91 protein-coding genes, 1 other RNA gene and 1 pseudogene (2 of these 93 only partly in view) are annotated in these 115,343 nt (G+C 41.1%); 44 read left to right on the top strand and 49 right to left on the bottom strand.

The genetic code is table 11. The features are described 5' to 3' along the window. The 3 genes in view from QQK06_RS12285 to QQK06_RS12275 are tightly spaced (at most 57 nt apart) and all read right to left on the bottom strand, a layout consistent with a single transcriptional unit that may run on beyond the window. Positions 1–1,781 carry the 5' portion of an FtsX-like permease family protein gene (locus QQK06_RS12285; RefSeq protein ID WP_284244989.1) on the bottom strand. 646 nt of this gene lie to the left of the window's left edge, so only the first 1,781 of its 2,427 coding nucleotides appear in the window; it begins with the start codon at positions 1,779–1,781; its stop codon lies beyond the left edge, outside the window. Between the two features lie 4 nt (positions 1,782–1,785). Further along, a complete protein-coding gene (locus tag QQK06_RS12280) occupies positions 1,786–2,520 on the bottom strand; it encodes an ABC transporter ATP-binding protein (RefSeq protein ID WP_284244988.1) in 735 nt (244 codons plus the stop codon). Between the two features lie 57 nt (positions 2,521–2,577). After that, positions 2,578–3,834 (bottom strand): efflux RND transporter periplasmic adaptor subunit, encoded by a 1,257-nt coding sequence (locus tag QQK06_RS12275; RefSeq protein ID WP_284244987.1) that lies wholly within the window; start codon positions 3,832–3,834, stop codon positions 2,578–2,580. Positions 3,835–4,111: 277 nt separating this feature from the next. Between QQK06_RS12275 and QQK06_RS12270 the strand changes: the two genes are divergently transcribed. Next, positions 4,112–4,834 (top strand): substrate-binding periplasmic protein, encoded by a 723-nt coding sequence (locus tag QQK06_RS12270; protein WP_284244986.1) that lies wholly within the window; start codon positions 4,112–4,114, stop codon positions 4,832–4,834. A gap of 130 nt (positions 4,835–4,964) precedes the next feature. Here QQK06_RS12270 and QQK06_RS12265 read toward each other — a convergent pair whose 3' ends face one another. Beyond that, positions 4,965–5,927 carry a LysR family transcriptional regulator gene (locus QQK06_RS12265; protein WP_284244985.1) on the bottom strand — a complete coding sequence of 321 codons (963 nt, stop codon included), beginning with the start codon at positions 5,925–5,927 and terminating at the stop codon, positions 4,965–4,967. A gap of 154 nt (positions 5,928–6,081) precedes the next feature. Here QQK06_RS12265 and QQK06_RS12260 point away from each other — a divergent pair, with 154 nt between their 5' ends. The 7 genes from QQK06_RS12260 to QQK06_RS12230 all read left to right on the top strand — a co-directional run bounded on the left by QQK06_RS12260 (position 6,082) and on the right by QQK06_RS12230 (position 15,727). After that, complete coding sequence (locus QQK06_RS12260; RefSeq protein WP_284244984.1) at positions 6,082–7,257, top strand: MFS transporter; 1,176 nt, start codon at positions 6,082–6,084, stop codon at positions 7,255–7,257. A 61-nt stretch (positions 7,258–7,318) separates the two neighbouring features. Next, entirely contained in the window at positions 7,319–7,876 is a 558-nt protein-coding gene (locus tag QQK06_RS12255; protein ID WP_284244983.1) for a hypothetical protein, read from the top strand. Between the two features lie 5 nt (positions 7,877–7,881). Continuing rightward, complete coding sequence (locus QQK06_RS12250; RefSeq protein WP_284244982.1) at positions 7,882–8,283, top strand: hypothetical protein; 402 nt, start codon at positions 7,882–7,884, stop codon at positions 8,281–8,283. Beyond that, on the top strand, positions 8,252–8,926 hold the full coding sequence (locus tag QQK06_RS12245; protein WP_284244981.1) for an SCO family protein: 675 nt from the start codon (positions 8,252–8,254) through the stop codon (positions 8,924–8,926). The genes QQK06_RS12250 and QQK06_RS12245 overlap by 32 nt, the downstream gene beginning before the upstream one ends. Positions 8,927–9,275: 349 nt before the next feature. After that, positions 9,276–13,181 carry a hybrid sensor histidine kinase/response regulator transcription factor gene (locus QQK06_RS12240; protein ID WP_284244980.1) on the top strand — a complete coding sequence of 1,302 codons (3,906 nt, stop codon included), beginning with the start codon at positions 9,276–9,278 and terminating at the stop codon, positions 13,179–13,181. A 225-nt stretch (positions 13,182–13,406) separates the two neighbouring features. Further along, positions 13,407–15,515, top strand: a complete 2,109-nt coding sequence (locus QQK06_RS12235; RefSeq protein WP_284244979.1) for a PKD domain-containing protein — start codon at positions 13,407–13,409, stop codon at positions 15,513–15,515. 56 nt (positions 15,516–15,571) lie between these two features. After that, positions 15,572–15,727 carry a hypothetical protein gene (locus QQK06_RS12230; protein WP_284246649.1) on the top strand — a complete coding sequence of 52 codons (156 nt, stop codon included), beginning with the start codon at positions 15,572–15,574 and terminating at the stop codon, positions 15,725–15,727. Between the two features lie 8 nt (positions 15,728–15,735). Here QQK06_RS12230 and QQK06_RS12225 read toward each other — a convergent pair whose 3' ends face one another. From QQK06_RS12225 to QQK06_RS12175, 10 genes are all read right to left on the bottom strand, one after another. Then, the gene (locus QQK06_RS12225) at positions 15,736–16,311 is read right to left on the bottom strand and encodes a hypothetical protein (protein WP_284244978.1); all 576 of its coding nucleotides are present in this window, start codon (positions 16,309–16,311) and stop codon (positions 15,736–15,738) included. Further along, positions 16,289–16,702 (bottom strand): DUF1801 domain-containing protein, encoded by a 414-nt coding sequence (locus QQK06_RS12220; protein WP_284244976.1) that lies wholly within the window; start codon positions 16,700–16,702, stop codon positions 16,289–16,291. The genes QQK06_RS12225 and QQK06_RS12220 overlap by 23 nt, the downstream gene beginning before the upstream one ends. A 49-nt stretch (positions 16,703–16,751) precedes the next feature. Further along, the gene (locus QQK06_RS12215) at positions 16,752–17,168 is read right to left on the bottom strand and encodes a GFA family protein (RefSeq protein ID WP_284244975.1); all 417 of its coding nucleotides are present in this window, start codon (positions 17,166–17,168) and stop codon (positions 16,752–16,754) included. 8 nt (positions 17,169–17,176) lie between these two features. Next, positions 17,177–18,289, bottom strand: a complete 1,113-nt coding sequence (locus tag QQK06_RS12210; RefSeq protein ID WP_284244974.1) for a DUF4932 domain-containing protein — start codon at positions 18,287–18,289, stop codon at positions 17,177–17,179. A 210-nt stretch (positions 18,290–18,499) separates the two neighbouring features. After that, on the bottom strand, positions 18,500–19,621 hold the full coding sequence (srmL, locus tag QQK06_RS12205) for a PheS-related mystery ligase SrmL (protein WP_284244973.1): 1,122 nt from the start codon (positions 19,619–19,621) through the stop codon (positions 18,500–18,502). Positions 19,622–19,921: 300 nt separating this feature from the next. Next, positions 19,922–20,290, bottom strand: coding sequence for a YciI family protein (locus QQK06_RS12200; RefSeq protein ID WP_284244972.1), 369 nt, complete (start codon positions 20,288–20,290; stop codon positions 19,922–19,924). 114 nt (positions 20,291–20,404) lie between these two features. Continuing rightward, the gene (locus QQK06_RS12195; RefSeq protein ID WP_284244971.1) at positions 20,405–20,776 is read right to left on the bottom strand and encodes a DUF1428 domain-containing protein; all 372 of its coding nucleotides are present in this window, start codon (positions 20,774–20,776) and stop codon (positions 20,405–20,407) included. Between the two features lie 37 nt (positions 20,777–20,813). After that, a complete protein-coding gene (locus tag QQK06_RS12190; protein ID WP_284244970.1) occupies positions 20,814–21,227 on the bottom strand; it encodes a VOC family protein in 414 nt (137 codons plus the stop codon). Between the two features lie 380 nt (positions 21,228–21,607). Beyond that, complete coding sequence (locus QQK06_RS12180) at positions 21,608–22,936, bottom strand: RNA polymerase sigma factor (RefSeq protein WP_284244969.1); 1,329 nt, start codon at positions 22,934–22,936, stop codon at positions 21,608–21,610. 104 nt (positions 22,937–23,040) lie between these two features. Beyond that, positions 23,041–24,666, bottom strand: a complete 1,626-nt coding sequence (locus QQK06_RS12175; RefSeq protein WP_284246617.1) for an alpha-glucosidase family protein — start codon at positions 24,664–24,666, stop codon at positions 23,041–23,043. A 225-nt stretch (positions 24,667–24,891) separates the two neighbouring features. Between QQK06_RS12175 and QQK06_RS12170 the strand changes: the two genes are divergently transcribed. Beyond that, entirely contained in the window at positions 24,892–26,691 is a 1,800-nt protein-coding gene (locus tag QQK06_RS12170; protein WP_284244967.1) for an alpha-amylase family glycosyl hydrolase, read from the top strand. 68 nt (positions 26,692–26,759) lie between these two features. Here the strand turns inward: QQK06_RS12170 and ccoG are convergent, their stop codons facing one another. Further along, on the bottom strand, positions 26,760–28,136 hold the full coding sequence (ccoG, locus tag QQK06_RS12165; protein ID WP_284244966.1) for a cytochrome c oxidase accessory protein CcoG: 1,377 nt from the start codon (positions 28,134–28,136) through the stop codon (positions 26,760–26,762). 126 nt (positions 28,137–28,262) lie between these two features. Between ccoG and QQK06_RS12160 the strand changes: the two genes are divergently transcribed. Beyond that, the gene (locus QQK06_RS12160; RefSeq protein WP_284244965.1) at positions 28,263–29,657 is read left to right on the top strand and encodes an aminotransferase-like domain-containing protein; all 1,395 of its coding nucleotides are present in this window, start codon (positions 28,263–28,265) and stop codon (positions 29,655–29,657) included. A gap of 60 nt (positions 29,658–29,717) precedes the next feature. Here the strand turns inward: QQK06_RS12160 and QQK06_RS12155 are convergent, their stop codons facing one another. Next, positions 29,718–31,208 (bottom strand): tryptophan halogenase family protein, encoded by a 1,491-nt coding sequence (locus tag QQK06_RS12155; RefSeq protein ID WP_284244964.1) that lies wholly within the window; start codon positions 31,206–31,208, stop codon positions 29,718–29,720. Positions 31,209–31,560: 352 nt separating this feature from the next. Then, a complete protein-coding gene (locus tag QQK06_RS12150; RefSeq protein WP_284244963.1) occupies positions 31,561–34,401 on the bottom strand; it encodes a TonB-dependent receptor in 2,841 nt (946 codons plus the stop codon). 446 nt (positions 34,402–34,847) lie between these two features. On the opposite strand from QQK06_RS12150, the gene pulA reads away from it, so the two are divergent. The 4 genes from pulA to QQK06_RS12130 all read left to right on the top strand — a co-directional run bounded on the left by pulA (position 34,848) and on the right by QQK06_RS12130 (position 43,134). Continuing rightward, positions 34,848–37,598, top strand: coding sequence for a pullulanase-type alpha-1,6-glucosidase (pulA, locus tag QQK06_RS12145; RefSeq protein ID WP_284244962.1), 2,751 nt, complete (start codon positions 34,848–34,850; stop codon positions 37,596–37,598). Positions 37,599–37,606: 8 nt separating this feature from the next. After that, complete coding sequence (locus QQK06_RS12140) at positions 37,607–39,487, top strand: glycoside hydrolase family 13 protein (RefSeq protein ID WP_284244960.1); 1,881 nt, start codon at positions 37,607–37,609, stop codon at positions 39,485–39,487. A 93-nt stretch (positions 39,488–39,580) separates the two neighbouring features. After that, complete coding sequence (locus tag QQK06_RS12135) at positions 39,581–41,617, top strand: glycoside hydrolase family 97 protein (protein ID WP_284244959.1); 2,037 nt, start codon at positions 39,581–39,583, stop codon at positions 41,615–41,617. Positions 41,618–41,643: 26 nt separating this feature from the next. After that, positions 41,644–43,134, top strand: a complete 1,491-nt coding sequence (locus tag QQK06_RS12130; protein ID WP_284244958.1) for an MFS transporter — start codon at positions 41,644–41,646, stop codon at positions 43,132–43,134. A 224-nt stretch (positions 43,135–43,358) separates the two neighbouring features. On the opposite strand, the gene QQK06_RS12125 is transcribed toward QQK06_RS12130, so the two are convergent. The 6 genes from QQK06_RS12125 to QQK06_RS12100 all read right to left on the bottom strand — a co-directional run bounded on the left by QQK06_RS12125 (position 43,359) and on the right by QQK06_RS12100 (position 51,289). Then, a complete protein-coding gene (locus tag QQK06_RS12125) occupies positions 43,359–46,283 on the bottom strand; it encodes a cadherin-like domain-containing protein (RefSeq protein WP_284244957.1) in 2,925 nt (974 codons plus the stop codon). Positions 46,284–46,452: 169 nt separating this feature from the next. Continuing rightward, positions 46,453–47,472, bottom strand: a complete 1,020-nt coding sequence (locus tag QQK06_RS12120) for a LacI family DNA-binding transcriptional regulator (protein WP_284244955.1) — start codon at positions 47,470–47,472, stop codon at positions 46,453–46,455. 191 nt (positions 47,473–47,663) lie between these two features. Beyond that, positions 47,664–47,801 carry a hypothetical protein gene (locus tag QQK06_RS12115; RefSeq protein ID WP_284244954.1) on the bottom strand — a complete coding sequence of 46 codons (138 nt, stop codon included), beginning with the start codon at positions 47,799–47,801 and terminating at the stop codon, positions 47,664–47,666. A gap of 300 nt (positions 47,802–48,101) precedes the next feature. Beyond that, the gene (locus QQK06_RS12110) at positions 48,102–49,541 is read right to left on the bottom strand and encodes a sugar porter family MFS transporter (RefSeq protein WP_284244953.1); all 1,440 of its coding nucleotides are present in this window, start codon (positions 49,539–49,541) and stop codon (positions 48,102–48,104) included. Between the two features lie 85 nt (positions 49,542–49,626). Continuing rightward, positions 49,627–50,715: a FecR family protein gene (locus QQK06_RS12105; RefSeq protein ID WP_284244952.1), complete on the bottom strand. Its 1,089-nt coding sequence runs from the start codon at positions 50,713–50,715 to the stop codon at positions 49,627–49,629. Next, entirely contained in the window at positions 50,708–51,289 is a 582-nt protein-coding gene (locus QQK06_RS12100; protein ID WP_284244951.1) for an RNA polymerase sigma factor, read from the bottom strand. The genes QQK06_RS12105 and QQK06_RS12100 overlap by 8 nt, the downstream gene beginning before the upstream one ends. Before the next feature lie 799 nt (positions 51,290–52,088). Here QQK06_RS12100 and QQK06_RS12095 point away from each other — a divergent pair. The 4 genes from QQK06_RS12095 (at position 52,089) to QQK06_RS12080 (ending at position 58,127) form a co-directional block, all read left to right on the top strand. Further along, positions 52,089–54,935: a TonB-dependent receptor gene (locus QQK06_RS12095; protein ID WP_284246616.1), complete on the top strand. Its 2,847-nt coding sequence runs from the start codon at positions 52,089–52,091 to the stop codon at positions 54,933–54,935. A gap of 74 nt (positions 54,936–55,009) precedes the next feature. After that, a complete protein-coding gene (locus QQK06_RS12090; protein WP_284244949.1) occupies positions 55,010–56,590 on the top strand; it encodes a tryptophan halogenase family protein in 1,581 nt (526 codons plus the stop codon). A gap of 63 nt (positions 56,591–56,653) precedes the next feature. Continuing rightward, entirely contained in the window at positions 56,654–57,412 is a 759-nt protein-coding gene (locus tag QQK06_RS12085; RefSeq protein WP_284244948.1) for a SapC family protein, read from the top strand. Position 57,413: 1 nt separating this feature from the next. Then, positions 57,414–58,127 (top strand): DUF6445 family protein, encoded by a 714-nt coding sequence (locus tag QQK06_RS12080; RefSeq protein WP_284244947.1) that lies wholly within the window; start codon positions 57,414–57,416, stop codon positions 58,125–58,127. 74 nt (positions 58,128–58,201) lie between these two features. On the opposite strand, the gene QQK06_RS12075 is transcribed toward QQK06_RS12080, so the two are convergent. Both QQK06_RS12075 and QQK06_RS12070 read right to left on the bottom strand, forming a co-directional pair. Then, positions 58,202–58,612 (bottom strand): hypothetical protein, encoded by a 411-nt coding sequence (locus QQK06_RS12075; RefSeq protein ID WP_284244946.1) that lies wholly within the window; start codon positions 58,610–58,612, stop codon positions 58,202–58,204. Further along, positions 58,612–59,775 (bottom strand): hypothetical protein, encoded by a 1,164-nt coding sequence (locus tag QQK06_RS12070; RefSeq protein WP_284244945.1) that lies wholly within the window; start codon positions 59,773–59,775, stop codon positions 58,612–58,614. The genes QQK06_RS12075 and QQK06_RS12070 overlap by 1 nt, the downstream gene beginning before the upstream one ends. 70 nt (positions 59,776–59,845) lie before the next feature. Between QQK06_RS12070 and QQK06_RS12065 the strand changes: the two genes are divergently transcribed. Continuing rightward, on the top strand, positions 59,846–61,123 hold the full coding sequence (locus tag QQK06_RS12065) for a diguanylate cyclase domain-containing protein (RefSeq protein WP_284244944.1): 1,278 nt from the start codon (positions 59,846–59,848) through the stop codon (positions 61,121–61,123). 105 nt (positions 61,124–61,228) lie between these two features. On the opposite strand, the gene nhaA is transcribed toward QQK06_RS12065, so the two are convergent. Together nhaA and gdhA are read right to left on the bottom strand one after the other, a co-directional pair. Then, on the bottom strand, positions 61,229–62,620 hold the full coding sequence (nhaA, locus tag QQK06_RS12060) for a Na+/H+ antiporter NhaA (protein WP_284244942.1): 1,392 nt from the start codon (positions 62,618–62,620) through the stop codon (positions 61,229–61,231). 37 nt (positions 62,621–62,657) lie between these two features. After that, on the bottom strand, positions 62,658–63,977 hold the full coding sequence (gene gdhA / locus QQK06_RS12055) for an NADP-specific glutamate dehydrogenase (protein WP_284244941.1): 1,320 nt from the start codon (positions 63,975–63,977) through the stop codon (positions 62,658–62,660). 218 nt (positions 63,978–64,195) lie between these two features. Here gdhA and QQK06_RS12050 point away from each other — a divergent pair, with 218 nt between their 5' ends. Next, positions 64,196–64,345 (top strand): hypothetical protein, encoded by a 150-nt coding sequence (locus QQK06_RS12050; protein ID WP_284244940.1) that lies wholly within the window; start codon positions 64,196–64,198, stop codon positions 64,343–64,345. A gap of 45 nt (positions 64,346–64,390) precedes the next feature. Then, a pseudogene (locus QQK06_RS12045) lies at positions 64,391–64,570 on the top strand (ATP-binding cassette domain-containing protein); the annotation flags it as partial. 26 nt (positions 64,571–64,596) lie between these two features. On the opposite strand, the gene QQK06_RS12040 reads toward QQK06_RS12045, so the two are convergent. The 4 genes from QQK06_RS12040 to QQK06_RS12025 all read right to left on the bottom strand — a co-directional run bounded on the left by QQK06_RS12040 (position 64,597) and on the right by QQK06_RS12025 (position 70,300). Beyond that, positions 64,597–66,930, bottom strand: coding sequence for a methyl-accepting chemotaxis protein (locus tag QQK06_RS12040; protein ID WP_284244939.1), 2,334 nt, complete (start codon positions 66,928–66,930; stop codon positions 64,597–64,599). A gap of 201 nt (positions 66,931–67,131) precedes the next feature. Next, positions 67,132–68,097 (bottom strand): PA2778 family cysteine peptidase, encoded by a 966-nt coding sequence (locus tag QQK06_RS12035; RefSeq protein WP_284244938.1) that lies wholly within the window; start codon positions 68,095–68,097, stop codon positions 67,132–67,134. 34 nt (positions 68,098–68,131) lie between these two features. After that, a complete protein-coding gene (locus QQK06_RS12030; protein ID WP_284244937.1) occupies positions 68,132–68,506 on the bottom strand; it encodes a PA2779 family protein in 375 nt (124 codons plus the stop codon). Positions 68,507–68,782: 276 nt separating this feature from the next. After that, positions 68,783–70,300, bottom strand: coding sequence for an amidohydrolase family protein (locus tag QQK06_RS12025; RefSeq protein WP_284244935.1), 1,518 nt, complete (start codon positions 70,298–70,300; stop codon positions 68,783–68,785). Positions 70,301–70,431: 131 nt separating this feature from the next. Between QQK06_RS12025 and QQK06_RS12020 the strand changes: the two genes are divergently transcribed. From QQK06_RS12020 to QQK06_RS11985, 8 genes are all read left to right on the top strand, one after another. Beyond that, the gene (locus QQK06_RS12020; protein WP_284244934.1) at positions 70,432–72,204 is read left to right on the top strand and encodes a winged helix-turn-helix domain-containing protein; all 1,773 of its coding nucleotides are present in this window, start codon (positions 70,432–70,434) and stop codon (positions 72,202–72,204) included. A gap of 466 nt (positions 72,205–72,670) precedes the next feature. Beyond that, positions 72,671–73,276: a response regulator transcription factor gene (locus tag QQK06_RS12015; protein ID WP_284244933.1), complete on the top strand. Its 606-nt coding sequence runs from the start codon at positions 72,671–72,673 to the stop codon at positions 73,274–73,276. 68 nt (positions 73,277–73,344) lie between these two features. Continuing rightward, on the top strand, positions 73,345–75,021 hold the full coding sequence (locus tag QQK06_RS12010) for an ATP-binding response regulator (protein WP_284244932.1): 1,677 nt from the start codon (positions 73,345–73,347) through the stop codon (positions 75,019–75,021). 107 nt (positions 75,022–75,128) lie between these two features. Then, positions 75,129–76,484, top strand: a complete 1,356-nt coding sequence (locus QQK06_RS12005) for a hypothetical protein (protein ID WP_284244931.1) — start codon at positions 75,129–75,131, stop codon at positions 76,482–76,484. Between the two features lie 61 nt (positions 76,485–76,545). After that, positions 76,546–77,127, top strand: a complete 582-nt coding sequence (locus tag QQK06_RS12000) for a hypothetical protein (RefSeq protein WP_284244930.1) — start codon at positions 76,546–76,548, stop codon at positions 77,125–77,127. A 441-nt stretch (positions 77,128–77,568) separates the two neighbouring features. Next, positions 77,569–78,633: a PEP-CTERM sorting domain-containing protein gene (locus QQK06_RS11995; protein ID WP_284244929.1), complete on the top strand. Its 1,065-nt coding sequence runs from the start codon at positions 77,569–77,571 to the stop codon at positions 78,631–78,633. Positions 78,634–78,779: 146 nt separating this feature from the next. Continuing rightward, a complete protein-coding gene (locus QQK06_RS11990; protein WP_284244927.1) occupies positions 78,780–81,395 on the top strand; it encodes a YHYH protein in 2,616 nt (871 codons plus the stop codon). A 23-nt stretch (positions 81,396–81,418) separates the two neighbouring features. Continuing rightward, the gene (locus QQK06_RS11985) at positions 81,419–81,988 is read left to right on the top strand and encodes a hypothetical protein (RefSeq protein WP_284244926.1); all 570 of its coding nucleotides are present in this window, start codon (positions 81,419–81,421) and stop codon (positions 81,986–81,988) included. A 77-nt stretch (positions 81,989–82,065) separates the two neighbouring features. Here the strand turns inward: QQK06_RS11985 and QQK06_RS11980 are convergent, their stop codons facing one another. The 3 genes from QQK06_RS11980 to QQK06_RS11970 all read right to left on the bottom strand — a co-directional run bounded on the left by QQK06_RS11980 (position 82,066) and on the right by QQK06_RS11970 (position 84,823). Further along, a complete protein-coding gene (locus tag QQK06_RS11980; protein WP_284244925.1) occupies positions 82,066–83,223 on the bottom strand; it encodes an RNA polymerase sigma factor in 1,158 nt (385 codons plus the stop codon). Further along, positions 83,223–84,098 (bottom strand): alpha/beta fold hydrolase, encoded by an 876-nt coding sequence (locus tag QQK06_RS11975; protein WP_284244924.1) that lies wholly within the window; start codon positions 84,096–84,098, stop codon positions 83,223–83,225. The genes QQK06_RS11980 and QQK06_RS11975 overlap by 1 nt, the downstream gene beginning before the upstream one ends. Positions 84,099–84,481: 383 nt before the next feature. Further along, the gene (locus QQK06_RS11970; protein WP_284244923.1) at positions 84,482–84,823 is read right to left on the bottom strand and encodes a zinc ribbon domain-containing protein YjdM; all 342 of its coding nucleotides are present in this window, start codon (positions 84,821–84,823) and stop codon (positions 84,482–84,484) included. Between the two features lie 157 nt (positions 84,824–84,980). Between QQK06_RS11970 and QQK06_RS11965 the strand changes: the two genes are divergently transcribed. Beyond that, positions 84,981–85,166 (top strand): helix-turn-helix domain-containing protein, encoded by a 186-nt coding sequence (locus tag QQK06_RS11965; protein WP_284244922.1) that lies wholly within the window; start codon positions 84,981–84,983, stop codon positions 85,164–85,166. On the opposite strand, the gene QQK06_RS11960 is transcribed toward QQK06_RS11965, so the two are convergent. Continuing rightward, a complete protein-coding gene (locus QQK06_RS11960; protein WP_284244921.1) occupies positions 85,163–86,734 on the bottom strand; it encodes an MASE1 domain-containing protein in 1,572 nt (523 codons plus the stop codon). The genes QQK06_RS11965 and QQK06_RS11960 overlap by 4 nt on opposite strands. 77 nt (positions 86,735–86,811) lie before the next feature. After that, positions 86,812–87,456 (bottom strand): response regulator transcription factor, encoded by a 645-nt coding sequence (locus QQK06_RS11955; RefSeq protein WP_284244920.1) that lies wholly within the window; start codon positions 87,454–87,456, stop codon positions 86,812–86,814. A 155-nt stretch (positions 87,457–87,611) separates the two neighbouring features. On the opposite strand from QQK06_RS11955, the gene QQK06_RS11950 reads away from it, so the two are divergent. Beyond that, positions 87,612–88,223 (top strand): hypothetical protein, encoded by a 612-nt coding sequence (locus QQK06_RS11950; RefSeq protein WP_284244919.1) that lies wholly within the window; start codon positions 87,612–87,614, stop codon positions 88,221–88,223. 295 nt (positions 88,224–88,518) lie between these two features. On the opposite strand, the gene rnpB is transcribed toward QQK06_RS11950, so the two are convergent. Both rnpB and rsmI read right to left on the bottom strand, forming a co-directional pair. After that, positions 88,519–88,906: RNase P RNA component class A (gene rnpB, locus QQK06_RS11945), an RNA gene on the bottom strand. 166 nt (positions 88,907–89,072) lie between these two features. After that, positions 89,073–89,921 (bottom strand): 16S rRNA (cytidine(1402)-2'-O)-methyltransferase, encoded by an 849-nt coding sequence (gene rsmI, locus QQK06_RS11940; protein WP_284244917.1) that lies wholly within the window; start codon positions 89,919–89,921, stop codon positions 89,073–89,075. A gap of 56 nt (positions 89,922–89,977) precedes the next feature. Between rsmI and QQK06_RS11935 the strand changes: the two genes are divergently transcribed. From QQK06_RS11935 to QQK06_RS11920, 4 genes are read left to right on the top strand one after another with little or no spacing between them, the layout of a single operon-like run. Beyond that, positions 89,978–91,852, top strand: coding sequence for a penicillin-binding protein activator (locus QQK06_RS11935; protein WP_284244916.1), 1,875 nt, complete (start codon positions 89,978–89,980; stop codon positions 91,850–91,852). Further along, positions 91,839–92,222 (top strand): YraN family protein, encoded by a 384-nt coding sequence (locus QQK06_RS11930; RefSeq protein WP_284244914.1) that lies wholly within the window; start codon positions 91,839–91,841, stop codon positions 92,220–92,222. Before QQK06_RS11935 ends, QQK06_RS11930 begins: the two co-directional genes overlap by 14 nt. Before the next feature lie 29 nt (positions 92,223–92,251). Next, complete coding sequence (locus QQK06_RS11925; protein ID WP_284244913.1) at positions 92,252–92,842, top strand: phosphoheptose isomerase; 591 nt, start codon at positions 92,252–92,254, stop codon at positions 92,840–92,842. A 3-nt stretch (positions 92,843–92,845) separates the two neighbouring features. Next, positions 92,846–93,421 carry a BON domain-containing protein gene (locus tag QQK06_RS11920; RefSeq protein WP_284244912.1) on the top strand — a complete coding sequence of 192 codons (576 nt, stop codon included), beginning with the start codon at positions 92,846–92,848 and terminating at the stop codon, positions 93,419–93,421. 55 nt (positions 93,422–93,476) lie between these two features. Here QQK06_RS11920 and QQK06_RS11915 read toward each other — a convergent pair whose 3' ends face one another. The 9 genes from QQK06_RS11915 to hrpB form a co-directional block, all read right to left on the bottom strand. Beyond that, entirely contained in the window at positions 93,477–93,980 is a 504-nt protein-coding gene (locus QQK06_RS11915) for a cupin domain-containing protein (protein ID WP_284244911.1), read from the bottom strand. Positions 93,981–94,046: 66 nt separating this feature from the next. Then, on the bottom strand, positions 94,047–94,508 hold the full coding sequence (locus tag QQK06_RS11910; protein WP_284244909.1) for a ClpXP protease specificity-enhancing factor: 462 nt from the start codon (positions 94,506–94,508) through the stop codon (positions 94,047–94,049). A gap of 3 nt (positions 94,509–94,511) precedes the next feature. Beyond that, a complete protein-coding gene (sspA, locus tag QQK06_RS11905) occupies positions 94,512–95,153 on the bottom strand; it encodes a stringent starvation protein SspA (RefSeq protein WP_284244908.1) in 642 nt (213 codons plus the stop codon). Between the two features lie 80 nt (positions 95,154–95,233). Beyond that, complete coding sequence (locus QQK06_RS11900; RefSeq protein ID WP_284244907.1) at positions 95,234–95,938, bottom strand: cytochrome c1; 705 nt, start codon at positions 95,936–95,938, stop codon at positions 95,234–95,236. Beyond that, positions 95,938–97,200 carry a cytochrome b gene (locus QQK06_RS11895; protein WP_284244906.1) on the bottom strand — a complete coding sequence of 421 codons (1,263 nt, stop codon included), beginning with the start codon at positions 97,198–97,200 and terminating at the stop codon, positions 95,938–95,940. The genes QQK06_RS11900 and QQK06_RS11895 overlap by 1 nt, the downstream gene beginning before the upstream one ends. Then, complete coding sequence (gene petA, locus QQK06_RS11890) at positions 97,200–97,790, bottom strand: ubiquinol-cytochrome c reductase iron-sulfur subunit (protein ID WP_284244905.1); 591 nt, start codon at positions 97,788–97,790, stop codon at positions 97,200–97,202. Before petA ends, QQK06_RS11895 begins: the two co-directional genes overlap by 1 nt. A 239-nt stretch (positions 97,791–98,029) precedes the next feature. Next, the gene (gene mrcB, locus QQK06_RS11885) at positions 98,030–100,363 is read right to left on the bottom strand and encodes a penicillin-binding protein 1B (RefSeq protein WP_284244904.1); all 2,334 of its coding nucleotides are present in this window, start codon (positions 100,361–100,363) and stop codon (positions 98,030–98,032) included. A gap of 3 nt (positions 100,364–100,366) precedes the next feature. Beyond that, on the bottom strand, positions 100,367–101,434 hold the full coding sequence (locus QQK06_RS11880; protein ID WP_284244903.1) for a CNNM domain-containing protein: 1,068 nt from the start codon (positions 101,432–101,434) through the stop codon (positions 100,367–100,369). A gap of 103 nt (positions 101,435–101,537) precedes the next feature. Continuing rightward, the gene (gene hrpB / locus QQK06_RS11875) at positions 101,538–104,048 is read right to left on the bottom strand and encodes an ATP-dependent helicase HrpB (RefSeq protein ID WP_284244902.1); all 2,511 of its coding nucleotides are present in this window, start codon (positions 104,046–104,048) and stop codon (positions 101,538–101,540) included. A gap of 158 nt (positions 104,049–104,206) precedes the next feature. On the opposite strand from hrpB, the gene QQK06_RS11870 reads away from it, so the two are divergent. The 3 genes from QQK06_RS11870 (at position 104,207) to QQK06_RS11860 (ending at position 107,175) form a co-directional block, all read left to right on the top strand. Further along, on the top strand, positions 104,207–106,000 hold the full coding sequence (locus tag QQK06_RS11870; RefSeq protein WP_284244901.1) for a choice-of-anchor I family protein: 1,794 nt from the start codon (positions 104,207–104,209) through the stop codon (positions 105,998–106,000). A 108-nt stretch (positions 106,001–106,108) separates the two neighbouring features. Next, on the top strand, positions 106,109–106,645 hold the full coding sequence (gene thpR, locus QQK06_RS11865; protein ID WP_284244900.1) for an RNA 2',3'-cyclic phosphodiesterase: 537 nt from the start codon (positions 106,109–106,111) through the stop codon (positions 106,643–106,645). A gap of 113 nt (positions 106,646–106,758) precedes the next feature. Next, positions 106,759–107,175: a hypothetical protein gene (locus QQK06_RS11860; protein ID WP_284244899.1), complete on the top strand. Its 417-nt coding sequence runs from the start codon at positions 106,759–106,761 to the stop codon at positions 107,173–107,175. Between the two features lie 77 nt (positions 107,176–107,252). Here QQK06_RS11860 and pepB read toward each other — a convergent pair whose 3' ends face one another. Further along, the gene (pepB, locus tag QQK06_RS11855) at positions 107,253–108,542 is read right to left on the bottom strand and encodes an aminopeptidase PepB (protein ID WP_284244898.1); all 1,290 of its coding nucleotides are present in this window, start codon (positions 108,540–108,542) and stop codon (positions 107,253–107,255) included. Between the two features lie 241 nt (positions 108,543–108,783). On the opposite strand from pepB, the gene QQK06_RS11850 reads away from it, so the two are divergent. The 3 genes from QQK06_RS11850 to sfsA are packed head-to-tail and all read left to right on the top strand — an operon-like array spanning position 108,784 to position 110,282. After that, the gene (locus QQK06_RS11850; RefSeq protein ID WP_284244896.1) at positions 108,784–109,125 is read left to right on the top strand and encodes a darcynin family protein; all 342 of its coding nucleotides are present in this window, start codon (positions 108,784–108,786) and stop codon (positions 109,123–109,125) included. A 27-nt stretch (positions 109,126–109,152) separates the two neighbouring features. Then, on the top strand, positions 109,153–109,539 hold the full coding sequence (locus QQK06_RS11845) for a tautomerase family protein (protein ID WP_284244895.1): 387 nt from the start codon (positions 109,153–109,155) through the stop codon (positions 109,537–109,539). A 14-nt stretch (positions 109,540–109,553) separates the two neighbouring features. After that, a complete protein-coding gene (gene sfsA / locus QQK06_RS11840) occupies positions 109,554–110,282 on the top strand; it encodes a DNA/RNA nuclease SfsA (protein WP_284244894.1) in 729 nt (242 codons plus the stop codon). Here sfsA and QQK06_RS11835 read toward each other — a convergent pair. Next, the gene (locus QQK06_RS11835) at positions 110,228–112,951 is read right to left on the bottom strand and encodes a CHASE domain-containing protein (protein ID WP_284244893.1); all 2,724 of its coding nucleotides are present in this window, start codon (positions 112,949–112,951) and stop codon (positions 110,228–110,230) included. The two genes, sfsA and QQK06_RS11835, sit on opposite strands and share 55 nt — an antisense overlap. A gap of 481 nt (positions 112,952–113,432) precedes the next feature. On the opposite strand from QQK06_RS11835, the gene dksA reads away from it, so the two are divergent. From dksA to pcnB, 3 genes are all read left to right on the top strand, one after another. Continuing rightward, positions 113,433–113,873: an RNA polymerase-binding protein DksA gene (gene dksA, locus QQK06_RS11830; protein ID WP_284244892.1), complete on the top strand. Its 441-nt coding sequence runs from the start codon at positions 113,433–113,435 to the stop codon at positions 113,871–113,873. A gap of 21 nt (positions 113,874–113,894) precedes the next feature. Next, positions 113,895–114,788, top strand: coding sequence for a tRNA glutamyl-Q(34) synthetase GluQRS (gene gluQRS / locus QQK06_RS11825; RefSeq protein WP_284244891.1), 894 nt, complete (start codon positions 113,895–113,897; stop codon positions 114,786–114,788). A gap of 112 nt (positions 114,789–114,900) precedes the next feature. Next, positions 114,901–115,343 carry the 5' end (the start) of a polynucleotide adenylyltransferase PcnB gene (gene pcnB, locus QQK06_RS11820; RefSeq protein WP_284244890.1) on the top strand. 955 nt of this gene lie beyond the right edge of the window, so only the first 443 of its 1,398 coding nucleotides appear in the window; it begins with the start codon at positions 114,901–114,903; the stop codon falls past the right edge of the window.

Raw genomic sequence — 115,343 nt, 5'->3', positions numbered from 1 at the left:
ACAAAGACCCTTTGTTCCTTATCGTCTATTGTCATAGTAAAACTTTTTTCCAGCGGCGACTCCCCCGGCCAGTAACGATTAGCCATCGATTGACTGATCAATACATTGAGCCGGCTACCTAAGTTATCTCGATGGGAAAGCTGGCGCCCTGTCACTAAGTTTACTCCTACGGTTTCAGTATTGCCGATCACGCCTATGGTATCGATTTGTGGTTTTTCCTGCTCTGACGCATAGTCAACACCATCTAAAGTCACGGTTGACATATCCGTCCAGTAGTTTGACAACACGCCTTGCACACTAGGATGTTCTAGAACTATCTCTCGTAACTGCTCAATTAACGCCAGTTGTTGCTCTTGCTCAGGGTATTTATTGGTTGGAATGTTAATGCGAGCACTCATCACATTAGAATAGTCATCACCTAACTCCAAGTTAATAAATGTATGCGCGATATAGCCGGAAATCGAACCTATTAACATTAATATCGCCACCAAAAAAATCTGCATTGTGACTAAAAACCTTGATAACTTACCCGCTTTTTTACCCTGAGCACCACGAGTGCCATCACGTAAGGTAGTATTAATATCTTGATGGGCAGAACGCCATGCCGGCAAAAATGCCGAAAGCAAGATCGTAATCACAATAAAGCCAAGACCAACCAAAAACGTTTCGATGTCCATGCCATAATGCCACCAAAATGAACCGCCAGACGGCACCCAGGCATGGAAGGTAATTTCAGTAAAATCTAATGCCGCTCCCACCAATAGCAAAGACAAAACACCACCCACTACTGAAATAATGACCCCTTCCCACATCAATTGGCTAACTAATCGTGAAGTAGTCGCCCCAAGCGCTGCGCGAATAGCAGTTTCTTTACTACGCTCAATTGAGCGGGCCAGCAATAAGTTACCAACATTAATACAAGCCAATAGCAAGATCATCCAAGCCACAGCATTTAAAAAGATAAATGCTATTGCCCCTTCGCCTCCGGTTTGTGCCATTTGAAAGGTAAACAACTGGGCACGTTTTTCAACATCAGGCATATCATAAAGTTTGACATTTTGTTGATAAACCTGATTGATCGCCTGAGTAAGTTCCTGCTCAGCTGCCTGCTGTGTAGAGCCTGGTTTAACTCTAGCATAAGCAAAATGCGGCTCACTTAAATTCGCCGGCAAATCAAATACCTTATCCGATAACGGCAACCAAACCTGGGCAGTGTTTGGAAAACGATAGCCTTTGGGCATCACACCTATTATTTGGGTGATTTCGCCATTCAATTCCAAGGTTTTGTTTAATACATCATCACTGCGATTAAATTCACTTTGCCATAGCTCTTCTGAAATTAACGCAACGGGCATCGCCCCTTTTTTAGTATCTTCTGCTTGAATAAAACGACCGACTAACGGTTTAACCCGGGCAAACTCGAAAAAACCGGCTCGGACATAGCTGCCAGAGATATTTTTACCGGACTCATGCTTTGAAATGCGAACATCCCGATTATCGTAAATGCCCAATTCAGCAAAATGCTTAAGATCATCTTTGACCTGATAATATTCATATGCACTGGGTAAACGATAGCTACCTTGAGTGATCACACCGATTGACCTGGCACTTTCACCGTCCGGCAAAGGTAGCGGCTTATAGATGGTGGAGTATAAAAACGAAAAGGTAAATAAACTAATGGATAAACCACCGATCAATACCCCTAAGGTCATGGCGGTAAATTTCGGTGCTTTTAATAGCAAACGCAACGCATATTTGATGTCAATGATTATAGAAGACATATTATTACCCCACAGCTAATTCTGCAGTCGCTTGATGACCAGATTGACGCACATGATTAATGTCATCTTTAACCAATTGACCATCAAACATTTCCAATGAACGGCTAGCGCGTTTTGCTGAGGCAGGGTCATGAGTCACCATACATATGGTCGCGCCGTCCTGATGCAGCTGATCAAATAGTTGCAATACCGATTCAGCATTTTTTGAATCCAAATTACCGGTCGGCTCATCCGCCAAAATAATTGCTGGGTTATTGACTAAGGCGCGCGCCACGGCAACTCTTTGCTGTTGTCCACCTGAGAGCTGTGACGGAAAATGATTCTTACGGTGTGCCATTTCCACTTTCGCCAGCACTTCATTCACTTTATCTGTCATTTCTGCCTTGGACTTATCTTTATGATAAGTAAGTGGCAGCATGACATTCTCCGCAACAGTTAAATCAGAAATTAAATTAAATGATTGAAAAACAAAACCTATTTGTTGACTACGAATAGTAGCGCGTTGATCCCGGCTTAAACTAGATACGTCTTTACCCGCCAACATATAACTGCCTGCTGACGGCACATCCAGCAGACCAAGCAACGATAATAACGTCGATTTACCACAACCTGACTGGCCGCTTAGGGACAAATACTCCCCTTTATTAATAATAAGGTTGATATTGTGTAATGCCCGCGTTTCAATTTCTTCCGTTAAAAACGTTTTTGCAATGTTTTCTAGCTTGATTAATTCCGTCATTATTCTTTCCTCTTATGCGCCATATTTTCTGCGAATTTGGTGTAATTTATTTAACTGTTAATTGATCATGATTTCCTGATGTTCCTGCCAATCCGTGGTGTCTGAAATAATGACTTCATCACCAACCGCTAAACCGGAAACAATTTGAATGGTATTCACCGAACTTTGCCCTAAATTGACCTGGGTTTTACTGGCAAATTGCTTATCCTGACTTAATTTAAATAACCCGATTTGGCTATGACGCGGGGCATACATGGGGCGTTTAACATATAGCGCGTCATCAATATTAGCGATCTCAATTAAGCCGTCAACCGTTAACTCAGGTCTCACCTCACTCGGTAACTCTGCCGTTAACTTAACATCAACCTGCACCATGCCAGCTTTTACAGCGGGATCGATACGTAACACTTCGCCGCGAATTTCACTGGTACGAGTATCTATCGTTACTTGCTGGCCGATACGAATGTCACGTATCCGCACTTCCTGCACTTGTAATTCAGCAAACAGGGTTTGTTGATCGGCCACTAACACCACACTATCACCCACCTGTGCCCGCTCACCTAATTCTAACGATACTTGTTGGACCACCCCAGAAGTAGAGGCTTTTACCTGTAAAGCATCCACTTGTTCCTGCATCCGCTGATAATTATTTTCAACCAAGCCAAGTCGCGCCTGATGGGCCAATTTAGTCGCTGCCATATTGGCTTTCATCTTGTCCACTTTCTGTTTTTGTGCCAGCCAATATTGTTGCTGCTGCTCTACCGCCAGCTGACTTTTTTGATAATCCAGTGCCGAAACCGTGGCATTACCTTGCTCAATTAAAGCGGTTTCCGCATCCAGTTTTAATTTGGCAGACTGATAATTAAATTTTGCCGCGATCACTGAGTTTTCCAAATCAACCAGTTGCGATTCAAGTGCAACATAAGCAGCGTTGCTTTCTGCCTTATTGGCTGCCAGTTCCCAGCGCGCTTTTTCTAGCTCTCGATGTAATTCAGGATTAGACAACTGCACCAGTAACTGACCTTGTTCAACATAAGCGCCGGCTTTTACATGGACCTGCTCAACCTTTCCTGCAACTTGCGAAGATACCCATTGAATATTTAACGGTTTTAGCACCCCGGTGGCCCGCACATTGACTTTAAAGCTTCCTTGTTCAACTCGCGCCGTAATCACATCTGTTTGCTCTACCATATAAGAAGCATTGCCAAAGACGGCTTTTAACTTAAATAACGAGATCACTAATAACGCTAGCGGTAATAAATACCAGTATTTTTTCCAGATGGGTTTGGTAATTTTCTCTCGTGTTATATCCATAATTTGTTATTCACTCGCCAATTGATAACAAAATAAGAACAAGAGTTGTGCCAATGAAAAGAAAACCATAACAGATTGATTTTAAATGATTTATAAATAATGATATAAAAAACAACCGACCGCATTGTGTCAATATCGAAACAGTTATCAAATTTAGTTGTCGCACTTTTGCGACAACTGGTAGCCATTCACATAAGTTTGGCTGGCAAGGCTCAGAAATTGACAAATACAGGGCGACCAGCAAAACTGATAAGATGTCAGGGTGAAAAGGAGCGCTATGCGGGTACTTGTCTCAATACTACTGATCGGCATACTAACCAGTCCACCGAGCATTAGCTGCGCATTAACAAAAACTAAACCAAACATAGAGTTTGGTACCACTAACACACCAGAATCTTTATTATTTAAGCAAGCACATGCTATTTTACAGCATGCTTTTCAACAACTAGGTTACCAGTTTACCCTTAAGCACTTACCCAATAAGCGCAGCCTGATGTTTGCAAATAATAATAATATCGATGGCATTGCTTTTCGCATTGAATCATTAACCAGCAAGTATCCAAACCTGATCAAAGTAGAGGAAGTATTATTTAGCTTAGAGCAATTCGTTTTTAGCCGTAAACCGATTGAAGTTAACGGCTGGCAAAGCCTCAGCCCCTATAATATAGCTTATGAAAGGGGGACCTATTTTATTGAGCAACACAAAGCTGTACTGCCAAATTTATTCCCTGTAGGGAGTAGCAATCAGGCGTTTCAAATGGTGTTTCATGAACGCGCAGATTTAACCATTACCAGTGCGAAAACAGGGCAAAAAATCTTAAATCAATATCAGTTTCTATTTAACGGGGCGATTCAGCAGCAATCACCTGCCATCGCCCAGTTAAATTTATATAGTTATCTTCATAAAAAGCATCAACGCCTGGCAAAAGAACTGGCACAGCAACTACGACAAATGAAAGCCAATGGCGAATTTGACCGGATTAAAAACAAGGTACAATAACCTTAATAATAAACGGCATAAATAGTTAGTCATTGAGCAAGAGTTTAACAGCTTAAAGACAAGGCATAGATTGCAAAAAAGGTTATTCTCGATAACGGCATAGCATTGGCTTTTTACTGTTTGTATTTTGTTATTCGTTGTAAGTGACTAATGCCGAGATCTTTTCCGCCCACGTGTGGTGAGTCGTTTCTTGGTGCTCAGCTAGCCATTGCGTTAAAAAATCGATAAATACTCTTACCTTAGTAGGTAAATACTCTCGTTTAGGATAAATCGCAAATACCCCATTTTCATGTTGAGGTGGCCTAAAATAGGGAAATAACGATACCAACCCACCATTTTCTAAACCTTTTTTCGCTAAAAAATGTGGAAGTTGAGCAACACCAAACCCATCAATACACATATTAGCCATACTTTCCCCATCGTCAGTTACATGGGTACGCTGCAATTCATACGCTTGATATTTCCCTGATCTGTCTGGTAAAAATATTGGCTGTAACTGTTGAGTTTCTTTTATACGAAACCCAATCCATTGATGATGATTAAATTCAGATGCACAAGTCGGGGTGCCATTTTTCTTCAAATAATCGGGGGATGCACACACCAAAAAATCCATCGGGCTTAATCTGCGCGCAACTAAACGGCTATCTTTTACATAACCAGTACGTAGCGTTACATCAATTTCTTGCTCTATGATATCAATATGAAAATCATTAATATCGAGTGTAATGTGGATGTCAGGATATTGCTGACAAAAAGCTTTCAACACCGGACGCAAATACAAATGTCCGTAACAAACAGCAGCATTAATTTTTAACGTCCCTGAGGGAGCGTCATTGAGATGCTTTAATTCATCTTCACAATGATTTAAATCCTGCATTGCCTTACGTACAGTATCTGCATATCGCTGACCGGCTTGTGTAATACACAATTGACGAGTAGAGCGCTGAAATAAAGTTAATTGTAGTTGCGACTCTAATCGAGCAATGGCTTTACTGACCGTAGAAGGATCGGTATTGCATAATCTCGCCGCTGCCGCAAAACTTCCACCATCGCAGGTCGCCAAAAACATTTCTAATAACCGTAACTTGTCCATTTTCTGCCGAAGTTTATCTCGAAAAGCTTTTTACTATATCAGCAAACATTCGTGAATAGTATTCATGACACAAAGGGATTTCAGGATATTTTTCTTGATACTTTCAATATTTACAATAGCGCTAATTGTTGAATATTTTGTAATTTGAGAAAACATGGACAAAGCTATTCCGCCAACCAATACCCTGATGTATTTTTTCTTTGCCTTTATCGCTATGGTGGGTACATCGTACATTAACTTTTTACCGGGCGTGGTTAACGCCTTAGCTGGCAGCATTGGCTTTTCGGAAGCCGAAGCAGGACAAATTGTTGCACTTAATATTTATGGCGCCTTATCCGGCAGCATCGCCGCAGTTTTTTTGATAGGTAAAGTTAACTGGAAATGTGTCTTAGCACTATTTTTAGTATTACTTGCTACATTCGACTTAAGCACATCTTGGATTAGTGACTACATTATTATGTTAGTTTGGCGATTTATCGCAGGCTTTATTGGTGGTTTCTGTATGGGTATTTCGTTTTCAATACTGGCTCGCCTTGCCAGCCCAGATCGTGCTTTTGGTGCCCTACTCTTTACTCAATTTGGTATCTGTTTTGTTGTGCTGGCCATATTACCTTCACTTGAAGCAATACTTGACCCATATGCCGTATTTTATGTCATGGGGGTGCTTAGTTTAGTTAGTGTTTGCATACTATTTACTTTACCTGACCAGTCATTAAAAGCAGATGCTCCAACTGAAATAAAAGGTCGCATTATAAATAAAACAGGCGCTGCATTATTGATGAGTGCGTTAATGCTTTATTTGTGTGCGGCAAATGCTATTTGGACTTACGTTGGGCTGATTGGTTTAAATGCAGGCATAGCTGAGCAAAATGTTAACAACGCTATTGCGATAACAAGTCTATTAGGCTTAATTGGCGCATTACTACCTGTATTAATCGGTAAGCGTTTAGGACGATTATTCTGCATCATTTCAGGCATTGTTTTTTCAATTATCGCCGCATTTTTGCTTAGCCTTAAGCCGATGTCCATCGGCTATTACGTCATTGCCATGTCTCTGATCTTTTTTGCATGGCCTGCGGTAAATGCTTATTTATTAGCGACTACAGCAGAGATGGACCCTAGTGGCAAATTGTCGAGCATTGCGGCGTTAGTCTCTCTATTTGGCGCAGCCTCTGGCCCTATGATGGCATCTGGTTTAATTGGCGACGGTGATTTCACCTCAATGTTATACAGCTGTAGCGCAATTTTCATTGTTAGCGCTATTTTTTCCATTCGTCCCACACAACAGCAAACACCAGATGTAACGTTTGCAAACGCCAATCAAGCGTAAAGCACACGATTTGATATCACCTTGTAACAACAGGAATAACAGAGCAAACAAAGGATAAACCATGATTAAGTATTTATTTAACAATATGCTCAACTCAATGAAAGAGCGATATAACTACGACGTAAGTTATCAACAAGACATTTTACGCAATGACTTAGGTGCATTCTTAAAGTTTATGGGATTTCAAACCATGGCATCACACTCATCAAGTGTCCCGACCGCCCCGCTTTATGCCGCACGGATCAGAGCAATTTTGTCTGAAGATTGTGGTCCATGTGCGCAACTGGCAGTAAATATGGCATTAGAAGCGAAGGTTGCCCCAGAAATCGTTTCAGCCATCATTGATAACAATTTAGTTAAGCTACCAGAAGATGTCGCTTTGGTCGTTCAGTTTACTGAATACGTGTTAGCCCACAATCCCGAAGCAGATGATTTACGTCATGAAATCATCGCATTATGGGGTGAAAAAGGATTGATCACCTTAGGTTTTGCCATTAGTTCTTATCGCGTTTACCCTGCGTTCAAATACGCTATGGGCTATGGGAAGGCATGCAGTAAACTTCAAGTAGAAGATTCCCCCTTTGCAGTGACTCAAGCATCTGCAAGCGTACAAGGTTAACCGAAATGAATAGTCGATTAGTCATGCTAGTTGCGCTTTTACTCGCAATATCATCACTGATGAACGCTACCTTGATGATAATTGATCCAGAAACTTGGTATTGGATGGTCCCCGGAGTACCTGATAGAGGGCCGTTCAATCAACACTTTTTACGTGATATTGGCTTCATCTATTTGCTCATTGGCATCGCATTTCTTTACGGCGCATTTTACCCAAACAACAGGTTCACCATTTGGCTGGTACCCACTATATGGCTGGTGACTCATGCCACATTTCACTTATGGGAAATTGCTGTCGGCATATGTGGTCCCGAATTTTTTCTTCAGGACTTTCCCGGGGTCACCCTACCTGCAGTATTGGCAACATGGCTAGTTTATGTCAGTAAGCCAGGAAAAATTAATGCTTAATAAGCCGTTAGTAAAGATAGGGTTGAGTTTAACATTAGTACTGAGTTTAACTATTGTTTTTAACCGTTTATCGGTAAAGCCTGTGGCATCAACTCAAGATTCTATAGAATGGCTGCAACAGCCAAAATCAGTTAATGACTTCACTCTTATCAGTGCCACAGGTAGGTTTTCAAATACCCATTTAAAAGACCACTGGACCATTATAGTGTTTGGTTATATCAGTTGCCCTGATGTTTGTCCCACTAGCTTGTTTGAACTATCCTTGCTGGCTAAAAAGCTAGAACAAGAGCAAATACTGCAAAACCTTAACTATGTTTTTGTTTCCGTTGACCCACAGCGCGATACGCTTGCAAACATCACCCAGTATGTCAGTTATTTTCATCCTGACTTTATCGGCGTTACTGGTAGTTTGGTTGCCCTTGAGAGCCTTACCCAAAGCATTGGTATACGCTTTAGTGCAAGTGAACTTGCTGGTAGCTATACCGTATCGCACTCAGTGTATTTTTCGATCATTGCACCTGATGGTCGTTTATACGGACGATTTAAGCCTAATTTCGACGTCGAAAAACTGGCGCAAGAATTAAAAAACGTTGAGACTGCCAATGAGTCAAATCTATTTAAAAATATGACTAATGAAAAATAAATACAATGTTAATATTCTATAAATTATTTGTTACAGAATTTACTGTAAAATATTTTACTTAACTAAATTATATGGGTACCCTCTTTGATCTTTAAAGTGAAGCTGTGTCTTTGTGGTAACCCCTTTGTCTTTTCAAACCCTAATTTCTAGCATTTGTGCTTTTCTTTTCTCTTTGTTTTTCAGCCTACACGTATATGGTGACGAGCTGGTTAATTTAGGTTCTCCATTTCTCAACTATAAACAATTAGCTGGGATAGACGTAAGCAAAGTAAGTACGATTCTTCAAGACTCCAGAGGTTTTATTTGGCTTGCTACCACTGAGGGATTATATCGTTTCGACGGTCAAAATATGACACTTTTTCCAGGCATGGAGCAGTTTTCCAGTCCTTATTTAGAGTTCATTGTTGAAGGAGAGGATGGACGAATTTGGATAGCTACGCATAATAAAGGTCTGGCGTTTTTTGATACTAAGTTAAGTCGTTTAAACTTTATGCCGTTGTCTAAGTACTTGCCACAAACATGGCGGGATTTAGAAAACTTTCCTCCTATTGGTGGACTTAAGGTAAGCGGTGGGGATTTGTATATCGCAATTAAAGATCGCATCTTAGTTATCGATGAAAAAAGCTTTACGCTGATAAAAGACATTCCAGTGCCTGTTGGTGAGGCGAATTTAATAACAACATTATACGTTACTAGTCATAATGACATATGGGCCGCAAGCTACCACGGCACAGGGCCGATGCGCTATGACGGCGAACGTTGGCATCAATATCAGCATGATAACAATGATGAGCAGACAGTGAGCTCGACTATGGTGTTTACGGTATTTGAAGACAGTAAACATCGTATTTGGCTTGGTACCTATGCCGGCTTAGACTTGTATGAGCCACAAACCCAACAATTTACTCGATTTGCTGCACACGATGTTCAGTTAAAAGAAAATTTAATAAACAACATGGTTACCTCTATCGTTGAAGATGAGCAAGGAAGTTTATGGTTGGGGTTTTATGAGCGAGGGTTATATAAATTTGATCCGACTAATAAAATATTTTTTCATTACCCTTCAATTAACAAAATAGAAAAAACCCACCTATCCAATCGTTTACCAACATACGACAATAGTGTTTTTATAGATCAACAACAAACTATATGGACATTAACCAGAGAAGGGATTGGTCAACTTACTCAACAAAGCAGACAATTTAAGCAGTGGGGGAGTTTAACGGGTGAGGAGTGTACATCGACTACTCTATACGAAAGTAAACACGGATTGTTTTTTGCGTGCGAAAATAAACTATTCCTCAAGCAAGGGAAACAGTTTTCCCTCATTAAAACGTTTGCGAGCAAAGAAAACTCAGCAAAAATAGTGGTTACGTCTGTGGTGGACGGAAACGATGATGATGTTTGGTTTGCTACCAGTGGCGATGGTATTTATAAAATAAATCTCGTTAATCTGGAAGAAAAACACTACCAATTTAGTAGCTCATTAAAAAATGAGCTCGCCGTGAACATGATTTGGTATATAAATTATGATCGACAGAGTCAGCTTTATGCCCTGATGGGGCAGCACCCGTCGCAAGAAGGCGGCGCTATTCTTATCTATGACGAAACAGCAGATGCTTTTAATATCATGAGTACAGGCTTTAAAACGACATATTTTGTTGATGCTGATGATAACCGCTTATTAATTGATCGCGCCTATACCACAGAAAAGCAAAATCTATTGTGGTTTGATACACAAAACAAAACTCTAGAACCGTTGGCGATAAATACAGGCGATGTTATCGCGATAATACGTTGGCAGAACAGTGTTTGGGCTTCAACTGAAGAAAGTGGTGTTATTCGCATTGATTTAAAAAGTGGTGCGATTAAGAAAATAGATACGGGATTAACAACCAAAGTGCATGGCTTTTATCTGTATCAAAATAAGCTCTATGTAGCCAGTAAAAACAATTTATATCAAATGGCTGCCAGTAATAAAACTGGAACACAAATCAGTTGTATCACTTGTAGCCTCCATCTAAAAACACCAGAATTAAATCATTTACAGTATGGTCAACTATATGAATCATATAGTTTTTTAACAACATCAGGTGAGTTGTACGTTTTTAATAAAAATAGCCTAATAGATGTCCCTATTGAAAAAATCATCCCGTCGTCGGTTGGCCGTAACTTAAAAATTACAGAATTTAAAGCCATGGGCAAAAGGGTATCGCCTAACGAAGAAAACAAACATGCACGGTTAAGCGAGTCCATTGAACGTGCGAAAGTCGTGACGATTTTTCCAGGAACGACGCTGTTATCCTTTAAGTTCTCTGAGCCTAGCGCTATCGAACCGCAAAAAATCCAATATGCCTACCAGTTAGATGGGTTAAGCAATGATTGGATTATTACAGACAAAGGCAAAGGTGAGGCTATTTTCTCTTTATTACCTGCTGGCGATTATAGGTTAAACATTCGTTCTACCAATGAAACAGGGCAATGGTTATCAAATGATATTTCTATACGTTTAAAAGTGTTAGCACCTTGGTATCAAAGTATATATGCCTATGTGTTGTACCTAGTTGCTGCTATGTTATTCCTTTTTAGCTTGTCGTGGCTTTACTATCGTAAAAAGCTTGCAGAAAAAGATAAAGTGAACACTTTGGCACTTACTGCTGCTAAAGAACGTGTTTTTGCGAATATATCGCATGAGTTTCGTATACCACTGACCTTGATATTAGGGCCCGCTGACGTAATAAAAAAACAGGCAAAACAGGAAATTGTTGCAAACAACGTTGAATTAATTGAGCGAAATGCTCATCGACTATTGGGTATGGTGGATCAATTATTACAACTAGCTAAATTGAAAGAACACCATAATGAAAAAGCAACCCAGCAACACGTAAAAACAATTTGTCATTCAACTGTTAGCATGCTTACGCCATTGGCAACAGACAAATCGATTAAATTACAGGTGAGTATTTGTGTTGAAGATAATGCTTGGTTGATGGGCCCAACGGGTGTACTGGAAACGATACTCAATAACTTGTTAAGCAATGCATTTAAGTTTACTCATGCTGGTGGAAAAGTGGTACTAGAAGTAAAGCAACATAATCAGCAGTTGTTACTCCATATAAAAGACAATGGTTGTGGCATACCTACCGAAGAATTGGATAACATTTTCGAACGTTTCACTCGAGTTGAAAATAGTACCGCAAATACTCCTGGTTCCGGAATTGGTTTAGCTTTAGTCAAGGAATTGGTGAACAGCGTAAATGGGGACATTACTGTTGAAAGCACGCTAGGTGAAGGTACTAAGTTCATGCTAAAACTCCCTATTTTAGTTCAGCCACATGAAGCCTCATTGTCACATCGGGAAAACGAATCTATTGTGCCTGTAACCCGTCAATCCCCCTCTTTGTGTGATTATACATCGACATATCTAGAGCCTGACAATGTCGATGATTTCAACATCAACAACGATAAACTCCTGATATTGCTTGTTGATGATAATCCTGATATCCGCAAATTTCTGAAAGACTCTCTTCTTGATGAATATCACATAGTGGAAGCTAAAGATGGAAAACAGGGGCTAGAGCGTGCTCTAAAATACAGTCCTGATTTAATTATTTCCGATATCATGATGCCAGAAATGAACGGTTTTGAGCTATTAAGCCAAATCCGAGAAAATATGGCAATATGTCATATTCCTATTATTTTGTTAACGGCAAAAGGCGATGATGAAAGCAAGTTGAAAGGCCTTTCAGATCTCGCGGATGACTACATCACAAAACCATTCAACCCAGAACAATTGCACGTGCGCATTAAAAGTTTACTAGGCTTACGAGAAATTATTCGAAAAAAACTAGATAAACAATTTAGCGCTTCTAAAGGAAAAAATAGCAAAGCGACAAATGAAGGTTCTAAAAAAGTTGGCCCAAGCCTTACTGAAAAAGACCACCAGTTTATTGAAAAGCTACAGTCGCTTTATCAACAATTGCACACAGATTCAACACTAAATTTGTCTATGGTTGCCGACAAATTAACGATGAGCGAACGACAATTACAAAGGAAACTAAAAGTGCTGTTAGGTGCTACTTTTAGTGAGTCGCTTCGAGATCACCGCTTAACACAAGCGAAACATTTGTTGATGCAAGGAGAGCAAGTCGCCGTCATTGCCGACAAAGTAGGGTTTAATTCCAGCAGTTATTTTGTCCGCTGCTTCAAAGCCAAGTATGAAGTAACCCCCAATGAATTTCGAAAAACAAACTGAGCTTTGTTGCTAAAATGATGTCAAATGACACTAGCTTATAAGCGTAAAAATGTGACATTTGTCGTCATTATTTAATAATTTGTCACAATCTTTCTACGATTTGTCGTAAATTTAATACTTATTATTCTTTATATTTCAGTAAAATAGCTTTCCTTTTCCGTAAGCATAAAACGGACAGTGTTTAAATTTATCAAAAATGAAGTTTATCTATTTAAAGGAATATAAATGATCAACAGTATCAGCAAGCTTAGCTATTTATCTTTATGTCTATTAGTTGTTGGCTGTGGCAGCAGCAGTAAAGACAAAGTTAGCGAACCTACTAATTCAGCACCTATTGCCCATATCACATTGGAAAAGAACCAAGTCGCTGAAAATGAAACCATTACGTTTAGTGCTGAAAAAAGCAACGACCCAAATGGTGATAAAATAACTTATCAATGGCGTTTAATTGACGCCAATGGTCAAACGTTAACCCTAGATGATGATCAAAGTCAGGTTATCGAATATACGCCACAAAATTTTGGTAACTATACTATTGAACTATCGGTACAAGATGACAAGTCAGCTGCCAGTAAAATCACCAGTCAATTTACAGTAACACCTTCAGAAAATGACTATCCACTAGCGAAAATTGATGCAAAAAGTAAAGCTAAGGTTGGCGCTGTACATTGGTTTAATGGTGAACAAAGTCGTGGAGCGCCCGGTGAACAGATTAATTTTGAATGGCGTTTAGAGTCTAAGCCTGATGGCAGTAACGCTACCATGCAAGATACAACGCAGGTTAAGTCTTATTTTATCGCAGATCAACCGGGCGATTATCAAGTAGTGATGGAGGTAACCAACTCAGTAAACCAGCTTTCAGCAATAAGTGAATTTGATCTTTCAGTGACAACACTTTCAACCAATAGTGAGCCTGTGGCTGCTATTCGAACAGAACAACGTGAATTTTCGCTCAACGAAGTCATTATGCTTGATGCGTTAAATAGTTATGACGCTGATAACGATGTACTCTCTTATCAGTGGCAAATGGACGAAAAGCCTGAAACAAGTATGGCTGAAGTTGTAATTTCAGACGAAAAATTTGCTCAATTTAACGCCGATGTTGTTGGTGAATACAAGGTGAAACTTGTCGTTTCTGATCAAGAAACGCAAAACGAAAAAAGTGTTGTGATTAAAGTAACAGATGACAATATCGCGCCTGTAGCGAATGCTGGTGTTGATTTTGTTAGTGCGCTTAATTTACCTATAACATTAGATGCAAGTGCGAGTAATGATCCTGAAGGTCAACCGCTTGTATACGAATGGTCGTTGCTAACACTTCCTGAGAACAGTGATTATGAAGGGGTACGACATTCTATATCTGAAGATAATGTTAATTTTACCTTCGATCCAGATGTGGTGGGACTTTACACTTGGCAACTTCGTGTGTACGACGGGCTAGCATACTCTGCCATTGATTCTGTGACGATAGAAGTTACCGAAAATCAAAAACCTGTCGCCATTTTACCAGAGAGTATTGTGGTAAATGATGCTGACGTTGTCACTATCTATGGCACAGAAAGTTATGATCCTGAGCAGCAAAATCTGACTTACAATTGGCAATTCAACACAACTCCAGAAGAGTACGATGGCGAGATAAGCCATGTTAATGACCAAGCAACTTTTTTCCCAACTAAGCTAGGCACATACACAGTACAACTTATCGTTAACGACGGTATACAGGACTCTGTACCAGTTTCAATGGTTGTCGAAAGACAAGAGTCCCCCACTTACACACGTGAGATATCGGGTAGGTTAGTAGATGGGGGAGGCAAACCAATTGTTAATGCTCAAGTCGGGGGTATCCTACAAAGACGTAGTTCTACTGATGAAAATGGTGATTTTTCACTTACTTTTTCTAGTAGAAATCTAGGCGCAAGCCTCTCTTACTTGACCTTTAACATTGATGGAAAAATTTTGGGTTGGACGCGTTTAGGGGATTATGCGGAAACACCTTTAGATGCTGGTGATATCAAATTACCCGTGATGCAGCGCAAAGATATTTCACTTAATGCGTGTGACGGCTATAGTGGACCGGATACTACGACCATTACATTTCATCAACTAAGTACAGGTTATGAAAATACACGTTTTTTAAAAGCTACGTATGCTGAGCTAACAATAGGTGAAGAACCTGTGCAAGTGTTGTTACCAGCCACAGCAGAATTGTCACTTAGTGAATTTCAACATCACTTAACGGTTGTAGAAGCTGAAAGTGGCTTAGCGACGTTTACTAACACCTATCAACTAGATGATACTCAGCAAGATAGGCTAACGCTGACCATCTGTAATTAATACATTAAGTGCGACTAATGACAAACGGCTTCGTAAAGAAGCCGTTTTTCGTATAGGTGAGTCCATCCCCCCCAGAACCAGCACAGTTAGTGATTGACCAAGGGTATACTATTCGAGAAGCGGCTGAAGCGATGAATGTTGGCAAATCAACAATGGCGCTTTTCATTCGTTTTACCGCTGAAACAACCAATTTTCATGATACTCATTCATAAGACACGCTCTAGGCCTTTTTATTGTTCACAACTTTGATTTTTGGCGCCAGCTGAATTAAGCCATGATGCCCATTAAAATCGCAAACCAACCAAATTTGCTCAAACGGGTGTGAGCTTGGCACCTGCACTTTGGCTAACTGTTCTAAAATAAAATGTGCCGTCCATTCTGGATGCGCATTGCGGATCACCAGCCAGACTTGTTGACTACGGTAACGTTTTTCAGCCTTTGATAAGAGTATTCGTTGTAGTGCTTCGATCAAGCGCTGAGCAATATTGCTTTGCTGCTGTAACTCCAGCAATGCTTGACGTGTACGAACCGACAGCTCCCGCCCCAGTATTTTCATCGCTTCCTGCTGTGATGCGTACAGATGGGCAATTTCCAAATCGAGGCATTCACCATTTAAACGACAAGATACGTCGGGCTTAATCGGTTTGTTATGCCAGATATGACGAATTTTTTCGCCAGTTAACTTTTCATAAAGCCGCATGAATATTTTCGCTGCCTGATGCTCAAGCTTTATTTTTTCCTGAACACTTGCTGAAAGTTGGGTCATGGGGATATCAGGTTTTTGTTTTCGCGACATTAAAAGCTATTGCCTCATACACTAACGCCTTAAATGCTTCAGTGTTAAATTCATCGCTTTGATAGATATCGACTGCCCGTCGCTGGTTGCCGCCAAGGCTGGCATTAAAGAGTTTTTCCGGATCGCTCAGCTTTGCTCCTTGATTAAAGGTTAATTTAACCTTGTCTTTATAAGATTCGCCAGTGCAAATAATACCGCCATACGACCACACGGGAACGCCGCTTGGATTACTTGGCTTACGCCATTTACAATCCTCTTCCACTTCAGGTGCGACAGCTTTAATCGCTGTACGTATTTGCGTTAACAGCTCAGCGCGCCAACCGCCAACTTCGGCTATTTTATAATCTACTTGCTCACTGCCGTTTGCCGTTAATACCTCTGTACTATTCATTGACTTTATCTCCTTATATTTTCAATTAATTGACAATAAAAATACCTTGTTAAGGCTGCTTATCAAAGGTTTTCATTCCTTCAGGAATTTGATACCAGTCCTGTTTTTCACTGACCCAAACATGAGCCATTGGCTGAATGACTCGGGTATCTGATAAGTTACTTGGCTTTAATTTTATATCATCCGGTTGCTCAGGATTAACGTGATAAATCCGGTTACCACAAGTCGGACAAAACTTAGCAGCGCTGGTATTGCCACTATCGGCAGAGCGCCTCCAATCCTGCATTTCCCCTTCAAACTTGACCGTATCAGCTTTGACCATAGCGGTAATACTAAAAGCACTGGTAGATAATTTTTGACATTCGCGGCAGTGACAAGCCACCACCAACGACGGTGGTGCTAATAATTGATACCTGACATTGCCACATTGGCAGCTGCCATGAATAGGATAATTAATCTCTGACATTTGCTTCCCTAAGTACTGGTATTATTGGCAAGTATCTCTATTTCGGCTAATAGCGTAGCAAAATATTCATTAAATGTTGAATACTTAGCACGTTGTTGCTGATAGTTATTTAAACTGTGTAAAACCTGTTCGATATAAATATAACTGCGCGATTTTTCATACTGCAGCGCTTTATCTCCCTGCTCTTTACCTTGCTGATACGCGATATAGGTAGTAACGCCACGCACCACATGCTCATTTAACACCGAGAACCAGTTGCCATAACCTTGCTTTTTCATCGCTTGTTGGATGGGGGCTAACAATGTAGCACTGCTATTGATCCGTGCCTTATATTCGTTAAAAACTGTCCGCAAAAAAGAATGACTAAATTCATGATTCACCAACTCCAGCGTACGAGCTGAACTACCAAAATCAGGACGCTGTTTTGTCATTGCAGTAGGTCCATTTACAGAGTAAACATGCTCTCCTCCATCTCTGGTAAAAATGCTCGGGCCAAAACCGCCATCATGAAAATTAGGGGCGAGCACAATATTATAGGAGCGCTTATCGGTGCCATAAAACACTTCGAGATCAGCAATTTGACTGTTACCTTTTATTTGTGAGGCACTTTGATTAACTAACTCCCGGTATAGCCCTTGCTCACTTTGATAGAACTCAGCAAATTGTGCCTCTTGGGCAAATTGTTTTACCAACACTAAAAATTGCTTAACCTCGGTTTCGCTATATTGATCAGTGAGAATGTCGGGACTAAATTGCAAATTTTCATCGACATTAAACATATAATCTAGCAATAACATCGCAGTAACCGGACGAGCAAAGGTAAAACCTTTGTTAACCAGACGATCAAATTGCTGCACCGCAGCATGGTGCTTAAACGGTAAAAAATACTCCAGCATATGCTGCTTATAATCGTGAGCAAAGCGGGTCACTAGCGGGCTGCTGCCATACTCATCACTAAGCACCTGAATGGCAGACAGTAATTCAATCCTCGGGTCGACACTAACTCTGACCTTATCCAGCTGAACACTGACGATTTCTGCCTGCTTAATATGTCTAGCAACACAAGTTGCCATTGAAGCAATAGCAGCTAAAAAACAAATAATAAAAATATTGGCCCGCATGAACATTTGGCTTTCACCTTATAACGACTGAAACGTTGATTATTACCCTGATTAACAGAAGCAATAAGCTACAATGCTAATGAATAAGTTTCAACAAAATAAATAAAGGTTTCAAGTAATTACATTAGCTGAAACCTTTACCTTTTAGTCACTTATTATTTATTGCACCAGCTTGCTACGATACTGGCACAGTAAAAACTACAATCAATTTCAGCTATTAACGGCCAACTCCATAACATCTCCCTGGTGCAGTAATTTGTACACCTTGTTGCGGATGTCATTCGCTTGCTCATCAGTTAACGTTTTATCGATATGGCGTATCACTAACTCGAGGAGCACATTTTTTTGTCCGGGTAGCATCCCCATACGCTTATGTGCTGCTGCCGGAAGATCTTCATATGGAGTTTCCGCCTTCACCGTCAGTGATTCAATCGAAGCAACATCAGGTAACTGCTGCCGTAAAATATCACCGATTTGTTCTTCATTTAATGATTGCTCAACTGATAGCGACAGATCTCGACGAATCGCCGGCATTAAGGAAACCGGCTGATAAGGACTAAGATCCTGCATTTGTGCTTTCACCCTGACATCCTGATTACGCAATAAGCGGATGTCAGGGATATTTTTTCTCAGCATTAATAAGCGGTCCAGTCCCAAGCCCATCGCAAGTCCGGTATGCTCAGTTAAATTAGCCTGATCAAGAATGTGTCTTGCTGCTAAACCACACTCGCCTACTTCCACCCATTCATCTTGCCACAAGACATCAATTTGCACTCCCTGTTCTGTATAAGGGTGCGGTGACGCTATAATGCGCCATGGCATCTCTGGCACGGCGGCTTGCATCACAGTCGCTATCATTTGCTCCAACTGCTGATAATCCATCTTCAGACCAGAGTGCTTATCAACAATCCGCCATAAATCCAGCTGATGAGGTTCACCACAATGCAGGCGGTCGATGCTGTCTCTTCGATAAACCAGACCTGGCAATACCAATAGCAAATCCTTCGGTGGATCAATACTTAGCCCTGCTAGTAAATCAGGAATGGCGCAAGAGGTTTGAGTACGTAGAATTAATCGCTCAGAAACATAGCGGGTATAACGGGCATCACGCGCCGCACCATCAGACGGATAACCGAGTCGATCATAGTTATTCTCCAGTGGAACAACAGGACTGGTACGCACCAGTTGTCGTCGGCATTGCCATTGCTGTGCTAATGCGCTGTGAATATCTTTTAACATCAACTGCATCGCATGTTGGCCATAACGCGCATCAGAAAGGTCAGCAAGCATAAGTGCCTGGGTTAAAGATTCTTGAGTTAATAAAATTGGCATTTTTGTTTCTCCTTTAAGTTATCTAGTGCGGAGAACTTAGCCAGTTAGCCTCTTCAAAGAAGAAAATAACTGACCAAAACGAAAAACCCCTGGGGGTGCCCAGGGGTTTTCCGCAAAAATCAGATAATATTATCTGCCGCCCGAGCCATGAATCTCCCAGGGGCGCATAAATCGAATAGCAGTGTATATAACTAAAGAAATTTTCATAACGAAAATTTACCTGAAAAACCAAGCTGTTGTCCAGAGCTAAAATAATAAATTTTATCAGTCTCTGTAACCCAGCGAAGTTAGCGGGCAATATTATCTCTCATTATCATTAGTGCGCAATTCACGAACCGGTCTGATCTCAACACTACCATAACGTGCAGGAGGTATTTTTTGTGCTAACCTCAGCGCATCATTCATATCTCTGGCCTCTAACATATAAAAACCAGCTAATTGTTCCTTTGTTTCAGCAAAGGGGCCATCTGTGATCAAAGGCTTTTCATCTCTCATTCGCAAAGTTAATGCCGAATCAGTGGGCATTAACGGCGCACCATCAATAAAATTTCCAGCAGAAACTAATCCTTCGACGCAAGAGATACATTCTTGATTTAAATCATCCCATTGCTGCTGGCTCAGGCTCTGCATTTGTTTTTCATCATAATAAACCAAGCATAGATATTTCATTCAATTTCCTTGTCATTCTATCGTTACTTTCGGCGGTCAACGCTTAAGTTTAGGTTTAAGTTAAGGTTTAAGTTAAGGGGTAAGTGGCAATACACTTACACCTGACAATACCTATTATTGATTTAACTGAATAATCGGTTTAAAACCGCCATAAATCAAACGCATACCATCAAATGGCATAGGGTTGTGTTCCATGCTAACTCTAGTGTCCGTTTCCATTGCCGCTTGCATCTTCTCCATACCGGCATCACGAGTTGCTTTGTCCGGCCATTCAACCCAGGAAAAAACAATATCTTCATCCGGTTGAGCCTGAACAGCCCGGCGAAAGTCCGTCTGTTTGCCGTCAGGTACATCATCTTCCCAGCATTCCACCACTCGCAAAGCGCCCCATTCAATAAAAGCTTGATCAAACTTTAGTGCATGCTCGGTAAATTTTTCTTTATTGGCTTTAGGTACTGCTAAAATAACGCCATCAATATAATTCATTTTAAACTCCTTGTTTTCACTAGCCGATATTAATCATTTATTTAGCTTCGCTGGCAAATGCAGCGGGATCCATCCACATCACTTCCCAAACATGACCGTCAAGGTCGGTAAATGCCCGGCCATACATAACGCCATGATCCTGCGGAGCATTAATATCGGCAACACCGCCACATTCAGCTGCGGTATTTGTCATCAAATCGACTTTTTCCTTATGGTCTAATGACAACGCCAACATCACTTCACTATGAGTGCTATCCGGGATCGGTCGTTGTGTAAAATGTCGCCACTTATCATGCGTGAGCAGCATCACATGAATCGCTTCACTCCATACCATGCAAGCAGCGGTGTCATCAGTAAATTGAGGATTATTTTCAAACCCCAACGCCTGATAAAACTTCATCGATGCCGTTAAATCTTTCACCGGAAGATTGATAAAAATCATTTTTGTCATAACCTAATACTCCATTCCTTTTTAATAAATAGTAGGGGCTGTTGAACTTTGCTGTTTGAATTTTGTTCAAGGTAAACGCCTTCTGCTCGCGGCACTTGGATTCTTGCATAGTCATTCTATGGTTAATTCAAGTAACAAAGAGCAGGAGGCGTTTAGTTGAACCCTTCGGGCAGCACCTGTTTGGCATTTCTACTGTGTTATCGCTTGATTCGAGTAGAACAACTACACTTCACAAGCGCTGCCTTGTATAAATACCAAACAGATTACTGCAAAAATAAACTTAAAAGATCAACAGCCCCTAATTAGAACCAGCTCTAATTACTAAATAATCGTATAAGTCAGACGCAATTCGACAACCATATAAAAAAATTTTAAATTTTTTATAACTCAGCGATACGTTTTTCAATAAAACGCTGTTCTGGCTCTTGTTCCGTCAAGTCTAATGCCGTTTGATAGGCAATTAACGCGTCTTGGGTTTTTCCTAATTTTCTGTACAAATCTGCTTTTGCCGCATAGAGCAAATAATAATTTTTAAGCGCTTGATGTTGTGCTATCGCCGCTATCGCTGCTAACCCGGCTTCAGGACCATCTCTCATCGCCAGTGCCACAGCATGATTTAAACCATAAACAGGCGAAGGGTTAATCGCTAATAAGGCCTGATATAAGCCGGTGATTTCAGCCCAGTCAGTGTCCTCAAAAGTAGGAGCCTCGTCGTGAACGGCAGCTATAGCCGCCTGTAAGCTATATACACCTGGATTAGCAACCGATAAAGCCTTAACGACCAGTTGCCCTCCTTCATCTATTTGCGCTCGGCACCATAAGGCTCTGTCTTGTTGTTCCAACGCTACTAAATCGCCATTTTTATCCACTCTCGCTGCGCGCCGAGCATCATGCAGCAACATCAAGGCAAGTAAACCGGTAACTTCGCTATCAGGCATCAAACCATACACTAATCTGGTTAAACGTATTGCTTCATTGGACAATTCAGAACGGATAATGTGTTTGCCGTTACTGGCTGAATAGCCTTCATTAAAAAGTAAATAACAAACAGACAATACTGCAGATAAGCGTTCAGCTAATGCCTGTTGTTCAGGAATTTCATAAGGAATTTTGGCATCACGTATTTTATTCTTAGCTCGAACAATACGTTGTGCCAAGGTTGGAACCGGTACTAAAAATGCGGCAGCTATCGCTTCGGTAGTTAAGCCACACACTTCCCGTAAGGTTAGCGCTAGCCTGGCTTCCATTGCTAAACTTGGATGACAGCAGGTGAAAATTAATCGTAGTAAATCATCTTCAATTAATTGATCCGATTCTAGCGATTCGACAGTAGTTGCCAAATCGCTAGCCGTTTCATTTTGGTATTTCTGTAAACGACTGTGCTTACGTAGGCGATCTATGGCTTTAAAACGACCGGTTGAAATTAACCAGGCTCTTGGTTTTTCCGGTATTCCTTCTTCCTGCCATTGTAACAGTGCAGCGGTAAATGCCTCTTGCAGCGCTTCTTCTGCCAAGTCAAAATCACCGTTTAGCAAACGAATAAGTGTAGCTAACACCGCACCGGACTCTCGTTGATATAACGACGCGATCTGTTGCGCTATCGTCGGTGATGCTTGCCGAACATTTACCATACTGGCCCACCATTGATTAACACTCCCTGTGCTACTTTGTATCGCAAACCTAAGGTAAAATGCAAATGAGTTGTTCAACAACTCATCTTATACCAACGCCAGAAGTTCAGACAAAAAAATACCACGGCAATCACGTCATGCCATGGTATTCGTTGTACTACATCTAATGTAATAGTAAATAGTTAAATAACTAAATACGCGATTTGAAATGGTGACAGTTCGAGTTGATTGGTCTGTTGTGAAATAGTCGGCAAGCTAAAGCCATGACCATCTAATAGCTGCACTTTTTCTGTGCTTAGCTGATAGCTGATTGGTTGATCAGTGAAATTCGCTACCACTAACAGTTTCTCGCCCTGATATTGGCGAGTAAACACTAGCTTTTCATCGTCACTAACCAAAAATTCTATCTCACCAAAACGCAACGCCGCCTGTGTTTTACGCCAGTTAAGGAAAGTGCGATATGCCGTTAACACCGAGGCTTGATCATTTTCCTGCACTGCAACAGCGTGAGCTTGATGCTGTTCACTAACCGGCAACCATGGGCGCTCTACTTGAGAGAAACCGGCGTTAACTTCAGCGCTTTGCCACGGCATTGGCGTACGACAACCATCACGGCCTTTAAATGTTGGCCAGAAGGTAATACCGTATGGATCCTGTAAATCATCAAACGCGATATCTGCTTCACTTAAGCCCAGCTCTTCCCCTTGATAGCTGCAAACGCTACCGCGCAGTGAGGCGAGTAAAGCATTAAACATTTTACTTTGCAGCTCACGAGTTTCAGCTGTCGCCCAGCGACTGGCAACCCGCGTAACATCGTGATTACCAATTGCCCAACACGGCCAGCCATCAGCAAGTTTGCCTTCTAGCGCTTCCACCGTTTGACGAATATAACTCGGGCTACCATCTGGGGTTAACAGCTCAAAGCTATAGGCCATATGTAGGCGTTTATCCCCCTGAGTATATTCTGCCATGGTTTGCAACGAATCTTCCGACGATATTTCTCCTAGCGTTACGACGCCAGGATACTGATCCATTAAGCCACGGATCTCTTCCATAAAAGCAATATTTTCTGGTTGAGTATTATTGTAATAATGATACTGAAACGCATATGGATTATCTTCACTAAAGCCACGTCCCTGACGATCCGCTGGTGCTTTTGCCGGATTGTCTCGTAACTCTTTATCATGAAAACAAAAGTTAATCGCATCAAGACGGAAGCCATCGACACCTTTGTCTAACCAGAATTTAACGTTTTCCAGTACCGCTTTTCGCACCTCTGGATTATGAAAGTTTAAATCTGGTTGTGAGGTTAAAAAGTTATGCAAATAATACTGTTGACGACGCGGTTCCCACTGCCAGGCACAGCCACCAAAAATTGATAACCAGTTATTCGGCGGTGTGCCATCTTCATTAGCATCTGCCCAGACATACCAGTCTGCTTTGGCATTAGTCTTATCCTGACGGCTTTCGATAAACCATGGATGTTGATCGGATGTATGGCTTAACACCTGATCAATGATCACCTTTAAATTCTGTTCTTTTGCTTGTGCCATCAACTGATCAAAATCAGCCATGGTGCCAAACATCGGGTCAATTTCGCGATAGCCGCTAATATCATAGCCAAAATCTTTCATTGGCGATTTAAAAAATGGCGAAATCCAAATAGCATCTACACCTAAGCTTTTCACATACGGAAGCTTAGTGATAATTCCTGCCAGATCGCCAATACCATCATTATTGGCATCCATAAAACTACGAGGATAAATTTGATAAATTACGGCGCCACGCCACCAAGGTTGAATTTCCATAACCGTCCAATTCATTATTATTAGCTTTATTGGCAGTTATTAAAATTTCCACCAACAAATTACAACGTCACTAAGCATAAGTAGCCCCCTTAATTAGTGCAATGATCCTGCATACGTATGCATGGTAAAAAAAGCACTGAATCACTATGCATACGTATGTAATATTTATACTTACTAGAGGGATATTTGTACTATCAAACCAAAGCAGAATAATAGTGAACCTATATGAAACAGTGGCTTGAACAATTCTTTAAACAACGTAGCTTATTCACAGCAGCAGTAATGACCACGGCATTGCTCAGTGTAACTGGCTGTAAACCACAAACAGGGCAATCGTTGCAAACCGAGCAACCTTCACCCATTCAACAAACAACACTAACTATCACGGCTAAGCAACTTAAGCCTTATAGCCAGCGCCCAATTGAAGATGAAGTGTTTTATTTTGTCCTGCCAGACAGGTTCTATAACGGGAATACAGCAAATGACCAAGGGGATATTAATATCCCTATTTCCTACGGCGGTTTTGAGCCCAGCAACCCCATGGCCTATCATGGCGGTGACTTAAAAGGTTTAACCGAAAAACTTGATTATATAGAACAACTCGGCGTTACCAGCATCTGGCTAACGCCAATATTACGCAATCAGGCTGTACAAGGCGATATTTCCGGTTACCATGGCTATTGGGTGTTAGATTTTACCGAAATCGACCCCCACCTGGGTTCAAACGATGATCTTAAGCAGCTCATTGCTCAGGCCCATCAACGCAATATTAAAATTTTCTTCGACATTATCACCAACCACACCGCCGATGTGGTGAAATATAAAGAATGCCATGGTGAAGATGGTACTGGCTGGTCAGAAAGTGGTGAGCCCTGCCCTTATATTTCACTGGCAGAAATGGCTGAAGGCAAGCGATATCACACTGTTATTCAAAAAGGTAATGAAAACTTAAAAACTCCGAGCTGGCTTAACGAACCCGTGCATTATCACAATCAGGGGGATTCCACCTTTGAAGGAGAAAATTCACTCAATGGCGACTTCTTTGGCCTCGACGATCTTAATACTGAATCACCTGATGTAGTCACTGGCATGATAGCTATTTACAAAAATATTATTTCGGAATTTAAACCGGACGGCTTTCGCATCGACACGGTAAAACACGTTAATATAGAGTTCTGGCAGCAGTTTGTTCCCGCATTAAAGGCACATGCAACAGAACAAGGCATTGAAAACTTCTTTATGTTTGGTGAAGTTTATAGTGGTGACCCAAAAGAATTGAGTAAATTTACCAACCAAGGGAAATTACCATCAGTGCTCGATTTTGGTTTGCAATCGGCACTTTATCAAACCTTAATTGAAGAAAAATCCGGTAGTGTATTTGCCAATTTATTTGCCCAAGACACGCTTTACCCTGACGCCAACCAGCTGCTTAACTTCACCGGCAATCATGATATGGGGCGCTTCGCCTATTTACTTAAACGGAGTAATAAATTTAGCCAGCAAGAAATAATTGTTCGTTTGAAACTGGCAAGTGCTATCAGTTTTTTTGTCCGCGGTGTACCGGTTATTTATTACGGTGACGAACAAGGCTTTGTTGGTACAGGCGATAATCATCAAGCACGTCAGGACATGATGTCATCTAAAGTTAATGCTTATAATCGACAAACCTTGTTAATGACAGATGCAACCACGGCAGATAACAACTTTGATCAAGCACACCCTTTATTTAAGTATCATGCAGAATTAGCAAGCGTTTACCATCAGCATCCAACGCTCAAACGCGCCCAACAAAAGTTACTATTTACCAACTCTGAATCAGGGCTAGTAGTACTTGAAAAATCAGATAAAAATGGCATTTACCTGATTGCTTTTAACACTGCTAACAATCAAAAAACGACCGAATTAGCACTGGATAGCAGCTATCAATTGATTTATCAGTCAACACCATTAGCTTCAGAAAATCTACTCAACAATAATACATTAACTTTGCCGCCATTAACGTTAGCGATATTCAAAGCCAAATAAAGTGATATACCTAACGAACTAATGACACCATCGAAAATGCCAACTGATTGTCAGTTGGCATTTTACTTTTAGCTCGGCGCATAGAACGTAGATTTTACTTTTACTAACTGATTTTCAGATAAGTTTTTAACGATAAAGCGAATCTCCGTATTGTTATCTTTGACTAAGTTACTAGTCACAGACTTAGCAACAACATTAACTGTTAAGATTTTTTGCTGGCCTGGCTGTACCACTATTTTATCAGGCGATTTAAGCTTGACATCCGATATGCCATTCACATTGAGTTGGTAGTATGCAAGCGACTGGCTTTTATTAAAAATCTTAATTTGATAGCTATTTTCAATGAGCTCGCCGGCAAGTTCGCGATACAAAATATTTCTGTCTTTAAATACTGCCACTTCAAACGTATTACGCTGCATAAGCCAATAACTCCCAGCAGCTAAAATTGTTGCCAATACCAATAGATAGCTAATATTACGCCAGCTGGTAATGCGTTGTTTGTGCTCACTGGCATACTTTATCAGTCCTCGCTGATAGGAAAACTTATCCATGGTTTGATCACAGGCATCAATGCATAAACCACAGCTGATGCATTGATATTGCAAGCCCTCGCGAATATCGATACCAACCGGACAGACCTGCACACACAGTTTACAATCAACACAATCTCCTAATCCTTGCGGTATGGCCTGATTCATTTTACGTGCGCCACGGCCTTCCCCTCGATGGTGATCATAACTGATCACCTTGGTACTTTTTGTCATCATCACCGACTGAAATCGTGAATAAGGGCACATATGCTCACACATTTTTTCACGAATAAATCCGGCATTGATATACGTACAACAAGCGAAAAATGCGATCCAGTTAAAGGTCAACAAAGAAATGTCGAGTTGTAATAAATCACTGTATAACTGGTGAGCAGGTATAAAATAAGAGATAAATATCGTCGCGGTAACTAACGCAATAGTAAACCAGATAGCGTGTTTCACCGTTTTTATCAGCAGTTTTTTTAGCGTAAGTTTACTGTTATTGAGTTTTATTTTTGCCTGCCGGTTACCCTCTATTCTGTGTTCCACCCATAAGTACATCATGGTCCAGATAGTTTGCGGACAGGTATAACCACACCATACCCGGCCATATCGGGTCGCGACATAAAACAAAGCAAATGCGCTGAATAAAAAGATAAAAACAAACAGCATTAAATCTTGCGGATAGAAAGACCAGGCAAAGACATTGAATTTTTGCTGGGCAATATCAAACAGTAATGCTTGCTGCCCCTGAAACTGTACTAAAGGTAAAGCGATGAATAATAATACTAATGACCAAGCTAAATAACGTCGCATCCGCTGATAGCGGCCATGTTGTTCACGAATATGATGCTTGCCATCAATGTGCTTAGTTTGAAAAATGACTTGTTCGTTATGGTTAGTAAGCTGATGCATGGCAAGGTCCTCACGCAATAAAATAGCAGTACAATGAGCTGCTATTTTATTGCCTATACCAAGCACCAGACAGTGACAGAAAAATCAATTACAATGGGTACAGTTTAGTTTTATGGCAGAAAAATCATGCTTGCCTATCAAAAAATTGTCAGATTTATCGAAGATAAAATTGATCATAAAATATGGTCTGTTGGTGAAAAAATTCCTTCTATTCGAACCTTGATGCAGCAACATAGTGTCGCAAAAAACACTATTATTCGCGCCTTAATAGAATTGGAAAAAAACGGATTGCTATTTGCCAAACCTCAAGCGGGTTATTTTGTCCGTAAACGACCAAGCGATAACCAAGCGCCACAGCAACAGTATCCACAGAGTTTACCGTCAATGGTCTCGGTGCCTGAAATTTTCTACGATATTATGCAGCGTAGTGCCGCCTTTGATATTTTACCTAACCTACCGGCAGCACCATTTTCCAACCACTTAATCGAACTGCACCGTAATATCAGCAAAGCACAAAGAAATAACCGTAATGCGACTATGTATTATGATGCGCCATTAGGCTCAAAGCAGCTACGCGAACAGATTTCTGCCCGTTACCGACTGAGAAACAGCTATATTGACGCAGATGAACTGTGCATTACCTTTGGTTGCCAACACGCATTATTTCTGGCGCTATTTGTCACCTGCCAGCCGGGAGACAATGTGGTGGTGGAAAGTCCGGCATTTTATGGGGTAGTACAATTACTGGAACAATTACAGATCAATATCATTGAAGTATCTGCTTCTCCAGTAGGTGGCATAGACACTAAAGCGTTAGCCGCTGTCGCACAGCAATGGCCAATAAAAGCCTGTGTCGTCACGCCCTCATTTGCCACACCTACTGGCGCTACTATGTCTGAACAGGCCAAGCAGCATTTAATCACCCTTGCTAATCAGCACGATTTTGCCGTCATTGAAGATGATATTTATGGCGAACTCAGTTTTGAACAGCCAGTATCGCCGTTAAAATCATTCGATAGCGACAATCGGGTAATATTATGCAGCTCATTTTCTAAATCACTGTCACGCGATTTAAGACTAGGCTGGATAGCAGCTGCACGCTGGATGCCTGATGTCATCCGGTTAAAACTTACCAGTCAATTAGCAAGCAACCAAACCACTCAGCAAGGGATTGCAGAATTTATCAGTAAAGGGAACTACCGCCGGCACCTCAATTACTTTACCCATCAGCTAATGCTGCAGCGTAATCAACTGATTTCAGCACTCCAGCAATACTGGCCGCAAGATATTCGATATACCCTACCCAATGGGGGGATTGCACTGTGGATAGAACTTAGCGCTAACCACAATACCACCGAGCTCTATCAACACCTTATTAGTGAAAATATTGTGATCACCCCGGGAAATTTATTTTCCTGTAGCAACTGCTACCCCAACTACCTGCGTTTAAGCTTTAATCACCCGACAACAGGTAAACGCTTAAATGCGATCAAGAAACTGGGTAAATTGCTGTCTAGTTAATTAATCATTTTAATAATAATTATACCAATCAAAAGCAACACGTTACATTTATTACTACCACTATAACTGAGATAAGAAAGCATCATGCGTTGGCAAATTTCCAACGGTACGATCAATAATCGTTTTCAAGTTATCCATTAGCTCAGTAATTTGCTCTTTGCTTAACGAATCAACCAACGGATGATGATCTTTAGGCACTAATCCTTGGCCTATCATTACTTGTTGCCAAGCTATTTCGGTAAACAGTTCATCCTGTTCACGAAAAATTTTTCCACTTTGTTCAAACAACGCCATTTTATTAGTTAACGTTTTTGGCACATCCATTCGCTGGCAAGCGCGCCAAAATTCGGAGTCATCACGCTGAGTTTGCTTGTAATGCAAAATAATAAAATCACGCATTCGTTCTGATTCTATTTGCGATTGTCGATTAAATTCTGCAACTTCTTCATCTTTAATCCCCATATGCGGAAAGAATTTTAATAAGCGTGTTGCCGCCGTTTGAATAAGGTGAATATTAGTCGACTCTAACGGTTCAAAAAATCCACTGGACAGGCCAATCGCCACAACGTTTTTATGCCATTGTTTACGACGACGTCCGGTTTTAAACGAGATAGTTTTTGGCTCGCCGATTTGTGCACCATCTAAACTAGATAACAATAAATCCTGTGCCTGTTGGTCGCTCATATGCTTACTCGAGTAAACCACACCGTTACCCGTACGATGCTGTAGAGGAATGCGCCAACGCCAGCCAGCACTATGAGCAATAGACCGAGTATAAGGTACAATAGGCTTAACTGACTCACAAGCCACAGCCATTGCTCGATCACATGGCAACCAGTGCGACCAATCTTCAAAACCAGTCGATAACGTTTGCTCTATCAACAAAGCTTTTAACCCAGTACAGTCAATAAATAAATCGCCAGCAATGGCTTGATTATCTTCTAAATGTAACGTATTAATATAGCCAGACTCTTTATCGACATCTACTCGTTCAATAATCCCTTCAAAGCGTTTTACACCGAGTTTTTCACTAAACTCTCGTAAAAATTTGGCATATAAACCAGCGTCAAAGTGATAAGCGTACTCGATGCCTGGCAAATTAGTCCCTTCAATACGGTTTATTTTGGCAAATTTCCCCGCTTTCGAGGCCTGATAATTTAATGAAAACTCCCCAAATTCAGAAGGGTAGCCTAACTGCTGACTCTTTACCCAAAAATGATAGAAGTCACAGAAAGGGAAGTTTTTGCCAATGCCACCAAAAGCATGCATATACTTGTCACCCTGCTGTTTCCAATTTTCAAACTCAATGCCAAGTTTCAGTGTACCTTTTGTTGCTTTTAAAAATGCTTTTTCATCAATACCTAGTGCATTATTAAACGGAATGATCGGTGGAATTGTCGCCTCTCCAACGCCAATAATCCCTATTTTATCTGACTCTACTAAGGTGATATTAATGGCTTTACCTAACACCTTAACCATTAGTGCAGCAGTGATCCAGCCAGCAGTACCACCACCAACAATCACGACATTTTCAATCTTATCTTTTTTCACAAATCACCTTTTTTCAATATCGGACAAAATATTATTAACCATTAATGACTAGTTCAGCTTAGTACACGCTGTTAATTTTTATAGTGGTAATATTAAAGAGCAAAACTTAGCCTGTAGCCTACGTTCACTTCTTAATTGTAGCCCTACTTTGATAGCTTGAAGCACAACATCACTCTTAGGTTAACCATACATCCTATATACACGAAATTGTGCTCCTGCAATTTCGATATACCATACATCCTGTATATACACGAAATTGTGCTCCTGCAATTTCGATATACCATACATCCTGTATATAAAAAGCCCCTGCAAGTGCAAGGGCTTTTAATACTTAGAACCTAACCATTAATGATTAAAGCTTGTAGCTAAACCCTAATAAGTAAGTACTACCATAATCTTGATAATCACGAACTTGTAGTGCGTTATCACCTTGTAATGAGGTAAATGGCTCTTCGGTAATATTTTGCGCTTGTAAGAAGATAGACAAACCTTCTAAGCCTTCAACACCTGCTTCACCGAAGTCGTAACCAATTTGTGCATCGACAATAGTTTCACCTAAAATGTCCACTTGACTCGTTGAGAAACCTAAACCGTAAACATCGCCTTTAAAATCACCACGTTTACGCATACTAGCACGCGCTTGGAAACCATCTCTCTCATAATAGAAAGTTAAGCTCTGAATACTGTCAGATAAACCTGGTAGCTCGTAATCATTACCATCAGGGTCTTCAAGATCTGATTTAACTGACGTATGGCTGGCAATTAAACCAAAGCCTTCTAAACTTTCATCGATAATTTTAAATGGAAAAGCAACTGAGATCTCATAACCCCATAATGAACCACTACCACCGTTTACTTTACCATGGCCAGTTGCAGATGAATTTTCCGGAACATTACCCGTTGCTGGATCAGCAACACCTGACATATCAACATCATAAGTACCATCAAAAATCCATTCACTTAGATCTTTGTGGAAAAGAGCAACAGAGAAGTAGCCTTCATCACTGAAGTAGTTTTCATATGATAAATCTATGCCAACCGCTTCTTTTGGCTCAAGAGCAGGGTTGCCACCTTCAACTTTCCAGTAATTACCATTCTCATCTGGCTGTTGGTTATATGTTGCGCTCACCGATGAATTCATCTCGTCTAAACGAGCACGCGAGATAGTTTTGGCCGCACCAAAGCGCAACGTTTGTTGATCATCAAGTCTAAATGACAAGTTAATGCTTGGTAAGACATGTGAATAATCATGACTGATATCTGTTGGCGAAGAAACAACTAAACCATCAACGGTATTAAAGGCATTACCTTGTGAAGATTGATCAGATTGTACATAACGTACACCAATATTACCGGTTACTGGGATACCATTGATTTCAGAATCAATATTACCTTGGATAAATGCTGATAATACTTCTTCTTTTACGGTCCAAGACTTAGTTGCATGACTTGAGTTAGTTAAGCTTTCAGCTAACAAATCATAATAGCCATCTTTAATTAACCCATTAGTGTCATAGGCAATCATGTTGCCCATGCCGATGAAGTCTAAATTCACTGAACCTTCACGGTATTGTTCAGGTACCATTAACATGCCTGGATTGTTTGGGTAATTAAACGACGAAAGCGTCATGAAATAACCTTCAGACTTTTTGGTTTTTTCACGTTCACGATAAGATACACCAAACTCTACTGACGAAAAGACTTCACTATCCATATCATGTGATGCGGCTAATTTTAATGCCGTTAATTCATCATCAATACTTGGTGCGTTAATGAAACCATCTTGTAATTGGTTTTCGTATGGATGGTACTCGTATTCTCCGTCAGCATTTGTTGAGCCTACAACACCATACTTTTCATTAAGGGCAGAACTCCAGCCCCAAGATAATGGTCCACCTAATTGAATCAAGTTGTAATCACTATAATCCAAATCGTGCGAAAATGTTGCGCCAGTATTGCCACCATCAAACTCATATCCCAAGTTATCAGCGACACCTCGACTATCACCTCGACCCGTACCTGAATAGCTTTCGATACTCCAAATATCACGGTCTACTTGTGAATAACTAGCGTCAAATTCTAATTGCCAAGTATCATTTAATTCATAGACAGAGTTAAAACCTAACGAAGTTAACTCGGCTTTACGCTCTTCATAATCATTACGGACAACCACACGTTGACCTTGCGTAATAGCGCTGGTTACAAAACCTGTAGATGGGTCAATAGTTGCCGTTTCAGCAGCAATAGAACCTTGACCCCAAGCAAATGGCACTTCAATACCACGTAAAATTTTCTCATCGGAAAAATCAACATAAAGCGCATCGAATGTCATCTGCAATTTATCGTTAGGCGCAGCTTCTACGACTAACATTGCAGAGTCACGATCTAATGTTGATGAACGAACAAATGGCTTAGCACCACCTAAGATAGAACCATCAGATCCGTCAGGGTAAGTGAATGTTGGGTATCCCCATGAATTCCAGCGTTTTTCTTGATTCGGAGAACTCATGGTTGAATAAGCAAAAGCAACACCGATAGTATCGTCAGCAAACTTATCCATATAAGAAAAAGTACCACGGAAACCTTTATCGTTGCCGTCAGGGTTTAGTTTATCAAAGCTAGTTTGCTCAATTTGACCGTTAAATTGAATAACACGCTCATCTTTACCTAATGGTTTAACTGTTTGCATATCAACAATACCAGCGATACCTTCAGCTTCAAGGCTTGCGCTAGGTGTTTTGTAAACAGTTACTCCACTCATAATTTCTGAAGGGTATAAATCAAATTCAACACCACGGTTATCACTGATAGAAACTTGTTCACGACCGTTAAAAGTTGTACCACCTTCATTTTCACCGAAACCACGAATACTAACACGACTCGCTCGACCATCTAACCGTTGTGCCGTTAATCCAGGTAAACGTGCAATCGACTCTGCAATCGATGAATCCGGCAGTTTACCAATATCTTCGGCTGAAATTGATTCTACAACTTCGGATGAATAGCGTTTGGTGTTAATTGACTCGACAATACTGCCACGAAAGCCTTTAACCTCAATAACTTCAACTTCTTCTGCTGCTTGTTTCTTCTCTTTTTCCGCTTGCTCTTCGTAGGCAAATGAAGAACTGCTAACCGCCATTAATCCTGTCGATAATATCGCTAGTGTTAACTTGCTAGGTTTAAAATTAACCATGTGTGATCTCTCCCCCTACATTCCATGTATTTTGATTTATAATTCAGCGTTCCCAACAACTGATGTAATAACTATTTATGTGTTTCATATGTAAGTGTGCTATCCACATCGTCAAGTGGATGACACTAATATAGAGAGGTAGGCAACCGAAAAATACATTATGCATACGTATTCAAACCTTACCCAGCAATGCATACGTATTCACTACAAAGCCTTTTCTAGCTATTAGCAAAAAGGTCATATTTCACGCTAGCCCCGATAAAATATAAAACTCCTTATCTATAAGATAGCGCAATTTCCACATATATAGTTACATTCTGAAAGACTTAGCAAACAATTGAATACGTATGCAAAATAGCTAACCGACTTCTTATTACTGGCATTGCCACGTAAATTAAGTCGCAATAAGCAGCTATTATTCAATTAATGAATCACGGGAAACAAATATGCGTAGCGTTCTTTATGCTTTATTACTACTTACTGGGGCATGCCAGGCTCAGTTAACAGAGAATAAGGCGGCTCAGTCATCAACAATTGCCAAACCTGCCACTATTCATTTAGCTGCCGCCCATTGGGTAACTCCTGAACTAATGCTTGTTGACTCACAATTTAGTCAACAACCACTACGCTTAATCAATACTTTGAACAGCCAAGAGGCAAATAAAACATTCCCACTAAGCGCGACTAAGATGCCAAGCTGGGTAAAACAACAGTTTCCACACCTAGCACAATTTCAAAGCTATTCACTCGCTATCAACCGGGATGAAATCAAACAACTAATCAAACAACCGCTCGCTATTATCAGTGCTAAACAAGGCGCGGTTAACGAAACTGGCACACGGGTGCAAATCGCTACGTTGCTTGACGCCTTATATACCTCAGGGTCTCAAGATGCTGATGAAGTTACCGATTTAGGTGCGACTATTCATCCAGATAAAGTAACTTTTAAACTATGGGCACCGACTGCCATATCTGTTAACGTCTTATTATATAACGCAAGAAAACAGCCTTTAGCTCCCCAAAAAATAGTAATGAGCCAAGATAATGCGAGTGGCATCTGGCAGGCATCGGGAGCAACCAGCTTAGCGGGTCAATATTATCGTTATCAATTAAAAACCTATCACAGTGCCAGCGGGCAAGTGGAAAACATTATTACTACAGATCCTTATTCATTAAGCCTATCAACTAATAGTGAGTATTCACAAATTGTTGATTTAAATGATAGCACTACCATGCCAGAAGGTTGGCTCAATCAACAGGATAATCCGGTTAGCGCACCAGAAGACAATATCTTTTATGAAAGCCATATTCGTGATTTTAGTGCATTCGATTCGACACTAAGTAATAGCGATTATCGCGGAAAATACCTTGCCTTTAACGAAACAAACAGCGACGGTATCAAGCACTTAAAAACCTTACAGCAAGCGGGAGTTAACAGTATTCATTTATTGCCGACGTTTGATATCGGTACTGTTAATGAAGATCAAACACAAGTCGTAGATAGTAACGATAGCTTAGCCAGTATTTGCCAAAAAACATCCGTCAAACTAGTTTGTCAGTTGGAAAATCAACAACAAACATTATTAAATTACTTAACGAATCTGCCACCAAGCAGTGAACAGCAGCAAGCAATAGTTTCTTCATTACGACAGCTCGATAATTACAACTGGGGTTATGACCCGTTCCACTACAGCGTACCTGAAGGCAGTTATGCCCTTAACCCGGAAGGTATCAATCGCATTAAAGAATTTCGTACCATGGTGCAGTCGCTGCATAACTTAGGCTTTCGCGTCATTATGGATGTTGTCTATAACCACACTCATCAGGCAGGCTTAGCACCGACATCGGTACTGGATAAAATCGTACCAAACTATTATCAGAGATTAGACCCGATTAGCGGCGAAATAGCCCAATCTACTTGCTGTGATAACACCGCGACCGAACGTGTCATGATGGAAAAACTGATGATAGATTCCTTAGTCGTATGGGCAAAAGATTATAAAATCGACGGCTTTCGTTTTGACTTAATGGCGCATCAACCCAAATCGGCGATGTTAAAAGCCAGAGCCGCAGTACAAGCAATAGATCCTGATAATTATTTTTATGGCGAAGGCTGGAATTTTGGCGAAGTGGCCAATAACCAGCGATTTATTCAGGCCAGTCAGTTGGAACTTGGCGGCACTGAAATAGGTACCTTTAGCGACCGATTAAGAGATGCAGTTCGCGGTGGAGCATTTAGCGCTCAAGGTAATGAAATAAGAAAAAGTCAGGGCATAGGTAACGGCTTAGCAACTATCCCCAATGAACTGCAAAATGACAGTGAAGCACAGGCTCGTTATTACCAGTTAGCCGACCACTTACGCCTTGGTTTAATCGGTAATTTAGCGAATTACCCACTGGTAACGGCAAATGACAGTGTGCGACTAGGCAAAGAAATTCCTTACGGCGATCAGCCTGCCGGGTATGCCTTAGATCCAGCAGATACCATCAATTACGTATCCAAACACGACAACCAAACCTTGTGGGATAGCAACCAATATCGCTTTTCTTACGCATTGACGACAGCGCAAAGAGTGAGAATGCAGCTGTTAAGTTTATCTTACGTGCTGTTTGCTCAGGGTATTCCATTTATTCATATGGGCAGCGAATTATTACGCTCGAAAGGGTTCTTACGAGATTCCTATGATTATGGCGATTGGTTCAATCAAGTCGATTTCAGCAAACAAAGTAATAACTATCAAACAGGCCTGCCACCGGCAGAAAAAGATCAGGCAAATTGGTTGCTGATTAACGACGTACGGCAACACAATGCTGGTAAAGATAAAGCGTCACCACAAGATATCGCATTTAGCTCAGCTGTATTTAATCAATATATCAAACTTAGAATGACTTCACCGCTATTTCGTTTAACCAATAGTGATGACATCATAGAAAAAGTGCACTTTCACAATACTGGCAGCCAGCAAAAACTTGGCTTAATTGCTATGAGTATCCAAGGAGATAACAACACTCCGTCACTGATGGTGTTGTTTAACAGTCGCGCAAACACTCAAACACTGGAATTTGCCAAGGCGGCAGACTATCAATTGCATCCGATTCAACAACAAGGTGTTGACCCGATCGTTAAACAAAGTACCGCACAAGCACAAAGTTTTTCTGTCCCCGGCCTTAGCACTGCCATTTTTATTACCAAGTAGAGTCAACTATGAAAATAAGCAAAACACTCTTTTCTTTATTTACCGCTGCCAGCCTAACTTGCTCAGCTATAAGCCAGGCACAGCAATATCAAATTCAACACTTAGAGCCACTGTCGTGGTGGACCAAGATGGCATCAAATAAGCTTCAACTCATGGTCCACGGTAATAACATTGCTCAGTTAACCCCTAAATTTACAACACCAGCGATTAAAGTTGTCGGTGTTCATCCAGGAGACAGTGCCAATTACCTGTTTATTGATCTGGAATTAGCAACCAGTTTAACACCGGGTAGTTATACGCTTGATTTTTATCATAAAAAAGACAAAGTATTATCAACACAATATCGTTTTAATGCTCGAAATACCCATTCAGCGGCAGATCAGTCTTTTAGCCCAAAAGATGTGATTTACTTAATTACCCCTGATCGCTTTGCTAATGGTGACCCGAGTAATGACAACCAGCCTACACTGAGCGAAGGACTAAATCGTAGCGCGAAAGGTGGGCGCCATGGTGGTGATATTCAAGGTATGATCAACCATTTAGATTACATAGCAGCAATGGGGTTTACCCAGATTTGGCCAAATCCTATGGTGGAAAATAATCAGCCAAATCATTCCTATCATGGTTATTCAGCAACAGATTTTTACCAAATAGATGCCAGATTTGGCACCAATGAACTCTATCAACAACTTTCTGAAAAAGCGCAGCAAAAAGGTCTAGGGCTAATCAAAGACGTGGTGTTAAACCATATCGGTTCTCAACATTGGTGGATGCAAGACTTACCAATGAAAGACTGGCTTAATTTTCAAGCTCAGTCATTTACCGGTACCCATCATAAGCGAGAAAGCTTACATGACCCATATGCCACTGAATATGATAAAACTCAATTTTCAGATGGTTGGTTTGTTCCTAGCATGCCAGATTTAAATCAGCGTAATCCATTTGTCAGCACTTACTTAATTCAAAATACATTATGGTGGATAGAATACGCCAATCTCACCGGATTAAGGGTTGATACCTTCTCTTATTCAGATCGAAAATTTCTTACCCGCTGGACCCAAGCCATTAGCCGTGAATATCCTAACATCAACATAGTCGGTGAAGAATGGACCACTAACCCGGCGATCGTGTCTTATTGGCAACGAGGTAAAATAAACCAGGACGGTTACCAAACAGATTTACCTAGTCTCATGGACTTTCCACTGCAGCAGGCGTTAGTTAATGCCCTGACAAAAGCAGAAAGCTGGAATACCGGTTTGAATCAGCTTTATCAGTCGTTGGCGAATGATTTTCTCTACCCAGATCCCGGTAATCTAGTCACTTTTACTGATAATCACGATATGAGCCGAATTTTCACTCAGCTGAACCAAGACGTTGCACGTTATAAAATGGCGATGAGCATTTTATTAACCACTCGTGGCATTCCACAGGTATTCTATGGCACAGAAATCGCGATGGCGAACCCTGGTACCGACGATCACGGCATCATTCGCAGTGACTTTCCCGGTGGCTGGTCAACTGACATTAGTAATGCTTTTAACGAAACTAACCTCAGTACGCAACAAACCGAGGTATTAAACTTCACTAAAACATTACTTAACTGGCGTAAAAGCGCGACAGCCATTCATCAAGGTAAGCTTGTTCATTATGCACCGAATAATGGGCTCTATGTCTATGGTCGATTGTTACCGCTCTCAATATCAGGCAACAATGTTATGGTTATCGTTAATAAGAATCAAAAACAAATCACGTTAAATCCAAACGATTACCCAGCAATAACCGGACAAAGCACCAAAGCGACAAACATTATCACTGAGCACGACTATGCTTTAACTAAGGAAATTAGCGTACAAGGTCACAGTGTAATGATCTTAGAACTAAAACGTTGAACGGTTATTTAAGCTGAATACGTATGCAGGCAGCTGTATTTTAATGCCGCTGCTTTTATGCTGTAGAAATTGATAAAACCCTCAGGAAATATAATGAAAAAAACACTGCTGGTTATAACCACCTGCTTATTATCTCCATTAGTCGCAGCTAAAACGGTTCAGGTAAGCTCGCCCGACAAGCATATTGTCGTCACCATTAACGATGACAAAGTACCTAGTTATCGCATTAGCTTTAATAAAGACAGTGCGCTCGAAGCGTCCCGTCTTGGCTTACGCTTTAAAAAGTCTGCCGAACTTGGCGAAGGCTTTACCATAGCGAACACCAAGCGCAGCACTAATGACAGCACCTGGCAACTTCCGTGGGGTGAACGTAAAAATGTTCGCGATCATCACAATGAACTGTTAGTAACCTTTAACGCCAATCGTCAGACATCAAACACTTTTAGTGTGCGTTTTAAAGTATTTAACGATGGTGTTGGTTTTCGTTATGAAGTGCCAAAACAAAAAGGCTTAGACGGCAATATTGAAATCACTGATGAATTAACTGAATTCAACGTTGGTCAACCACAAGACGTGACGGCTTGGTGGATCCCATCACGTGGCTGGAACCGTTATGAATATATTTATAACACTACGCCACTTAGCGAAGTCGATCATGTCCATACACCATTTACCTTTAAATTACCAAACGGTCATCACTTAAGTATTCACGAAGCAGCATTAGTGGATTACGCCGGCATGACCTTACAAAAGCAGCGCGGGGGAAATTTAAAAGCAGACCTAACCCCTTGGTATGACGGTGTTTTAGTGAGAAAAAACGCTAATTTCACTACCCCATGGCGCACCATACAAGTGAGTAAAGATGCGGTTGGACTATTAAACTCTGACTTGATTTTAAACCTTAACGAACCGAGTAAAATTGAAGATACCTCTTGGATAGAACCTGGCAAGTATGTCGGGATCTGGTGGGGTATGCATGTTGGAGAAACTACGTGGGGCAGCGGTGACAAACACGGTGCAACCACCAGTGAAACCAAACGCTATATGGATTTTGCCGCAAAATATGACTTTAAAGGCGTTCTCGTTGAAGGTTGGAACATCGGCTGGGATGGTCAATGGTACGATAATGGCGATGTCTTTAACTTTACTAAAGCCTATGATGACTTTGATATCAAAGAAATCACCGATTACGGTTTAGCAAAAGGTGTCCGTTTAATCGGTCATCACGAAACCTCAGGCAGCGTAACTAATTATCGCAACCAAATGGCTGATGCCTTTGCCCTGTATCAAAAACACGGGGTACGCCAAGTAAAAACTGGCTATGTCGCTGATGGCGGAAAAATTAAACGTATTGACGAAAATGGCATTGCCCGCATGGAATGGCACGATGGTCAGTTTATGTCGAACGAATACCTTTATAACGTAAAATTAGCAGCTAAATACCAGATCAGTATTAACACTCATGAACCGATTAAAGATACGGGTCTGCGCAGAACTTACCCTAACTGGATTGCCCGTGAAGGTGCCCGCGGACAAGAATATAACGCATGGGGCTCACCGCCTAACCCACCATCACACACGGCGATTTTACCTTTTACCCGCATGCTTTCAGGACCAATGGACTTTACTCCAGGCACGTTTGATATGGCATTTAAAGGCTTAGGTGCAGATACCGATCGTCCGCAAACCACCTTAGCGAAACAACTGGCATTATACGTAGTACTTTACAGTCCAATTCAAATGGCATCGGATCTGCCTCGTAACTATGAAGCGAATCTTCCGGCATTTCAGTTTATTCTAGATGTACCAACCGATTGGCAGGAAAGTAAAGCCATTGCCGGTGAAGTAGGTCAATATGTCGCTTTCGCTCGTCAAGAACGCGATGGTGATGATTGGTACTTAGGTGCATTAACCAATGAAGATGCCCGCACGCTGACCTTGCCATTAGACTTCTTAGACAGTAAAAAACGTTACCAGGCACAAATTTATCGTGATGGTAAAAATGCTAACTGGGTAGATAATCCTTATGAGATGATTATCGAGCAAAAAGAAGTCACAGCAAAAGATGTGCTTAATTTACCACTGGCAACCAGTGGTGGCGCAGCAATTCGTTTTAAAGCGCTTAACTAAACAGTTAACAACATTAGGTTTAAATAATGACGACATCAACAACGGCATCAGTTCAAAGCAAACCTAAGCTGAGTTTTTGGCAAATTTGGAACATCAGCTTTGGCTTTTTAGGGGTGCAGTTTGGCTTTGCTTTGCAAAATGCCAACGCCAGCAGGATCCTGTCCGACTTAGGTGCAGACTTACACTCACTTTCCTTGTTCTGGTTAGTCGCCCCTATTATGGGGCTGCTAATACAGCCGATTGTTGGTTCGGCATCCGATCGCACTTGGAATCGCATCGGCCGACGTAATCCCTATATTCTTATGGGCGGAATAGCCGCGGCGATCGGCATGTTATTAATGCCAAATTCCTCCACCATTGCCAGTGTGATCACGCCATTATTCTTTGGTGCCATGATGCTGGCATTAATGGATGCCTCTTTTAATGTCGCGTTTCAGCCATTTCGTGCCTTGGTCTCAGATATGGTGCCAGATGAGCAACGCAATATCGGTTACTCGGTGCAATCGCTACTGATTAATATTGGTGCGGTTTGTGGTTCAATATTACCTTTTGTTTTAACCAATATTATTGGCTTAGAAAACACTGCACCAACTGGTGAAGTTGCGCCCTCAGTTATCTGGGCATTTTATCTTGGTGCCAGCGTAATGTTTGGTTCCGTGCTGTGGACTGTGCTCAGAACCAAAGAGTATGCACCAGGGCAATATGGTTTATCAGCCCATGATAACGTTACACAACCGCGCTCAATACTCGCGAAACTGGCTAATTTCTTTCGCTTAATGAAGACTATGCCCACAACGATGAAACAACTGGCACTGGTACAATTATTTTCATGGTTTGCATTATTTATTATGTGGGTCTATACCATGCCGGCAATTACCCAACATATTTGGGGCATAGATGCTAAGTGGTTCGATCCGGATTACTTAGCCAGCGTCAACACTATTCCAGCCCATATTGCTGCCGCTAAAGGCGCTGCGGGTGACTGGGTCGGTATTATCTTTGCCGCCTATTCACTGTTTGCCGCGATATTCTCGGTATTTCTGGCAAAAATCGCCAATAAGCTTGGCCGTAAACTGACCTATTCAATGTCGTTAGTTGCCGGCGGCTTAGGTTATTTAAGTATCTTCTTTTTACATGATCCAAGCTTAACGACAGTAAACTTATTAATCACTCAAGTAGAAGTGCCAACAGGCGCTGTTGCACTGCTTATTCCAATGATAGGAGTAGGAATCGCTTGGGCGGCGATTTTAGCCATGCCTTACGCTATTTTGGCAGGTAGCATTCCGGTTAAACAAACCGGGGTTTATATGGGGATTTTTAACTTTACTATCGCGGCGCCACAAATAATCTCTGGACTATTTGCCGGTTGGATCCTGACCGCAATTTTCGATAATCAGGCAATTTACATTCTAATGATGGCTGGTGCATCAATGTTATTAGCGGCGTTTTCAGTTTACTTTGTTGACGATAAAGTCAGCGAGCCAAATGGCGTAAAGCGCGAAACAGTAACCGCTTAGTTTTCAACAGCTGATGCTTGCTCTTATCACACCGGCAACAATCTATACTCACGAGTAGCTCAAAAGTAAATCCAAATAAAAAAGCCCGGCTAAGTGTTACTTAGTCGGGCTTTGTTTATCAGATTAAAGCGATTAACTGCCGCAGGATTTAATCGTATTCAGCAAATAACTTTAATACTCCGCTATCCTTACCAACATTTTTGTAAACCACCATTCAACCTTGCTTAGTGAGCAACATACTTAAACGAATGTATTCCACTATCTGAACCGAATAACGCTCCGGTTTCATCAAAAAAATGATAAATGAACTTGACAAAATATATTCCGTTTATATCTGCAATCACTTCAAACTCATCGGTATTATAAATATAACAATTATCTTGACTAACATCGCAATAATTAACTCCAGCACCATCCAACTTATAATAATCATGATAAATGCGGTTATCGGCTATTCGCCAGGTAAATACACCATATTCTCCAGAGTGTGTATGCCACTCATTACCTGAAAGAAACGTCTGCCAATTACCTATGTTTTCAGTTTGAAAATCCACCCTGGACAATGAATACGATAAATATGAATCTAAAGGAGGCCTTTCAATTGCACCAAAATACCAATAGCCAGCCGTAATCTGCGGTACCGTAATATTCGCTTTTTTTACAAGGTAAGCACTACTGACCCCATTGACTACACCATCTTGTATATGTGTAATCAAGAACCGCGGTACACCATAAAAATCTGCGATGTACTGATATCTAACTGAAATATTATCTTGATAAGTTAATAGCAGCTCATTATTTATAATCTGCCAGTTGCCAGTTAATTCTTCACTATTAGTGAGCATTTCAACAAAGGTACCATTTTCATTAAAATTAACTAGACCGGCAGATGGTGAAATGCGATATTCATCGTTGAACACACGTTTTTTATTATGTAGTGTCGTAAGGTAATATTCACCTTTAATCTTTGGAAGCTCACGTGAAAAATAATGGCGAACTGTTTTATAAAAAACAGGAATATCGTTATCACAGTACAGATTGGCTTCAGTAGCTTCTGTTTTTTGCAAATACACTGAATATTGCGCTGTTGTATATAACTGCGTTAATTCAATCGAGCTAGGTGTGAAATAAGAGCTACCCCACGCTCCACCAGCACAATAATGCGTTTGTGACTCACTAATAGCATTTGTTGAACTATCAAAAGTAATTTTTAACTGATTGCCTGTTTGCTGCCAATCATATGAAATATTTACATTGCCGATTGAATCGGAATAGTTACCACCATCTTCAGAAAGCGCTATATTTATCGGGTAGTACAAACCGCTGTTAGTATTACGTAGCGCTGTAGATGGCACCAATAAATGATGCCCTTGAGTTAACCTACTTGGGTAACGACTTAATTCGGAATTAGTTGCTAAATCTGTATAAGCCTGATGGTATAAGGCGCTATTATATTCTCGCCACACTGCCATTTGTTGGTTCATTTGCTCAGTAGATTTAATAAACTCATTAACCGTGGTAAAACCACCAGGTAAAGTCAGACCATTATCTTGATTAACTAACATTGCGGCTATGGTCATTTGCAATAGATAAAAGCTATCCGCGTCATACTGAGCGTCTATTAACTCAGCTATGTTATTTAATTCATGGCCTTCATGCATTACATCAATTAACTCGTATTCTGCTGTCGTTAAATCAGTAATATTCTTATGGATGACAAAATTATCATTTTCATCAACGTCAGCTAATAGGCTAGCTAAATCCCCCAAATAAGCGCGTAAGTTGTAATTTTCAGCTGCATTATCAACATAAGCAATTAATAAGCTATCTGGCTCAACTGTTTGTAATTCAATAGCGTAGTTGCCTTGCTCATCAGTCGTAGTCGTTAATTCTTGCTCTCCAAGTTTAATAGCAACTTCTAATCCTGACTGCTGATACCCGACTACTTTTCCCTGTAAATTAATGGCAGTACCGACCTTAACAGTAACAGTGCTTGAGTCAGATGCACCATGGCTATCCACTAAAGTATATTCAAACTCATCATCACCAACATAATCAGTGATTGGTTGGTAATTTAACTTACCATCAACGATAGTTACATTGCCATGCAACGCCGCTGATACGGTTTGAATAGTTAAAGTATCATCAATGACATCTTTATCATTCGCGAGTACGTCAATAGCTATGCTTTTATTTTTTAAAGTATAAACACTGTCGTCACTGGCTATTGGTTCAACATTATCTATGCTGATAGTCAGTTTTGCCTCACTTTGCCCATCATAGCCATCATTTACGGTATAGTTGATAGTTTCATTACCGGCATAGCCTGGAGTTGGGTTATAAACTATTTTATTGTTTTCAATGCTAGCGTTACCATGATTCACTCCGTCAAGGGCCGATATAGTTAAGACATCGCCCAGAGCGTCACTATCATTTCCAAGTACATCTACCGTGATACTTTCGTTTTGCTTAATACTTGCTTCATCATCATTCGTTGTTGGTATAACATTCGCGATATTCACGCTAACCCTTGCCGTCGCTTCATCTCCTAAACTGTCTTCTATTATGTAAATAAAGCTATCTTCACCAACAAAACCACTTGTCGGTGTATAGGTTAATATGCCTTCTATAAGCTCAACTGAGCCATGTGCTGGCACCGAAGTACTAGTAACCGTTAATTGATGCTTTCCTACAGACAGGTCATTGGCAAGTACGTCAATTTCAACATTGCTACTTTGCTGTGTTTGTACAATGTCATCAACAGCGGTTGGTGGAATATTATAAACAGTTAAGTTAACGGTGGCCGTTGCTTCTTGACCAATGCTATCTTTAATGGTGTACGAAAAATTGTCATTACCGACAAACCCATCTGTAGGTGTATAAATAATATTGTGGTCATTCTGTAGCACGCTACCGTTACTTGCTTCTGTTACCGAAGCCAAAGTAAAACTATCGACATCGCTATCATTTGCCAGAACGTCAAGTTCCGTCGATACGTTCATGCCGACCTCAATAGCATCATTATTGGCAACCGGTGGATTATTAGAAGCAGGTTTGGTTGTAGCTGATTCAGAGCTTGAACCTGAACCTCCGCCACAACCTACGAGTGATATCAGCAACATAGCTGAAACCATATGTTTTAATTTCATAATGATAAAAATCCGTTTGTTTTTATTGTTTTGAAATAGGCGAAATTTAAAGCACCATATGTTACAGAATATTACAAGAAATTAACAATTAATATTCACTTATAGGCAAATAATTGTATTAATAGAAAAGATAAAGAGGTTTTTTAGATATACGCAAAGAATTAAATCGCTAGTTACCGCAGGATTTACGCACGATCAGTGTCGTTGGCATCAGAGTCGTTTCAGGGGTTTCTCCATTAATTAGCGCAATCAAATTATCGACTAATAACTCCCCCGCTAGTTTAGTGTCTTGCTTTGCCGTCGTTAATGCCGGAATGGTAAAGCTGGCAACCGCGATATCATCAAAGCCAACCACTGCAACCTGTTCAGGAATTTTAATACCATGCTCCTGCAATGCCCGCATAGCACCAATGGCAATTAAATCGCTGGCGCCAAATATCGCATCAAACTCGATGCCTTTTTTAATTAATTGACAGGCTGCCTGATAACCGGAATCTTCCACCGAAATCGCATCAATTTGCAACTCACTGTTTATCGACAATTTATTATCGGTTAACGCCTGACAGAAGCCGTGATAACGGTCGAGAAATTCCGGCGAGTGGCTGGAGGCATCTCCTAAAAACGCAAACTTAGTACGACCATTTTTAATCACATGCTCAGTGATCTGATAACCGCCATGAAAGTTGTCGCAGCCAACCGAGACTATCTTGTCATTTTTCACCGGTGCACCCCAGCGAATAAAGTGCGTGTTTTGCTGGCTTAACTGCAGCAGCTTTTCTTCATAATCAACAAAATCGCCATAACCAAGTAAAATCAGGCCATCGGCTTTTTTACTGTCTTCAAAATCTGCATGCCAGTCATTGCTTGATTGTTGAAACGAAACTAACAGATCATAACCTTTTTGCGCACAGGCGCGGGTGATACTGCCAAGCATAGACAAAAAAAACGGATTAATTAACGAGTCATCATTAGTAGGGTCTTCAAATAACAATAAGGCAATGGTATTACTTTGCTGGGTTCGCAGGCTGCTGGCGTGCTTATCGACTTTGTAATTCAATTCCCGAGCTATTTGCTGCACTTTCAACCGGGTTTCTTCATTAACTAATGGACTATTGCGCAAGGCACGAGACACGGTAGATTGTGACACCCCCGCTTTATAGGCAATATCAAATGATGTTGCTTTAGCCATGAAAAAACCTCTTAACTAGTACTTAATAAATAACCTAAGGTTAAATAGTACCCTAGAATGCTACGCAAAACATTAACTTAATATAGCGATTTTAATACTATCTAGACATTAATAATCAACATTTTTCATAGTGTTATTATCAAACGCAATGTAAATGCTCTGGCAAAACGGCAACGGGTACTTAACGCTTATCAATTTAACGCCGATTTAAGTTTATAATCATTAGGTCTAGCAGCTTTTGCTGCATACATAGCGACATCAGTACTGTGCAGCATATCTTTGCTATCACGACCATAACTGCGCACACCGTCCATCACATCAGATTGCAACCGGCCTAGAACAAACAACCGTAAATGAACAACAAATAACTAAACCCACAATCCTCCTTAAATATTTGCATTCATAAGCTGAAATATTCCCTTAGCTCAAATACCTGCATGGGTATAATTTAGCTATTGGACGAATAATAATTAATTAAATTAAGCTAAGTATAGATAAAAGAAGAGGATATATAGGATAGAGGCGTGTTGAACTTTACACAAAATTTATACTGTAAAGTTCACCCCGCTAAAATAACCACCTTAGATCAACAGATGGTTATAGATAGATATCAAGTGAGCTAAGAAGAATTACATTTCTTCTAGTCGTTTACCCCGAGTCTCTTTAACAAAGCGTATGATAAAGAACACGCTGATCAATGCCGATATCGCATAGAAGCCATAAGCCCCTGACAACCCTATGCTACCTAACATTATCGGGAAACTCATAGTAATGGCAAAATTAGCAATCCACTGCGCACTGGCGGCAACAGCTAACGCAGCACCACGAATGCGGTTATTAAACATTTCCCCTAGTAGTACCCAGACAATCGGTCCCCAGCTTAAGCCAAAAAATACCACGAATAAATTAGCCATCACTAATGCAACCGTCCCCATAGTTTCAGTTAATGCTAGTTTGCCTAATTCATCAAAGCCCGCATTGCCAAAAATAAAGGTCAAACTGCTCAAGCAAACAAACATCCCGACACTACCTACCAGTAACAACGGCTTACGACCAACTTTGTCCACTAAGGCAATCGCGATAAAAGTAGATAAAATATTAGTAATACCTGTCATCACATTAATCAATAAAGACTGAGATTCATCAAAACCGGCGGCTTGCCAAAGTTCAGCGCCATAATAAAACACCACATTAATACCAACAAACTGCTGGAATACCGACAGCGCTATCCCGACCCAGACAATGGGGTGGATTTTACCCGTTTTCTCGATAAAGAGATCGGCAATACTTGGCTTCTTATCTCCGTGCAGCGATTGCTGAACATCAGCAATTTGTGCTTGTGTATCGCGCATCGATATCCGTTTAAATACTTGCGCGGCCTTATCTGTCATCCCTTGAGCCACCAAATAGCGAGGAGACTCAGGGATAAACAATACCCCAATAAAAAACAGGGTCGATGGAATTAACTCGACCCAAAACATCCAACGCCAAGCCGGAATGTCAAAGAGAAATAGTGCTTCTGCGCTACCTGCGTTAGACGCTATCATGTAATTACTTAAAAACGCAGCAAATAAACCCAGTACTATGGCTAGCTGCTGCAAAGTAGCAAAACGGCCTCTCAACGCCGCAGGTGATACTTCAGCAATATAAGCGGGTGCCAGCACAGACGCAGCACCAATACCTAAACCACCGAATAAACGATAAAAGATAAATTCCGCTGAAGTTTCTGCAATACCTGATCCCCAAGCACTAGTAGCAAAAATTAACGCAGTAATGATCATAATGATGCGACGACCATAACGATCCGCCAGCGGTCCAGCGGCTAATGCCCCGAGTGCACAACCAAGTAATACTGAAGCAACATTAAAACCGGTAGAAATATCAGAAGCGTTAAATGCTTTACCTAAGGCACTGACCGTACCGTTAATAACCCCAGAATCAAAACCAAACAAAAAGCCGCCAATAGCGGCAACCACTGAAATAAAAAACACATATAACGTGGAATATTCTTGTTGGTGGTCATCAGGAAACGCTTTATTAAACGCTTCAGAAGGTGAACTACTACTCATTTATTTTTTACCCTTATTATTTTATTTATTGTTATTAATACTGTGCAGGCCGATATCAGCAACGGCTCTTAATTAGCTCAAATTTTTAGCCTGCAAATTTCAATAATATTTTATCGTTTGCCACCCGTTGATAGCTGATATTAAAATTACGATTTAATACATCTAACAAACCATTAACGTCGCCTGTTTTAAACATACCGGCTACCTGCACCTGACGTAGCTTTTCATCGTCCGAAAGTTCAAATTCTATATCGGTATAGCGGCTAATTTCTGCCATCGCATCCGCTAATTGTTCCCCACGAAAAATAAGGTTACCCTGACGCCAAGATAAACTGGCAGCAAGCTCTCCGGCATCTACTTTCACTACTTGTTCTGCTTTTTGGCCGGTTAAGTCTAAGTCGACTTTTTCACCTTTTGAGATTGCCATTGAACTGGCCGGTAAACGGCTCGTCATAGGCGTAACGTCGTTATCTTTCGTTACTAACGGTTGCTCTGCAACCAGCACCTTACCATCAGTAACAATAAGCTCGACCAGCTCATTACGTACTTCGACATTAAAAGCAGTACCTACCGCCTGGATCACCTTGCCACCGACAACCACACTGAGTGGACGAGATTTATCATGCGCGACATCAATATGAATTTCACCTCGTTGTAATTCAATCACTCGCGCAGCTGGCGTATAAGTAATCTGGACAAAACTATTGGTATTTAACACCATTTTACTGTTATCCGGTAAATTGATGGTGCTACTTTCCCCAACCTGAGTTTGATAATGCATCTGTTTCGCCACTACAGACGCCTGTTCGGCGTTGCCGAATATCGAGCTCTGAAAACCAGCATAATAAATACCTAAAGTCAGCATCACGATAACCGATGCTGCAACGGCTCCTAGCCATTTAGGAAATGTTTTTTGCTGCTGACTTGGCGGAAACAAATCAGCTAAGCGGCTAAGCTCATCCATTTTGTCCCAGAGTTGCGCCACTTCAAATAAGACTTCAACATGTTGATTATCAAGCGCTAACCACTGCTGCAACTGATATTGCTCATCGTTACTTAAGCCACGATCAAGTTTGGCAATCCAATCACTGGCTTGCGCTAAAATCTGCTCTTCCTGACTCTGTTGCTCTTGTTTTAATTGGGAGTGCTCATGAAATTGATGAATATTACTCATAAGTCCCTCCTGTACTCACTTTGCTCACTTGAGCTGAGTTCTTGTCTTGTTGCCCGCCATTGCGTGTAACATTACGCATAAATAAGGTGCAACGCTTCATACCCGACGATATATGCTTTTCCACGGTACTTTCACTAAGGTTTAATTGGCTTGCTATTTCTTTTTGCGAATAGCCATATACTTTCTTTAAAACAAACACTTTACGACACTGCAGTGGTAACTGTCTAACTGCCTGACAAAAGTGAGCAAACTCACTATCAGTCACTGCATTTTCGTAGACTTCATCTTTAGTTTGTTCTGTTAATAATTGCTCTAATGCTTCAACATTTTCTAAACTATCTACTAGCTTAATATGAGCCTGTTTTTGATAGTCCAACGCCAAATTTCTTGCGGTTTTAAACATGAAAGATTTTGGCGAAGAAATATGCGCTTTATTGTCGATTTGACAAATTCTGACATAAGTTTCCTGCACTATGTCTTCTATTTCATGTGGCGGCACAATACGGGCAACCAAGCGAGAAATACTTTTTCTCGACGCTAAATAGGCTTTATAAAATAATGTGTCATTCGACATTATGTTCCACTCAACAACGGCTTATTCAGAGCGTTATGCTCATCTGTGTTTCGCCAGTAACAGGAGGCGATATCTAGTAGACGAATGAGCTTAATAAATCCGCCAATAAAACTTCAGTTTTTTTCTGTTTCATTATTTAAGCGCTTTGGTTAAAGCTTGTAATTACAGTATGAACTGTAATAAGGTTTTTGATAGATGAAAACGTATGCAATGTAATAAAAACATTATAAAAAAGACGCATACAGGCTTAATATCCAGGATAAACAGCTAGTTATACAGCATGCTACCAACTTTTTTCGTTCCGATGCCAACAGCTGAAAACAATAATAATTAGGCAATCAAATAGTGCACTATGAGCGGTCAGCCAAAAATAATGAATAATATTTTAAACAAATTTATATGGAGGAAAATTACACGCCAGTCGTCCTTGTTGAATGTATGGGGAAAATCCCTGTACACGGAATATCAAAAAATACGTTTACGTTTAATAGTTTTATTCCTGATGTTCAGTTTATCCACCACAGTGGTAACTGCTGGAGAAAAACACGAAAAGGTTATTTTTAATATTCCCAGACAAAGAGCCGACTTATCACTAATAAGTTTTGCAGAACAAGCCGACATCACCTTGCTGTTTCCAATGAAAAACATTGCAGACAAGCAAACCAACGCTGTGATTGGTGAGTATTCGATAATGAATGCCCTCAATTTGCTGCTAAAAGATAGCGGTCTCAAAACTGACATTAGCGAAAGTGGGCAGTTATCTATCTTAATAGATCCAAGTTTTGAGAGAAAAAACGACATGGCGAATTATAAAAAAAATAAAGTTTCCAGTGCAGTACTCGCAGTATTGAGTGCCGTTGCCGCAGTACCGGCCAGCGCAGATACCGCAGCAAAGGAAATTGAAGTAATAGAAGTTAGGGGGATCAAGGGAGCATTAGGCCGGGCAATGGATGCCAAACGCGAAGCTGGTGGTGTGGTCGACTCAATTTCTGCAGAAGATATCGGTAAGTTTCCCGATACTAACCTAGCAGAATCGCTGCAACGCATTACCGGTGTTTCCATCGATCGCTCTGGTGGTGAAGGCCAGTTAATTACCGTACGTGGCTTTGGTCCGCAGTTTAATACTGTGCTGGTTAACGGCCGGCAAATGGCGTCAGAAAATCAAAGCCGTGCCTTTAGTTTTGATACCATTGCATCTGAATTAGTTAAAAGCTTAGATGTCCATAAAACCTCTACCGCCACCATGCAGTCAGGTGGCATTGGCTCAACTGTAAATGTTAACACCGCAAAACCTTTTGCGATTAACGGCTTTAAAGTTGCCGGTAGTATCAAAGGCATTTACGACGGCAATAGCGAAGAAACCTCACCACAAGTATCAGCGCTGATCAGCAATACCTTTAATGATGATACGTTTGGGGTGCTATTTGCTATTTCTCATCAGGAACGTGAAACCAGACTTAATCAGGCACAAATGGATGGTTGGTTAGAAAACGTTGGTGTGCCAAATCCAATGACCGAAAGCGGCCAAGCATACAGCGGCAATATTTTTTCACCACGTAACTATGATCATAAAGTTACCACGGAAGATCGTACTCGTACCAACGCCAATTTAGTATTGCAGTACGCACCATCTGATAACCTCATTGTCACGGCTGATGCGCTTTATTCAGATTTTGATGTAGAAACAGACACTACTTCTTATGGTCACTGGTTTACTGCACCTAACCTTGAAGGTTTTGGCGATGCTGCTGGTCCAACGGTTGATGAAAACGGTACTGTGATCGATTTGTATCAAGAAGTTGGTTTAGCTACCGATATGCATGCAAAAAAATTCGACCGCTTGACGGAGTCCAGCGCGTTAGGACTAAATTTTGACTGGGATGTCAATGATAACCTCAATATGAAGTTCGATATCAGCCATTCAAATGCCGAACGTGCCGCCAACAATGGGCGTGGTGATCAGTTATCACTTATTGGTTATGCCAACCGTGTTCGCTTTCAAGTGGATGATAATATTTTGCCTTATGCCAGTGAGTTTGCCAGCGCTAACCCCAATATTTACAGTGGTCAGCAAGAACAAGATAACACCGCTTACGATCCTAACGTCACCCCAGATGGCGTTTCTGATCATTTAGATCCCGCCAATAGCCGTGCGCATGTCATGTTACGCCGTGGTTGGGCAGTGGAAGATACTGTTGATCAATTTCGCTGGGACAGCACCTGGTTAGACGATGGCGACAGTGGTTTAGTCGCGGTTAAATTTGGTGCTATGTACTCAGCTGAAACTAAAACGTTAGAGCGTTGGGATAATGAAGGCGAAGGTATTCACTGTGCGTTTTGTGGTTACCCGGATGCACCGAACATGGATGCATTTGAACAATATGTTTTCAACGCCGGCAGTGACTTTTTAAGTGACGTTAGTGGTAGCGGTCGCATGCCTACCTCATGGCTTGCCCATGATGGCGAAGCAAACTTTGCGTTTTTAGAGCAATATGCCGCCGCCAATGGCAATCCGATCAGCTTCGATGCGGTTAAGCGCAATAAGTCATATGAAGTGACGGAAACAACCTTCTCCTTGTATGCCGAGTTTGATTTTGAAACTGAACTTGCCGGCATGCCATTATCGGCAACCGCAGGTATGCGCTATGAATCTACCGATGTTGACGTTGATGGTACCGATGAACCAGTGTCTGAATTAGTGATCTTAGATAAAACTGAAATGCTTGCCAGCTACGGCGCGGCACAATCGATCACCAAAAGCTCAGATTATGAAGCAATCTTGCCAAACATCAGTGTGAAATTGGAAATCAGTGATGAACTGATCGCCCGTCTGGCAGCGTCGCAAACCATTACCCGTCCGACACTAGATAGTATGTCGCCAGTAACGGTTATTGGTACTACTCGTCAAGGGGGGAACTTAACCTCAAGTTCAGGTAACCCTGAGTTAGAACCATTTACTTCTGACAACTTAGATTTATCACTGGAATGGTACTATGCCGATGCTAGCTATTTATCAGCCGGTTATTTCAGAAAAAATGTCGCCAACTTTATTATCAATTCAACTGAGCAAATTACCTTTGAAACGGCTAATGGTGGCCTGTTAACCGATCCATCAACCGGTAATGATGTTGATAACCCAGATGCCGCTGATGGCGTAGCAACCTTCACCAATACCTTACCGAATAACAGTGAATCAGCGATTGTTGACGGCTGGGAAATCGCGCTGCAACATACCTTTGACAGCGGTTTTGGTTTAATGGCTAATGCCACTATCGTTGATAGCGATGCAGACTTAGATCCCGCAGATATTTCACAGGTTTTTGCATTAACGGGTTTAAGTGACTCATATAACCTAGTTGGCTTTTATGAAAATGGCCCATTACAAGCACGTATTGCCTACAATTGGCGAGACAGTTTTGTGCAGTCACTGACCCAGCAAAACGGTGATGGTGTCACTATTGTTGAAGACTATGCGCAGGTAGATGCCAGCGCTAGCTATGATGTTACCGAAAACATTACTCTCTTCCTTGAGGGCATTAACCTCACTGAAGAATATGTACATAAACGTGGTCGTTTTAAAAATCAGCTGTTATTAGTTGAAGACAGTGGCCGTCGCTTTGCTTTCGGTGTTCGCGGTACATTTTAACCGCAACAATAAGAACGGTTATTGCGCTGCAATAACCGTTCTTTGTTTAATAACAAGTAAATCAGTGACTACTTATGAAAACGAACACTCAAGCTAATCACCATACCACTAATGCCATTAACACTGTGGTAGTGGTCGGTGGTGGTATCGCCGGCTGGTTAACTGCCGGACGTATTGCCGCTAAACATAAGGCGGCTGACAACAAGAACATCAATGTTGTCTTAATTGAATCCCCTACAGTTCCAGCTATCGGAGTTGGTGAAGGAACCTGGCCGACAATGCGCAGCACCTTGATCGCTTTGGGGATCAGTGAGACCGACTTTATTCGAGAGTGTGATGCCAGCTTTAAACAAGGGGCTAAGTTTGCCAAGTGGGTCGACGGCACTGAAAATGACTTCTACTATCACCCGTTAGTATTACCGCAAGGCTTTGGCAAAGACGATCTTGCCGCCTATTGGCACACATTAAACAGAGCGGATAAATCGTCATTTTCCAATGATGTCTGTTTTCAAGAAGCTATCTGTGAACAACACTTAGCACCGAAAACCATCAGAACACCCGAGTTTAGTGCCGTAGCCAATTATGCTTACCACCTAGACTCTGGTAAATTTGCCGTGTTTTTACAAAAGCACTGTTGCGATAAGCTTGGAGTACAACATATTGTTGATGATGTGATTGCCGTCAACAGCAAAGAAAATAATGACATAGCATCGTTATCAACTCAGCAACATGGCGCACTTCACGGTGATTTATTTGTCGATTGTACCGGCTTTACTTCGCTGTTGTTAGGGCAACATTTTCAGGTACCATTTAAGCCCTGTGATGATGTGTTATTTATCGATACCGCGCTCGCCGTGCAAGTGCCTTATGAAAATGAAAACACCGCGATCGCTTCCCATACAATTTCTACCGGACAAGAAGCTGGCTGGATTTGGGATATCGGACTCCAGCATCGCCGTGGTGTTGGCTATGTATATGCCAGTAAGTACAGTTCTGAGCAGCAAGCACGCGAAGTATTGGCGCAATATATTGGTCAACCTTTGGATTCACACAACGTCAGAAAAATTCCGATAAAAAGTGGTCACCGAACTAAGTTTTGGCAAAATAATTGTGTTGCCGTTGGATTATCGGCTGGCTTTTTAGAACCTCTGGAAGCATCAGCATTAGTGTTAGTGGAATTATCCGCAGAGATGATCAGCGAACAATTACCGGTGACCCGTGAAGTCATGGATGTGGTTGCTAAGCGTTTTAACGAGACCTTTTTATATCGCTGGGACAGGATCATCGACTTCCTCAAACTGCATTATATTTTAAGCAAACGCACTGATAATGCTTTTTGGACAGATAATAGGCACCCTGACACTATCCCGGAAAGCCTGCAGGACCTGATGCGACTATGGCAACATCGCTCACCGGCCGATTATGACTTTACCAGCAACAATGAAGTATTTCCGGCTGCGAGTTATCAGTATGTTTTATATGGTATGGGCTTTAAAAGTGATTATCGCCATTTACAACATCAGCTAAATAATCCGGCTTTTGCTACAGAGCAATTTGCAAAAAATAAACACATGATCAATCAGGCAACGAGTTCACTACCCACCAATCGGGAGTTGCTCAATAAAATTCGCCAATATGGCTTAGCTACCATTTGATCCGATAGCAATTTAACTTGGCAGAAAGCCAGTGATGTAACGAATAATAACGAGAACAAAAAAATGACCAGACTAGTGGCAGTTACCCCTAAACAACACCAAGACATACAAATAGATAAACAAAAAGTTGAAGCACACGGCGCAGAGCTTAATTTAATCCCTGTCGTGACCGCAGAGTTTACTAACCTTGCGACACAGTACCCAATCGTATTAACGAAAAATGGCGACACCGGCGAGTTTGTTTGTGCAGCAATGTTAGGCTTTGAGGCAAAAGAAAATCTTTTTTGGCAAAACGGACAATGGCAAAGTATTTATCTGCCATTACAAATTCAACGTCAGCCATTTTTTATTGGTAATTCAAACGGCGAAGCAACAACGACAAACCAAGACTATGTTGTTTGTCTCGACAGTGAAAGCCCAGCTATCGTTAACTCCCCATCGACTAGTCATTCAGGTGATGCGAATCCACACTTGGTCAGGCTCTTTACCGATAACGGCGAAGAGAGTGACTATTTTCAGCAGATAAAACAGACATTAGCGCACATTTTACAAGGAGAACAACACACTAAGGCTTTTATTAAGGCATTAAACACAGCTCAGTTAATACAACCACTGTCGTTAGAAGTGACTTTTGCCGACCAGCAGTCGACCCGATTAAACGGGCTTTACACCATAGATCAGCAAAAATTGGCAGCACTGACAACAGAGCAAGTTGGCAAATTACACCGCGATGGCTGGTTAGCGGCGATTTATACCATCATCACGTCTCTTGGTCAGATTTATTCGCTGATTGAACGCAAAAACCAACGCTTAACGAACTGATATGTTAACGGTTTCTTTCAGTAAAGAGCTTACCAGCAGCATTCATCATATAGGTAATGAAGCAACACCGTTATTTGTATTTGAGCAATTTGTAGATAAGCCGCAGCAGCTACGTCAGCTAGCAGCGAATGAAGCGCAAGATTTTATTGCCCAACCGTCGGATTATTACCCAGGGATACGTAGAAATGCCCCTCAAGCATATCATGCCCTATTAGGTAAGCAGCTGCTGCCATTACTAAAACAATACCCACCGTTTAGTAGAGCAACACAAATTGACGTCACTTTATCTGCATTCTCTATTGCTACCACGAAACCAGCACAATTAAAACCGATTCAGATGTTGCCCCACTTTGACACCCCAGCCGACAACCAGTTTGCGCTGGTGCACTATCTGTGTGAGCACAGACATGGCGGTACCTCGTTTTATCGTCACAAAGCATCAGGTTTTGAACGTATTAATGCAGAGCGCGACCACAGCTATCGCCTGACATTAAAACAGCAGGCAATGGCAGCCAAACTTCACCAACGTCCAGGTTATATTAGAGGGTCTACTTCATTGTTTGAGCAGTTTTATACTGTTAGTGCTCAGATGAACAGGGCAATTCTCTATCCGAGTAATGTATTACATTCCGGCGATATCCAACCACATATAGGCTTATCTGCGGCCCCTGATGCTGGTCGCCTGACCATCAGCAGCTTTATCACAGTAAAATAACGTTACAATGCGCGAGCAAGAACCTGAGCATTGTTAAGAGCTGTTGCTATTTTTCAACAACAACAGTCCTAGTATTACGGAAAACTATACACTATCTTCATTTCATCGGTGACTTGGCTTAACGGCAAATAAGTGATACTGCCAGGTTGCTCCAATAGTTTAGCTTGTATATCTTTACTATCAGAATATGCTCTGGGTGGTTTACCTTTGCCGGTAAATACTAACGTGGTCCAGTATGCGTAAAGCTGTTTAGATGATTTACCTGAAATATTCTTATAAAAATTATCGCGTAACACATTATCTTTTAATTCAATTGGCTGAGCTTTATCGCCATTAGGAAAACGCGTTGTGCGTGCTAAAAAGATATTTTCCACTAACTGAACCGTTAAGCTTTCAATCTGTGAATTTTTACCAACAACAACAACGGTTTGTCCATAACTGTATTGAGTTAACAATAATAACAGAGCAGTGATAAAAGGTTTCATTAAAACGCCCCTTCTATCGTTATTGTCGCGATATTGCTTTCATCATTCGCCAAAGCATTCAACCGGCCAGTATCGTCACTGGTTTTGAGACGCTCAATTTGAAATTTTAAGGCAAAATAATCGCTGTAATCCCAACGCGCTCCTGCTGCTACGCTATAAGCATCGGCATCACCATCGGGAGGTGGTGGTGCATTAGGTGGCATTGCAGGTGGAGGGTCCTGCGGAGAAAGAGGCCCAAGACGGTCAACTTGCGGCGCCTCAAATGCCTCAAAAAACTGATTTTTCTTTGTCATTAAGATAAATGGCGTGATTTCATCAAATCGATAAGCGAGGGAAAGGTAATACATGGTGTCATTCGGCGTAACTTCCGAATCACTTTGTGAAAAGCCAGCATTAATTACCCATTGATTATGCACCACTTCCGTCTCTAAGCTAACCATCAGCACATCACCTGACTCGAGAATGGTTTGCCCTCGTGGTGTTTGCACAGAATACTCAGCATGCATCACCGCAGTGCGAAGCCAAAAATCTTGATAGGTTAACCGAGCAGAAAGCAATTCCATGCCATTGGTATCAACTTCATTGAGATCATGTTCTGCTTGGCCAAAGGCTAACTGAAAATCCCAATGGTATTCGCCAACCGATATATGCTTCAACAGGTCTACGCCCTGATATTCATTGATGCCGCTAGCACCTGTTCCTGGTGTTAATGGTCGCGCCCATAACCGGGAATAACCAACAGTTCTCAGTTCTGTTCCTTGTAGAAATGGCGTTTGAAAAAGTCCGGCACGTACTTTGAACTCGTTGCCAAGATCATAACTTAAGTATGCCCAGTTAATCGCGGTACTAACGGAGTTATCATTATCAAAAACGACTCCTTGGGCAAAGGCACTAAGATTATCGTTAAATTGGTATTCAATTTGACCGCCTAGCACTGAGTTTTGCAAACTAAGCTTATCCTGCTCAAATTGCTGCTGCTCTCCAACCGAGCTGACCACGGCTAAATCGCTATCTGCTATACTCAAATCTAGTGTATAGTAACCATTGAAGAATAAATTATCTGACCAGTTATCACTTGACGCAGGTAAGGTAAAACAACTGATAAGTATCAATAGAAAGCAGCGGTATAGTGCGCTAATGTTTGGCTTACCACTTAATTGCATTTAAACTCCGTTAACATTATTCAAATATTCCGTAACAGCGACTAAAGTATACAACAATAAATAAGCGAACATGACGATATTTCAAAAAATGATTGCCGTGCCAGTATTGGCATTATTCTTATTCAGTACATTTTTAGTCTATAGCTATTATGAGTATCAACAAACCAGTGGCAAAATAGAAGAAATTCGCGATCACTATTTACCTTTATTAGAAGCCGCTAACGATAACAATCACTTATTTAATGAGATACGTAGCAACTTTAAAGACGCAGTCCTCGCAGGCGAACCGCTATGGTTACCGGTCACTGAACAACATCAAGCAAAAATCACTGACAATTTTGCGCTATTACAACAAAACCCCCATCTGGTCGACCTAAAACAGCTGGAGCAGCTACAACAAAGCTTTAATTTGTATTACGACAATGCCTATACATTAGCAAAAACTATTATCAGTAATGAAGAGCGCTTAATTGCAGAAGCCCAACTGGTACAAGATGTAGAGTTTTATCACAATGCAGCAAATCAGCAATTCACTGAGCTTAAACATGCAATTCAAGACGGCTTTCGTCAAACGGTCGATGAAACCAATCAGGTAATGAATCAGCTGTTGTTTTTTGGCGCAACGATGGCGATTGCTATTATGTTATTCCTGTTTATTGTCACCTTAGTGGTTTCATTATCAACCCGACGCAGCGTTTATCAGGTGATTGAGCGAATGAAAAGTTTCGCCTTAGGTAATACCGACTTTAGCCAGCGCTTGCACCGTAAAAATAAAGATGAACTCGGCTACCTTATCTATTGGTTTAATAAATTATCTGACAAGCTCGAACAAGATTACCTGTTGTTAGAGACCGTTTCTATTACCGATAAATTAACCCAGCTTAACAATCGCAGTCGTACCGACCATTATTTACCGCAAGCATTAGAAGATGTAACAGCAAATAATCAGCAACTTGCACTCGTCATTTTAGACATAGATCACTTTAAGCAAGTGAATGATAATTATGGTCACCTGGTCGGCGATAACGTACTGCAAGAATTTGCCAAAATCTTAAAAATAACCGCAAGAGAACATGACTTTATCGCCCGTTGGGGCGGTGAGGAATTTATCATCGCTATTAGCAACACAGATAGTGACAGTGTTCAGCAACATGCAAACAAAATTAGAATAAAAGTAGAACAGCATCAATTCCCGGAGGTCGGCCAGATCACCGCAAGTTTTGGTATCGCTTTATCTCATCCAAATGATAATGTCAGTAGTATCTTAAAGCGCGCTGATGATTGTTTATACCAGGCAAAAAAACAAGGACGTAATCGGGTGGTCATTGAGCAAAATAGTGCTGGTTAGATTTCCCATACACTCCTCTTAACTTTACTTCGCTATTCAAGCCATTATTTAACGGATAACAATTCTAAAGGTGAGTAAAAAGCAGTAAACCCTATACGATAAAATTCACACATTCTCCTTTTGTTCTTCATCCTTGCCTATCTTTTTAGGGTTTGTCATTATCATAATAAATCCTAACATTGCTGAGAGAATGGAACCTGAAATAATCCCCAACTTAGCATATTCAATAGTCAAAACTTGACCAACAAACGCCAAGTTAGTAATAAACAACGACATGGTAAACCCTATACCTGCAAAACAGCCTAGCGCAAGAAAATCTTTCCACTGCATATCAGAGGGTTTTTCTGCACCCCCTAATAGCACTAATATATAGGAAAATAAAAAGATACCTAATGGTTTACCTATAACTAAGCCTAACAAACACGCCCAATAAACCGGTTCAACTACAATCGACGTAGTGGTTTCAGGCAATTTAACACCTGCATTTAATAGCGCAAAAAGCGGTAAGACAATGAACCCAATTGGTCTAGCAAGTTTGCTTTGCCAACGCTGTACCGGCGTAGTAACTGTTTTTGATATCTCTTCAGCAGCCTGAGCTAAATCATGCTGTTGTTGAACCTCTAATATAGTTCTGTCATGACGGTCAAGTTGTCTAAAACGTTTTAAGACTCGCTCCATTGATGCTGTAAACCAATGAGTATCAGCCATAGGTTTAGTTGGCACAGTTAAAGCGGCTAAGATCCCCGCGGTGGTAGCATGTATTCCAGAATGCGAAACAAACCACCACAGCAAAATCCCCGAAAGCAAATAGAACCAAACCGCGCGAATCCCGACAACATTGGCTAATACCATGATTAATAATATGAACGCACCGTATCCTAAACTCACCAAGGATACATTTTCACTGTAAAAGACACTGATGATTAAGACAGCCCCCATATCATCTACAATTGCCAGCGCAGTGATCAACACGAGCAGTGACTTGGACACTCTAGCGCCAAGTAAAACTAAAAGCCCTAGAGCAAAAGCGGTATCGGTAGCCATTACTATCCCCCAACCTTGCCAATCGTTTCCGTCTAATATCGCCATAATGATGATGTAAATTAGCGCAGGAGCCACCATACCACCTAACGCCATAGCGATGGCAAGCATTGATTTTCTTAGCTCTTTTAACTCACCCGCTAATAGTTCATACTTTATTTCCAGCCCTAATAAAAAGAAAAACAGCACAATCAACGCTTCATTTACCCATTCAAGCGCAGTATGTACTACTTGGAAATCGCCAAAAATAAAACCAATGTTGAAATTACGTAGCTGTATATATGCCTGATCCCAAGTTGTGTTAGCCATCACCATAGCAATGATCGTGGCAAGAACCAGCAAAAGACCAGCAGTCGATTGATGATGAATAAACTCTTGTAATGGCGAAATGACCTGTTGAAATTCTTTTTCCAACGGCATATGTTCTCGGTGTTTATCATGAACTTCCAGTTTCACAATACCTCCTCTAAAGAATAACGGGGAAAATTAGTGGCTATACGCCCTGTTCTGCCATCGCAATGATTAACCGACTAAATGTAGCACTATTAGCTCCTCTCAAATAGCTACTCTCATTATGAGAGATGCAACTATCATGAATATCGCCCATCGTGTTTTTTAACTTGTCTGAGACAAGGTCAAATGACTCAGGATAAAATATCGCGTTTTGTCCCATCTCAAGTGTCGAAGCAACGACACCTCCAGAATTTACCGCTTTAGCAGGTGCAAAAACCACTTTACTACCTTCAAATAGCTCAACAGCTTTCGCAGTACATGGCATATTCGCCCCTTCTAGAACAAACTGAATATCATTATCAATAAGGTGCTTAGCATCTTCTGCGCCTAATTCATTTTGGGTAGCACATGGTATCGCAATATCTGCTTTTACTTCCCAAGGCGTGTCATTATCAAACCATTTGGCATTAAATTTTTCCGCTAACCTATCCAGTTTAGGTCTTGATTCATTGCTAATGAGTTCATCAACCATTTCTTGAGTAAATCCCGCGTTACGATAGCAATAGCCCTTACTATTAGAAAGCGTTAACACAACCGCGCCTTTTTCAATAGCTTTTTTCGCGGTATGAAGTGCGACATTGCCACTGCCCGAAATAATGATTTTCATCGAATCCAATGATTTTTGTTGATGCTCTAAAAGTTTCTCAACAAAATAAATGACACCATAGCCGGTAGATTCCACCCTAACCTGACTACCGCCAAACTCTATACTTTTACCGGTCATTGCACCAGAGAACTGATTTTGTAACCGACGATAACGACCAAACATATAACCAATCTCTCGAGTACCAACATTGATATCACCAGCGGGAATGTCAGTGTTTGGTCCTATATAGCGAGAGAGTTCATCCATAAAAGCTTGGCAAAACCGCATAACCTCACGCCGCGTTTTCCCTTTGGGATCGAAATTACTCCCGCCTTTAGCCCCACCTATGGGCAAACCAGTTAACGCATTTTTAAAAGTTTGCTCTAACGCTAAAAATTTCAACACTGACTCATTAACATTAGGGTGAAATCGAACGCCTCCCTTGTATGGCCCGATAAGGTTAGAATGTTGTACGCGCCAGCCTTGGTTCACTTGCACCTCACCTTGATCATCAACCCATGCAACATTAAAACAAATCACTCGATCTGGCAGTAATAGCCTTTCAAGCAAGTTTTCACTAACAAGTACTTCCTCTAAATAAGGCTCAATCTCACTGTATTCTATAAGCTCTTCTATAGCCTGAAGGTATTCGGTTTGCCCATGATACAACTTCTCAAGTTTATCCTTTACCTTAGAAATATATGATGACTTCATACGACTTGCCCCTACCTATTAGCTTAAAGCGAACATGCTATATAATCATAATAAAGCTTAGCAAAAAACTTGAAAAATCAAAGCGATGCTAACAAGGATATTAGAGGTATTGGCGTGCTTGTGCCAAAAGAAGTGCATTGGGTAGTCACCGAAGTCAGTGGCAACTAGAAGAAATGTAGGCACAACTCAATGCCGAGCATGTCGCATTAAAGTCCCGAGTGTTAGGCCAGAAAACCTTAGTTAATAACAGCCATCTAGATTATGAACGAGCAAAGCTAACACTAAAAGCCCAGCAAACCATACTGGCACAAGGCATAGTCGCAATATCAACGGTTGAACATCAGGAGGTCAAAATTGAAGTTGAGTAATTATTTCAGCGCTAACAGATGGAAGAGAAAAGACTGATAAAAGCGAAAGAAAATGTCGCGCTGCCTTTGTCCTATCGTGACGACATCAGCAAAGCCGAGCGAAACCAGTTAGTCACAGAGGCATTGGCACAGGTAAGCATGCAACATCGTGCCAATCATTTCCCGTCACAGCTATCTGGTGGCCAACAACAACGCGTGGCTGTAGCAAGAGCAATTGCCGGTAGTACCTGGCACAGTTAAACTTAATTAACTTAAAGTTTAAACTGGCTCACCAGCTTACTGAGCATTTGGTATTCCTGTTCGACAGCATTACAACATTTAGACGCTTCTTGCACCGAGCTGTTATTTTCTTCTGCTAGCATATTAATCTGTTCGACTTGCTCCGCCATATCTTTACCCACCATAGATTGCTCCATGGTGGCGGACGCAACTTGGCTGTTTTGCATTTCAATACTAGCGACCTGTTCACTAATTAAATTGAAAGTCTCACTGACTTTTTCTGCACTCACTAAGGTTTGTTCCACCATATCTGCAGCGCGGGTCATCACAGAAACTGATTCATCTGAACCTTTTTGTAAGTTCTCAATAATGGTTTGAATTTCAAGTGTCGACTCTTGTGTCCGTTGTGCTAAAGTTCGCACTTCATCAGCAACCACAGCAAAGCCTCTGCCTTGCTCACCGGCCCGAGCCGCTTCTATCGCAGCATTAAGCGCTAGCAAGTTCGTTTGATCCGCAATCCCACGAATAACATCCAAAACCGTAACGATATTAGTTGCTTGCTCTGCCACTGTTTTCACTGTTTTGGTCGACTCAAGCACCGTTTCGCTTAAATTTTTGGTGACGTTTAAACTTTGATTGATATTATCTGTGCCTAACTGAACCTGTTCTACCGCTATCGCACTTGCTTCACTAGATAAGGTTGCAGATTCAGCAACAGAATCCGATGTGGTAGACATTTCTTCAATTGCCGCAGATAACTGCATGGTTTTATCTGTTTGCTCTACCGACTTTTGCTCAACCAAATTAAAGTTATTCCGCAGCTCGTGCACTTGTTGATCAAGAATATTAGATGCCTTCCCCATACTGGTTAAGGTCTTATGCATAATTTCCATCATGCCGTTAAATGAACGTGATACCTGACCAATTTCATCTTTCTCATCTTTACCAACCCGGTCTTGGATCCGTTTAGTTAAATCTAAGGTATTGGCAACCTCATTAACAGACGTGTTTAACACCAAAATAGGCCCTGATAAATAATTACCTAGCCATAGAGCGGTCAATATTCCCAGGGCAACTAACACTAATGTGCTGATCAAAGAGGTGACAGTTAACGATGAACTCAATTGTTCCGATGCTAAAAATGCTTCATGTTGATCGATTTCACTTAAAATGGCCCATTTATTCCCTGCTATATCAAATGCCGCATAGGCGGATGCCACCATGATGCCCCGGTAATCGGTAATGAGGTCAAAACCACTTCCACCACTAATCGCTTGACGCACCGCCTTGGTATCGACTTTTGCGATCCCTAATGCAGAGCCTTTAGCATCGATAAGGGCAATATCTTTATCTGGCGTTCCCGCTTGTTTAAGTACTTTTAAATAAGAAGCTTTATCTTCTAACAGAAAACGGCTTTGACTACGCATTAAATAATCACTACCGACTAAATACGTTTCACCGGAGTCACCTAATCCCCTAGCTCGCCACTGCCCCTGATAGGTCATAATATCATTAATTTTATCCACCGGTGCCTGAAAAATCAGCACCCCCGTTGCAATACCATCAATAACAATAGGAGAAGAGAAAAATGCAGCCGCACTTTCATAAGAAGGTGTATAGGGTGCAAAATCTGTCATAAACGCTTGACCTTTATCGGCATTTTTTGCTTTAGCAAATGCTTCAGCTAAGCCGGAATCGGCATAAGCACCAGTAGTTAGCGATGTCGCATAATCAAGCTCTTTAAAAACCGAATAAACCACATTGCCAGCATTATCGACAATAAAAATATCGTAAAAACCAAATTGCAGTAAGAACTGTCGGAACTTAGGATGATATTTTTGATGAGCACTATCGTATTGCGAACCATCGTTGAGCGCTAACAGCTGGTCTTTTTCGCCTAATGCATGAGAATTAGCACCTATGTAACTATATTGCAATGCGATACCTGTATCTGACAAGGTATTGAGCAGCTGGTTTGCATCTAACTGGCTGTTTTGATTTTCTGTCTGGTACTTCTTCAAAAACTCATCGAGATAGTAAGAGGATAATGTCGCCCGCTGCTGCTGGCCTTCAGGAAGTTTCGCTTGCCCAATATAGTCTTGATAACTCTTAATAAAGATCTGTGCTGCATCTTCAGTCATAGTGGAGTCAGCTAATGAAATCACCTGCTGATTAATGGTCTCAAAATAGTCAGATATTTGCTCTCGTTTTGCATCTCGCAAACCAATTAAACGCTGCTCGACCTGTGAATAAAGCGCACTGGAAACATCATTAGTCGCTATATAAGTAAGTAAGGTTGAGGTCATCACTAACGCAATACTAACCACAATGCCAACATTAAGAATAATTTTACTTTTTAAACGCATAGCTTTACTGCCTTCTGTGATGACGCTCCATGACAGCTATATCCTTCTTTCAATAGTAGGACAATATTGCAATTTTGTTAGTTATTTATTTTATAAGCATTATTTTTATAACGAAAATAGCAGAATGATGGGTAGCAAATTAACCCAACTTTAAACAATCGACTAAGTATTCTATTAACAGAAAATGACCTGTTTAGCGCGCTAAAATACGTCATGACTTGGACACTGCTGAATGAATACAGCGTTTCTTTGCCAACGTGTTAGTTGCGCTTTTGTGTCCAGTATATTTTCTTCACCTGGCTTGAGAGTTAAGGCAACATCTATCATTTTAACCGCCTCATGATAACAATTAGCTTTACCTAACGCATAAGCATAATTATTTAAATATTGAGCTTGTTGTTTAGCATATTGAACTCCTTTGGCATACCAAACCAGTGCGTTATGAACAGAATTTTTGAGTTGATAATTAGCCAATAAAAAGTACGCTAACCAATGTTCAGGCCATTGTTTTACTGCTGATTTTAACGCCTTAATACCAGCTTGCGCTTGCCCTGTGTCTAATAAGGCCTGAGAAGCTTTAGTATAAATAAAAGGGTCCAAATTCTTATTGGCTTTATCGGGCGGCAACATAGCAAGCATCCAATATTTCCCTCTTTTCCAAGTTCGCTCAAAGGTAGATAAATCAAGCCGATAATTTTCAGTTAAACCTGTATGTAAAATGACTTCCTTTGCATGAATATCGTATCCAATCACTACGGCATAATGCCACTGCGGAAACAATTCAATCGAATTATTTTGTAAGACAATAACTGGAATATCTTGTGCAATCAGACTTAACAACTGGGATAAGTCAGCATACTGAGTATAAGCAAGCATTCCAAGTTGCCGAGTGGCAGCCGTCATTTCTATCGTCAAACTACCTTTTAACTCTGGAACAAAAGTATTAGGTGCAATTTCCTCTGGTGTTTTGGTTACACCGTAAAAATTTGCCACTTCTGATAATGTTGTCGGACCGCAATAATATGCTTGCTGCGCATAAAATGGCACTTGCGCAATTTTATGCTGCATCACTTTGGGAGGGTTAGCTAACACTTTTTGAGTATGAGGTGGGGTTTGACACCCAGCCATAACAATAAAAAGGCCAGCAACTAGGCCAGCCTTTTTCATAACATTTATCATTTGAATCAAGTCGATTTAAACACTAAGTAATTGGACGAATAAAAGGGTAAACATCGGTAATACCTAATACATCAAGTACCGCTATTACTACTAATACAGTTACTATGGTGCCAACGATACCACCTGCTACACCTTCATTAATTTGTTGATTTAAAGAAGCAAGTTCTTCATGAGTCATGTTAGCGATTCTATTTTTAGCATCTGCCGATGAAATTCCTAACTCAATTAATTGTTGCTGAACTTCGGCTGAATCAACATAAGATAAAATTTGAGATTTTTCAAAAGCAAATTGCTGCGATTGTATCACTTGATTTGATTCGTATAAGTCGGCAGCTGCCTGGCCGAGACTAAAGACAAACAAGCAAGCTGTAAGTCCAGCTTTTAATAATAATTTCATGGTTTCTATCCTTTTTAGCTTAACTTTTAACAGCTTAACTATGTTCTCTTATATTATCCAGTTTGTTTGATAATAATTTGAATCCGTTGCTACTCTTTATCACTTTCTGTATCGAATTATCTTCCAAACAAGCTTGTTGAATGAATAAATCAGTAGCAATAAATATGCATCCCCCTTCCTTTAGCGTCATCAGTAAAATAAAGAGTAGTTCGCCCGAAGCATAGTCATTTGTAGCACTTATAACAGTTTGATGATAAAACGCTCACAATCACCAAATTAGAACGAATTATCGGTGATTTTCGGCGCTATTTGCCCTAAATTACTGATATGCAAATTATCTCGCTCTATGGCTTTCCCTTGCAAAATGACAGTATTAATATCATCAAAAGCCGATATGCTCTGCAACGGATCACTGTTTAATAACAGCAAGTTAGCAATTTTACCAGATGCAACGGTGCCATAATCTTGCTCCAAGTGATATGCCTTGGCATTGTTTATCGTCGCAGCAGCTAATATACCTTTTAAATCCATTCCCGCTTTATACATATCTTGAAGCTCGATATACGTGGCAAGACCTGGTTGAGAGGCATAGGTTGGTGCGGGCGGTGTATCTGATGCCAATAAAATTGTTACTCCTCTATCGTATAAGTATTTCAGTACTCGCTGTCCATTAGCAAGGTTTGCCGAAAAGCGCTCAATAATTGTTGCAATAGGTACTCCTTCCCAATCTTTATACATTTCTTTAGCAAACCATTGCCCTGATTCTGATAAATACCAGTTAATTTGCCACTGCGGTAGCACATTTTTATAGTCTGCAAGGGTCATGTGCCCTTCTACCATCAACTCAGCTAGCGAGCGCATCACGTTCATGGTTGGTTGGTAGATAATATCGTGTTCAATAATGCTATCTGCTACCGCGCGAACCTTAGCAGGAAGCGCTCCTTCTCTCGTTGTTTTCTGCTCTTCCAGCCAGTTCCAAAGGCCGTGCCCCATAATACTCACCCCAGAATCAGCCGCGATAACTTGCATATCAGTTGCGTTAGCGTGCGCCATGGTCGGAAGGTGCAAGTTCTCGGCATGCTGAGTGAGTTCTTTCAGTGTCGTGTTATTTATTAGCGGTATATCATTGGCAAAACCAAACCCGTCCTCAATATACACTTTTGCACATTTAGCTCCATCATCCACTAAACGATTAACCGCTTGTTTTGCCTGATGAGCGTTATAGATATCTACCGGTGTTTTAGGGTCTGTTGCTTGCGCGACATAGTAAGGGCGCTCATGATGTAAGTCTTTATGTGCAATTCCTCGAGCATTGTAACCATTGTACACTGGCATCGCACCACAGAAAAATGCAGTAGGCGTTAGACCACTGTTATGAAATTTGTCTATGCCTTGTTGAGTATTTGACGGATCGATCACCTGAGTGACGCCATAATAGAGGTAATTAACGCCTTGCCGCGCTAAAAAAGCTTGTTGCATCTGAGGTGCTTTTTCATTTGAGCGATTTAAGCCAGGCATCGTTTTTAAATGCGTGTGGCTATCCATTAGCCCTGGTATTAAATATTTTCCATTGCCATCAATAATATTTTTTGCCTCGGGTGTCTCAGTACCTGAACCAATACTGACTATTCTATTGCCGTTAACTGCGACCCAATGTTGTTCTTTAATACTCACTTGGTGTTGATTAAGTGGCGAAATAACAGTGGTATTTTCAATAAGCAAATCAACTTTTGCGTACCCAGAGCCGCTGAATATTTGAGCTATTAAACCTAACGCCAGTAATTGTTTTTTCATACATTCCTCCTTTAAAAAACATGAGCTTAATAAAGAAGGGCTTTATCTTTCTGAGTTATTTATAATATTGATCTAAAATTTTTCTAAAAAAAGAAAACAACATAAAATTCAAAACGTTAAACAAGAGACACATGGAAGCTTTTAAGTTAGGTAATTGGCAAGTATTTCCAAAATTGAATCAATTAACCTTGATTTCAAGCGGTAAAACCAAAACAGTTACGCCAAAAATAATGCAGTTACTGACCGCATTAATTGAGCAAGGTGATAACCCTGCCAGCGTAGACCAACTGATCACTAACGTTTGGCGAGATAGAGTCGTCGCCGATAGCTCTGTTTATCAGGCAGTTGCTCAATTAAGAAAAGTACTTGCTGCAGACGAAACAATCGCGGTGTACATTGAGCGCATTTCAGGTCAAGGGTACCGTATCTGCCCCGATGTTGACGTAAGCCCGTTCACCCCAGAAAAAGATAAGTCTAAACAAGCACGATTCATATTGCTCGTTTTAGTCTTTTTGTTAGCTATCACTGGAATTTTCTTTACATCTCAATCAAATGAAAATGTACAAAGCCAGCATTTTGAATCGTTGTCACTGGCAAGCCACTTAATCAAGCAAATAGAACCCGAGCAACTTCACCACGCTAAGCAACTATATTTAGAAGTATTACGCGAAGATCAAGATAATGTTAAGGCCTTAAATGGCTTATGCAATAGCTATCGCTTACTGACAATCTACGACACGCTATCTGAAACTGAACGTGATAGCCTATGTCGGCCGCTACTAGAAAAAGCTCACGCAAATGAGTCCAATAACCCTAATGTACTTGCGTCATTGGCCTGGCAGTCATTTCAACAAGGTGACATCAAACAATCAGAGTCGCTTTTTCAACAAGCCTTGGCGATAACCGAACAAGAAGCCATCATATGGCATTGGTACGGGCAGCTAAAAAGAAGTCAAAATGATATTCCAGCTGCGTTAACCGCTCACAAAAAAGCCTTTAAACTGGCACCTAATGATCCCATTGTACTCAGGGGGTTAGCATATGCTTATTTAAATAATCGCGACTTAAACAGTGCCCGCAAGTATTTTGAGCGCAGCATCGTCATTGCGCCTAACTTTAAAAACAGACCTTTATACGAGCTTGATTTTTATCCATTAAATCAGGATAGAGCAAAGAATTATTTAGCTTGGTACCAGCAATATGAAGACAGCTACTTTAAACGGTTTCCAATGCATAGACTCAGTTATGTCATTTTTTTACTCAGTCTAAACCAAGCAGAATTAGCAACAGAGGAATTGCATAAAGTTGAAGCACTGGATAACATTCCACAACACTTTTTACTTTATGCAAAAGCATCACTTGCATGGCATATGCAACGTCGAGAAGAAACATTAGCCTTGCTAAAACAGCGTTACTTGCTCGCCCCACAACAGAACCATTTGGTGATGCCCTATCTTGTTGCTTTGCTCCACTTCGATCAAGAAGCTCAAGCACTAACGCTTTTTGAGCAACACTTTGCCAATATTATTAAGTTGGAAACAATCACCCCTGATCAACTTGGTCAATATTTGTTATTAACTTCGCTCTATCAATCACTAGGAAAAGAGCAAGCCTATCAGCAAGCATTCTCAAAACTGCTGAGCTTAAGACAAGAAGTCAACAAATTTCCCGCGCAGCACGAGCTGGTTTGGTATCAACTGACCAATAAAAAAGAGCAATCTTTGGAGCTTTTAACACAGATGCTAACGGATGGTTGGTTGCCAGACTATAACGACAGTATATTCTCAATAACCTTTTATCAAAGCTTACTGGAGTCAGATAGAGAAAAACAACAATGGCGCAAATACCTGAGCCAAAAGCAAAACTGTATTTGGCAACAAAGTAAATGTGCCGATAACGATTAAAGCTTCAACTAACCTAAGTGGGAATCAAAAACTTAGACCCACTTTACTACAAAGAATGTTTAGTAGAGATATGTTCAATAGATCAAACTAGCATTTGGCTAGCTTTACCAGCCTAATTAGCTTTGCTAACATTTCACTTGTAACCCATTTACAATGAGATTGGGATTAATATTCAATTAGTTATGAAATTACGTACCTTAAGCGCTGAAACGAAGCTATTGAATTAACGTATTGTGAAAGCGTTTGCCACAGTGACAAGGATCTGCCTTATCCTCTTCCTCACAAACACTGAGCGATGGCGAATAGCCAGTCCAACACACGGGTTTATTCACCAGTAACTTTTTGTTTGTAGTTCAAAGAGACAAATCATTAAAAGCTACTTGAGCGATAATTTTGACTAAGTACTTTCTAAAAAGGCATGCAGAGATTAAGATAGCTAAAACCACAAAGATAGTACTCTAAGAACATGTCCATCCGAATTGTGATTGCCGATGATCACCAGCTTTTTCGTGAAGGCCTACAACTGATACTGAGCAGTGAACCAGCTTGGCAAGTGATCGCCGAAGTAGATAACGCCGAAGATCTATTGACCCGTGTAAAAACAGAACAACCTGAACTGGTGATGATGGATTATCGCATGCCCGGCGGCGGCTCTCTTTCGGCGTTGGAATATATTAAAAAACGCTATCCCGAAATAAAAATCATTATGTTAACCGGGGTACAATCTCGCACTTTATTTGCCCAGATGACTGCATGCCAGGCTGATGGCATTTTGCTAAAAGAAATGTCAGCCGATGAACTGAAAAAAGCAGTACAGAATGTTTTACTCGGTAAAAAAGTTACCTCTAAAGGGGTTGCACAGGAGCTGGGAAGCAATGCGCCCGATTTAACTGCCAGAGAATTTCAGGTACTCGATTTAGTATTGACCGGGCTAAACAGTGCAGCCATTGCTCAAAAACTCAGCCTTTCCAGCAAGACTGTCGAGAATCACCGTTATAGCTTGATGCAGAAACTGGGGGTCAAAAATACCGTCGAGCTGATGCACTACGCCAGTCGTCATGGATTGTTGTGATTTCTCTGCCAAAGTTTATTTTAAATAATAACGCTCAGCCTGACCCTATTATGGAATCCAGGCTCGATGTGTTAATCAAGCAAACTAACTTATCAGGTGTTGTCAGCTTAGTTGCCGCGATTATTCTAATGATATTGCTGCGAAATGATGCCAATACCACCGCACTGCTGGTTTGGGTGTCAGCCTTTGCGCTGATCACGTTTTTTCGCTTGTTTTTTGTCTACCGCCCTATACAAAATCGGCGAGCACAAGGAGAAAAACATTATCAGTTGTATCATTTGACTATCGTCTTTTTTCTCTTACTGTCTGGTACTAACTGGGGCATAGGTGTCTATGCTTTTTTGCCTGAACCTAGCGCCACAGAACTCTTTGTTACCTTCTTTATTTTTATCTTCGGTATTACCACAGGTTTATTGGTTGCACTTGTTTATTCCTTCTGGGGTTACATGGTATTTCTGATCCCCATGATGCTGGGTACCGCGCTGCGCATCATTGAGTCTGAGCAATATCTACTGCTGACAGGCGCAGGGCTTTATAGTCTATATCTTACTATCACCGCCATGCGGTTATCCAAAGTGGTCACCAACGCCATTAGCATTGATGTCACCAACGCTAACCTATTGCTACAAGTCACAGAAGAAAAAATCAAGGCTGAGCAAGCCAATACCGAGAAATCCCGATTTTTGGCAGCTGCCAGCCACGACTTACGCCAACCACTTAATGCCATAGGCCTCTTTATTCAGGCGCTTAGCCAACGCGTTAAAGATAAACAACATAGAGATATTTTATCCCCCCTTGAGCGTTCATTTACTTCATTAAAAGGCCTGCTTGATACCCTGCTTGATCTCTCTCGTCTTGATTCGGGCGACCTAGAGCTAGACTGGCAGCAGGTACCACTCGACAGTGTTATACAACCTTTACTGGATGAATTTAGGGTTAAAGCAACACACAAAGGCCTAGCGATACATTACAGCTCCACTCCCTTGGTGGTGCAAACGGACCCTATGGTGTTGGCTCGCTTACTGCGCAACTTACTCGACAATGCAGTCAAATATACCCCTCAGGGTGACATAAATATTAGCGTTACACATCAGGTAGATCAGCTTAGACTGGCGATACAGGACACAGGTATAGGCATTCCCCAAGAAGAGCTTGGCAAGGTTTTTAATGAATATCATCAGATTGCCAACAAGCGTCGTGACTCCAGCAAGGGGATAGGTTTGGGCTTGTCAATTGTAAAAAAATTGGCGCACTTGCTCGGCACTGAAGTCAAGGTAACATCAACGCCTGGTAAAGGATCAACCTTTTCCCTGAGCTTGCCGGTCGTTAATGCCGTAATGCCTGTTGATGAAGTGCCACGCATTCAGGGCCGTCGTCTATTCGGCGTCAGGATTTTATTAATTGATGATGACCTAAATAATTTATTTGCTCTGCGCCTATTATTGGAAGAGCAACAATGTCATGTTATTTGCGCTCAAGATGATAAACAGGCATTAGACAGTTTAGAGCAACAACGACCAGATATTATTCTGTGTGATTATCGTTTGATGGACGATAAAACCGGTATAGAAGTGATCGCTCAGCTACGCCAGGCATTAGCTGAACCGGTCAAAGCAATTATATTAACAGGCGATACCGACCCTTCCATAGTAGAGCAAATTAACGCTCAACAACTGCCGCTGCTCAATAAACCGGTTGATTTAGCCACACTAGAACAACTGATATTTACCTTATTAACTGAATAACGCCTTCCTCACTACAAAATAAGGGTTTTCACCCAAGCATTCACGCCCGAAATTTGTTGCAATTGCCCGTTATTAGCATTTTCTTTTTAAGGTAGTAGAGGATAGCCATGAAAAAAACCAAATTATCTCTGGCAACCGCCACAACAATATTTACTTTGCTTTATACACAACCAGCAACAGCTACTGGCACAACAGATGTCGGCGTTAAACTGGCTGAAAAAGTGGCATCCCTGCTTATCGGCGAGGCGTTCAGCTCAATTTTTGGTGGCGACGACCCGGCTGCAACCCCTGAACAGGTGCAGAACATTGTCGATGCAGGCTTTAACAAAGCCGCGCTGAATGAAGTACAAGTGGAGATCGGCAGTGTAATGAGCTCGATTGATACCTACAACTATACGCTGGACTACAAATATAACGGTCAAATCGTCAACGACATCGTCAGCCAAACCGGCACAGTTCAAACTCAGGTTGGCGTGCATATGAACCATGACAATTTTGTTTCATTGATCAAAACCTATATGTCTGCTTCAACCGTTCGCTTAGCCTTTTTGTCAGAACGTCGTCGCTATGTACAGCTGGAAGGTCAGGAAGAAATAGATAACCTCAGTGCTGCAGATGCAGCTAGCAAAGGCCAGCAAATGGCTGCTGATTTAGCCGCCAATATCCAAGGGGAAAATGCAGTAATAGCCGGTGCCGCCCTTGAAAGTGTCTCGGATTTAGCGAATTTCTTCTATGAAGATTTTTATGAAAAAGGCCCCGGCACCCAAGGCTGTATCTACAAGTACCCGGAATCGCCTTGGTCATTCCCCGATGGGCGTTTAGCGTCTAATATCGACGGAGCCGGAAAAGATCGCTCAACGGTCACCTGTCGCAACTACGCCAAATTGATACCTCAAGGAACCACATTCATCGAGTATATGGGGACTGCGGGAGCTATTACTGCCTCGAAATATGGTTGGCCAATGAATATTTTTGGCACCACGCCGTGGCAAACCACGGATGTCATGCCGATTCATAAAGACGACCTTTGGGCATTTTCAATTAAAAAGTGGCAAAACAACCCCGGCCCGCATCAATTTGATTATCATATGATGGTGGTGAAGGGTGAAGACCTAGCGCGCTATGTCAGAAATTTGAACTCAATTTCTAAATATCCAGTTTTATTTGGCGACGTGGAAAGCCAAGCGATCACTTGGATTGATATTATTGCCTCAAATGGTAACAGCGACCAATTAAGTTCAGCGTTGAAAAAAGCTACCGAATTAGGTGTTGAGCACAGTAAACTAACCTCGCGTTACAAAGCTAAGCACCCTGCTGTGGTGGCTGCTTTCGAGCAATGGTACCAAAGTAAACTATCGACTTGGGGCTTATCCAGTGACCATGCACCTACCCGCATTAGCTTTAATTCCGCCGTATTCTACCCAACTGATGCACCAGCTTGGTTAGCGGATGCAATGAACTAATTATTCTTTATTAAAACTTCCGGCACTTTTGTGTGCCGGTTTTTTCGTTTTTGAGGTTACTATGAAACACCTAGTTTACAGCACGAGTTTACTTGCCCTGTTAAGCGGTTGTACATCGTTAGAATTCCCTACGCCGAAACAAAGCACCTTAGAGAATAATCACATTCTGACCACCACCTCGGGTCAGGGTCAAATTTACGTGATGAAACGGGATAATAACCATTACCTATGTTCCCTGCCTCAACCTGACTCGGCCTTTGATCAAAAAGACGGCGGCAATATTGATTTGTCACTTATCAGTACCGGCGGGGACAAAAGTGCCAGCACCGCTGAAGATTCAGAAGAAGTGGAACTTGCCGGCAGAACGCCAACGGTATTAATAACAAGGGAGCTGTTTTTTCGCGCCTGTGAGTTTTCGTCAAACTATAAACTGAGCAAAGACGAAGCCAAAACACTGTATATGAAAACTTTAGACGGCGTGTTAACTAACTGGGCCATTGAAGCAGGCCATACCACAGTCACAATAGGCGACACCGTTGATAATCAAGCAACTATCTCGAATAAAAAGACTGAGGCCACATCTACTACCTTACCTTCGACAAGCACTACGCAATCGACCACCACTGGCACTGCAAACTATTGATAAATAAGCGTGTATTACGAAATTCAACTGCGAATTCTGCAATATACGCTTATTTGAATTTCCGAATACCGCCATGCTCATGGCGTTTGCACTACATCGTTAATATTAACATTCAAATCGAACAAAATGAGGGTTTTCACCCAAGCCTAAAAAACATAAATTTGCTTTAATAGTGCCTAATAAACTTGATCGATTGTTTGTCATTTTATGTGCATTCTAAAAAAGAGAATACGCATTAAAAATCACTTTATGATTGACTCTGCATATTTTCTGCACATTTGTTATTTACAATACCAAACAGTCGATAAAAGTCGGTTCCTATTTCAAATCAGGCAATTGTTCACTATTACTTTTGCGTGTCAGAAGTCAATAGGGAACCGTGTCGCAGTAACGGTAGCGCCAAGGTGTTATTTAGGTAAGAGAACTTAAGGAGTAAACATTTTGAAAAAGCACTCACTAGCATTTGGCCTACTGGCCAGTTATTTATTGATGTCAAGCGCCCAGGCCGGTTTGGTGCAGCTGGAATTTAACCATACTACGACCCCTTACGGACAGGCTAACTATATCAATGTGTTAAAAGATCTGACTCTTACGCAAACCAACCCGTTGGAATACGGTGAAGGCTTTGGTTACAACGATTTCCGTCTGGATATTCGTTTTTCAGATCTCAACCACTTCCAGTTTGACGACAGCAACGGGACGCTGTGGTATGACTCAGACAATCGTTTTCAGGTTAACTCAAGCTTTACGGTGGATTTTGACGACGCAAATAATCAGGAAAAGTTTTATCAAACAGTCGCTAACCGCGACTTTTACCAACAAGCAACGGTTATGATGCTAGAAACTAAAATACCTGAAGGGTTTTCTGGCGCACTGTATAACTTTTATGACCGTGACAATAGCGTGGTATCGGACCCAAATAAAAACCTCAGCGATACCGCGCCGATGGCTGCGCCATCGGGCAATCACCTGGCAATAGGGCTGCAAGGTGAGTCTTATCTCAGATCCGAATTTGATGCCGGTATATTCTATAGCGAATTGATACGGAATCCCTTTGAGAGTTTCTTTCTGGATACTTACCAAGGTTTCGAACCTGGCCTAACAGACCCGACCCAAGCCGAGGTAGATCAATATGTGGCGGATAATTTTATCTCTGCCATTAACTGGAGCTTTTCCTTCAACCGCTCTTTTAAAAACCTGGACAGCGAAAACCCGGGCTATTATGTGGATGCCAAAATAAATTTTGAGTATGCCGCCAGCGCCGAGCCTTTTGTAACAGACATTTTCAACAAGGAAACAGATAGACTGTTGCAGGTCATCGAATATATCCCCAAACCCCTGATTTATCTGGATGAAGCCAATACTTCTTATGAGTTTGTCGCCGCTAAAGCCACTGAAGTACCTGAGCCTAATACTCTATTTTTACTCACTTTTGCTATAATTGCGTTGCTATGGCAGCAGCGCAAACGTTACAAGCGACAAGATGTTGAACTAACCGCTGCCTGACGTTCAATGACGACACCGAACGCCAGACAAAAATAGTATTTAATTACTATCGTATTCAAAATAAGCATCAAATCTACCAAAGCACAGATTTGGTTTTAATGTTAAGACTATTTCTCTTAGAGAATTGGGTATAAAAGGTCGTTACCATGTCCAGAAAATTACTACTCTCACTTGTTATTACGATGATACTTACAGCCTGTGGCGGCGGAAGCTCCAGCGACAATAGCCCAGGAACAGATAATAGTAACGGCGGTGACACTGGCACTGATGTTGATAGCCCTGCGCTTACCCAAGGTTTAGCCAGTATTGTTGAAGCTAATTTATTCCCGGCAGGTAGCCGAGTAGCTGGTATTGGCAGTATCAGTGATAGTGACGGTAACACATGGACAGTGCCAGCGGAGGTGCGTTTTCAAGACAGCAGTGTACCGCTAGCCAGCAATCTTTATAATGCGTATGTTTCGGGTCATAACTACACGAGTTCTGCTAATGCTATTGCCGCCCTTAATGATAGCGATATTGTCGAAATTGATGCCGATGGCGAAGTCATCAGCGCCTTTATTTTTGCTGATAATTACTTCGAGCTATATATCAATGGCGTTGCTGTTGGTAAAGATCCTGTCCCTTTTACCGAATTCAATTCCAATATTGTTCGTTTTAAAGTGAAACAACCATTTACCGTCGCCATGCATCTGGTGGACTGGGAAGAAAACTTAGGTACTGGCACAGAAAATAATCAGGGTAATAGCTATCACCCAGGTGATGGCGGTTTAGTGGCAGTGTTTAAAGATAGTAATGGAAACATCATAGGGTCAACTGACGGCAACTGGAAGGCACAGACCTTTTACACAGCGCCGCTAACAGATAGCTCTTGTCTTACTCAAACTAACGGTTTGCGTGCCAGCGATTCTTGTAGTACTGCTGCGCCTGCCGACATAGATCAGGTTTACGCTGCCCACTGGAGTCTGCCACAAAGTTGGGCATCCAGCGACTTTGATGATACCAGCTGGCCTAGTGCCAGCACTTATTCCAACGAAACGGTTGGCGTTGACAATAAACCTGCTTATACCAATTTTACCGATTTATTTGATGACAGTGGAAATGATGCTCAGTTTATCTGGAGTAGCAATTTAATTTTGGATAATGAAGTCATTGTCCGCGCTACCATTGGCTCTTCTTCTGATTCATCAGGGGGCGACGATACTTCATCTGGTGACTTTACTTTGTCTAGTATCGCACTGAAATCACAACTTATCATGCCATTTAGTGCCACCTGTGAGGGTGCCAACCATGGTAAAATGTTGCCGCTGAATTGGGCTAATGCACCAGCCGATACTCAGTCTTTCGCATTAGCCATGTATACCTTTCCGAATCCTGAAGACACTAATTTTGCCGGGGCACATTCCTATCAAATACTCTACGATATTCCTGCTTCGACAACGGCTTTATTAGAAGGTGATACCAGCGTGGGCGTATTTGGTATTAACTCGGTGGATAGTCTTGAGCAGTACTCCGCGCCTTGTTCTCAGGATTCATCAGAGCATAGTTATATCGTCACTTTGTACGCATTATCAGCGCCAACGGGTAGCCTAGGGTTGACTGGTAGCACTACCGATCTCGTTACCTTAGAAGAAGCTATTGCTGATAAGGTGCTGGCCAGTACCAGTCTCGACATGACCCGGATACGTTACAATCAAAACAATGACGAGCATGTACCGAGCTCGACGCCTAGTGACTGTACAACTAAGTCAGCAGCTTTTGAAGCATACAGTGATCTGGTATCAGTAAGCTGTAACAGCACCACCATGACAGTAAACACCTTAGTTGGCATACCCGAACGCTCAAAACTTGAGGTGGATAAAGCCAATGTGGGCACACAATCTTGGATTGGCCGTGTACCACTAGAGCAGCAAGTAAGTTGGTCAGTGCCTTTACAACCAGAGTATATTGCACAGCCTACCAGCAACTTAAACATTCATTATCCTATTGGTATTGCGGTTGATGGTGTGCCTATCTTGCATTACGCAAAAGAGAATAGCCAAGGTGAGGTGGCACAACTGGGAGAAGATTACAGTGATCGCGATACCGTACTATTGGGTGAACTTGATCAATGTGGTGCCCATGCTGGCAACGGTGAAGATTATCACTACCATTATGCGCCACTGTGTTTGATGGACACTCACGATCCGTCTAAGCCGCTGGGTTATATGTTTGATGGTATTCCACTGTACTTCGGCACAGGCGGCGGCCAACTAACTAGCGATGGCGTAAACTATGGCGGCGGCCGTTATACCGATCTTGATTATCGCCCGCACAATGTGAAAACCGGTGATAGAGCGCTAGATGAATGTAATGGCTATGACTTACACGGAGATGGCAGCGAATATGTCTATTACTCAAGCACCGATGCACCATACACTATCGGTTGTTATCGAGCGACAGCCGATCAAGCCGGTGCAATGTTAACCGCTCCTGCCCACTGGGAAAATGAGCGCCTTGATGACTTTACTTTTGGTACCGAAGTTGAATTGACCGATTACGACACCATGACGTTTGACGGCAAGACCTGGACCTTTATTGAAATAACACCGAGTGCAGAAAACACCCATATTCCTGCGGATAATATCGCCCTGATCATGTATCGCGCTTATAGCGAAGGTGAGTCTGGTTATCAGTCAGGCAAGGCATGTTACAACTTCCGTTACCGTTTAGATAACACTGACACCACAGGTAGCAATGATATTGTCACCAGTCATTGTCGATAAAACGGCTAGAAAGGGGTAAACAGATGAAAAAATTGCTATTGATATTAGTTGTTTGCGGTTTATTCGAAACCGCTACAGTGACTGCTCATGGTCTAAATATGACCACAGCAAATATTACGGTGCGACAAAAAAATCATTTGTCGGTGCGAGTGGCAACCTCATTAACCGCTCTCTTCAGGCACATGCAGTGGCAAGGCAAGCCTCTTTCAATTGCTCATATGGTCTCTGATGAAGGCAAACTTGAGGAATTTCATCAACGGTTAGAGCAGATGTTTAGTGAGCAGCTGACTATTTTGGTTGAAGGGAAGCCTTTACAAAGCCGGCAAATCAGGCTTATGAATTTAACGCAATTACGTCAATATTTGCGCAGTGAAGTTGCAGAGGCTGTTTTACCTCAGCGCGATAAACACGAGAGTTATCAGGATTTTGTGATTAATATTGATGGTTTTATGCCTAGCACTGGTAAAGGTGAAAAGCTGAAAATCAATTTTCCTGTTGAGCTTGGCCCGATAATGACAAGTTACAGTGAACCCAAAATTCAAACCTTAGCAAAAGGTGAACAAGTCACTCGTTATCAATTGCAGTTACCTTAATTGATAGCGTTTTTGGAGTATAGGCTTTAAACAGGAATAATCTCACCTATACTCCGAATTGCTTATTGCCCATGTCGTTAAAACAACACCGCAAAGCGGCCACTCATGTATAAGCCATACAGTAACCCTAAGGTGCCACCACCGCCACCGAGAATCCAGCCGACAACACACCCAAACCTAGTAAGTTTAAGCAGCTTTTCTGCACGCGGATTAACTGTTGTTTGGCGCTGCAAATTTTCGATGCTGATCCGGTTAGTGGCACTGACGTTAACAACTAGCCCGGCAATAAACAGCGCATAAGTCAGCACCGGGAACAGCCAACCGCTTGAGTAAATATAACTCAGGCCAAAAAGCAGTGATGTGAACGCAATTAGCAGGTTACTACGCCATTTGATCCGCTTAAGCGTATCGATATCAGCTTGATTATCTATATGCTTAAGCACCTTGTTGATGGCGAAACTATTAGCAAGAATAGCCAGTACACCACCTATGGCAGCACCACCTAACGAAGCTATTAGTTTGCTCAGCCAGTGACTATTTTTCGAGACTGCGCTATAAGCAAAAGTACTAGCCGCTACAGGACTGGCGGTCATTGCCGTTGTGGCAAAAACACTCACTAAACTAACGGGTGCAGTAGCCAAAATGACTTTACCATATTTAGCGAGTACTGATTCTTTAATAAGATCACGCGCGCGTTGTATGCGTTTACGCACGGTCGCTTCTTTTAAATCGAGTAAATTAGCAACCAACCGACTATTGCTATCTTCACGATAATACAGGATGACAATTTCTCTGGTTTCATCAGGTAATTTGTCGAGCAGCCCCTTAATCAACTCACTCTGTTGTTTTTTTATCAAGGTTTTTTCATGCTGATCCTGCTCGCACACTTGCTCAAGTAAGCTTTCCAGTGCTTGTTCATCATGATTTTGTTGACGTTCACCTTTTTTGTCCCGAATAAAGTTTAACGCAGTGTAACGAGTTACTTGTCTTAGCCAGGGTAATAGGCTGTCATTGTTGTTTAGTTGCTCTAACTGTTGCCACATTTTAATAAAAACCAGTTGGCAGACATCTTCACTATCTTGCACATTTTTAGTGATCGCTAACGCGATACTGCTTACCGTATTACTGACTTTAGCTAGCAAAGCGGTAAACGCTGCTTTATCTCCTTGCTTAGCCAGCCCGACATAATGATTGATTGAATAAGAGCTATCATTAATAGTGCTTTGCGCCGTCATTATGCTTGCTCCTTAATAAATTGCGTAATGGTTTCAATTAACCACTGGGGTTGATCCCACATTAAAAAATGTCGCCCTCGGCTATTCATTTTCAGCTCAATTTGTTTTGAATGAACTAGTTGTGCTTGATACAAGGTTTTAATAGCCTGTTGTTGTTCAGGCTGAGTAAAGCCGCCAGATGCACCTATTAATAACATAGGTGTTTTAAGTTTCGCCAGCTCTAAGCGTAAATCCGTGGTCATGACCGCGTAGACAGCATTAGCAGCAGTAACCGGATCAGACGTTTCAGCCATGTCGAGAATGTCTTGATAACGACTTTCATCCTTGGTTTGAATGGCAATGCCCTGCTGTGTCATCATTTTAAGTTGCTTGGCATTGGCATGTTGATATAGCTGCTTGATTGACCTTGCCTGGTAGCTAATATCTTCCACCGTAGTTTCATTAGTGCGGGTAAATACCGGGCCGATAAAAGGTAAACCGTCAATAGAAATTGCGGCAACAAGCTCTGAGTGATCAGCCAATGCAAGTTCATATGCCATTAATCCGCCCATGCTATGGCCAATAAATATCGGCCGGTCGAGTTCTGTTGTATTGAGATATTGTTTTAGCTCGGCAATGACTTGCGGATAAATTGTCTCTGCCTGCTCACATGCTGGGTTTTTACCAAAACCTGCGATCGACAATTGGTGCACCTGATAGTTTTTAGCCAGTGAATTTGCCAGTGGTTGCCAGACACGTTCATCACTGATAAAACCCGGCATAAGTAAAATGGCCTGCCCCTGACCTGAAACTTTTGTGTTTAAACAGGCAGCCTGCCCATCGTTGCTCATTAATGTGTAAATTAAAACAAGTACGTGAATGATTGTTTTCATCATCTTGATTACCTTAGTTGCTGTTGTTACTAACTAAGTCACGATGAAACACATGAGTGTGACAATAAATTTTCCAATTAAGTAAACAATCATTGCCCAGATAAAGAAAAACCCCGACATTGCTGCCGAGGTTCAGATATGTTCGCATTGGTCTATAAGTTAAATTTTTACTTAAAATAGCGTTAAGACGGCGAAGATTAGCAAAATTAAAGTTGAGCTATTTTAAATAAGCCACTTCAGTTACGCCAGGTGATAAGTCAGGATGTGCTGTGAATTAGCTATTATGTTCCTAACCACGCGTTGAAAAAAGCTTATAGAAACAGACACTCGACTGACTAGATAGCTAGCGCTTATTTACCAATAAATAAGCGCTTAACTAACGTTAATTAATTTTGCTTTTTAACAAACTGAGATTTCAGCATCATGTCACCGGCACCATCAACTTTACAATCAATGTCATGATCACCATCAACCAAACGCTTAATGGTTGCCTTAGTGCCTACTTTTAATACCAAAGATGAACCTTTAACTTTAAGGTCTTTAATTAAGGTAACCTTGTCACCTTCAACTATCTGGTTACCATTTGAATCCTTGATCACTAAAGCATCTTCATCAACTTCAACTTGGTTAGGATCCCATTCGTGAGCACATTCTGGACAAATCAACATTTCCTGATCTTGGTATACATATTCAGAATTGCACTTAGGGCATGGAGGCATAGAACTCATAATTTTTTCTCTTTAATACATGATGTAATTGAACACACTAAGCCGCGTATAATATCATATTATCGCCATATTTTGTGTGGTTTTTAATTTGCGCAACACATGTAAAAAATCAATCATAGTTAAAGCTTAATCCGTTTTAATCTAACTGTAATGTTCAATGCTTCTTGAACGTCAGCGCGGAGGCATTGCAATTGCTAAGGCTAAAGGAAAATATCGTGGCAAACCAGCTAATATAGATTTACACAATAAAATCAGAGAACTATTTGCTCAAGGAGTTAACAAGACTCAAATAGCTAAAACGTTAAGTTGTTCAAGGCAGACAGTTTATAAAGTACTAGGCTAATGACGAGGCAGCCTTATTACCAACTTAAAATGCCCGACGTTATCGTCTATCTCAAAGTTGCCATTTGCTGCAATAACTCGTTCTTTAATACCTATGAGACCAAAGCCACCCTTTGAATTTTGAATCATCTTGTTATCATTTATATGACCATCATCTGAAATGTTTAACTCAATAGTGTTGTCACTCACATCTAGCAACAAATAGAAATTACTGGCGTTTGAATGTTTTATACAGTTGTTAACACATTCTTGTGTGATCCTAAAAATAGTAACGGATTGGCTATCTGTTAGCTGATCTGCATTTCCTTTAACCGCACAGTGATATTCTATTTTTGCTAGCCCTAATTTTTCACCAAAGTATTTACCACACAAAGACTCTTTTAACCCTAAGTCATCAAGTTCTCGTGGTCTTAACCAGTTTAATACTCGGTACACAGAATCATATATTTTATCTGCGGCATTATTTAAATGAAGATATGTTTTAGATTGCTCATCATTGGCAAGTTGGTGTTGCAGCACTTTAAGCTCAACTTTAAGCGCTGTAATGTTCTGCCCTACTTCATCATGTAACTCGTGGGAGAGTTTTCTCCTTTCCTCTTCTTGAATAGATATCACTTTATTGGCTAAGGCTTGATTATTGGCTGACAGTGCTGATAATTGCTGGTTGGATTGAGTTAACTCACGGTTATTAGTTTGCAGTACCTGATTAATCTTCGATTGCTCTGACATTAACGCACCAAATAAGACCCCCATTAATGCGACCGTAATAACATACAATTCATTGTCCAGCAGTTGCTGGGTATCATTTAAACCAAATAGAGAAAATATAATAAGCCCGTTAATTGTAGTTGAAGCGGCTATCGCACCTAACCAGCCAAACCGATAAGTGAACCAAAGCAAAGGTACAAAGATGAGTATTTTCATAAGGTAAACTGTGTGCGGTTGAACTTGGTAGAGAAAAAAAATTGTTGCAATCAGTGCTACTAACGATAAACCAAGATGTATTAATTCTCTGATATTTATTTTTCCCCGATTTATCCACGCTTCTTTAAGCGCAAAAGCTATCGGTACAATGACAATAATCGCGATAAAGCCACCTAAAAATTGTGCCATCATCATTTCAAACTTTCGCTCATCAGGAATATTTTGATACTGAGGATTATTTAAAATGATATAAATATTTGAGACCAATCGATAAAACGTACAGGCGGCAATTATCTTAATAGCGGGAACAACTTTCGTTAAAGTGAACTCTTTGAGTGCTAGTTTTACGTAGATAATCGCAAATATTCGAAAGATAAAAACGGGCTTAAAACACAAGTAAATATAGTGGAGATATTGCTCATATGGCTGCCCTAAATGAATCACCTGTATTGAAAACTGCGCTAAACCACCAGATAACAATAGCGCAGGCCAATATCTAAACGGAAACAACGCTAAACACGCCACTCGAAAGCCAACAGGCCAGTACCAATTAACCCAGCCTTGGTAAACGGTAAAAGAAAAAGATAACCAATAAAGCAAATATTCAATCGTTGCTGCTGATAGAGTGATTAAAACACTTATCAATAAGTACCTTGACCAATTGCCAATACTTAATTGAAAAGCTGGAAAATATTGCTGAACTTTCGAAAAAACAGTATCCATTAGAGGGTCAATTCTTCCATTGTAATAACCCCCTCACTGAGCGCAATTTTCAACAAATCAAAATTATTCGTAACATTTAACTTTTTATAGATATTTGCTCGATGAACATGGGCAGTTTTCGGCATAATATTTAGCTGTTGTGAGATTTGTTTAGCATTCATTCCTGTCGCTAGTAATGGCAATATATCCAATTCCCTTTCTGTTAATTGGCTCACCCCTAGTGTTGAATTTTCAACATGACCAAATTGAAGTTTATTAATGACATCTTGGCTAAGATAGGTGTTGCCTGCGAGAACAACCTCAATACCTTTAAGAAGCTCATCACTAGCTGAACGCTTTGAAATATAACCTTTTACGCCTACTTCTAATGCATTGGAGACATAAGGATTCTGATCATACATACTGACAATAATACATTTTAAATCAGGTTTATTTGCCAGTAAGTATTTTGCTAGTTCAATGCCATTTTTATCAGGTAAGGATATATCAATAATTACTAGGTCAACTAAAGTGTTTGATAAAGACTGGACAGCGGATAAATAAGTGTTTGCTTCTACAACAACTTGCCACTCATGCTGAGTTTCAATGAGTCGTTTGAATCCATCCCTTACTAATGCATGATCATCAATCAGTGCAAACTTCATTATTAATTCCCTTATTTTGAATCGAAACAACTATAACAAAACACATAAGAAATATATCTAAGAAAAATTCTTAGTTAACTAAGAAATTGTGCAATTTCGAATCAGCCTATTAAAACCTATGCTATTAATATCAAGTGACTTTTTGCGAAATTGAAATGGATACTCAAGCAATTGCACACAATGTAGCCACCTCAGGTATTAATCTACAACCACAGCCAAAAATAAATGTCATTGAAGGGCGCTCTGAATACTTTGGCAATATAACGGTTCTTCTGCATTCTCTTGGTTCATCTGCCTATCGATTAGAATGGTTTAGCCGAATGACAGGTGCTTCAACTAGCTTATCTAGGTTAAGCCAAAACAAATACTTGGTCATGAAAAAGTGGTCAATTCAAAAAAAACTACCTGACATTTCATGTGATTTTGATAGTAGAAAATCCGCCTTAATCCACTTCATTAATAATGTAGATATTATTAATACAGATCCTGAAACTATTTACGATGCTAAGGAATGGTGCCTCAACACCTTTACCGAAATAGAAAAAATAGCGCCAATCCAAAGTCCCACATTTCCAAAATTAAGATTACAAGGCGCAATAGGCCGAGCAGTTGAGGTAAAGAATCGGTCGTGTAAACAAGTGATTGCTGAAGGCACTTTGCTTCAGCTAATTGGCACAAAAGCTGAAGTTCAAATAAACAAAAGATTTTATTTAACGAAAAAGAAAAATATTCAAATGTTTCCTGTTGATAGGGTCTTTATTCAATAAAATCGCCTTAATTAATAGCTCTAAGGTTGGATTCCCGCAATGAACTCAATGAATCAGGAAAGTCTAAACCAAGTTCGCTATACGGCTTATTCAGAAATAAAATGTCTCTTTTCTTTGATAATAATACTAAATATCAATTACAGCTTGCACTGTTTCAAACTCAATAATAGTAAAAGATCATAAATAAAGACGATGCATCATTTGGTATACCAAGTTTTAACTTTAAGGAATTGAAAGACAGGAGGTTTTAGAAAACCGCTTGTCTAACACAAAGAAAAACAAGCGGTTACTAAAATGATTGAGCTGGCCGATAAGCCGGGTTCTGTAACTCTTCCGAAGAAAAGTGACAATCATTCGTCTAGGCTATAAATCGCTCTATAGCTCAAGCAACCTACCCGGTTCCAACGCGAGCCACGCCATAAGGAACCCTATTTGGTCTTGCTCCGGGTGGAGTTTACCCTGCTGCCAACTGTTACCAGCGGCCCGGTGCGCTCTTACCGCACCCTTTCACCCTTACCTGTGCTGTTGCCAGCCATCGGCGGTCTTCTCTCTGCTGCACTTGTCGTCGGCTTACGCCGCCCAGACGTTATCTGGCACCCTGCTCTGTGGAGCCCGGACTTTCCTCCCCTCTATCTGTCTACCCGAAAGTACAACGATAAAGCAGCGATTGTCTGGCCAACTCGGCGCGCATTCTACCCTAAGTTCACCAGCAGCACCATAAAAACTCGTTTTGATTAGCGTTTAACTCAGTAAGTACTAACTAAACATTCATTTAACAAAATGCAGCGAACTCTTGAGTGGCCTCAGCTAATATCAAGGCATCACTTTAGCGATAAAACCTCAGAGCATTTATTTACACGACAAGGCGAACTCATAGAGCTCTTTTTTATTTAAATTATATTGCTTTGCGACAATCGCACAGGCTTTTTTCGGTGGCAATTCATCAAGTAACAATCTTAATAAATTAATCGCTTCTTCCGAGAGTTGATGCGCTTTTTTCGCCGCACCTTCAATCACTAAAACCATTTCACCTTTAAGCTGATTCGCATCTTGTTGTAGCCAGGCTAAAAAATTACCCGCGTTATCACTATGGATGGTTTCAAAGGTTTTCGTTAATTCACGGGCAATCACTATTTTTCGCTCGCTCCCTAAGGTTTCAACAATATCAGACACTGTATCTATTGCGCGACGCGGCGCATCATAAAACACCATGGTACGGGTTTCATTCGCTAATGCAGATAATGTTTTTTGTCTAGCACCTTGCTTTGATGGTAAAAATCCTTCAAAAGTAAATCGATCTGTTGCTAAACCAGCTACTGATAGTGCTGCAACTGCCGCACAAGCTCCCGGTATTGGTGCTACATTTAAATGACGTTCTCGTAAATAACTGACAATATGATAACCAGGATCGCTGATCAGTGGTGTACCGGCATCTGAAACAAGCGCAATATTTTTACCTGCTTGTAATAGCTCTGCGATATATTCTTGCTTTTGTCTTTCATTATGATCATGTAACGCAATCGTTTTGTTAGTGATTGAAAAAAATGACAGTAACTTTTTCGTATGACGGGTATCTTCACAAGCAATAATATCCACCTGGGCTAAGGTATCAAGTGCCCTTTGACTGATATCAGCCAGATTACCTATCGGGGTTGCGACAATATAGAGAGTGCCAGTATCGTTTGCTTGTTCCGCCATATCTGAATACTTATGTTGTGGCTAATAGAGATGAGGTTTATTATAAGATTAATTCCGTGAATAAAATACAGATTTTCTTGGTGAACACTATTTATATGATGCGTAACTTACCGGCCTTTTTAATTATTTTTCTGTTATTGAGTCTGACCTTAAGCTGCTCAACCAGCCAACGGGTGACAAAAATAAAATCCGTTACTAAACCGAGTAAGGCGATTGAAACAAGTCACATAAGCGCTGACGACATCCTTGCACAGGCACAACAAAGTGAGCCAGCTCAAGCGACTGATTTACTTATCCAAGCCTGTCAGCAATATTTAGCAGAAAAAAACTATGTTAAATCTCTATGGCTGGCTCAGCAGTTAATACCGCTGGCAAGCAGCAATGTTCAACAATATCAAATACAATTATTAAAAGCGCAAAATCTGTACTTGCTAGATAAAATTGAACTGTCACTTAAAACATTACAACAAGCAAAATCGGCATTAACCAATGAAAATCAGTTAACTGCGTCTTATTACCAGTTACTGGCACAAGTACAAAGTAAACGCGGCTTATTACTTATCGCCAGTGACGCACAATTGCGGGCTTTTCACTTACAGGAAAACCCTACTGATGACCAGATCATTGCGTTATGGCAACAATTAAATCAGCTGTCACAATGGCAAATAGAACAACTGGTTGCTTTATCACCTCCGCAAATCACTGGTTGGCAACAGCTATTAAATTTTGCTCATCGTTTTGGCTATCAGCCACAAAGCCTAGAACGTTATCTTATTCAATGGCGTCGCAACTATCCGGCGCATCCCGCTCAGGTTATCGCCCAGCAGCTACTATCCAATGATGCGAGCGTTGATAAATTAAACATCCGTTATCGCAATATAGCCGTTATCCTGCCATTATCCGGTAAACACCAAGCGGCAGGTGAATCAGCACAACAAGGCATTCTTGCTGGTTATAATGCCAACTCAGAAATGCAGTTACATTTTATTGATTCTACCTCTGTAGACTTTGCTACCCTAGCGGAAAAACTCGCTGAACTGGAAATCGAATATATTATCGGCCCACTACTTAAGCCTAATGTTGACGCTTATATCGCCCAGCAAAACCTGACATTACCGACGTTATTGCTCAATGTACCCGTTCAACAACAGGCGAAAGCACAGCAAATGGTGTTTTCAATGGACGCGAAAGATGAAGCAATTCAGGCAGCAACCACCCTCAGCCGTAAGCAGTTCAAGCACCCAATTGTACTCAGTCAGCACGATAACGTTAGCCAGCATATCGCCCTAACCTTTGTGAACCAATGGCAGAAAGTGACCGGCACAGCCCCTGAAATCATTTTCTTTGATAACAGAAAGGATATGCAACAACAACTCAAACAAAGCCTGGGAGTCGAGCAAAGCCAGGAGCGAATTGATGAAATTGACCGTCGTATTCGACAAAAGCTGAAAACTGAAGCTCGTAATCGCCGAGATATCGATATGATTTACTTGGTCAGTACACCAAACGAAACCCGTTTGCTCAAGCCTTATATCGACGTCAATATCAGTCCATTTGCCGATATTATCCCTATTTTTGCCAGTTCCCGTAGCCATAGTGATAATGCCGACCGCAGTGACAGCCGAGATTTGACCGGACTTAAATTTACCGAAATGCCATGGTTACTGAAAAGTAAGCAGCAAAATGTCGCATTAAAGCAAGTCGTTAATAATATCTGGCCCAACAGTAATGATAATCTAAAACGTATTTTTGCTATGGGTTATGACAGCTTATCGCTGATCAACAAGTTTTCAGTATTAAAACAACCCCCTTATATTCGCCATTATGGCCAAACAGGGGTACTTAAACTCAACGAGCAAGGCATACTGACCCGTAGCTTACTCTGGGGCAGTTATCAAAAAGACAAGGTAGAACAAGTTGCTATGGACTAGCAAGTCAACGAAAAACAACAACCGTGCCGCTGGTAGTGAGTGGGAGCTTTTTGCTGAACGTTACCTAAAAAACCACGGACTAACTCTGGTGGCTAACAATTTTCATAGCCGCCATGGTGAAGTTGATTTGATCATGCAGGATAAGGACACTTTAGTATTTATTGAAGTCAAGTATCGTAAAAATAGTCAGTTTGGCGGTGCCATTGCTGCGGTTAGTCCGACAAAAAAACAAAAACTTACTAAAACTGCCAAATTTTTCCTGCACCAAAGAGGATTAAATGAATATAATACCTCGTGTCGATTTGACGTTATTGCAATTGAAGGCGATAACCATCACCCAACAATCAATTGGCTTAAAAATGCCTTTTAACAGCAAAATCATTGGAGCATAGCGCATTTATGTTAGAGAGAATTAAAAGCAATTTTACCGAAAGCATTCAAACCAAAATTGCTGCCAGCGAAGCATTAGCAAGCCCGATCGAACAAGCAGGCATGATCATGGTGCAAAGCTTATTGGCGGGACACAAGATCTTAGCTTGTGGTAACGGCGGCTCAGCAGGCGATGCTCAACATTTTTCAGCTGAGCTACTCAATCGCTACGAAACTGAGCGCCCAAGCTTGCCTGCTATCGCTTTGACGACTGACAGCTCAACGATCACTTCTATTGCCAATGATTACCATTATGATGAAATATTTTCCAAGCAAGTAAGAGCGCTTGGCAATGGTGGCGACGTGCTATTAGCCATTTCAACCAGCGGAAATTCTCGCAATGTCATTAAAGCGATAGAAGCGGCCGTAGCTCGCGATATGCCGATTATTGCATTAACAGGTAAAGATGGTGGCGATATTGCTGGTCTATTGGGGGAAAACGATGTTGAAATTCGTGTACCGTCATCACGCACTGCACGTATTCAAGAAGTTCACTTAGTCGTTATACATTGCTTATGCGACATTATTGATACGACTTTATTCCCACAAGAAGAAGCATAACAAATGAAAAAGCTGAAACATTTATTATTGATAGCTTCAGCAGCTGCGATGTTGCAAGGCTGTGTTACCGCAGCCGTCGTTGGTGTCGTTGGAGGCGCCACAGTGATTAATGACAATCGTAGTGTCGGCAAGCTAATTGATGATCAAAAAATTGAATTGGCCGCGCATGCAAAACTCGCTAACGTTGATGGCTTATCTGACAATACCAATTTACAAGTGGTCAGTGTCAACGCTAAAGCACTAATCGTTGGTCAGGCGCCTAATAGCTACTTAAAAAACCTGGCGATCAAAACCTTAAACCAGGTAGATGGTATTGAACAAATTCACGATCAAATTCGTATCGGTAATACAGTATCAGTGACCACGCAAAGCAATGATGTCTGGTTAACGTCAAAAGTAAAAACTGCACTCTTTACCAGCGATATTGTCGATGCCACTAATATTAAGGTCGTTACCGAAAACGCTGAAGTATTTCTATTAGGCTTAGTTAACGCTAATCAAGCAAATGCAGCGGTAGAAATAGCTCGCAATATCGGTGGTGTTAATCGCGTATTCAAGATGTTTGAATACACAGATTAATAAGTTTTCGACGATAGCAGCAATTTAGTAACACTGCTGCTATCTTCAAGATTAACTAGACTTTTTTACCTGCAACCGGTTCACTGATATTATCGATATCTACTAGGTTCCATGGCATGTCCTGTTGGCGATAAATACGTTTATTCAAGTTGGGATAATCGCCAACATCAAATGGCAATCGTTGGCCCACGACAATACAGCGTAAAACAGCGTTACTGTTATTATAAATGGTATGTGCCAGACCACCGGCACGATAACCAATAAAATCTCCCGCTTTAATCGTATAGTGCTCATCACCAATACTAGCTTGACCGCTTCCATCAAGAACATAAACACATTCGTCTTCATGGTAATGTTTATGAAATTCAGTCGACTGATGTCCGGGTTGGATCTCGATTATATGGAAACCAAAGCCGGTTAATCCTGTCAGATCCCCCAAGGACTTATTCACTCTTTGCGCATTGCCGTTGAGAAAATGTGTTTTAGCGACGCCATCATAACCTTCAATTTCTTCTTTAGTAATTAGGTATTTATCCATCACTTCCTCGTATTTTTCCATAAAAAAGCCCACGTAAGTGGGCTTAATAATATCGGATCGAACTGAGTTAAACTAATAACTTTTACACTATTTAATCACTTTTAGACTAGGGCGACCTTTCGATTTAGGTTTATCGCTCTGAGCTGACTCAATACTTTTTTCTGAGCTTACTGATGACAAACTAACACCCGTATCTTGCTCACCTTCGTCCGGTTCAGAAACTTCAGGATGCTCGATCGCTAAATTAGTGCCTGCACCATTTTCTTTCGCATAAATAGCTGCGACAGCACCATAGGGCACCACTAAATGTTCCAGTTTACCGCCAAAACGCGCACTAAATTCAATTTGCTCCCCCGCCATCGCAATAGAACCAACAGCAGACGAAGAAATATTTAGCACTATCTGGCCATCGTTAACATAGCCCATCGGCACCATAACACCATAGACGCTGACATCAACCACAATATAAGGCGTTAATTGATTATCCGAAATCCAGTCATAAAAAGCCCTAACAATATAGGGCTTAGTAGAAGTCATGGTTTTAGACATAGCTTATACGGCACTACCGAAACGTAATTCACGTTCCGCTTCAGTTAATGACGCTTGAAATGACTCACGCTCAAAAATTTTCAGCATATAAGATTTCAGTTCTTTTGCCCCTTGACCTTCAAGCTCAATACCGAATGCAGGTAAACGCCATAATAACGGTGCTAAGTAACAATCAACTAAGCTAAATTCTTCACTCATAAAATATGGTGCTTCATTTAAAATAGGCGCAACACTTAATAAGCTTTCTTTTAATTCTTGACGTGCTTTACCTGCAGCTTCAGCAGGACCATTAATAATGGTTTTCGCTAAGCTGTACCAGTCTTGCTCGATACGATGCATCATTAAACGACTACGACCACGAGACACAGGGTATACCGGCATCAATGGTGGATGAGGAAAACGCTCATCCAAGTATTCGATAATAATTGATGCTTCATATAACGCCAATTCACGATCAATTAATGTAGGTACAGTTCCGTATGGATTTAAATCTAATAAATCTTCCGGCAAATTCGCCATATCAACTAAGTGAATGTCTACACCAACGCCTTTTTCAGCCAAGACAATACGTGTTTGATGGCTATACATATCATCTGCATGAGAATACAAAGTCATTACAGAGCGCTTGTTTGCAGCTACGGCCATTTCGCCTCCAAATTTTAACTAATTAAAAACTAACAAAGGGGGCAAATGCCCCCAAAAACTTTTGTGAGATAACACTAATACTAGTGTACATCTCTCCAATATTCTTTCTTCAGTAAGTAAGAAAGAATAAATAAAATCACTAAGAAACCGATCACCCAATACCCCATAGCTTCACGCTCCAGTTTATTAGGCTCACCAACATATTCCAGGAAGTTAACCAAATCACGAACAAACTCGTCGTATTCTTCCTCGCTCATGGTTCCACCAGTAGCCGGTGATAAATTACCGTGCTCGTCTATTGTTCGGATACCTTGTAGATTTTGTAGCACATGTGGCATACCAACGTCTTTAAAGACCTTGTTATTGACACCAAATGGACGAGACTCATCGACATAAAACGAACGCAAATAAGTATAGACTTCGTCTGGACCACCATGCTTTAAACGTGCGATTAACGTTAAATCAGGTGGCGCAGTACCAAACCATTTTGCCGCTTCTTTAGCAGGCATAGTATTGGTAATATGATCCCCTACTTTTTCACCGGTTGGCATCCACTTCGCTTTACCTTCTTCGTCACTAATACCTAAATCAGCAAAAGTGCGGTTATAGCGTTGGTACTGCAACTGGTGACAACCTAAACAATAATTTAAATAAGCTTCAAAACCACGTTTTAATGATTCTTTATCGGTTAAATCGTTGTTCGCTTTATCAAAATGTACTGATGGTCCCGATGCTAAAGCCAGCATAGGCACTACAGTTAATAATGCAATTAATAACTTTTTCATTATCCTGTCACCCTCTCTGGAACTGGCTTAGTTTTCTCATTTTTACTGTAGAACCACAATGCAACGAAGAAGCCGAAATAACCAAAACTTGCAACCGTACCTATCAGGTTGTTGGTCGCTGTCGCTTCTTTGGTACCTAAAATACCTAAGATAATAAAGCTGATAGAGAATTGGGTTAAGTTGATTAAATGCGCTTTGCTGCGGTAACGAATCGATTTAACCGTACCACGGTCGAACCAAGGTAAGGCGAATAACATACCGATAGCAGCAAACATCGCAATAGCACCTAATAACTTATCAGGTACTACACGTAAAATGGTGTAGAAAGGGCCAAAATACCAAACTGGCGCAATTGGATGTGGTGTTTTCAAGCCATTTGCCGGTTCAAAGTTTGGCGCCTCAATAAAGTAGCCGCCACCTTCAGGTGCGAAGAACATCACCCAACAGAAACCGATTAAGAACAGTACTACCGCTACCAAATCTTTTACTGTGTAGTATGGGTGGAAAGGTACAGCATCAACAATATCGTATTTTTCTGAATATTGTTTGTGGAACTTAAACTTGCTTTGCTCTTCAGGAGGCACACTACCTTTAGGTTTTTTAATATCAGTACCGTCAGGGTTATTAGACCCCACTTCATGCAACGCGATAATATGTAAGAATACTAGTACCACCAGTACCAACGGTAAGGCAACAACGTGTAGTGCAAAGAAACGGTTTAAGGTAGCACCAGAGATAACATAATCACCTTTGATCCAAATCGTTAAATCTTCACCGATTACAGGAATTGCACCAAACAATGAAATAATTACCTGTGCCCCCCAGTAACTCATATTACCCCAAGGTAATAAGTAGCCCATGAAAGCTTCAGCCATCAAGACTAAAAAGATCAACATACCGAAGATCCACAATAATTCCCGTGGTTTTTGGTATGAACCATACATCATGCCACGGAACATATGCATATACACTACGATAAAGAATGCAGATGCACCAGTAGAATGCATATAACGCAATAACCAGCCATAATCGACGTCACGCATAATGTATTCGATTGATGCAAAAGCACCGTCGCTTGAAGGCTCATAGTTCATGGTTAACCAGATACCTGTCAGTAACTGATTGACCAGCACTACCGTTGCCAAAATACCGAACACATACCAGAAGTTAAAATTCTTTGGTGCTGGGTACTGAGCCGCATGCTTATTCATGGCATCCATCAATGGCAAGCGTTTTTCAATCCATGCTAAAAAGTTATTCATTACGCTTCTCCCGGACCAACACCAATTAGAATAGTGTTTTCATTTGGATAAGAATGCTCTGGAACCACTAAGTTTGATGGAGCAGGCACACCTTGGAATACACGACCTGCCATATCAAATTTAGAACCGTGACATGGACAGAAGAAGCCGTCTTTCACCCCTTCAACTTGCTCTTCAAAGGTACCTTCATAATACGTAGGAGCACAGCCTAAGTGAGTACAAACCCCTAATGCCACCATAAACTCTGGCTTAATCGAACGATAAGCATTGGTCGCATATACCGGTTGCTGAGGCACTTCAGATTTAGGATCACGTAACTGATCTTCATGATTAGCTAACGAGTTTAACGTTTCTTCAGTACGGCGTATTACATACACAGGCTTACCACGCCATTCGGCACGAATCATTTGACCTGGCTCTATTTTACCTATATTGACTTCCACTGGAGCACCTGCGGCTTTCGCACGAGCACTAGGGTTCCAGGAACCAATGAAAGGCACAGCTACACCGACAACACCAATACCACCAACTACCGAAGTAGCTGCTGTTAAAAAGCGTCGACGGCCGTTATTCACGGGCGCATTGCTCATCCAACATCTCCAATTATTTTTTCATTTAAACAAACTACAACATAGTGCATTTTTTGTTCAAACAATCTTAGCGACAAAAAATTTTTCTGATCATAAAGAAAAGCCCTATTTTTTACAAGGTAAATAAGGCGTTTAGAGTACTAGAAAAGTAAAAATATCTGATTAGCGAGAACGCAAAGCGCAGTGAAATAAGAACTATTCTTATTAGTTAAAATAGCTCAATTTATTTTGACTAACTTTTAACCAAACAATCGTTCAAACCAAGATCGTTCTTTCTTGGGCTTGTCAGACAATTCAGAACAACTATATTGATAAGCGAGTCCAATATTAACCGCGGGGAAATCTATGCTGTTATCACAATCCACCGCTAAAGGATAACCTGTTGCCTGTTCAAAGCTTACCGCTTCAATATTCGCTGGTACTTTCACTGCTTTGTCTACAACGCCAAACTGACTAATAAAGTCGGCAAATAAGGTTAAGGCACCACTACTGCCGGTAAATTCTGTGGCTTTATTATCATCCCTGCCAAGCCAAACGGTCACTAAATGCTGATCGTCATAACCGACAAACCAACTGTCTCTTTGATCGTTAGTAGTGCCAGTTTTACCAGCTACGGTATGATTTTTTAAACGCCAGCTTAACGATTTCGCCGTCCCTTCTGTGGCAACATGGGTGAGCGCATAATCGGTTAGGTAACTTGCCTGTTCTGAAAAATAGGGAATAGACTCATTTTGATATCGATATAAGGTTTCTCCCTGTGGCGAAACTATCGACTCTACCACATGGCTTTTAACAAACTCTCCATGATTGGCAAACGGTAAGTAAAACTGATTAACCTGGTAGGGGGACATATTAATTGACCCTAACAGCATCGATGGTCGTAAGGCAATATCTTCATCATAACCGAGCATATGGATCAAATCAGCAATGTGCTCTAAGCCAATAGCCATCCCTAGGTTAACGGTAGGGATATTTAGCGATTTTACTAAGCTGTCATGTAACGACACTTGCCCGTAAAACTTGCCGCTATAATTTTTCGGCTGCCAAACTTCACCGTTGTCCATTTCAAAACTAATAGGCTTGTCATCTAATAAACTACCGAGCTGATACTCCTGATAACGTTCTAGTGCGGCTAAATAAATCGCGGGTTTAATCAATGAACCTATCGGTCGTTTGGCATTTAATGCCCGATTAAAACCGGCATAGCCGCTATTTTTATCGCCAACTAGCGCCTTAATTTCACCCGTTGCTCTATCCGTCACTAACATTGCCGCCTGCAACTGATGCTGTTCGCTTTTGGCTAATTTAGCTAACTGCTGCTTCACCGAATGTTCCGCTAACTGCTGGCTGTAGGGAGAAAAAGTAGTAAAAACCCGAATGCCAGACGCCTGTTCTTCAGGTAACAATAATTCAGACAACTCTCGCTTAACCAGCTGAATATAGTTAGGAAACTTTTGCTTACTTGGCTTTAAACGACGAGACTGGCGTACTGACAAGTCTGACTCAACTGCAGCTACATATTCCGATTTAGTTAAAAATTCTTGCTCAAACATTAACTTAAGCACTAAATCTCGACGTGTTTTCACCCTGTGCTGATAACGCCAGGGATCATAATAACTCGGCCCTTTAATCACTCCAATTAAGGTTGCCATCTGTTCATTGGTGAGTTGAGCAACACTTCTACCAAAATAAAACTCTGCAGCTAAGCCAAAACCATAAATGCCGTTAGCAAAGTGCTGCCCTAAATAGACCTCGTTAATATAAGCTTCCAGCAGCTGATCCTTTGAATATCGATATTCCAGCAAAAGCGCCATAATCGCTTCATTAACTTTACGCCACAGGGTTTTATCCCTAGTCAGGTACATGTTCTTAACCAATTGCTGGGTTAAGGTGCTCCCGCCTTGCACTGTCCGGCCAGCACGCACGTTATTGTATAGCGCCCGCAAAATTCCTAGGGGTGAAATACCGGCATGGAAATAAAATTCGCGGTCTTCCACCAAAAGTAAGGTATCCAGTAACTTTTCAGGCACTGATTGCAACGGTACTAACACCCGATCTTCTTTGTTTTCAGGTACAATACGATCAATCAAGTAGGGTTCAAGCTCTATAACATTAACGTCTGTATTATCGACCATTAGCCGTTCAACAGTCGCTCTCGCATCACTCTTGTTAATATCTATTGTTATTTGCTGGCTGTCTTCAATACCTGAGCCAAAATCAAATGGGCGACGATAAATAATGATGCGTTTTTTTGATAAGGCGAATTGACCCGCCTGTTTAACCTCAGTCACTCGCTGATAGCCAGTAAGCACTAACTCCTGTTTGATATGCTCAAGATTAATATCATCGCCGAGCTGAAAATGCGCTACTTTGCCATAAACCTGCACCGGCACCTGCCAGCGTTGTCCTTCAAATTTAGCCACCACCTTGCTGTCTAAATACAAGGTATAAAAGGCAAGTAGTACTATTCCGATAAGCAGTAGCTTTAATGAAAAAACAAAAAATCGGCGTCTTTTCGAGAGCGTTTTTATTGCCGGTGTTTGTTCAGTCGCTGAGCTTTTTTTGTTAACCATTAACTATTTTTCTTCTCGTTCATCAAGATCCGTCACTTTGTTAAAATCAGATTTTAATCGCTGACGGTAATTCGCTTTAGCCAGCTGCTGCATATCTTCCACCTGATCGCTTTCATCGACAATTTCCCGCCCCAGGAAAGTTTCTATCACATCTTCCAACGTGACAATACCAGCGGTTTGTCCATAATGATCTTCTACTAAGAAAATATGTTCGTTGCGTTTGATAAAAACATCGAGCAGTAACAACACAGGTAAACTTTCTGAAACTCGGTAAAGCGGCTGCATTACAGTTTTTATCGGCTGTGCTCCCAGTCCTTCTCTTTCTTGCTGATAAAGTTGCCCCTTAATCACCATACCGGTAATATTATCAATATCAGCGAGATAAACAGGGATACGCGTGAAACTCCCGGTTTGCTCATTACTTAATGCATCACTAATGGTCATATTCTGCTCTAGCGCATGCACGACGCTTCTTGGGGTTAAAATATCCGCTGCTTTAACTTCCCTTAAGGTTAATATATTTTCAACCAGTTGATTTTCTTGGCGAATAATAGAACCACCTTTATAACCTAACGCAGTAAAAGCTTTAATTTCTTCCCGACTAATGACATCTTTCTTACTTTTATGAAATAAGCGCGTGATCAGCGTAGAAAACCATACCAAGGGATAAACCAGTTTCACCAGGAAGCTAATAATATAGGCGCAAGGTAACGCTAAAGAACGCCAAAATTTTGCCCCGATGGTTTTAGGGATAATTTCAGAAATATACAATATTGCTAAGGTCAGCAAAAACGCAATTAAAGTTTCTTGTTCCTCACCAAAAATACGAATAGCTTGAGCGCCAACACCGGCAGCTCCCATGGTATGGGCAAAAGTATTTAAGATCAAAATGCTGGATATCGATTTATCGATATTGTTTTTAACCTTTGCCAGTACTTTACCACCAAGCGGTTTTTTCTTTTTAAGTTGCTCAACGTAACTCGGTGTCACCGAAAGTAATACTGCTTCCAATACCGAACATAAAAACGACACGCCGATAGCGACAGTCAAATAAACAATTAATAACGTCATATTATGTAAACTAGATTCCTTGTAGACAAATTGTAAACTATTTCAATAGCGGCTGTTGAGCTTTGCAGATAAATTTTTTCCATAGTAAAAATTCTGCACGAAACTAAAGCGACAAATGTCGTTTAGTTTTATTAGTTGGCGTTGCATTGGCCGGATCGTCTGGCCAATAATGCTTAGGATACTTGGCCTTCATCTCTTTTTGCACGGCTCTATAGCTACCTTGCCAGAAACCAGCTAAATCACTGGTGACCTGTATCGGACGTTGCGCCGGAGATAACAGTTCCAAGGTTAAATTAACTTGCTGTTGCCCTTGCCCAACAACAGGGCTGGCATTCATGCCGTAAACTTCCTGCATCGGCAGAGAAACAATCGGTGTTTGCTCCAGACTATAACGGATCGGACACTTTCGCCCGGTTGGTCCGATAAAATAGCTCGGCGCTAAATTGTCGAGTAACTGCTGCTGTGAATAATCCAGCATTGACAACAACATTGTTGAAACATTCAGTTTGTTAAGCTCGGCTTTAGTAAAAATCCCCGTTAAAAACGGTTGTAACCAAAGTGCTAAACTATTTAATAATGTAGCTTCACTGATATCCGGCAATTGGCTTTGTTGCTGAGTTTGATTGAGCCAACGCCAACGCAGCACTAATTCCTGATCCTGTGTTTGCCAGTTCAAAAAACTCAACCCCTGTTTAGCAATTTGCTCTAGCCATACTGCTGCTGCCTGTTGCTCACTGATACTGGATTTAATATTGCTTTGTTCGATAACAATACCACCGAGCTTTTTCTGATGCACCGCGATAATTCGTTGACGGTCAGCTTGGTAAGCGCATACTTGCTGCTCTGTCTCTGTCACTAACTGCCAATGTTGCAGCAAATTAACATCAACTGGCGCTGCCAACCGAATTTGTAACGTGCCGCGATAGCCAGAAACCACAGCCGCCACCAGATACTCTTCATTAATCAACGCATCTTGTAGTGTTAACTGTAAGCCCTTACCGTAGCTGGCTAGATATTCACCGCCATGCTGGCGACGTTTAGCAAAGCGTTCTGGGTAAGCGAGAAATAGCAAAATACCGATTTTATCTAATGGCAATTGTTCTGCCATTTTACTATTAATCATTTTCGCCAGGCGCTTCGCCTGCTGGATAATTTGCCGATGGCGATAATTTTTACTAGCAACTAATAGTTGTATTCGCTGGTTAATATCACAACAACCTTCAGCTTGTGTGGCAGTAAAAATATCACGCTCTTCCAGTAATGCCGCCAGCAAACATGCTAAATAAGCTAACCCCAGGCACTGATGGTCCTGCTCAAGCTCTCTGGCGCGAATAATCATATGGGCAAAGCGTGGATGACAAGGCAATTTCGCCAGCTGTGTGCCATGCTCAGTGAGTTTGTGCTTACTATCAACAGCATCAATATCAAATAACGCTTGCCAGGCAATAGTTTCACTTAGTGGGATAGGTAAATCTAATAATGGCAAGTCACTTAACCGGCTCACTCCCCAACGCGCCGCTTCAATAACTAAAGGCAGAATATCCGCTTGGATAATCGGTAACTCACTTTGACTGTTACGACGATGGAATTCTTCTTCAGCAAACAACCGAATACAAGTTCCCTCGGCAACTCGCCCAGCCCGACCGGCGCGCTGAATAGCAGAAGACTTGGCAATATTGCGCTGCACTAATCTATTGGTAAGCGTGCTGTCATCGTAAATCGCAACTTTTTCCAACCCACTGTCAATCACTAAATTAATGCCTTCAATCGTTAAACTGGTTTCGGCAATATTGGTGGCAAGTACTATTTTGCGACATCCATGATTACAGGGAGCAATCGCTTGTTGCTGCTCATTAAGGGTTAAATCACCATAGAGCGGACAGATCAATAATTTGTCCGATGCCAATTCCACTAACTGCTCAACGAGGTAGCGAATATCACCACTGCCGGGCAAAAATACTAAAATCGAGCCAGCATATTCACTAAGACTTTGTTTGAGCACTTTCAGCAGATGCTCGCGCCACAAGCGCATATTCGCAGGAGGACGATAAATAACATCAACCGGAAAACTTCGTCCTTGACTACTGAGCACTACGGCATCCGGCAAAGTCTGTTGCAATTCTTTACTCGCTAAAGTTGCAGACATTAAAATCAGCGTTAGCTCTTCATGCAATCCTTGCTGGATATCACGCGCCAGGGCAAATGCCAGATCCGCTTGTAAGGAACGTTCATGAAATTCATCTAAGATGACAATACTAGTTTCAGCCAATTCAGGATCATTTTGCATGATCTGCACTAAAATGCCTTCCGTAACCACTTCCAGGCGAGTTTGGCTGGAAGTTTTAGCCTCATTGCGTAATCGATAACCTACTGACTGACCAACAGGTTCACCGAGCTGCTCAGCTAAATAATAAGCAATATTTTTTACTGCCACTCTGCGCGGCTGTAACAGATAAATTTTACCTGAAATATTGGCACTATCTTCCAGTAGCCACAATGGCAAACGGGTAGATTTACCGGCACCGGGCTCTGCGGAAAGTATCACCGTCTGATGATGCTCAAGCGCATGGATAAATTCTGTTTTTATTTCTTCAATAGGTAGTGACAATGGCATAACAAAATCGCAGCAACAACATCACTATATTGTAAAGTTAAATGCCAAGTGGTAGCAAAACTTTCACATTAGTATCACTTCACTATCACAATACTGACCATAAAGTGTCATCTTCAGGTCATACAGTAGCCGTTTTAATAACAATAGCCAGGTTAATAATGAACAACTTACAAAAATTATCTTTAGCGAGTGTCATCACACTAGCACTTGCAGCTTGTGGTGGTGACGATGGCAAAGACGGTAGTGATGGTGTAGCCGGAGTGCAAGGACCACAAGGCGATAGTGGTGCAGACGGTCACAATGCACCGGTGAGTTTAAATCCAACTTTAATAGCTCGCGCAGTATTAAATGCAGAGTCACCAGAAGGCGCTGCTGAAATCGTACAATATCAAAAATCTACCGGCTGGGTTTACGCGATTAACAGTTCAGGTGATCTGGCGACGGTCAATGTTCTTGATTTGGCAAACGCAGATGCTAGCGAGCTTACGCAAGATGCTGAGGGTATTATCACCAATACCAATATGGCAACAGTTGCACAAATTGATTTATCAGAGCACACCGCAGGTGACGCTAATTCAATTGCGATTTCCGATGATTTAGCAATGCTTGCCGTAGCCATGGCTGCTGATGAGACTGGCGTTAAAGGCCAGATTGCCTTTTATGATATTTCAGGCGCCAGCCCGGTATTTATTAAAAATATCGACGTTGGCTATCTGCCGGATATGGTGGCATTTTCACCAGATAGCAGCAAAGTTGTTGTTGCCAATGAAGGAGAGCCTAGCGGCGACTACCTTGTCGATCCAGAAGGCAGCATTTCTATTATCAATATTGCTAACGGTGTAATTGCTGACAGCGCCATTAATATCGGCTTTAGCGCATATAATGATAAGCAAGCGATGCTGGAAGCACAAGGTACCATGTTTCCAAATCCTAGTGGTCGTGTAATTAAAGGGCAAACCATCAATACTACGGTTGCCATGGACTTGGAGCCTGAATATGTCACTATCAGCGCCGATAGTAAAATCGCTTTTGTTTCCCTGCAGGAAAATAACGCGATAGCAATTGTTGATTTAGATTCAGACAGCTTGGTGAAAATCCAGGGCTTGGGCCTTAAATCTTGGGCAAACAGTACCTTAGATGCTTCAGATAAAGACGATGCCATCAATTTCCGTAGCTACCAAAATCTCTACGGTATGTATCAACCCGATACTATTGCTAGCTATCAGTGGCAAGGGGCAAACTTTATCGTTAGTGCTAACGAAGGCGATGGTCGTGAGTATTTCTTCGACGCAGCAAGTGAAGAAGAGTGTATGAGTTCAGGCGGTATCGATTATGACGAAGACGACGGTTGTTTATCTTATAGTGATGAAAGTCGCGCTGAAGACTTAGCTCTGGATCCACAGGCATTTTCAGATGTTAATAATGATGATTCAGATCTTGGCCGCTTAAAAGTTTCAGTTATTAAGGGCGATACAGACAATGACGGTGATTACGACAAGTTATACACTTATGGTGCCCGCTCATTTTCCATTTGGGATGCAAGCGGCGAGCTGGTTTTTGACTCAGGTGATCAGATTGGCAAAATCACAGCAGCAATCCATGGCTCGACATTTAACAATGATGAAGATGCCAATGAAGGTGATACCCGTTCTGATGCTAAAGGTGCTGAACCCGAAGCGCTGGCTTTAGGCAAAATCGGTGAACGTAGCTATGCGTTCGTAGGGCTAGAGCGAATGTCAGGCATCATGGTTTATGACATCAGCAACCCGTTTAATGTACAGTTTGTTGATTATTTCATTAACCGCGGCACCACAGAAGGTGCAGAAATCACCGGTGATTTAGCCCCAGAAGGGATGAAATTTATCCCGTCAACGGAAAGCTCGGCAGCGATGTTAGTTGTCGGTAATGAAATTTCTGGCTCGGTCAGTGTCTGGCAGTTTGACGCTAAATAACAGCTAAAAACCATCAGCTGTTTTGCCTAAAACGGCATGTTCACACATCTTCATTAATGCGTTAGTTTATATTAGGATACACTAACGCATTTTTTATTACTTTAAGCCATGAAACGCCTGTTCTTTGCCTTAGATCTTAACGACACCGATAAACACACCATAACGTTATGGCGAGAGCAACATCTGTCACTAACAGCAAAACCGGTAAAAAGCGAAAATTTACATATCACACTGGCGTTTTTGGGCATGGTTGAGCCAGAACAGCAACAGACATTGATGGAATTTTGCGACCAGCAGTTTTTGCCGCAAACTTCACAGCCAAAAAAACACTTTAATATTGATTGCAACCAATTAGCCTTATTTAAAAAAGCCAAGGCTTTGTACCTCGGCTGTCAGCATTTTCCGAAGCCCTTGATAAAACTTGCGACTCTGCTATCACAACAGGCAATTGAGCTAGGCATCATTCAAGAAAGTCGACAATATCATCCACATATCACTATTTATCGCAAAGCAAAATCATTACCTGATAATTCAAAGTGTCAGCTAGATTTAACCATTAACAGCTTTAGCTTATACCATTCAAAATCCACTCCCGATGGTGTTAGCTATATTCCACTAAAAACTTGGTCGTTAGTACAAAAATAACTCATTGTTTTTTTAAAACATTAAAAATTTGATTGTTGGCGAAAATCTGCTTACTTGGCAAACTTTAAAATTATTGTTAATACTAGATTCACTTTTTGTTAAAGAGAGTCAAGATGAAACTAGCAGCACATGGCAGCTATAAAATAGAACCACAAGACAATATTTTGCTTGTTGATGCTCATGGCCCATTTAATGAAGTAACGGCGCAGGCCTATGTGCAAGAAATGTATCAAGCCTGTGACAATTTTGCTGGCAGAACCTGGGGAATTTTAGTCACTTTTTATGGCAACAGTATTTTCACACCAGATGCCGAGCAAGCATTAATCGACGTTACCCGCTACCGCATGAATAAAGGGATGATAGCCAACGCCAGCGTGATCCTAAATAGTAACTCTGCTGATATCCAACAAATGCAATTAAGAAGGATCTACCAAACCTGCAATTTACCCTTTCATGTTTTTAGTGATATCGACAGCGCTAAAAACTGGTTAATCAGCTATATCGAAGATAATGAAGTAGTCATCAGCTAAAGCAATCATATTATTCAACCAAAAAGGTCTAACTATTTGTTAGACCTTTTTTATACAAACCTGACGTAATATGGTTACTAACGAATTAATTCAGCAATAGTAGCAATACCTAGTCCAGTTGCCCCTGCTGCCCACATTTCATTGGCAGAACCGTTATAAGCAGCGGCCAAATCAAAATGCAGCCAACCTTGACCATTATTATCAACAAAACGCGATAAGAACCCGGCAGCATTACTGGCACCACCAGCACCGCCTCCCTTTTGGGTACGACTATTAGCAGTATCGGCAAAAACTGATGGACATTTTGTTTGATGCCAAGGAGCTAATGGTAGTTGCCATAATGGCTCGTTGACACTTTCCGCCGTTAATTGTGCTTGCTTCGCTAATTTTTGGTCCAGAGCAAATAACGCCGTATAATCACCACCAGTTGCCATCACTGCCGCACCGGTTAATGTTGCCGCATCAATGACCATTTCAGGTTGACTTTGTGAAGCTAATAATAAGCCATCCGCTAAAACAATACGGCCTTCAGCGTCGGTATTCGCTACCTCACAGGTGACACCATTTTTATAAGTAATAATGTCACTGAGTTTATAGGCATTATTTGAAATCAGGTTTTCGGCACAACATAAGATCAGTTTTACCCGCTGCTGCAACCCCTGACGAATAGCTAATGCTAACGCTCCAGCAACCACCGCAGCGCCCCCCATATCAGCCTTCATATCAAACATACCCGCGCTACTTTTAATACTATAGCCGCCACTATCGAAAGTAATGCCCTTACCTACTAAGCAGGCCTTTACTGGTGCTTCTTTATCTTGCGTCGGATTAAAGTCGAGCTCTAATAAACAAGGAGGATTAATACTACCTTTGCCAACATTGTGAATTCCCATCCAACCTTGTTCAGCCAGTTCATCACCACAAATTAGTGTACTTGAAATATATGCAGGAGCCTGTGCCTGAATATAATCTATGGCTGCCTGCGCCAACTGCTGCGGCGGTAATTGCGCTGGCGTATGGTTAGTGAGATCTCGCGCCCAGGCAAACACCGCTAATTTATCATTTAAACGGTTAATTTCTTCACTGGTCCCTGTAAATTCCAGATTACACAGTTTACCAACACAGGTAAAACCTAAGGCAAATGCCCACTGACTTTCCGGTTGCCAGTGCGAGCCAGTTAATTTTGCGTGTTCAATACCCAGTTTCTCAATACTACGCGCCGCCATTTGAATTTGACGCAAGGCATATTCATCATTTTCGGCTAAATAAATATAAATAACCTCGCCAACTATCTGAATGATTTTATCTTGCTGCCAGTCATTGGTTTGTTTTTCAAAAGTTAATACTATTGAAGCTACTTGTGTCATTCTTTCTCACCGCTAAATTGCTCTAACTAAATAATATGAGATTTGTCAGCAAGATGCACGGTAAAAACCATAGTGACAAGTCAATTGCACTACTGACCTAACAAATTAACCCCTTGTCCAGCTTGCAGATAATAGACAGTAATAAATTACTCTTTTTAAGCATTTGAATTTATGAGATATTAGTGAATTATGGATGGTTATTAACCAAGATCTTTATCTAATTGTAAATTAAAGGACCGTTATGCCAAGAAAATACACCTTTTTTGTTCATATGAATGCCACTAAAGAATGGTTATCTCTAAGCAGAACTGCGCGAAATGAATATTTTACCCATACTCTGGGAGAGATTTTTGCCCGTTACCCCAGTGTTTCCCTACGTTTATACGACGCAGAAGCCTTTACAACTAAATGCAGTGATATCGCAGTATATGAAACAGAAGTAATTCAGGATTACTACTTCTTAATCGATGCACTAAGAGACAGTAAAATATTTACTGTTCCCTACTTTGAGATTGTTGATATTTTCCCGGCTATCGAAGAAGGTTTTAATGAATACCAAGCAAGCTTAACCGATAACGCCTAACAGCACCGACATTATTAAGAATAAAATATGATCGTAATTTATGGTATTAAAGAGCAGTTAAACCCGATAAAAGCTAAGCTATCCGATGTAATCCACCAATGTATGCAGTCTGTACTAGGCATGCCTGAAGATAAGCGTGCCCATCGCTTTATTCCGTTAGCAAAAGAAGATTTTTACTATCCTGGCGGACGTACTGACAGCTATACGGTAATCGAAATCAATATGATGGCAGGCCGTCAAGTAGAAACGCAGAAAAAGCTTATCAAAGCGCTGTTTGAAGAAATAGAACACCAGTTGGCTATAGCCCCTGTTGATATTGAAATCATTATTAAAGAACAGGCACCTTATCAATGGGGGTTTCGGGGCATTACCGGTGATGAAGTTAAAGACCTTAACTATAAAGTTAATGTTTAGCACGTGAGATACTAATGAAAATAGCCGTTAATAAAGCGACACTCATTAAACGTTACAAACGCTTTCTTGCCGATGTAAAATTAGACGATGGTACAGTAACGACCATCCATGTCGCCAATACCGGTGCAATGACCGGCTGTGCCGATCCTGGAGACATCGTTTGGTACAGTACATCAACCAATAAAAAGCGTAAATACCCAATGAGTTGGGAGTTAACAGAAAAACCTAATGGTGATCTGATTTGTGTCAACACTATTCGCGCTAACCAATTTATCGAGCAGGCATTGCTCAATCAACGCATTAAAGAACTTAGTGGCTTTAACTCACTAAAACGCGAAGTCAGCTATGGTGAAGAAAAGAGTAAAATTGATTTTTTACTGTCTACTGATAAACCAGCCGATAACAGCGGCAATACTTATGTTGAAGTAAAAAGTGCTACTTTGCTGCAAGAAAACCAAGGCTATTTTCCTGATGCCGTCACAATTCGAGGGCAAAAGCACCTGAGGGAACTTAGTGAAATGAGTAAGTCGGGTCATAGAGCGGTATTGCTCTTCGCCATATTACACTCGGGCATTCATTCGGTCACTATCGCTCGACATATAGATAATGACTACGGGCAGGCGTTTGATCTGGCACTTAAAAGTGGCGTGCAGGTGATTGAATTTAAAGTAGATCTACTTGCTCATTATCAATTTATTGATTCTTGTTCAATATTGAGAGAAGGATTCGCAACCTCGCTTTGACGCAGATACTTACTTAATATTGTGATCAGATCTGCCTGTTGAAATGGCTTATGTATAAAGTCGTTTATGCCAAGTTCAGCTGCCTTAGCCTTGTCCTGTTTACCAACACTGGCGCTTAAAATAACAATCGGGATCTGTTGCCAACTTGGATTTTTTTTAATAATGGCCGACGCAGTAAAGCCATCCATATTAGGCATCTGTAAATCCATTAAAATCAAATCAGGACACGCTGTCGACAAATAACTAAGCGCTTGCTCACCATCATTAGCAAAAACACAACTCACACCTAAGGGAGCAAGTTGCTTTTTAACAATCAATTGATTGATTTTATTATCTTCAACCACCAGTATGTGAGCCGCTTGAAAAGTAACATCATTTGAGGCTAATGACTTCTCAGGAGCTTGTACACAAGGTAGCTTAAGGTTTACAGTAAAAGTACTTCCCTCGCCTAATTGACTGGTTACGTGGATGTCACCATCCATCATCAAACATAACTGTTTTACTATCGATAGCCCGATGCCAGTACCACCAAACTGTCTAGTGGTAGAAGCTTCCGCCTGAGCAAAAGGTGTAAATATCCTCTGCTGATTTTCATCACTAATACCAATACCTGTATCGGCAACCACTATGGTTAGTTTGCAAGTGTTATCTGCGATTTTTTGAGCCTCACCTTTAATCGAAATTCGCCCCTGATGGGTAAATTTAATGGCATTATTAAGTAAGTTGATAAAGGTCTGCTTAAAGCGAGTTTCATCGCCAGAAACCCAAAGAGAAAACTCAGGACTAAAGCTATGTTCAAGGCATATTGATTTTTCTTTTGCCTTGTCTAATAGCATTTCAATTACTGATAAAGTCACGACTGATGGCTGAAACGGACGTTGCTCAAGCTTAAGCTCCCCGGCCTGAATTTTAGAGATATCCAACACATCATTAACTATGTTCAACAAAACATCGGAGGAATGTCGGATCTTGGCCAAATACTCTTTTGTATTCATATCATGGGTTTCACGTTGCGCTATTTCGGCAAAACCAATGATGGCATTAAGCGGGGTACGGTATTCGTGACTAATATTAGCTAAAAAAAGGTTTTTCGCTTGATTAGCCATCATTAATTCTTCGTTTTTACTAGTGAGCTTAGCAGTACTTTCTTTCACCTTACGACTAAGAGAATGGTTGAATGTAATAATAAAAAAGACAAACATCACACATATTACGCCAAGCAGGCAGCCAACTAACATCATGCTTAAACTAAACCAATCCGTTAGCTCACGTTCAAAGCTCGCACTACTGGTAAAATAAAGCTTGCCGTGCTTATCAAACAAGGCCAGCTCTGCGCTATGCGTAAATATTGCCTCAGGATTAAAATCTTGATGAGTAAAACTATTGTCTTTGCCATAAGTAAAACTGAAACTAAAATGCTTAATTTCAGCCTGTCGATAATAATTAGACAATAATAAATCCAACTCAAACACCACTTCCACCAAGCCAATAAACTGTTGTTTATTGGCACTATTAATCTGTTTATATATTGGGTAATACACTACAACGCCTGAAAATTTATCCTGCTGCTGTACTAAAGATAGTAGAGGGCTTATAACATAAGAACGAATACTAATCGCCTTATCAACACTAGCTTTTACAATTGGGTGACTGGCAACATCCAGACCTAGTGCCGACTTATTTTGTTCAATCGGCTCGATAAAAAAAATGGGCATATATAGTGGCTGCTTAGGTGCCACTGAAAAACCGCTCTGCGTCAATGCTTGAATAGTAGATACTGGAAAATTTAATTCAGATAAACTTTTTTCAAATGCCTGACGTTCACTATGATGAATTAACGGTAACCAGCCTATGCCTTGGATTTCAATATTAGGATTTTTAATATTTTCGCTAAATAATCTAAATTCATCGCGCGTAACACTTTCACTGGCCTGATATAAGCCATCCAAGGCATGAAGATTTTGTTTGATACTGTTTTGAACATATTCAACATGATCAATAAAAGGCTCGGTGGCATTGACAAATTGCTGCATTTTTTTTTGCTGAAAACTTTGGTTAGACAATAAAAAAATAACGCTGATCAGGCTAAGAGAAAATAAACTAGCCAACGTTGAGGCTGCTGAGTGACGTGCTTTTTTCACAAAAGAGTTAGTGGTAACAAACAGAATAACTGGCGTAATAAAAACAATACTCATGAAATCGCCAATCCATTTAACCGCCCCTATATACAGCAACACCTCCGTTTCAATTGGTACAGAGAACGCCAAGGTAAATATCGACATTAAGCTGGTGATCAACACAGCAACTGGGCCGGTTAACAGTAAAAATTTGACAATTTCACTGGGCAAATGGGTGTTAATAGGCAACACGCAAAATCGCTGCGCCAACAGTTTAGCCAACATAAACTGCAACACACTGATCACAGATAACCAGCTAATAACGTAAAACGGCAATGCGGCAATAAAACTGTCTTGATGAAAACTTATTAATGCCGAGGCAAAAGCACCAATGAGTACTGGCGCACCAAACCTTAAGTACAAGCCAAGAATAACACCAGACACCGGCCAGATAGGACTGGCAAAACCAAATGGGATAGTAAATAGATGACCAAATTGCACAAGTAAAAAATACGTGCAAAATGCCATCAGTGTCACTAATACTTTTTGCAAAAGAAAACTCCCTGTGTTGATTTCCTGAGCTCTGTTAGCTTTGTATTTTGATCTCTGACTTTCAGTGAAAATTTAAGCACAATAGAGTAGAAGGCTAAGAGTTAACCTGAGCCTAACTGAGCCTAAGTATAGTGATGAATTTTTAGTAATACCAAATAGCTAACCAAAGCGACTAAGCTCTCTTTGCCCATACACTCAAGCAAAATTTTAATAATAAAATCTCCTAACCATTGACGAGTGAGGGTAAAACTTGCTAAAAAAGTGGGCTTGCAGATGAATATTTCAATATCTTCAAATTTTTTATCTCGTTAAGTTGTTGATTTTTATTTAAAAATTAAATAATTGTTGAATCTTTCTTGATTTTTATTCGCTGTAACACAATATAGTTCTGATATTTCAGGTCTATTTATAATTGGCACTTGCAATCAAATGACGTCCACAGAACAGGACATTTGGTTTATTTAGCATTAGGAGACTTAGCATGCCAAATCAAAAAGCTTTAGGTATTTTAGCCTTGGCAGGTGTAGCACCATACCAAGAAAAACCTAACGAAGAATACATGAACCCTGAGCAATTAGAGCATTTCAAAAAAATCCTAGATGCTTGGCGTGTACAATTGAGAGAAGAAGTTGACCGTACCGTGACTCATATGAAAGATGAGGCGGCTAATTTCCCGGATCCGGTAGACCGTGCAGCGCAGGAAGAAGAGTTCAGTTTAGAACTTCGAACCCGTGACCGTGAGCGTAAACTCATTAAGAAAATCGAAAAAACGTTACAGTTAATCGAAGAGGATGATTTCGGTTTCTGTAAAGCGTGTGGCATTGAAATTGGTATTCGCCGCTTAGAAGCACGCCCAACAGCCGACCTTTGCATTGAATGTAAAACGTTAGCTGAAATTAAAGAACGTCAACTCGCTGGTTAATTTCTTTCCTCAACAATAGCGATGACTCAAATAACTGAGCGACCACAACAATACCGTGGTCGCTTTGCTCCCTCTCCATCTGGTAATCTTCATTTTGGCTCTTTGATCAGTGCATTAGCAAGTTTTCTTGATGCTCGAAAGCATAATGGCAGCTGGCTGGTACGCATTGAAGATATAGATCCCCCCCGGGAGCAAGTAGGCGCCAGCGACGCGATTTTACATACCTTAGATGCATATGGCTTACATTGGGATGAACAGGTTTTTTATCAAAGCCAGCAAACTCAGCGTTATCAGGCACTCATTCAACAACTATTTGCCCAGCAACAATGCTATTATTGTCAATGTACCCGCGCCCAAATAAAAGCCAGTGGTGGTATTTATCAGGGTCACTGCCGTGATTTAGCATTACCGGCAGACAATAACGCCATTCGTGTTATCAACCCACATGGTATAGCGACATTTAACGACCTGATCCAGGGGGAAGTTCACTGCGATGCTTTACTTGCCCAGGAAGACTTTATTATTCTACGCAAAGATGGCTTATTTGCTTATCAGCTAGCAGTGGTTGCCGACGATATTTTCCAGCAAATTACCCATGTAGTGAGAGGCTGTGATCTATTAGAACCCAGCTGCCGCCAACTAAGCTTTTATCGTATTTTAAATGCCAACGCACCACAATTTGCTCATGTACCATTAGCAGTAACCAGTGAGGGTTATAAATTAAGTAAACAAAATAAAGCGCCAGCAATAGATAATCACAAACCTCAACCTTCACTGATTGCCGCGTTAAACTTTTTAGGACAGCAACCACCCACAGAGCTCATTTCTTATCCGGTTGCCGACATCATTAACTGGGCCATTAAGCATTGGCAAATAGTCCGAGTGCCGAAAAAACAACAAATAGCGATTAGCTAGACCAAGCTAAAATAACCACATTGCTGTTTTTTCATTCTCTTTTGTTGCTTGCTGTTATAGAATTGCCATCAAAATTTATTATTGTCTATTAAGGTATAGTGTCATCAAACGCGTGATCAATCTGTGTAAAAAAGTTTTAGGTCAATCAGCATCAAAAAAACAAGCTGTTACTCATTATCCATCGCCACAAATTTATACCAGAGATCAACACCCGGTTTCTCGCAACTTACTCAGTGCCAACGCACTTAAGGTCCTGTATCGTCTGAATAAATCAGGCTACGATGCGTACTTAGTTGGTGGTGGTGTTCGTGATATTTTACTTGGCCTCGAACCGAAAGATTTTGATATTGCGACTAACGCGACCCCGGAACAAATTAAAGGTTTATTTCGTAATTGCCGCTTAATCGGTCGTCGCTTTCGATTAGCCCATATTGTCTTTGGCCGCGAAGTCATCGAAGTGGCTACTTTTAGAGGGCATCACGACAGCGCACCGAAAAAACAACAGGACTGCCAGAAAACCTCCAAACAAAGTGAACACGGCATGTTGTTACGTGA

The organism is Thalassotalea insulae (assembly GCF_030161395.1).
GTDB classification, from domain to species: Bacteria; Pseudomonadota; Gammaproteobacteria; order Enterobacterales; family Alteromonadaceae; genus Thalassotalea_E; species Thalassotalea_E insulae.
Note: the sequence above shows the minus strand (reverse complement) of the source record. Positions and strands in the feature narration are given on the sequence as shown.

Bases quoted from the DNA above. Each gene is read 5' to 3' on its own strand.
- ccoG (WP_284244966.1), bottom strand. From the start codon at position 28,136: ATGCATCAGCTTACTAACCATAACGAACAAGTCATTTTTCAAACTAAG.
- QQK06_RS12020 (WP_284244934.1), top strand. From the start codon at position 70,432: ATGGAAGCTTTTAAGTTAGGTAATTGGCAAGTATTTCCAAAATTGAAT.
- hrpB (WP_284244902.1), bottom strand. From the start codon at position 104,048: ATGCCATTGTCACTACCTATTGAAGAAATAAAAACAGAATTTATCCAT.
- QQK06_RS12210 (WP_284244974.1), bottom strand. From the start codon at position 18,289: ATGCGGGCCAATATTTTTATTATTTGTTTTTTAGCTGCTATTGCTTCA.
- QQK06_RS12030 (WP_284244937.1), bottom strand. From the start codon at position 68,506: ATGAAATTATTATTAAAAGCTGGACTTACAGCTTGCTTGTTTGTCTTT.
- QQK06_RS12135 (WP_284244959.1), top strand. From the start codon at position 39,581: ATGAAAAAAACACTGCTGGTTATAACCACCTGCTTATTATCTCCATTA.
- QQK06_RS12090 (WP_284244949.1), top strand. From the start codon at position 55,010: ATGAAAACGAACACTCAAGCTAATCACCATACCACTAATGCCATTAAC.
- QQK06_RS11980 (WP_284244925.1), bottom strand. From the start codon at position 83,223: ATGACGGCGCAAAGCACTATTAATGATAGCTCTTATTCAATCAATCAT.
- QQK06_RS12240 (WP_284244980.1), top strand. From the start codon at position 9,276: ATGACACTTTTTCCAGGCATGGAGCAGTTTTCCAGTCCTTATTTAGAG.
- QQK06_RS12140 (WP_284244960.1), top strand. From the start codon at position 37,607: ATGAAAATAAGCAAAACACTCTTTTCTTTATTTACCGCTGCCAGCCTA.
- QQK06_RS11900 (WP_284244907.1), bottom strand. From the start codon at position 95,938: ATGAAAAAGTTATTAATTGCATTATTAACTGTAGTGCCTATGCTGGCT.
- QQK06_RS12035 (WP_284244938.1), bottom strand. From the start codon at position 68,097: ATGAAAAAGGCTGGCCTAGTTGCTGGCCTTTTTATTGTTATGGCTGGG.
- QQK06_RS12095 (WP_284246616.1), top strand. From the start codon at position 52,089: ATGGCGAATTATAAAAAAAATAAAGTTTCCAGTGCAGTACTCGCAGTA.
- srmL (WP_284244973.1), bottom strand. From the start codon at position 19,621: ATGCCAATTTTATTAACTCAAGAATCTTTAACCCAGGCACTTATGCTT.
- QQK06_RS11860 (WP_284244899.1), top strand. From the start codon at position 106,759: ATGAAACTAGCAGCACATGGCAGCTATAAAATAGAACCACAAGACAAT.
- petA (WP_284244905.1), bottom strand. From the start codon at position 97,790: ATGAGCAATGCGCCCGTGAATAACGGCCGTCGACGCTTTTTAACAGCA.
- QQK06_RS12100 (WP_284244951.1), bottom strand. From the start codon at position 51,289: ATGTCGAATGACACATTATTTTATAAAGCCTATTTAGCGTCGAGAAAA.
- QQK06_RS12130 (WP_284244958.1), top strand. From the start codon at position 41,644: ATGACGACATCAACAACGGCATCAGTTCAAAGCAAACCTAAGCTGAGT.
- QQK06_RS11850 (WP_284244896.1), top strand. From the start codon at position 108,784: ATGCCAAGAAAATACACCTTTTTTGTTCATATGAATGCCACTAAAGAA.
- QQK06_RS12065 (WP_284244944.1), top strand. From the start codon at position 59,846: ATGACGATATTTCAAAAAATGATTGCCGTGCCAGTATTGGCATTATTC.
- QQK06_RS12175 (WP_284246617.1), bottom strand. From the start codon at position 24,666: ATGGAAATTCAACCTTGGTGGCGTGGCGCCGTAATTTATCAAATTTAT.
- QQK06_RS11925 (WP_284244913.1), top strand. From the start codon at position 92,252: ATGTTAGAGAGAATTAAAAGCAATTTTACCGAAAGCATTCAAACCAAA.
- QQK06_RS12160 (WP_284244965.1), top strand. From the start codon at position 28,263: ATGCTTGCCTATCAAAAAATTGTCAGATTTATCGAAGATAAAATTGAT.
- QQK06_RS12220 (WP_284244976.1), bottom strand. From the start codon at position 16,702: ATGAATAGTACAGAGGTATTAACGGCAAACGGCAGTGAGCAAGTAGAT.
- QQK06_RS12015 (WP_284244933.1), top strand. From the start codon at position 72,671: ATGTCCATCCGAATTGTGATTGCCGATGATCACCAGCTTTTTCGTGAA.
- QQK06_RS12250 (WP_284244982.1), top strand. From the start codon at position 7,882: ATGAATAGTCGATTAGTCATGCTAGTTGCGCTTTTACTCGCAATATCA.
- QQK06_RS12110 (WP_284244953.1), bottom strand. From the start codon at position 49,541: ATGAGTAGTAGTTCACCTTCTGAAGCGTTTAATAAAGCGTTTCCTGAT.
- QQK06_RS12225 (WP_284244978.1), bottom strand. From the start codon at position 16,311: ATGTCGCGAAAACAAAAACCTGATATCCCCATGACCCAACTTTCAGCA.
- QQK06_RS11955 (WP_284244920.1), bottom strand. From the start codon at position 87,456: ATGAAGTTTGCACTGATTGATGATCATGCATTAGTAAGGGATGGATTC.
- QQK06_RS12280 (WP_284244988.1), bottom strand. From the start codon at position 2,520: ATGACGGAATTAATCAAGCTAGAAAACATTGCAAAAACGTTTTTAACG.
- QQK06_RS12120 (WP_284244955.1), bottom strand. From the start codon at position 47,472: ATGGCTAAAGCAACATCATTTGATATTGCCTATAAAGCGGGGGTGTCA.
- QQK06_RS12075 (WP_284244946.1), bottom strand. From the start codon at position 58,612: ATGAAACCTTTTATCACTGCTCTGTTATTATTGTTAACTCAATACAGT.
- mrcB (WP_284244904.1), bottom strand. From the start codon at position 100,363: ATGGTTAACAAAAAAAGCTCAGCGACTGAACAAACACCGGCAATAAAA.
- QQK06_RS12195 (WP_284244971.1), bottom strand. From the start codon at position 20,776: ATGAATTATATTGATGGCGTTATTTTAGCAGTACCTAAAGCCAATAAA.
- QQK06_RS11915 (WP_284244911.1), bottom strand. From the start codon at position 93,980: ATGGAAAAATACGAGGAAGTGATGGATAAATACCTAATTACTAAAGAA.
- QQK06_RS11965 (WP_284244922.1), top strand. From the start codon at position 84,981: ATGCTTCTTGAACGTCAGCGCGGAGGCATTGCAATTGCTAAGGCTAAA.
- dksA (WP_284244892.1), top strand. From the start codon at position 113,433: ATGCCAAATCAAAAAGCTTTAGGTATTTTAGCCTTGGCAGGTGTAGCA.
- sfsA (WP_284244894.1), top strand. From the start codon at position 109,554: ATGAAAATAGCCGTTAATAAAGCGACACTCATTAAACGTTACAAACGC.
- QQK06_RS12080 (WP_284244947.1), top strand. From the start codon at position 57,414: ATGTTAACGGTTTCTTTCAGTAAAGAGCTTACCAGCAGCATTCATCAT.
- QQK06_RS12040 (WP_284244939.1), bottom strand. From the start codon at position 66,930: ATGCGTTTAAAAAGTAAAATTATTCTTAATGTTGGCATTGTGGTTAGT.
- QQK06_RS12200 (WP_284244972.1), bottom strand. From the start codon at position 20,290: ATGAAATATCTATGCTTGGTTTATTATGATGAAAAACAAATGCAGAGC.
- QQK06_RS12005 (WP_284244931.1), top strand. From the start codon at position 75,129: ATGAAAAAAACCAAATTATCTCTGGCAACCGCCACAACAATATTTACT.
- QQK06_RS12275 (WP_284244987.1), bottom strand. From the start codon at position 3,834: ATGGATATAACACGAGAGAAAATTACCAAACCCATCTGGAAAAAATAC.
- rsmI (WP_284244917.1), bottom strand. From the start codon at position 89,921: ATGGCGGAACAAGCAAACGATACTGGCACTCTCTATATTGTCGCAACC.
- QQK06_RS11880 (WP_284244903.1), bottom strand. From the start codon at position 101,434: ATGACGTTATTAATTGTTTATTTGACTGTCGCTATCGGCGTGTCGTTT.
- QQK06_RS12150 (WP_284244963.1), bottom strand. From the start codon at position 34,401: ATGGTTAATTTTAAACCTAGCAAGTTAACACTAGCGATATTATCGACA.
- QQK06_RS11970 (WP_284244923.1), bottom strand. From the start codon at position 84,823: ATGAGTTCTATGCCTCCATGCCCTAAGTGCAATTCTGAATATGTATAC.
- QQK06_RS11870 (WP_284244901.1), top strand. From the start codon at position 104,207: ATGAACAACTTACAAAAATTATCTTTAGCGAGTGTCATCACACTAGCA.
- gluQRS (WP_284244891.1), top strand. From the start codon at position 113,895: ATGACTCAAATAACTGAGCGACCACAACAATACCGTGGTCGCTTTGCT.
- QQK06_RS12265 (WP_284244985.1), bottom strand. From the start codon at position 5,927: ATGGACAAGTTACGGTTATTAGAAATGTTTTTGGCGACCTGCGATGGT.
- QQK06_RS12255 (WP_284244983.1), top strand. From the start codon at position 7,319: ATGATTAAGTATTTATTTAACAATATGCTCAACTCAATGAAAGAGCGA.
- QQK06_RS12235 (WP_284244979.1), top strand. From the start codon at position 13,407: ATGATCAACAGTATCAGCAAGCTTAGCTATTTATCTTTATGTCTATTA.
- pepB (WP_284244898.1), bottom strand. From the start codon at position 108,542: ATGACACAAGTAGCTTCAATAGTATTAACTTTTGAAAAACAAACCAAT.
- QQK06_RS12170 (WP_284244967.1), top strand. From the start codon at position 24,892: ATGAAACAGTGGCTTGAACAATTCTTTAAACAACGTAGCTTATTCACA.
- pulA (WP_284244962.1), top strand. From the start codon at position 34,848: ATGCGTAGCGTTCTTTATGCTTTATTACTACTTACTGGGGCATGCCAG.
- QQK06_RS12085 (WP_284244948.1), top strand. From the start codon at position 56,654: ATGACCAGACTAGTGGCAGTTACCCCTAAACAACACCAAGACATACAA.
- QQK06_RS11895 (WP_284244906.1), bottom strand. From the start codon at position 97,200: ATGAATAACTTTTTAGCATGGATTGAAAAACGCTTGCCATTGATGGAT.
- QQK06_RS11990 (WP_284244927.1), top strand. From the start codon at position 78,780: ATGTCCAGAAAATTACTACTCTCACTTGTTATTACGATGATACTTACA.
- QQK06_RS12070 (WP_284244945.1), bottom strand. From the start codon at position 59,775: ATGCAATTAAGTGGTAAGCCAAACATTAGCGCACTATACCGCTGCTTT.
- QQK06_RS12245 (WP_284244981.1), top strand. From the start codon at position 8,252: ATGTCAGTAAGCCAGGAAAAATTAATGCTTAATAAGCCGTTAGTAAAG.
- QQK06_RS11985 (WP_284244926.1), top strand. From the start codon at position 81,419: ATGAAAAAATTGCTATTGATATTAGTTGTTTGCGGTTTATTCGAAACC.
- QQK06_RS12025 (WP_284244935.1), bottom strand. From the start codon at position 70,300: ATGAAAAAACAATTACTGGCGTTAGGTTTAATAGCTCAAATATTCAGC.
- gdhA (WP_284244941.1), bottom strand. From the start codon at position 63,977: ATGAAGTCATCATATATTTCTAAGGTAAAGGATAAACTTGAGAAGTTG.
- thpR (WP_284244900.1), top strand. From the start codon at position 106,109: ATGAAACGCCTGTTCTTTGCCTTAGATCTTAACGACACCGATAAACAC.
- QQK06_RS12105 (WP_284244952.1), bottom strand. From the start codon at position 50,715: ATGAGTAATATTCATCAATTTCATGAGCACTCCCAATTAAAACAAGAG.
- QQK06_RS12215 (WP_284244975.1), bottom strand. From the start codon at position 17,168: ATGTCAGAGATTAATTATCCTATTCATGGCAGCTGCCAATGTGGCAAT.
- QQK06_RS11950 (WP_284244919.1), top strand. From the start codon at position 87,612: ATGGATACTCAAGCAATTGCACACAATGTAGCCACCTCAGGTATTAAT.
- QQK06_RS12260 (WP_284244984.1), top strand. From the start codon at position 6,082: ATGGACAAAGCTATTCCGCCAACCAATACCCTGATGTATTTTTTCTTT.
- QQK06_RS12125 (WP_284244957.1), bottom strand. From the start codon at position 46,283: ATGAAATTAAAACATATGGTTTCAGCTATGTTGCTGATATCACTCGTA.
- QQK06_RS12000 (WP_284244930.1), top strand. From the start codon at position 76,546: ATGAAACACCTAGTTTACAGCACGAGTTTACTTGCCCTGTTAAGCGGT.
- QQK06_RS11910 (WP_284244909.1), bottom strand. From the start codon at position 94,508: ATGTCTAAAACCATGACTTCTACTAAGCCCTATATTGTTAGGGCTTTT.
- QQK06_RS11920 (WP_284244912.1), top strand. From the start codon at position 92,846: ATGAAAAAGCTGAAACATTTATTATTGATAGCTTCAGCAGCTGCGATG.
- QQK06_RS12270 (WP_284244986.1), top strand. From the start codon at position 4,112: ATGCGGGTACTTGTCTCAATACTACTGATCGGCATACTAACCAGTCCA.
- QQK06_RS11975 (WP_284244924.1), bottom strand. From the start codon at position 84,098: ATGATGAAAACAATCATTCACGTACTTGTTTTAATTTACACATTAATG.
- sspA (WP_284244908.1), bottom strand. From the start codon at position 95,153: ATGGCCGTAGCTGCAAACAAGCGCTCTGTAATGACTTTGTATTCTCAT.
- QQK06_RS11845 (WP_284244895.1), top strand. From the start codon at position 109,153: ATGATCGTAATTTATGGTATTAAAGAGCAGTTAAACCCGATAAAAGCT.
- QQK06_RS12190 (WP_284244970.1), bottom strand. From the start codon at position 21,227: ATGACAAAAATGATTTTTATCAATCTTCCGGTGAAAGATTTAACGGCA.